Source organism: Bradyrhizobium sp. USDA 376, from assembly GCF_054063675.1.
The window spans coordinates 5,717,905-5,829,956 of record NZ_JBSSGN010000001.1 but is presented as its reverse complement, the minus strand read 5'-3'; the positions used below and the strand labels follow the sequence as shown (position 1 = coordinate 5,829,956).

The 112,052-nt window shown below is 64.7% G+C and carries 103 protein-coding genes and 3 pseudogenes (2 of these 106 only partly in view); 41 read left to right on the top strand and 65 right to left on the bottom strand.

The window, feature by feature from the left end; genetic code table 11:
• From ACVJ19_RS26850 to guaA, 9 genes are all read right to left on the bottom strand, one after another.
• A protein-coding gene (locus tag ACVJ19_RS26850) for a hypothetical protein (protein WP_453952153.1) crosses the window boundary here: on the bottom strand, positions 1 to 29 show its beginning. 406 nt of this gene lie to the left of the window's left edge; the window shows 29 of its 435 coding nt (coding positions 1-29); its start codon is at positions 27 to 29; its stop codon lies beyond the left edge, outside the window.
• The gene (locus tag ACVJ19_RS26845; RefSeq protein WP_453952151.1) at positions 26 to 379 is read right to left on the bottom strand and encodes a hypothetical protein; all 354 of its coding nucleotides are present in this window, start codon (positions 377 to 379) and stop codon (positions 26 to 28) included. The genes ACVJ19_RS26850 and ACVJ19_RS26845 overlap by 4 nt, the downstream gene beginning before the upstream one ends.
• 154 nt (positions 380 to 533) lie before the next feature.
• A complete protein-coding gene (locus ACVJ19_RS26840) occupies positions 534 to 854 on the bottom strand; it encodes a helix-turn-helix domain-containing protein (protein ID WP_453952149.1) in 321 nt (106 codons plus the stop codon).
• Between the two features lie 157 nt (positions 855 to 1,011).
• A complete protein-coding gene (locus ACVJ19_RS26835) occupies positions 1,012 to 2,589 on the bottom strand; it encodes a DNA primase family protein (protein ID WP_453952146.1) in 1,578 nt (525 codons plus the stop codon).
• The gene (locus ACVJ19_RS26830; RefSeq protein ID WP_453952145.1) at positions 2,586 to 2,870 is read right to left on the bottom strand and encodes a hypothetical protein; all 285 of its coding nucleotides are present in this window, start codon (positions 2,868 to 2,870) and stop codon (positions 2,586 to 2,588) included. Before ACVJ19_RS26830 ends, ACVJ19_RS26835 begins: the two co-directional genes overlap by 4 nt.
• Entirely contained in the window at positions 2,867 to 3,070 is a 204-nt protein-coding gene (locus ACVJ19_RS26825) for a hypothetical protein (protein WP_453952143.1), read from the bottom strand. Before ACVJ19_RS26825 ends, ACVJ19_RS26830 begins: the two co-directional genes overlap by 4 nt.
• Complete coding sequence (locus tag ACVJ19_RS26820; RefSeq protein WP_453952141.1) at positions 3,067 to 3,288, bottom strand: helix-turn-helix transcriptional regulator; 222 nt, start codon at positions 3,286 to 3,288, stop codon at positions 3,067 to 3,069. Before ACVJ19_RS26820 ends, ACVJ19_RS26825 begins: the two co-directional genes overlap by 4 nt.
• Before the next feature lie 258 nt (positions 3,289 to 3,546).
• Entirely contained in the window at positions 3,547 to 4,899 is a 1,353-nt protein-coding gene (locus tag ACVJ19_RS26815) for a tyrosine-type recombinase/integrase (protein WP_453952139.1), read from the bottom strand.
• Between the two features lie 221 nt (positions 4,900 to 5,120).
• Entirely contained in the window at positions 5,121 to 6,719 is a 1,599-nt protein-coding gene (gene guaA / locus ACVJ19_RS26810; protein ID WP_453952137.1) for a glutamine-hydrolyzing GMP synthase, read from the bottom strand.
• Between the two features lie 150 nt (positions 6,720 to 6,869).
• On the opposite strand from guaA, the gene ACVJ19_RS26805 reads away from it, so the two are divergent.
• From ACVJ19_RS26805 to ACVJ19_RS26790, 4 genes are all read left to right on the top strand, one after another.
• Positions 6,870 to 7,241, top strand: a complete 372-nt coding sequence (locus ACVJ19_RS26805; protein ID WP_453952136.1) for a nuclear transport factor 2 family protein — start codon at positions 6,870 to 6,872, stop codon at positions 7,239 to 7,241.
• Between the two features lie 328 nt (positions 7,242 to 7,569).
• Positions 7,570 to 8,604, top strand: a complete 1,035-nt coding sequence (locus ACVJ19_RS26800; protein ID WP_456739457.1) for an integrase core domain-containing protein — start codon at positions 7,570 to 7,572, stop codon at positions 8,602 to 8,604.
• A gap of 35 nt (positions 8,605 to 8,639) precedes the next feature.
• Positions 8,640 to 8,972 (top strand): DHCW motif cupin fold protein, encoded by a 333-nt coding sequence (locus ACVJ19_RS26795; protein ID WP_453952134.1) that lies wholly within the window; start codon positions 8,640 to 8,642, stop codon positions 8,970 to 8,972.
• A gap of 267 nt (positions 8,973 to 9,239) precedes the next feature.
• On the top strand, positions 9,240 to 9,449 hold the full coding sequence (locus tag ACVJ19_RS26790; protein WP_008141931.1) for a cold-shock protein: 210 nt from the start codon (positions 9,240 to 9,242) through the stop codon (positions 9,447 to 9,449).
• A 256-nt stretch (positions 9,450 to 9,705) separates the two neighbouring features.
• Here the strand turns inward: ACVJ19_RS26790 and ACVJ19_RS26785 are convergent, their stop codons facing one another.
• Together ACVJ19_RS26785 and ACVJ19_RS26780 are read right to left on the bottom strand one after the other, a co-directional pair.
• Positions 9,706 to 11,007, bottom strand: a complete 1,302-nt coding sequence (locus ACVJ19_RS26785) for an RsmB/NOP family class I SAM-dependent RNA methyltransferase (RefSeq protein WP_453952132.1) — start codon at positions 11,005 to 11,007, stop codon at positions 9,706 to 9,708.
• A 35-nt stretch (positions 11,008 to 11,042) separates the two neighbouring features.
• Positions 11,043 to 11,465: an MAPEG family protein gene (locus ACVJ19_RS26780; RefSeq protein ID WP_453952131.1), complete on the bottom strand. Its 423-nt coding sequence runs from the start codon at positions 11,463 to 11,465 to the stop codon at positions 11,043 to 11,045.
• 159 nt (positions 11,466 to 11,624) lie between these two features.
• On the opposite strand from ACVJ19_RS26780, the gene ACVJ19_RS26775 reads away from it, so the two are divergent.
• The 10 genes from ACVJ19_RS26775 to ACVJ19_RS26730 all read left to right on the top strand — a co-directional run bounded on the left by ACVJ19_RS26775 (position 11,625) and on the right by ACVJ19_RS26730 (position 20,257).
• Complete coding sequence (locus ACVJ19_RS26775; RefSeq protein ID WP_453952129.1) at positions 11,625 to 12,239, top strand: acriflavin resistance protein; 615 nt, start codon at positions 11,625 to 11,627, stop codon at positions 12,237 to 12,239.
• A 69-nt stretch (positions 12,240 to 12,308) separates the two neighbouring features.
• Complete coding sequence (locus ACVJ19_RS26770) at positions 12,309 to 13,151, top strand: metallophosphoesterase family protein (RefSeq protein ID WP_453952127.1); 843 nt, start codon at positions 12,309 to 12,311, stop codon at positions 13,149 to 13,151.
• Between the two features lie 142 nt (positions 13,152 to 13,293).
• Complete coding sequence (locus tag ACVJ19_RS26765; protein WP_453952125.1) at positions 13,294 to 14,589, top strand: alanine racemase; 1,296 nt, start codon at positions 13,294 to 13,296, stop codon at positions 14,587 to 14,589.
• 10 nt (positions 14,590 to 14,599) lie between these two features.
• Entirely contained in the window at positions 14,600 to 15,259 is a 660-nt protein-coding gene (locus ACVJ19_RS26760; RefSeq protein ID WP_453952124.1) for an amino acid ABC transporter permease, read from the top strand.
• Between the two features lie 10 nt (positions 15,260 to 15,269).
• Entirely contained in the window at positions 15,270 to 15,920 is a 651-nt protein-coding gene (locus ACVJ19_RS26755; RefSeq protein ID WP_453952122.1) for an amino acid ABC transporter permease, read from the top strand.
• Complete coding sequence (locus ACVJ19_RS26750) at positions 15,907 to 16,635, top strand: amino acid ABC transporter ATP-binding protein (protein ID WP_453952121.1); 729 nt, start codon at positions 15,907 to 15,909, stop codon at positions 16,633 to 16,635. Before ACVJ19_RS26755 ends, ACVJ19_RS26750 begins: the two co-directional genes overlap by 14 nt.
• Positions 16,636 to 16,666: 31 nt before the next feature.
• Positions 16,667 to 17,464: a transporter substrate-binding domain-containing protein gene (locus ACVJ19_RS26745; RefSeq protein ID WP_453952120.1), complete on the top strand. Its 798-nt coding sequence runs from the start codon at positions 16,667 to 16,669 to the stop codon at positions 17,462 to 17,464.
• A gap of 56 nt (positions 17,465 to 17,520) precedes the next feature.
• Positions 17,521 to 17,859 carry a RidA family protein gene (locus tag ACVJ19_RS26740; protein ID WP_453952118.1) on the top strand — a complete coding sequence of 113 codons (339 nt, stop codon included), beginning with the start codon at positions 17,521 to 17,523 and terminating at the stop codon, positions 17,857 to 17,859.
• 61 nt (positions 17,860 to 17,920) lie between these two features.
• Positions 17,921 to 18,949, top strand: coding sequence for a succinylglutamate desuccinylase/aspartoacylase family protein (locus tag ACVJ19_RS26735; RefSeq protein WP_453952116.1), 1,029 nt, complete (start codon positions 17,921 to 17,923; stop codon positions 18,947 to 18,949).
• Positions 18,950 to 19,192: 243 nt separating this feature from the next.
• Positions 19,193 to 20,257, top strand: coding sequence for a LacI family DNA-binding transcriptional regulator (locus ACVJ19_RS26730; protein WP_453952114.1), 1,065 nt, complete (start codon positions 19,193 to 19,195; stop codon positions 20,255 to 20,257).
• Positions 20,258 to 20,267: 10 nt separating this feature from the next.
• On the opposite strand, the gene ACVJ19_RS26725 is transcribed toward ACVJ19_RS26730, so the two are convergent.
• Positions 20,268 to 20,576: a hypothetical protein gene (locus ACVJ19_RS26725; protein ID WP_453952112.1), complete on the bottom strand. Its 309-nt coding sequence runs from the start codon at positions 20,574 to 20,576 to the stop codon at positions 20,268 to 20,270.
• A 164-nt stretch (positions 20,577 to 20,740) separates the two neighbouring features.
• Positions 20,741 to 21,763 carry an NADP-dependent oxidoreductase gene (locus ACVJ19_RS26720; RefSeq protein WP_453952110.1) on the bottom strand — a complete coding sequence of 341 codons (1,023 nt, stop codon included), beginning with the start codon at positions 21,761 to 21,763 and terminating at the stop codon, positions 20,741 to 20,743.
• Positions 21,764 to 22,158: 395 nt separating this feature from the next.
• Between ACVJ19_RS26720 and ACVJ19_RS26715 the strand changes: the two genes are divergently transcribed.
• Complete coding sequence (locus ACVJ19_RS26715; RefSeq protein WP_453952109.1) at positions 22,159 to 22,650, top strand: hypothetical protein; 492 nt, start codon at positions 22,159 to 22,161, stop codon at positions 22,648 to 22,650.
• Positions 22,651 to 22,667: 17 nt separating this feature from the next.
• Here the strand turns inward: ACVJ19_RS26715 and guaB are convergent, their stop codons facing one another.
• Positions 22,668 to 24,161 carry an IMP dehydrogenase gene (gene guaB / locus ACVJ19_RS26710; RefSeq protein WP_453952107.1) on the bottom strand — a complete coding sequence of 498 codons (1,494 nt, stop codon included), beginning with the start codon at positions 24,159 to 24,161 and terminating at the stop codon, positions 22,668 to 22,670.
• Positions 24,162 to 24,615: 454 nt separating this feature from the next.
• Here guaB and ACVJ19_RS26705 point away from each other — a divergent pair, with 454 nt between their 5' ends.
• Positions 24,616 to 26,106 carry an MFS transporter gene (locus ACVJ19_RS26705; protein WP_453952105.1) on the top strand — a complete coding sequence of 497 codons (1,491 nt, stop codon included), beginning with the start codon at positions 24,616 to 24,618 and terminating at the stop codon, positions 26,104 to 26,106.
• Positions 26,107 to 26,224: 118 nt separating this feature from the next.
• Here the strand turns inward: ACVJ19_RS26705 and ACVJ19_RS26700 are convergent, their stop codons facing one another.
• From ACVJ19_RS26700 to ACVJ19_RS26685, 4 genes are all read right to left on the bottom strand, one after another.
• Positions 26,225 to 26,509, bottom strand: coding sequence for a hypothetical protein (locus ACVJ19_RS26700; protein ID WP_453952104.1), 285 nt, complete (start codon positions 26,507 to 26,509; stop codon positions 26,225 to 26,227).
• Positions 26,510 to 26,601: 92 nt separating this feature from the next.
• Complete coding sequence (locus tag ACVJ19_RS26695; RefSeq protein ID WP_453952101.1) at positions 26,602 to 27,690, bottom strand: hypothetical protein; 1,089 nt, start codon at positions 27,688 to 27,690, stop codon at positions 26,602 to 26,604.
• Between the two features lie 84 nt (positions 27,691 to 27,774).
• The gene (locus ACVJ19_RS26690) at positions 27,775 to 28,455 is read right to left on the bottom strand and encodes an RlmE family RNA methyltransferase (protein WP_453952100.1); all 681 of its coding nucleotides are present in this window, start codon (positions 28,453 to 28,455) and stop codon (positions 27,775 to 27,777) included.
• A 2-nt stretch (positions 28,456 to 28,457) separates the two neighbouring features.
• Positions 28,458 to 29,531, bottom strand: a complete 1,074-nt coding sequence (locus ACVJ19_RS26685; protein ID WP_453952098.1) for a Ppx/GppA phosphatase family protein — start codon at positions 29,529 to 29,531, stop codon at positions 28,458 to 28,460.
• 215 nt (positions 29,532 to 29,746) lie between these two features.
• Here ACVJ19_RS26685 and ACVJ19_RS26680 point away from each other — a divergent pair, with 215 nt between their 5' ends.
• Positions 29,747 to 32,119, top strand: a complete 2,373-nt coding sequence (locus ACVJ19_RS26680) for a xanthine dehydrogenase family protein molybdopterin-binding subunit (protein WP_453952096.1) — start codon at positions 29,747 to 29,749, stop codon at positions 32,117 to 32,119.
• Positions 32,120 to 32,381: 262 nt separating this feature from the next.
• Here ACVJ19_RS26680 and ACVJ19_RS26675 read toward each other — a convergent pair whose 3' ends face one another.
• A complete protein-coding gene (locus ACVJ19_RS26675) occupies positions 32,382 to 33,182 on the bottom strand; it encodes a hypothetical protein (protein WP_453952095.1) in 801 nt (266 codons plus the stop codon).
• A 107-nt stretch (positions 33,183 to 33,289) separates the two neighbouring features.
• Between ACVJ19_RS26675 and ACVJ19_RS26670 the strand changes: the two genes are divergently transcribed.
• Genes ACVJ19_RS26670 through ACVJ19_RS26660 form a run of 3 tightly spaced genes read left to right on the top strand, consistent with a single transcriptional unit; the run spans position 33,290 to position 36,678 of the window.
• The gene (locus tag ACVJ19_RS26670) at positions 33,290 to 33,781 is read left to right on the top strand and encodes a YaiI/YqxD family protein (RefSeq protein WP_453952093.1); all 492 of its coding nucleotides are present in this window, start codon (positions 33,290 to 33,292) and stop codon (positions 33,779 to 33,781) included.
• Between the two features lie 2 nt (positions 33,782 to 33,783).
• Positions 33,784 to 35,595, top strand: coding sequence for an ABC-F family ATP-binding cassette domain-containing protein (locus ACVJ19_RS26665; protein WP_453952091.1), 1,812 nt, complete (start codon positions 33,784 to 33,786; stop codon positions 35,593 to 35,595).
• Positions 35,596 to 35,598: 3 nt separating this feature from the next.
• Complete coding sequence (locus tag ACVJ19_RS26660; RefSeq protein WP_456739456.1) at positions 35,599 to 36,678, top strand: D-TA family PLP-dependent enzyme; 1,080 nt, start codon at positions 35,599 to 35,601, stop codon at positions 36,676 to 36,678.
• Between the two features lie 298 nt (positions 36,679 to 36,976).
• Here the strand turns inward: ACVJ19_RS26660 and ACVJ19_RS26655 are convergent, their stop codons facing one another.
• The 8 genes from ACVJ19_RS26655 to ACVJ19_RS26620 form a co-directional block, all read right to left on the bottom strand.
• The gene (locus tag ACVJ19_RS26655) at positions 36,977 to 38,197 is read right to left on the bottom strand and encodes an NAD(P)/FAD-dependent oxidoreductase (RefSeq protein WP_456739530.1); all 1,221 of its coding nucleotides are present in this window, start codon (positions 38,195 to 38,197) and stop codon (positions 36,977 to 36,979) included.
• The gene (locus tag ACVJ19_RS26650) at positions 38,194 to 39,111 is read right to left on the bottom strand and encodes an SDR family NAD(P)-dependent oxidoreductase (protein WP_453952088.1); all 918 of its coding nucleotides are present in this window, start codon (positions 39,109 to 39,111) and stop codon (positions 38,194 to 38,196) included. The genes ACVJ19_RS26655 and ACVJ19_RS26650 overlap by 4 nt, the downstream gene beginning before the upstream one ends.
• 119 nt (positions 39,112 to 39,230) lie before the next feature.
• Complete coding sequence (locus ACVJ19_RS26645; RefSeq protein ID WP_453952086.1) at positions 39,231 to 39,710, bottom strand: MaoC family dehydratase; 480 nt, start codon at positions 39,708 to 39,710, stop codon at positions 39,231 to 39,233.
• Entirely contained in the window at positions 39,711 to 41,429 is a 1,719-nt protein-coding gene (locus ACVJ19_RS26640; protein ID WP_453952085.1) for an AMP-binding protein, read from the bottom strand.
• 128 nt (positions 41,430 to 41,557) lie between these two features.
• The gene (mmsB, locus tag ACVJ19_RS26635; RefSeq protein ID WP_453955216.1) at positions 41,558 to 42,562 is read right to left on the bottom strand and encodes a 3-hydroxyisobutyrate dehydrogenase; all 1,005 of its coding nucleotides are present in this window, start codon (positions 42,560 to 42,562) and stop codon (positions 41,558 to 41,560) included.
• Positions 42,472 to 43,539 (bottom strand): enoyl-CoA hydratase/isomerase family protein, encoded by a 1,068-nt coding sequence (locus tag ACVJ19_RS26630; protein WP_453952083.1) that lies wholly within the window; start codon positions 43,537 to 43,539, stop codon positions 42,472 to 42,474. The genes mmsB and ACVJ19_RS26630 overlap by 91 nt, the downstream gene beginning before the upstream one ends.
• Entirely contained in the window at positions 43,536 to 44,681 is a 1,146-nt protein-coding gene (locus ACVJ19_RS26625) for an acyl-CoA dehydrogenase family protein (protein WP_453952082.1), read from the bottom strand. Before ACVJ19_RS26625 ends, ACVJ19_RS26630 begins: the two co-directional genes overlap by 4 nt.
• Positions 44,682 to 44,703: 22 nt before the next feature.
• Positions 44,704 to 46,200 (bottom strand): CoA-acylating methylmalonate-semialdehyde dehydrogenase, encoded by a 1,497-nt coding sequence (locus tag ACVJ19_RS26620; RefSeq protein WP_453952081.1) that lies wholly within the window; start codon positions 46,198 to 46,200, stop codon positions 44,704 to 44,706.
• A gap of 103 nt (positions 46,201 to 46,303) precedes the next feature.
• Between ACVJ19_RS26620 and ACVJ19_RS26615 the strand changes: the two genes are divergently transcribed.
• Complete coding sequence (locus ACVJ19_RS26615) at positions 46,304 to 47,212, top strand: LysR family transcriptional regulator (RefSeq protein ID WP_453952079.1); 909 nt, start codon at positions 46,304 to 46,306, stop codon at positions 47,210 to 47,212.
• A gap of 111 nt (positions 47,213 to 47,323) precedes the next feature.
• On the opposite strand, the gene ACVJ19_RS26610 is transcribed toward ACVJ19_RS26615, so the two are convergent.
• Together ACVJ19_RS26610 and ACVJ19_RS26605 are read right to left on the bottom strand one after the other, a co-directional pair.
• Positions 47,324 to 47,944 (bottom strand): TetR/AcrR family transcriptional regulator, encoded by a 621-nt coding sequence (locus tag ACVJ19_RS26610; protein WP_453952077.1) that lies wholly within the window; start codon positions 47,942 to 47,944, stop codon positions 47,324 to 47,326.
• A gap of 70 nt (positions 47,945 to 48,014) precedes the next feature.
• Positions 48,015 to 48,542 (bottom strand): PaaI family thioesterase, encoded by a 528-nt coding sequence (locus ACVJ19_RS26605; RefSeq protein WP_453952076.1) that lies wholly within the window; start codon positions 48,540 to 48,542, stop codon positions 48,015 to 48,017.
• A gap of 154 nt (positions 48,543 to 48,696) precedes the next feature.
• Between ACVJ19_RS26605 and ACVJ19_RS26600 the strand changes: the two genes are divergently transcribed.
• On the top strand, positions 48,697 to 49,467 hold the full coding sequence (locus ACVJ19_RS26600) for an enoyl-CoA hydratase (protein WP_453955215.1): 771 nt from the start codon (positions 48,697 to 48,699) through the stop codon (positions 49,465 to 49,467).
• A gap of 441 nt (positions 49,468 to 49,908) precedes the next feature.
• On the opposite strand, the pseudogene ACVJ19_RS26595 reads toward ACVJ19_RS26600, so the two are convergent.
• Positions 49,909 to 50,823, bottom strand: a pseudogene (locus ACVJ19_RS26595) (transposase); the annotation flags it as partial.
• Positions 50,824 to 51,148: 325 nt separating this feature from the next.
• On the opposite strand from ACVJ19_RS26595, the gene ACVJ19_RS26590 reads away from it, so the two are divergent.
• Together ACVJ19_RS26590 and ACVJ19_RS26585 are read left to right on the top strand one after the other, a co-directional pair.
• Positions 51,149 to 52,345: an acetyl-CoA C-acyltransferase gene (locus tag ACVJ19_RS26590; protein WP_453952074.1), complete on the top strand. Its 1,197-nt coding sequence runs from the start codon at positions 51,149 to 51,151 to the stop codon at positions 52,343 to 52,345.
• Between the two features lie 110 nt (positions 52,346 to 52,455).
• A complete protein-coding gene (locus ACVJ19_RS26585; RefSeq protein ID WP_453952072.1) occupies positions 52,456 to 53,745 on the top strand; it encodes an MFS transporter in 1,290 nt (429 codons plus the stop codon).
• A gap of 2 nt (positions 53,746 to 53,747) precedes the next feature.
• On the opposite strand, the pseudogene ACVJ19_RS26580 reads toward ACVJ19_RS26585, so the two are convergent.
• From ACVJ19_RS26580 to ACVJ19_RS26570, 3 genes and pseudogenes are all read right to left on the bottom strand, one after another.
• Positions 53,748 to 55,056 (bottom strand): annotated as a pseudogene (locus ACVJ19_RS26580) (carbohydrate porin).
• Positions 55,057 to 55,065: 9 nt separating this feature from the next.
• Positions 55,066 to 56,082, bottom strand: coding sequence for a transporter (locus ACVJ19_RS26575; protein ID WP_453952070.1), 1,017 nt, complete (start codon positions 56,080 to 56,082; stop codon positions 55,066 to 55,068).
• Between the two features lie 111 nt (positions 56,083 to 56,193).
• On the bottom strand, positions 56,194 to 56,976 hold the full coding sequence (locus tag ACVJ19_RS26570) for an acetoacetate decarboxylase (protein WP_453952068.1): 783 nt from the start codon (positions 56,974 to 56,976) through the stop codon (positions 56,194 to 56,196).
• 288 nt (positions 56,977 to 57,264) lie between these two features.
• Here ACVJ19_RS26570 and ACVJ19_RS26565 point away from each other — a divergent pair, with 288 nt between their 5' ends.
• Positions 57,265 to 58,440 carry a patatin-like phospholipase family protein gene (locus tag ACVJ19_RS26565; protein ID WP_453952066.1) on the top strand — a complete coding sequence of 392 codons (1,176 nt, stop codon included), beginning with the start codon at positions 57,265 to 57,267 and terminating at the stop codon, positions 58,438 to 58,440.
• Positions 58,441 to 58,855: 415 nt separating this feature from the next.
• Positions 58,856 to 61,327 carry a hypothetical protein gene (locus tag ACVJ19_RS26560; RefSeq protein WP_453952065.1) on the top strand — a complete coding sequence of 824 codons (2,472 nt, stop codon included), beginning with the start codon at positions 58,856 to 58,858 and terminating at the stop codon, positions 61,325 to 61,327.
• A gap of 171 nt (positions 61,328 to 61,498) precedes the next feature.
• On the opposite strand, the gene leuD is transcribed toward ACVJ19_RS26560, so the two are convergent.
• From leuD to ACVJ19_RS26535, 5 genes are read right to left on the bottom strand one after another with little or no spacing between them, the layout of a single operon-like run.
• Complete coding sequence (gene leuD / locus ACVJ19_RS26555; protein ID WP_453952062.1) at positions 61,499 to 62,122, bottom strand: 3-isopropylmalate dehydratase small subunit; 624 nt, start codon at positions 62,120 to 62,122, stop codon at positions 61,499 to 61,501.
• The gene (gene leuC, locus ACVJ19_RS26550) at positions 62,119 to 63,528 is read right to left on the bottom strand and encodes a 3-isopropylmalate dehydratase large subunit (protein WP_453952061.1); all 1,410 of its coding nucleotides are present in this window, start codon (positions 63,526 to 63,528) and stop codon (positions 62,119 to 62,121) included. The genes leuD and leuC overlap by 4 nt, the downstream gene beginning before the upstream one ends.
• 4 nt (positions 63,529 to 63,532) lie before the next feature.
• Positions 63,533 to 64,531, bottom strand: coding sequence for a Bug family tripartite tricarboxylate transporter substrate binding protein (locus ACVJ19_RS26545; protein WP_453952059.1), 999 nt, complete (start codon positions 64,529 to 64,531; stop codon positions 63,533 to 63,535).
• Between the two features lie 46 nt (positions 64,532 to 64,577).
• The gene (locus ACVJ19_RS26540; RefSeq protein WP_453952058.1) at positions 64,578 to 65,792 is read right to left on the bottom strand and encodes a CaiB/BaiF CoA transferase family protein; all 1,215 of its coding nucleotides are present in this window, start codon (positions 65,790 to 65,792) and stop codon (positions 64,578 to 64,580) included.
• Entirely contained in the window at positions 65,789 to 66,748 is a 960-nt protein-coding gene (locus ACVJ19_RS26535) for a hydroxymethylglutaryl-CoA lyase (protein WP_453952056.1), read from the bottom strand. Before ACVJ19_RS26535 ends, ACVJ19_RS26540 begins: the two co-directional genes overlap by 4 nt.
• 124 nt (positions 66,749 to 66,872) lie before the next feature.
• Here ACVJ19_RS26535 and ACVJ19_RS26530 point away from each other — a divergent pair, with 124 nt between their 5' ends.
• The gene (locus ACVJ19_RS26530; protein ID WP_453952055.1) at positions 66,873 to 67,847 is read left to right on the top strand and encodes a LysR family transcriptional regulator; all 975 of its coding nucleotides are present in this window, start codon (positions 66,873 to 66,875) and stop codon (positions 67,845 to 67,847) included.
• 32 nt (positions 67,848 to 67,879) lie between these two features.
• On the opposite strand, the gene ACVJ19_RS26525 is transcribed toward ACVJ19_RS26530, so the two are convergent.
• The 6 genes from ACVJ19_RS26525 to ACVJ19_RS26500 all read right to left on the bottom strand — a co-directional run bounded on the left by ACVJ19_RS26525 (position 67,880) and on the right by ACVJ19_RS26500 (position 74,102).
• Positions 67,880 to 68,548: a TadE/TadG family type IV pilus assembly protein gene (locus ACVJ19_RS26525; RefSeq protein ID WP_453952053.1), complete on the bottom strand. Its 669-nt coding sequence runs from the start codon at positions 68,546 to 68,548 to the stop codon at positions 67,880 to 67,882.
• Positions 68,548 to 69,108: a TadE/TadG family type IV pilus assembly protein gene (locus ACVJ19_RS26520; protein WP_453952052.1), complete on the bottom strand. Its 561-nt coding sequence runs from the start codon at positions 69,106 to 69,108 to the stop codon at positions 68,548 to 68,550. Before ACVJ19_RS26520 ends, ACVJ19_RS26525 begins: the two co-directional genes overlap by 1 nt.
• A gap of 11 nt (positions 69,109 to 69,119) precedes the next feature.
• Positions 69,120 to 70,547: a TadE/TadG family type IV pilus assembly protein gene (locus ACVJ19_RS26515; RefSeq protein WP_453952050.1), complete on the bottom strand. Its 1,428-nt coding sequence runs from the start codon at positions 70,545 to 70,547 to the stop codon at positions 69,120 to 69,122.
• Positions 70,548 to 70,869: 322 nt separating this feature from the next.
• Positions 70,870 to 71,364, bottom strand: a complete 495-nt coding sequence (locus ACVJ19_RS26510) for a hypothetical protein (protein WP_453952048.1) — start codon at positions 71,362 to 71,364, stop codon at positions 70,870 to 70,872.
• Between the two features lie 274 nt (positions 71,365 to 71,638).
• Positions 71,639 to 73,198 carry an acyl-CoA carboxylase subunit beta gene (locus ACVJ19_RS26505; protein WP_453952046.1) on the bottom strand — a complete coding sequence of 520 codons (1,560 nt, stop codon included), beginning with the start codon at positions 73,196 to 73,198 and terminating at the stop codon, positions 71,639 to 71,641.
• A complete protein-coding gene (locus ACVJ19_RS26500; RefSeq protein WP_453952045.1) occupies positions 73,128 to 74,102 on the bottom strand; it encodes an IclR family transcriptional regulator in 975 nt (324 codons plus the stop codon). The genes ACVJ19_RS26505 and ACVJ19_RS26500 overlap by 71 nt, the downstream gene beginning before the upstream one ends.
• Positions 74,103 to 74,143: 41 nt before the next feature.
• On the opposite strand from ACVJ19_RS26500, the gene ACVJ19_RS26495 reads away from it, so the two are divergent.
• From ACVJ19_RS26495 to glsA, 4 genes are all read left to right on the top strand, one after another.
• Positions 74,144 to 74,419 carry an acetyl-CoA carboxylase biotin carboxyl carrier protein subunit gene (locus ACVJ19_RS26495; RefSeq protein WP_453952043.1) on the top strand — a complete coding sequence of 92 codons (276 nt, stop codon included), beginning with the start codon at positions 74,144 to 74,146 and terminating at the stop codon, positions 74,417 to 74,419.
• A gap of 167 nt (positions 74,420 to 74,586) precedes the next feature.
• Entirely contained in the window at positions 74,587 to 75,753 is a 1,167-nt protein-coding gene (locus ACVJ19_RS26490; RefSeq protein ID WP_453952042.1) for a TAXI family TRAP transporter solute-binding subunit, read from the top strand.
• A gap of 244 nt (positions 75,754 to 75,997) precedes the next feature.
• On the top strand, positions 75,998 to 78,208 hold the full coding sequence (locus ACVJ19_RS26485) for a TRAP transporter permease (protein ID WP_453952040.1): 2,211 nt from the start codon (positions 75,998 to 76,000) through the stop codon (positions 78,206 to 78,208).
• A 21-nt stretch (positions 78,209 to 78,229) separates the two neighbouring features.
• Complete coding sequence (gene glsA, locus ACVJ19_RS26480) at positions 78,230 to 80,071, top strand: glutaminase A (protein WP_453952038.1); 1,842 nt, start codon at positions 78,230 to 78,232, stop codon at positions 80,069 to 80,071.
• A 174-nt stretch (positions 80,072 to 80,245) separates the two neighbouring features.
• Here glsA and ACVJ19_RS26475 read toward each other — a convergent pair whose 3' ends face one another.
• The 14 genes from ACVJ19_RS26475 to ACVJ19_RS26410 all read right to left on the bottom strand — a co-directional run bounded on the left by ACVJ19_RS26475 (position 80,246) and on the right by ACVJ19_RS26410 (position 93,221).
• Positions 80,246 to 80,548, bottom strand: a complete 303-nt coding sequence (locus ACVJ19_RS26475; protein WP_453952037.1) for a nucleoside triphosphate pyrophosphohydrolase family protein — start codon at positions 80,546 to 80,548, stop codon at positions 80,246 to 80,248.
• A 26-nt stretch (positions 80,549 to 80,574) separates the two neighbouring features.
• Entirely contained in the window at positions 80,575 to 81,102 is a 528-nt protein-coding gene (locus ACVJ19_RS26470; RefSeq protein WP_453952036.1) for a carboxymuconolactone decarboxylase family protein, read from the bottom strand.
• 483 nt (positions 81,103 to 81,585) lie between these two features.
• A complete protein-coding gene (locus ACVJ19_RS26465) occupies positions 81,586 to 81,957 on the bottom strand; it encodes a Zn-ribbon domain-containing OB-fold protein (RefSeq protein WP_453952035.1) in 372 nt (123 codons plus the stop codon).
• Positions 81,954 to 83,090 carry a thiolase family protein gene (locus tag ACVJ19_RS26460; protein WP_453952034.1) on the bottom strand — a complete coding sequence of 379 codons (1,137 nt, stop codon included), beginning with the start codon at positions 83,088 to 83,090 and terminating at the stop codon, positions 81,954 to 81,956. The genes ACVJ19_RS26465 and ACVJ19_RS26460 overlap by 4 nt, the downstream gene beginning before the upstream one ends.
• 126 nt (positions 83,091 to 83,216) lie before the next feature.
• Positions 83,217 to 84,416, bottom strand: coding sequence for a CaiB/BaiF CoA transferase family protein (locus ACVJ19_RS26455; RefSeq protein WP_453952033.1), 1,200 nt, complete (start codon positions 84,414 to 84,416; stop codon positions 83,217 to 83,219).
• 126 nt (positions 84,417 to 84,542) lie between these two features.
• Complete coding sequence (locus ACVJ19_RS26450) at positions 84,543 to 84,749, bottom strand: hypothetical protein (protein ID WP_453952032.1); 207 nt, start codon at positions 84,747 to 84,749, stop codon at positions 84,543 to 84,545.
• 123 nt (positions 84,750 to 84,872) lie between these two features.
• A complete protein-coding gene (locus tag ACVJ19_RS26445; protein ID WP_453952031.1) occupies positions 84,873 to 86,042 on the bottom strand; it encodes an acetyl-CoA acetyltransferase in 1,170 nt (389 codons plus the stop codon).
• A 59-nt stretch (positions 86,043 to 86,101) separates the two neighbouring features.
• Positions 86,102 to 86,752, bottom strand: a complete 651-nt coding sequence (eda, locus tag ACVJ19_RS26440) for a bifunctional 4-hydroxy-2-oxoglutarate aldolase/2-dehydro-3-deoxy-phosphogluconate aldolase (protein WP_453952030.1) — start codon at positions 86,750 to 86,752, stop codon at positions 86,102 to 86,104.
• Between the two features lie 25 nt (positions 86,753 to 86,777).
• Positions 86,778 to 87,752 carry a sugar kinase gene (locus tag ACVJ19_RS26435; RefSeq protein ID WP_453952029.1) on the bottom strand — a complete coding sequence of 325 codons (975 nt, stop codon included), beginning with the start codon at positions 87,750 to 87,752 and terminating at the stop codon, positions 86,778 to 86,780.
• Positions 87,753 to 87,781: 29 nt separating this feature from the next.
• A complete protein-coding gene (denD, locus tag ACVJ19_RS26430) occupies positions 87,782 to 88,768 on the bottom strand; it encodes a D-erythronate dehydrogenase (protein ID WP_453952028.1) in 987 nt (328 codons plus the stop codon).
• A 76-nt stretch (positions 88,769 to 88,844) separates the two neighbouring features.
• Complete coding sequence (locus ACVJ19_RS26425; RefSeq protein WP_442869903.1) at positions 88,845 to 89,690, bottom strand: ABC transporter permease subunit; 846 nt, start codon at positions 89,688 to 89,690, stop codon at positions 88,845 to 88,847.
• A gap of 73 nt (positions 89,691 to 89,763) precedes the next feature.
• Entirely contained in the window at positions 89,764 to 90,681 is a 918-nt protein-coding gene (locus tag ACVJ19_RS26420) for a carbohydrate ABC transporter permease (protein ID WP_453955214.1), read from the bottom strand.
• Between the two features lie 100 nt (positions 90,682 to 90,781).
• Entirely contained in the window at positions 90,782 to 92,101 is a 1,320-nt protein-coding gene (locus ACVJ19_RS26415; protein WP_453952027.1) for an ABC transporter substrate-binding protein, read from the bottom strand.
• 52 nt (positions 92,102 to 92,153) lie between these two features.
• A complete protein-coding gene (locus ACVJ19_RS26410) occupies positions 92,154 to 93,221 on the bottom strand; it encodes an ABC transporter ATP-binding protein (protein ID WP_018645714.1) in 1,068 nt (355 codons plus the stop codon).
• Positions 93,222 to 93,424: 203 nt separating this feature from the next.
• On the opposite strand from ACVJ19_RS26410, the gene gntR reads away from it, so the two are divergent.
• The 7 genes and pseudogenes from gntR to ACVJ19_RS26375 all read left to right on the top strand — a co-directional run bounded on the left by gntR (position 93,425) and on the right by ACVJ19_RS26375 (position 100,053).
• Positions 93,425 to 94,519, top strand: coding sequence for an HTH-type transcriptional regulator GntR (gntR, locus tag ACVJ19_RS26405; protein ID WP_453952026.1), 1,095 nt, complete (start codon positions 93,425 to 93,427; stop codon positions 94,517 to 94,519).
• Positions 94,520 to 94,657: 138 nt separating this feature from the next.
• Positions 94,658 to 96,485, top strand: a pseudogene (locus ACVJ19_RS26400) (IlvD/Edd family dehydratase).
• A 160-nt stretch (positions 96,486 to 96,645) separates the two neighbouring features.
• The gene (locus ACVJ19_RS26395) at positions 96,646 to 97,377 is read left to right on the top strand and encodes an SDR family oxidoreductase (protein ID WP_453952024.1); all 732 of its coding nucleotides are present in this window, start codon (positions 96,646 to 96,648) and stop codon (positions 97,375 to 97,377) included.
• A 211-nt stretch (positions 97,378 to 97,588) separates the two neighbouring features.
• Entirely contained in the window at positions 97,589 to 98,335 is a 747-nt protein-coding gene (locus ACVJ19_RS26390; RefSeq protein ID WP_453952023.1) for an SDR family NAD(P)-dependent oxidoreductase, read from the top strand.
• Positions 98,336 to 98,342: 7 nt separating this feature from the next.
• Positions 98,343 to 98,735 (top strand): GFA family protein, encoded by a 393-nt coding sequence (locus ACVJ19_RS26385; RefSeq protein WP_453952022.1) that lies wholly within the window; start codon positions 98,343 to 98,345, stop codon positions 98,733 to 98,735.
• A 151-nt stretch (positions 98,736 to 98,886) separates the two neighbouring features.
• On the top strand, positions 98,887 to 99,567 hold the full coding sequence (locus ACVJ19_RS26380; RefSeq protein ID WP_453952021.1) for a site-2 protease family protein: 681 nt from the start codon (positions 98,887 to 98,889) through the stop codon (positions 99,565 to 99,567).
• 63 nt (positions 99,568 to 99,630) lie between these two features.
• Entirely contained in the window at positions 99,631 to 100,053 is a 423-nt protein-coding gene (locus tag ACVJ19_RS26375; protein WP_453955212.1) for a hypothetical protein, read from the top strand.
• Here ACVJ19_RS26375 and ACVJ19_RS26370 read toward each other — a convergent pair.
• From ACVJ19_RS26370 to ACVJ19_RS26345, 6 genes are all read right to left on the bottom strand, one after another.
• Positions 100,041 to 100,868: an energy transducer TonB gene (locus ACVJ19_RS26370; RefSeq protein ID WP_453952020.1), complete on the bottom strand. Its 828-nt coding sequence runs from the start codon at positions 100,866 to 100,868 to the stop codon at positions 100,041 to 100,043. The two genes, ACVJ19_RS26375 and ACVJ19_RS26370, sit on opposite strands and share 13 nt — an antisense overlap.
• Positions 100,869 to 100,876: 8 nt before the next feature.
• The gene (gene exbD, locus ACVJ19_RS26365) at positions 100,877 to 101,332 is read right to left on the bottom strand and encodes a TonB system transport protein ExbD (protein WP_453952019.1); all 456 of its coding nucleotides are present in this window, start codon (positions 101,330 to 101,332) and stop codon (positions 100,877 to 100,879) included.
• Positions 101,333 to 101,335: 3 nt separating this feature from the next.
• Positions 101,336 to 102,256: a tonB-system energizer ExbB gene (exbB, locus tag ACVJ19_RS26360; protein ID WP_453952018.1), complete on the bottom strand. Its 921-nt coding sequence runs from the start codon at positions 102,254 to 102,256 to the stop codon at positions 101,336 to 101,338.
• A complete protein-coding gene (locus ACVJ19_RS26355) occupies positions 102,253 to 102,942 on the bottom strand; it encodes a Fe2+-dependent dioxygenase (protein WP_453952017.1) in 690 nt (229 codons plus the stop codon). Before ACVJ19_RS26355 ends, exbB begins: the two co-directional genes overlap by 4 nt.
• 2 nt (positions 102,943 to 102,944) lie before the next feature.
• Positions 102,945 to 105,347 carry a TonB-dependent receptor gene (locus tag ACVJ19_RS26350; RefSeq protein WP_453952016.1) on the bottom strand — a complete coding sequence of 801 codons (2,403 nt, stop codon included), beginning with the start codon at positions 105,345 to 105,347 and terminating at the stop codon, positions 102,945 to 102,947.
• Between the two features lie 434 nt (positions 105,348 to 105,781).
• Complete coding sequence (locus tag ACVJ19_RS26345) at positions 105,782 to 106,021, bottom strand: hypothetical protein (RefSeq protein WP_027571757.1); 240 nt, start codon at positions 106,019 to 106,021, stop codon at positions 105,782 to 105,784.
• A gap of 390 nt (positions 106,022 to 106,411) precedes the next feature.
• Here ACVJ19_RS26345 and ACVJ19_RS26340 point away from each other — a divergent pair, with 390 nt between their 5' ends.
• The 3 genes from ACVJ19_RS26340 to ACVJ19_RS26330 all read left to right on the top strand — a co-directional run bounded on the left by ACVJ19_RS26340 (position 106,412) and on the right by ACVJ19_RS26330 (position 111,358).
• Positions 106,412 to 107,584, top strand: coding sequence for an efflux RND transporter periplasmic adaptor subunit (locus ACVJ19_RS26340; protein WP_453952015.1), 1,173 nt, complete (start codon positions 106,412 to 106,414; stop codon positions 107,582 to 107,584).
• Positions 107,581 to 110,727 carry a multidrug efflux RND transporter permease subunit gene (locus tag ACVJ19_RS26335; RefSeq protein WP_453952014.1) on the top strand — a complete coding sequence of 1,049 codons (3,147 nt, stop codon included), beginning with the start codon at positions 107,581 to 107,583 and terminating at the stop codon, positions 110,725 to 110,727. Before ACVJ19_RS26340 ends, ACVJ19_RS26335 begins: the two co-directional genes overlap by 4 nt.
• A 64-nt stretch (positions 110,728 to 110,791) precedes the next feature.
• Positions 110,792 to 111,358 carry an invasion associated locus B family protein gene (locus ACVJ19_RS26330; RefSeq protein ID WP_453952013.1) on the top strand — a complete coding sequence of 189 codons (567 nt, stop codon included), beginning with the start codon at positions 110,792 to 110,794 and terminating at the stop codon, positions 111,356 to 111,358.
• A 192-nt stretch (positions 111,359 to 111,550) separates the two neighbouring features.
• Here the strand turns inward: ACVJ19_RS26330 and ACVJ19_RS26325 are convergent, their stop codons facing one another.
• Positions 111,551 to 112,052, bottom strand: the 3' portion of a protein-coding gene (locus ACVJ19_RS26325; protein WP_453952012.1) for an ABC transporter ATP-binding protein. It continues 218 nt past the right edge of the window; 502 of the gene's 720 nt are visible here — the last part of the coding sequence; its start codon lies off the right edge, out of view — the gene reads right to left on this strand; it ends in the stop codon at positions 111,551 to 111,553.

The window sequence follows — 112,052 nt, the reverse complement described above, 5'->3', positions numbered from 1 at the left end:
ACCTGGCCGTCGAATGCAAGCACCGTCATGCTGCGCGCCTCGCCGAAGCGGCACCCAGCGCCATCATCGCGACGGCTCGCGAGAGGCCATTGCGTTCGAACAGATTTCCGAATGCCTCCAGGTCTGCATCGTTCGGTTCGCGCCCTACAGCGGACAGCCAGCCCATCGCCACCAGGTCGCGTGCAGCGGGCCGATTGCGGAGGTTAGCGGCCACCTTTTCGCCGATGCGCAGGTGGGCAAACCACCCAGCATCGAAGGTGCCCCGTGCCAAGCGTGGCAGTGCGCCGTCCTCGACGTACTGACGCACGCGGCGCGTGGTGAGGCTGTGCATTTCCGCCAGCTCGGTGGCGGTGGATTCGAAAGTGTTTTCAGCGGTCATGATGGTTTGATTTCACTTGATGAAACGGAAATGGGTTTTTTAAGGCCACCGAGAGGTACAGCGTCGCGGGGCTGATACCCCCGCCCTAGTACCCGGTGCCCGGAAGGACCCGCTATCTTTTTTATAGCGTTGTGTTGTTGCAACAGCGTTGCATCTAGCGCCCGGTCGCCTCGACACGTCGCACCGCCTTGGCAGTCAGCGCGTACCTGCCGCGCTCCCCTCGACGCACCAGGCCCATGGCCTCCAGGCGCTGCAGCCTGCGTGCTGCCGTAGCCCTCGGGATACCCACGTACTGCCCCAGCTTCAAGGCCGTCATGGGCTTGTGCTCGGCATGCCCGATGGCTACCGCACACATCAACAGCACGTCGCCACTGTGCGCACCGAAGCGCTCTTGCCGCAGCAGCTGCAGAGACAGCGAGCGCATCAGGTGCAGTAGATGGCGCATTGCTTCGCTGCGCGTCTGTTGACCACTCATTCTCAAATCTCATTTTTGAACTCTTTATGTGTTTAAACGCTTTCACGTTTTGGACAGCTTGGACAGCATTTAGGGGTGTTTCCGGGAAGTTCTCTCATGAAGTGAATTGAGAAAGTTACCCTGAACAGCCCTATATCCTGTCCATCCTGTCCAAACTTCAAAACGGCCGGTTGTCGGCACAGAGGTTGAAGCCCCGGTAATTGCGCAGGTGGCCGGATTTGCTTTCACTGAAGCCTCGCTTCAGCAACTCGGTGGTGAACGATTTCTTCGACCAGGACCGGTGCCCGTTTTCGTCGCACCAGTCGCGATAGCTGCCATAGGCGCGCTTCTGTTCGCATGCTTCAGTCGGTCCCTGCATCGTTTCGTCCGTGAGCCATTGCAGGAACACGTCCGATTCGCGCCGATATGCAGCAGACGCTGCGGCCACTCGCGCACAAGGCTGGAGGCCACGCGCAGCGTATTCGGCATAACCCGCCACCAGCCACGCCAGCACGCCCGCCGCTTCAGCCTTGAGCTTGTCGCCCAGGCGGGTGTCCTTCTCGTGCCCTTCAAACTTTCGGTCAAAGGGGATCAGGTCGAAGCGCCGCCAAATTCCATCGTCGGTGTCCTTCACGATGGGCCGGTTGTTGGCGCGCACCCATAGCTTGTGCGTGGGCCGAAAACTGAACGTGTCGCCGTACAGCCTGCGTGCCGCAATCGCATCGTTGCTGCAGATTTCCTTCACTACCTGTTCGCTGAGTGTCGAACCCGCGCGAACTTCGTTGGCGAGGGCCATGCGCTTGCCCTGCAGGCTCGCTTTCACCGGGCTGGCGGCCTCGCCATCCTTGTTGCGCAGTTCTTCAAGAAAGCTCGGCGGCACGCTGGTTTCATACGGACCCAGGATGTGCTGCATCAGATTGACCAGCACGCTTTTGCCATTCGCGCCGCCACCGAGCATGAAGAAAAACTTCTCTTGATCGACGCGCCCGCTCAGCGTGTAAGCCAGCGCTCGGCGCAGGTAGTCCACCCAGTCGGGATCGTTGCAACTGATTTCGTCCAGGAACTTCAGCCACTGCGGCGCGGCCGCGCGAGGTAGATACTCGACCGGCGATTGTTTGGTGATGCGTAGGGCCGGATCGTGCGGGCGCAGCTCGCCGGTGGGCAGGTAGATCACGCCGTTTGCCACGTTCAGCAAATCGGGGTCTTGATCGAACTCGCTGGTGTGTGCCGCCAGGCGCGGATCGGACTGCGCGAGCTTCAGCGCGGCACCGACGCCAGCCGACGACATGGCGCGCATGGCAAGCCGCGTCAACCGAGCAGCTGCATCAGGCTCAGTCGCCGCGATGGTGGCCGCTTCACGCAGCATTGCCGGCCCTAGCAGCTTGGCTTCTTCGATGTCCTCGCCAACCGTGCATTCGTCCCAGCGTCCGCCGCGATAGGTCCGCCACCTGTTCGAACCATGCTCAAACAGAAATCGACCCGCCATCGCTTCGGCCAGGATCATCGACACGCGCACATCGGATGCTGCCAGCGCGTCGTCGCCTTCTTGGTAGCGCTCGCCGTCTACAGGCTTCACTGGCGGCATGGGCATTGGAGCCGGCTTGCGCTGCGGCCGTTGCTTCGCGCGCGGGTCCGGCGTCGGCAGATCGGGCAGCGTCTCGCCGCGTTCTGCACGTTCGTTTTTCTCTCGTGCGATGCGCTTCGACAATCCATCGAAAAACGCTTTGGCTTCATCGTGCGACAGAGGCGCATTCATTCAGCACGCCCCCGCTGCTTTGGCCTCCAGCCGATCTGCGACAGCGCGACGACTGCAGCGGCGGCTTGGTCCGCTGGTGTCCGAAGGCTTTTCATTGCCCTCACAAATCGGTCGCCTGCCTCCTGGATGTCGCAGCCGCTCTTTACCTCGCGCTGCACCCAACGCATTGCATTCTTTTCCATCTGTTGGCGCATCAACGCTGCTCGGCGTTCAAGCCCCGCCTGCGCTTCACGGTGCCAAGCGAGGAAGTCGGCCGGGTTGGAGATTTCGCGCTCGCTCATGCCGCACCCCCAGCCAGCGTGCGCTGCATTTGCGCGCCAATTAGTGCGTTGTCGTTGGCCAACGTTTGGGCCGATCGGATTTGCGCTGAAATACGATGATTGATAGAATTCACCTTGGTAAAGTCGTGATTGGTTTTGCCTGCTTCCTGAAGGCGCTGCTCGGTCCCCACCCGCAGCGCTTTCTTATTTCCGGTCCTCATGCTGGTGTCGCTTCCGACTGAGTACGCTGCCACTCCAGCACATCCTTTTCCCGCCAGGCAGTCACCCCGGCCGACAGCTTCACCGGAGCCGGAAACGTCTTGTCCGCGACTTTTCGCCAAAGCGTCGCGTGAGAAAACGGAACGTAACCGCCTTCGAGTAATTGGCGCTGGCGAATGAATCGATCCAGCGAATGAGGCTTAAAAGTATTGAGGCGCATTTGTTGCGATTCCGTGTGTTGCTATGGGACGCGATTTTGCGCACCCCACCAAAAAACACAATAAAGCGCCGTGAGCGCAAATGATGTCCAATGAATACGCGTGAGATTTAGGCGCGATTTCTCAGAGGGGAATCTTTACCTCGACTGCAATTGCAACAATTTGAAACAGTGCAGTACAGCGACGATCAAGCTGCTTGAACGCAATAAAAAAACCCGGCGCATGGCCGGGCTTGTAGTGTTTAAACGATGCGCGCGCGTCTATAGATCATCGTCCAGGTCATCTTCGTGTACCTCTGCCGCCCGCCGCTTGGCATCCGCGATCAGCTCGCGCGCTGACTCGCCGCGTACCCAGGCGTCCACCATGTCGGCCCAGCACTGCAGCATAATTTTTCTTTCGGCCAGATAACGGTTTGTGTTGTAGACGGCCGCAATTCGATTGCGGGGTGCGTGGGCCAGCGACATTTCAATCCACCGCTCATCGAATTTCGCGCGATTGAGGCCGGTGGAAAAGGTGCGGCGCAAATCGTGCACACCGAACGTTTGAAATTCGGGGGCGTCTTTTTTAATTCGCTCCACCGCCGCATCAATTACGCGGTTTAGTGTTGCATTGGAAATCGGCGTCTCGCTGTCGTATCGGCCTGGATGCAAGTATTGGCTAGACCCAAAACACGAACGCAATGCGGTCAGAATGTCCAATGCTTGTTCGCTCAACGGCACCACATGCGCGTTCCCGGCTTTCATCCTGGCGGCAGGAATTGTCCAGCGCTCGGCGTCGAAGTCCACCTCGCCCCAGATCGCATCAATGAATTCACTTTTGCGAACGCCAGTCAGTAAAACGAATTTCAACGCCAGGCGTAGCGTGGGCGTGGTGGCTACCTGCTCCAGCGCAGCAAGGAATTTGCGAATCTCGGCTGGCGTCAATGCACGGTCGCGCGCTTTAAACGTAGCAATGGCGCTTGCTCGCAATGCTTCGGCCGGATTGCTGACGGCCTGGCCCCTGCCCTGCGCGTGCCTGAACACCGCCTGCACCACTTCGCGGACGTGGACAGCGACGGCGGGGCCGCGCTTCGCCTTGGCGTCATCGCACAGCCTCATCAGCCGCTGCGGCGTCACTTCCTCCAGCTTGAGCCGGCCTAGCTCTGGCTCGATGACGCGGCGGTACGTGGAGCGGCGAAACGCCAGCGTGCTGTCCGCCAGCTGCTCGGCTCCGCTCTTGGGATCGGCCTTGTGTTGGAAGTAGCTCTCTGCCCAGCCCGCGAAGGTCAGCGCCTCGGCCGCTTGGGTGCGCTTCTCCACCTTCGCCCGTGACGGTGACTCGCCCCGCTCCACGTCGCGCCTGGCGCGATCCAGCAGCGTGCGTGCCTCGCGCAGTGACACGTCCATGCCGAATTCCAGCGCCTCGGGCTCGCGTGTTTGCCTGCTGCGGCTCGGCGAACTGTCGTAACGACCAATCGCCAGCGTCTCGCGCCGGCCGTTCATGCGGTAGTCGTAGCGGAAAGAAATCGTGCCGGTGGGCAGGACGGCGGCATACATGCCGTCGCGGTCGCTCACCTTGTAGGGCTTGTCCTTGGGTTTCAGTGCGCCCAGGGTTTTGTCGGTCAGATCAGGCAAAGCAGCCTCCAGGTTGGATTCGCCGCTTGATACCGTCAACCTGCTTGACGGTACAGCGAGCGGTGATTTTCGCCGCTCTAAACTGTACCGTCACCCATACCGACAAAATGGCCGGGATAGAGCGAAATCGATTGATACGACATGGGATAAGTAAACCCTTGTCGCAATTCATTTTTTTCGCAATCGTGGTACAGCGCGAGACGCCGTGACACGATCCTAAATCACTCCCACTCAATCGTCCCGGGCGGCTTGCTGGTCACGTCGTACACCACCCGGTTCACGCCCTTCACCTCGTTGATGATGCGCGTGGCGGTCTCGCCCAGGAACTTCATGTCGAACTGGTAGAAGTCGGCGGTCATGCCGTCGGTGGAGGTGACGGCGCGCAGGCCAACCACATAATCGTAGGTGCGGCCGTCGCCCATGACGCCGACGGTCTTCACCGGGAGCAGCACGGCAAAGGCCTGCCAGATCTCGTCGTAGAGGCCGTGCTTGCGGATCTGGTCGATGTAGACGGCGTCCGCTTTCCTGAGGATGTCGAGCTTGTCCCTGGTGATGTCGCCGGGGCAGCGGATGGCGAGGCCCGGGCCCGGGAACGGGTGGCGGCCGACGAAGATTTCGGGGAGGCCGAGCTCGCGGCCGAGCTTGCGGACCTCGTCCTTGAACAGCTCGCGCAGGGGCTCGACGAGCTTCATGTTCATGCGCTCGGGCAGGCCGCCGACATTGTGGTGCGACTTGATGGTGACTGAAGGTCCGCCGGTGAAGGAGACGCTCTCGATCACATCAGGATAGAGCGTGCCCTGCGCGAGGAAGTCGGCGCCGCCGATCTTCTTGGCTTCGGCTTCGAACACCTCGATGAAGAGGCGGCCGATGGTCTTGCGCTTCACTTCGGGATCGGTGACGCCTTCGAGCTCGCCGAGGAATTGCTTCGAGGCATCCACGTGCACGAGCGGGATGTTGTAGTGGTGGCGGAAAAGGTCGACGACCTGCTCGGCCTCGTTGAGGCGCATCAGGCCGTGATCGACGAACACGCAGGTGAGCTGGTCGCCGATGGCCTCGTGGATCAGCACGGCCGCGACGGCTGAATCGACGCCGCCGGAAAGGCCGCAGATCACCCTGCCCTTGCCGACCTGCTGGCGGATCTTTGCGATCTCCTCCTCGCGGAAGGCGCGCATGGTCCAGTCGCCGGTGAGGCCGGCGATCTTGCGCACGAAGTTGCGGATCAGCCTTGCGCCGTCGGGCGTGTGCACCACTTCGGGGTGGAACATCAGGCCGTAATATTTGCGCTTCTCGTCCTGGATGATCGCGAAGGGCGCGTTCGGCGAGGTGCCGGCGACGGAGAAGCCCGGCGGCATCCTGGTGATGCGGTCGCCGTGGCTCATCCAGACCTGGTTCTTGCTGCCTGATGTCCAGACGTCCTCGAACAGCTTGCTTCCGGCCTTCACCTCGACATCGGCGCGGCCGAATTCGCGATGATGGCCGCCCTCGACCTCACCGCCGAGCTGGGCCGCCATGGTCATCTGGCCGTAGCAGATGCCCATCACGGGCACGCCGGAATCGAAGATCAATTGCGGGGCGCGGGGGGAGCCGGCCTCGTGCACCGACTCCGGGCCACCGGAGAGGATCACCGCTTTCGGCTTCATCTCGTTGAAGGCGGCTTCCGCCTTGTTGAACGGGACGATCTCGCAATAGACGCCGTCCTCGCGCACGCGACGCGCGATCAGCTGCGTCACCTGGCTGCCGAAGTCGACGATGAGAATCTTGTCATGCGCCGAGGCCACGGAGGGCGTCGACGCGGAGCGGTCGTTCTGTGCTGCTGTCATGGCAAGCAGATACGCGACGGAGCCCCCGCCCGCAACCGCGCTCGCTCGCGCGCCCACATTCTTCTTTGGGCATGGACAAATGGATATAGGTAAGTCATATTGACCTAATTTGCCTCGCTACTCAACAGGGGCCGATCAGGGAGAACGCTCATGTCACAACATCATCAGCCATCAACGCTGGCCGCGCTCGGCCGGACCTGGGTCGAGGCCTGGAACGCGCGCGACCTCGACCGCGTGCTCGCGCTCTATGACGAGGCGGCCGTGATGACCTCGGACCGCATCCCCATGCTGGGGTTCGATGCCAGCGGGACCGTGCGCGGCACGGAAAGCTTGCGGGCCTATTGGGGCAAGGCGCTGGGGCTGCTGCCGGGGCTGCATTTTTCGCTGATCGATGTGTTCGTCAGCCCTGACAGTGTCGTGGTGTTTTACGCGAACGAGCGCGGGAAGAAGATCTGCGAGTATCTGCGGGTGAACGATGCGGGGCTGATCGTGCAGGGATCGGCGAACCATTTGGTGGGGTGACGACTGCTTTTGGCGCAGCGATTCCGCTCTTTTTCCGTCATCCTGAGGTGCGAGGCATGCGGCGCGAAGCGGCGCATGGGGAGCCTCGAAGGATGCACGGCCCGGATGCAGCAGCCGGGCCGTCGCCCTTCGAGGGCCGCTGAAGAAGCGGCCACCTCAGGGTGACGGTGATGGAAATGGAGCGCGCTGCTTCAACATCGTCATTGCGGGCGGAGCGAAGCAATCCAGACTGCCGCCGCGGATGCATTTCTGGATTGCTTCGCTGCGCTCGCAATTGTGCATGTTCACTAATTCGCTGATTGGATCGCTCCAGCGGAGGAACGATCCGATGCGAGACAACAGCTATGACCGAACGGTTGAACGCAACTATCTGCACAAGTGGCGCTTTCTGATTTCGGAGTATGAGGCGGTGAAGGCTGGCCGATCGCCGCTGTTCGAGCGGGTCGGCGACTTCTACCGGCACCACGGGACCTGCTCGCAGACGTTCCGCAAGTATTACAATCGCTATCTGCAGAGCGGCGAGGACGCGGATCTGCTGCCGCGGCGGCGCGGCCCGAAGTGGCGGGAACGGCGCGAGCCGGAAGGGATCGAGGCGGAGATCGTCGCCCATCGCAAGCGGGGGATGAACCGTTATGAGATTCATGCCGTCTTGCGCGAAACGCGCGACACGGTACCTTCGCCGATCACGATCTACCGGGTGCTGAAACGCTACCGCCTGAACCGCCGCACGCCGGCGATGCGTGAGGAGAAACGCCGTATTATCAAGGACAAGCTCGGGGAGCTGGGCCACGTCGATCTGCATCAATTGCCGCGCGATATGTTCCTCGCGCCACCCCCGGTCACGGCCTACATCATCAGCCTGATCGACAGCTGCTCGCGTCTGGCCTGGGCCGAGGTCCTGACATCCAAGAAGGCGCTGCCGGTCATGTTCAAGACCCTGAAGATGATCAACACCCTCAACGTCACCTATGGGCTCGTCTTCCAGGAAATCCTGTCCGACAACGGCGCCGAGTTCGCCGCCCGCACCAAGCCGGGCGAGCATCCGTTCGAGGCCATGCTGCTCGAGCTCGGCATCAAACACCGCTACACCAGGCCCTATCGGCCGCAGACCAACGGCAAGGTCGAACGCTTCTGGCGTACCCTCGATGACGACGTCATCGACGGCGCGACCTTCGACAACCTCGACCACTTCGCCAATGAACTGTTCGAGTACCTCGTCTACTACAACAAACCACAGACCCCATCAGGCCTTGGCGGGACAAACTCCCAAGACCTTTGCCGCGACCAAGACCACCGCGATCCAATCAGCGAATTATTGAACATCGACAGCAATGACGGAGACTGCGGGCGCGCCGTGCGATAACAAAAACACTGCCGGCTCTGACACAGGACTCCCCGATGAAACTCCCCACCTCCCCCTTCACCGTCACCGACTGGAGCAAGGTTGCGCCGACGACGCATGCCGGCGAGAGCGGCCAGGCGCTCTGGCGCACGCTCAATATCGGCGATCTCCGGGTGCGGATGGTCGAGTATTCGCCGGGCTACCTCGCCGACCATTGGTGCGACCGCGGCCACGTCATCTTCGTGGTCAAGGGCGAGCTCGATTCGGAACTGCGCGACGGCCGCAAGTTCAAGCTGACGGCGGGCATGAGCTACCAGGTCTCGGACTTCGGCGACGCCGCGCACCGGTCCTCGACGGCCACCGGAGCGACGCTTTTCATCGTCGATTGAGGGCTGAATTGCGGTGCATTTGCACCGCAAAATAGCAAAGTCCCGGGACGTGCCGGACCACGGGTGGTGCCTTGAAGAAGTCCAATTATCTCGCTATATTGTGATCATCGATACTTGGCCGAACGACTGGGCCGCTTCGCCTCGTCTAAGACAGGCGCGCACGCTTCAGATGATTTCTCCAAAACATCGACTCATCAGGACTATGGGCGCAGCGACGCGTTCCGGTCCACGTGCGTACCGTCTCTAACTAACTAAAGGAAATTTCCCATGGCTATGGGCACCGTGAAGTGGTTCAACACCCAAAAGGGTTATGGTTTCATCCAGCCGGACGACGGCCAGAAGGACGTGTTCGTCCACATCAGCGCCGTCGAGCGCGCCGGCCTCTCTTCCCTCAACGAGGGTCAGAAGGTCTCGTTCGACATCGTCGCCGACCGCCGCAGCGGCAAGTCGTCGGCTGACAATCTCCGCGTCGGCTAACGCCGGCGCAACGTTCTGACCGCGGACGTACCGGCAGAACGCTAGAAAAAGAAAGCCCCGCGACCGGGATCGGTCCGCGGGGCTTTTGTTTTGGGGCGGAATGACAACGTCGATCATCGGCGTTGTCGTGCCGTAGGGTGAGCAAAGCGACTTGTCCGCCGTAGCTCGAAGAGCGAAGGCGGAAGCGTGCCCACGTCTTTCTCAGGTGATCGAGAGATGGTGGGCACGGCGCGCGAAGGGCGCGCCTTTGCCCACCCTACGAGACCTTTTTCAACACCGAGACGAAGAAGCCGTCGGTTCCCGTGCGGCGCGGCGTCATCAGCCAGCCTTCGTCCGACCGCAGCGCGGCGTCGGCAAAAGCCTCGGCCTTGTCCCAGAGCACGCTGGCGGTCTGCTCGGGCGGCACCACCGCGAAGTCGGGATGGCGGCCGACGAACGCCCTCACCTGCTCGCCGTTCTCTTCCGACAGCACCGAGCAGGTGATGTAGGCGATGCGGCCGCCCGGCTTGACCAGGGGAACCGCCCGCTCGAGCACCTCGGCCTGGTCGCGCAGGCGGATCTCCAGCGCGCCCGGCCGCATGCGCCATTTGGCGTCCGGGTTGCGGCGCCAGGTTCCGGTTCCCGTGCAGGGCGCATCGATCACGACGAGGTCGGCGGAGCTGCGGATGTCGGCGAGCGGATCGGCCTCGCCCTTGGGCGTGCGGATATCGGCATTGTGGACGCCGGCGCGCGACAGGCGCTCGTGGATCGGGACAAGCTGGCGCTTGTCGCGGTCGGTCGCAATCAGCCGGCCCTTGCCCTGCATCAGCGCGGCGAGCGCCAGGGTCTTGCCGCCGGCGCCGGCGCAGAGATCGATCACCTGCTCGCCGGGTTTTGCCGCGGTGAACTGGGCCGCAAGCTGCGATCCCTCATCCTGCACTTCAATGGCGCCCTTGATGAAATCCTCTTCCGCCTGGATGCCGGGGTTGCGCGCATCGGCCGAAAGCTCGATGCGCAAACCCGTTGTCGACCACGGCGTCGGTTTCGCATGAAGATGAGCAAGATTGCGCAGCACCTTGTCGCGATTGGATTTTAGCGTGTTGACCCGCAGATCCAGCGGCGCCCGGCTCGCCATCGCAGCCGTCTCCGCCGAACGGTCCTCGCCGAACATTTTTGCGAAGTGCGGATCGAGCCATTCCGGGTAGTCGCCGGCGACGGAAGCAGGCGCGTCCTTCAGGGAGCGCTGGCTGAGCGCCGCCTGCTCTCCTTCCGTCAGCGGCGCCGGCGCGAAGCGGCTGCCGTCGAACAGCGCGGCCATGGTGGCCGTGTCCATGTCGCGCTCGAGGCGGAGCATGCCGATCAGCCGTGCACGCGCGGTGTCTGCGTCCATGAGGTAAGCGCTCGAGGCGTAGCGGCGCAGCACGTCCCAAACGAGGCCGGCGATCGCGGCGCGGTCGCCGGAGCCGGCGAAGCGGTGCGCGGTGCCCCACTCCTTCAGCGCCTTGGCCGCTGGCACGCGGTCCTTCTCGATGGTGTCGATCAGTTCAATGGCTGCGGACAGCCGGGCAGCGGGGGTCATTTCAAATCTTTCAGATTAGATCCGACGGCTAAGCATCAGATCAGCAAGAGCATTCTCAGCGCGAAGTAGATCCACATCGCGAGCAGCACGAGCGCGCCGGCGAGCCAGATCGTGGAGCGGCGGCCGAGATCGTTGGAGGAGACGAACACGCCGGCATGGGCAAAGCGCGCCACCACGAATACCCAGGACATCAGTACGATGAAGAGATCGGCATGGCGCAGCGGCAGCGCCAGCGCGATCAAGGCGTAGAACAGCACCGGCAGCTCGAACTGGTTGCGGTAGCAATTGCCGACCTGGGTGGCGTCCTTGGGCCAGTTCGGCTCGCCCAGCGCAATGTCGCGGATCTTGGTCTCGCCCGAGACCAGCGAGCGGCGGCGCGCGAACACCATGCCGATCAGGAGCGCGAAGGTGAGACCGACCTGCACGAAGACAGGCAGCAGGACCATTTGGACGGACATCGGAACTTTCCCGTAAGGCGGATCGCCGCGGACCGTCATTAGCCGCGACTTCTCACGCTGACAATCAGCGAGTTGAACCGGTGTTCCCGCTCTTGCGACCAACCCCTGATTGTTCAAGCAATTTCGGCCCCTTTTCGGGGCGCAAGGCGAGCCAGCGCCATGAACACCCTGTCCAGCCTTTTGACCGAATCCGCCGATGGCGGACTCGGCATCCTGATGTCGGCGCTATCAGGTATCGCCGCGGCGCTCGCGGTGGCGCTGGCGATGACCGTGTATTTCCGCCTGAGCTACCGGAGCTGGCGCGATGTCATCAGGCATGGCCTTGCCACACTCGCCGCCATCGCCCTGCTCGCCTTTGCCGCCTACGACATGCGCCACGCCGCGCTCGCCTATCTCGGCCTCAACCCGTCGAAGCCTGCGGTCGAGTTCGAGATCCGCATGCCCCGGGAAATGCTGGCGGCGGTGACCGACACCCAGATCGAGCTGCACACCGACCGCAACCAGACCCTGGCCCTGGTCGACGGCGTGCGCGACCTCGCCGACGGACGCGCGGTGCTGCGCGGCGCGGTCGGGCTCAACCATCGCACCGCGGACCGCGTGCTGGTCGTGAACCTGCCCGGCAAGGGCACGTTCGAATTCCGCCTGCGCCTGCCCGCCGAGCCGCATCGCACCGAGCAGTTCGGCCCCTGGCACCTCGCCGACCGCATCGCCTCACCACTGGCGGGCGCGGTCGCCCCGCAGGACGCCTACACGATCCGCTATCGCGTGCTTTAAACTTTGTTCGGTCGCGAAACGTGGCGTGCCGTCATCGTTCCGACGCGTGGCTCGGCCTATGATCGGCCCATGTCCGAATTTCGCCTCACGCAGATTTCCGACACCCATCTCGGCGGGCGCTTTCCCGGCCTGATCGCGAACTTCCAGGCGGTCTGCGAGCACATCGATGCCGACAGACCCGACCTCGTCATCAACACCGGCGACGTTTCCTTCGATGGGCCGACCAGCCGCGACGATGTTGAATTCGCGAAGGGTCTGCATAACGCACTGCCCGTTCCCTGCCGCTACATCCCCGGCAATCACGACATCGGCGACAATCCGACTGCGATCGGGCCGGCGCCAAAGCCGCCGGTCACGGAAGCGCACCGCCGGCAATTCTGCGAGATCATCGGCGAGGACCATTGGTCGTTCGAAGCCGCGGGCTGGCGCTTCATCGGCCTCAACACGCTGGTGATGAACTCAGGACTCGCCTTCGAGGCCGAGCAGTTCGACTGGCTCGCCTCCGAGATCGCGCGCGTGAACGGCAGGCCGGTCGCGCTGTTTCTGCACAAGCCGCTGTTTCTCAATCTGCCTGACGATCCCGAGACACATGAGACCTCGATCCGCTACGTGCCGCAGCCGGCGCGCGCGCGGCTGATCGAGATGTTCGCGCGTGTCGACCTGCGCCTCATCGCCAGCGGCCACGTGCATCAGCGGCGCGACTTCACCTTCCACCACACCCGTCACGTCTGGGCGCCGTCGGTCGGCTTCAGGATCAACGACGCGCGCCAGGACCGCATCGCGATCAAGGAGACCGGCCTCGTCGAGTACCGCTTCCGACGCGATAGCCTCGAGGTCCGCCACCTCAGGGCGGCGGGTCAGGCCGATATCGATATCGAGGAAGTCCTCGTCCAGATGGGCGGGGAGCACTAGCTCAATCCGACGGCACTTATCCTTACCAAGATACCGCACTGCATCGAATTTGTCCCCATCTTGGCTAAATTTAACTAATGACAACGTTGTCATTCGAACATATCGTTCGCTTTAGCGGTCGAGGGCCGCCGAGGGAGCGACAATGCAGTTCTTGTCCCGGTGGGATAGCCAACGCCTTTCGACGACCATTCGGGGCATTCCCCTGGTCGATGGCGTCGCCACTGAGGACATCGGCAGCCAGCGCTGGTCACCTGCGCGCGGCGATCTCGCCCTGCCCGCCCTCACCCTTGATGAAGCCGCCTTCGCCGCCAACCGCGACCTCTTCCTGAATTGGTGCAAGAGCGCCGGCGTTGCCGTCGCGCCGCACGCCAAGACGCCGATGTCGCCGAAGCTGGCGCGCTCGCTGCGCGCAGCCGGTGCCTGGGGCACGACGGTCGCCAACATCCAGCAGGCTGCCGTGCTGCTCGCGAGCGGCGAGCGTCGTCTGCTGCTGGCCAACGAGATCGGCGGGCTCGCCGCCGGCCGGCGGCTCGGCGCGCACTTGAGCGCCTATCCCGACGTCGAATTTCACGCCTTCGCGGATTCACCGGCCGCGGTCGCAGCGCTTGCCGAGGCGGCGCGGATCGCGGGACGCAGCGAATTGTCGGTGCTGGTCGAGCTCGGTGCGGGCCGCGCCGGCGCGCGCGATCGCGCCGCGGTCGAGGCAACGACCGCGGCCGTGCTCGGTGCCGACCGGCTCGTGCTCGGCGGCGTCGCGACCTATGAGGGCGCAGCCGCAACGTCCGATACCGACACCACGATGCGCGCGATCGCGGCGCTGCTGGAGCGTACCATCGACGCCTTCGCGCTGGTGCGCGCCGCCGCTCCGCAGCGATCATTGATCATGAGCGCCGGCGGCTCCGCCTATTTCGATATCGTCGCACACGCGCTGGCGCCGGTGGCGCAGGCCGACGGCAATGCCAGCGTGATCCTGCGCTCCGGCGCGCTGTTCTTCGCCGACCACGGCATCTATGCGCGCGCCTTCGCGGAAGTCGATCGCCGCGGCGGCCTGCTCGTTGACGGTCTGCGCCACTCCGCCATGGAGGGCTTCCGGCCCGCGCTGACGCTCTGGGCCGAGGTGCTGTCGCGGCCCGAAGCCGGGCTTGCGATCGCAGGCTTCGGTATGCGCGATGCCTCCTTCGACCAGGGACTGCCCGTGCCCTTGCGCGTCTTCCGCGACGGCGTCGAGCTGCAAGGGCTCGCTACTGCGCTCACCGTGACGCGCCTCAACGACCAGCATGCGTTCCTCTCCGTCGCGCCAGAAGCTGCGCTTGCGGTCGGCGACATCATCGCCTTCGGCATCTCGCATCCCTGCACCTGCCTCGACCGCTGGCGCGTCATCTTCGGCCTCGACGCCGACGGCGTCGTGACGCGCGCCCTCCCCACCCAGTTCGGCTGAGAGCGGTGCGATGAACTTCCTGCCGCTCTGGCGCTACCAGAACCAGCTCATCGACGGCGCCATCGTCACGCTGGAGCTGACGGTGATCTCGGCGCTGGCCGGGCTCGTGATCGGCATCGCTGGCGCGGTCGCGCTGAAGGGGCGCATCACGCCGCTGCGCTGGCTGGTGCGCTTCTACATCGAGCTGTTCCGCAACACGCCGTCGCTGATCCAGATCTTCATCGTGTTCTTCGTGCTGCCGAACTTCGGCCTGAAGCTGCCGGCCTTCGAAGCCGCCGCCGTGGCGCTGTCGCTCTATTTCGGCGCCTACTCCGTCGAGATCATCCGCGCTGGCCTCGATTCCATTCCGCGCAGCCAGGTCGAGGCCGGTCAGTGCCTCGGGCTATCGGGCTGGCAGGTGTTTCGCCACATCATCCTGCCGCCGGCGCTGCGCAACGCCTATCCGGCGGTCACCAGCCAGTTCGTGCTGCTGCTGCTCGGCACCTCGCTCGCCTCGCAAGTTGCCGCCGACGAGCTGTTCCACGTCGCCGGCTTCATCGAGAGCCGCACCTATCGCAGCTTCGAGGTCTATGCGGTGATCTGCGCGGTCTATTTCGCGATGGCAATGTCGTTCAAGGCGCTGTTCGCCGTCATCAGTCTGGCCGCCTTCCGCTGGCCGCGGCGGCGCTGAGGGACGAGCGATGCGATCCTTTTCCCTCATCGATTTCGTCTCGCTGTTTGCGGCGCTGCGCTGGACCGTCGCGCTGGTCGCGCTCGCGCTCGCCTTCGGCGCACCGCTGGCGCTCGGGCTCGCCTTGGGCCGCATCAGCCGGTTCGCGGGCCTGCGCTGGGCGATGGCGGCGTGCATCCAGGTGATCCAGAGCGTGCCGCTGCTCGGCCTCTTGTTCTTCTTCTATTTCGGCATGCCGGTATTTTTGGGCATACAGGTGCCGGCGCTCATCGCCGTGACCGTCGCCTACACGCTCTACACCGCCGCCTTCCTCGGCGAGATCTGGCGCGGCGGCCTCGAGGCCGTGAAGCAGGCGCAATGGGAGGCCGGCGCCTGCCTCGGTCTCTCCCCCTGGCAGCAGTTCCGCCACATCATCGCGCCACAGGCGCTGCGGCTGTCGCTGCCGCCGACGGTCGGCTTCCTGGTGCAGTTCATCAAGGGCACCTCGCTCGCCTCGATCCTCGGCTTCGTCGAGCTCGCCCGCGCCGGGCAAGTGGTGAGCGCGGCGACGTTCCAGCCGCTGCTCACCTACGCGCTGGTCGCTGCGATCTATTTCGCGCTGTGCCTGCCGCTCACGCTCTGGTCCCGCTCACTGGAGGCCCGCCTCGATGGCTCTCGTTGAAATCCGCGACGTGCACAAGACATTCGGCAAGGTCGAGGTGCTCAAAGGCGTCTCGCTCGATGTCGAGGAAGGCGAGATCGTCACCATCATCGGCCGCTCCGGCTCGGGCAAGTCGACGCTGCTCCGCTGCATCAACGCGCTGGAGAGCGTCGATTCCGGCGAGATCCGGGTCGAGGGCCAGAAGGTCCACGCTGGGATGCCTGACCTCAAAAAATTCCGTCAGCGCGTCGGCATCGTGTTCCAGGCCTTCAACCTGTTTCCGCATCTGAAGGTCGAGCGCAACATCACGCTGGCCCCGCTGCTCACCGGCCGCATCAACAAGGCGAAAGCGCGCACGCTGGCCGCGGATGTGCTGACCCGCGTCGGCCTTGCCGACAAGATCGACGCCTGGCCCGAGCAGCTCTCGGGCGGCCAGCAGCAGCGCGTTGCGATCGCGCGCTGCCTCGCCATGGCCCCTCACCTCATGCTGTTCGACGAGGTGACCTCGGCGCTCGACCCCGAGCTCGTCGGCGAAGTCCTGAAGGTGATGGAGGCAATGGCGAAGCAGGGCATGACCATGATCCTGGTCACCCACGAGATGGGCTTTGCCCGCAACGTCGCCAACCGCATCGTCTTCATGCACCAGGGCCGCGTCTGGGAACAGGGACCACCGGCAAAACTGTTCGCCAATCCTGAAACCCCCGAGCTCGCAAGCTTCATCGCTTCCGCGAAATGATCAACCAGCCATCCGCCACCAGGAGAGAGTCATGAGACAACTGAAGTCCCTCTTTGCGATCGCAGCCACTGCACTCGCCGTGCTCGCTGCCCCAACCCTCGCGCAGGCCGACAAGCTCCAGGACGTGCTCGGCGCCGGAAAGATTCGCGTCGGCATTCTCACCGACGCAGCACCCTGGGGCTTCAAGGACGACAAGGGCGAGATCGCCGGGCTTGACGCTGATCTTGCCAAGCTGATCGCCGCCGACATGGGCGTGAAGCTCGAGCTCGTGCCGGTGACGGGCGCTGCGCGCATCCCGAGCCTGCTCTCGGACAAGATCGACATGCTGATCGCCGGTCTCGGCGCGACGCCCGAGCGCGCCCAGCAGGTGATGTTCTCGCAGCCCTATGCGGTGGTGAATCTCGGCGTCTATGGCGCGAAGTCGCTTCCCGCAGCCACCGGCAAGAAGCCCGACAATCTCGACGGCCGCAGCGTTGCGGTGGCCAAGGGCTCGACGCTCGACGTCTGGCTCACCGACAACGCGCCGAAGGTGAAGCTGGTGCGCTTCGAGGACACCCCGGCCGCGATCGCAGCCTATCTCGCCGGACAGGCCGACACGTTTGCGGAGAACAGCGCCATCGCGCTGAAGGTGCAGGATCAGAACCCGACCAAGGAGGTCGAGCTGAAGTTCCTGATCCGCCAGTCGCCGGCCCATATCGGCGTGCGCCAGGGCGAGCAGAACCTGCTCAACTGGATCAACACCGACATCTTCTTCAACAAGCTCAACGGCAAGCTCGGCGCACTTCAGCTGAAATGGTTCAAGGAAGAGCAGACGCTGCCGACGCTGTAAAAACTCGCACACGGCTCCCGCATCAGCGGGAGCCGACCTTCACGAGGAGAATTGAGATGATCAAACGTTACGTCGTGGGATCGCGCATGAGCCAGGCCGTCGCCGCCGGCGGCATGGTGCACATCGCAGGCCAGGTCGCCGATGACCGCAAGGCGGGAATCGTGTCGCAGACCCAGCAGGTGCTCGCCAAGATCGACGCGCTGCTGAAGGAGGCCGGCTCGGACCGCTCCAAGCTGATCGCGGTCAACGTCTTCCTGCCGCACATCACCGACTTCGACACCATGAACTCGGTCTACGACGCCTGGATCGATCCGGCCAATCCGCCGGCGCGCGCCTGCGTCGAAGCCCGCCTCGCCGATTTGCGCGTCGAGATGACCGCGGTCGCGCTGCTCTAAGCCGCCGCCCTTCTTTCAACCTTCGGCCGACGCCGGCGACGACGCGGCCTCGAGGCTTCCCATGCATACCGGACTTTTCCACGAGATCGACTTCGAGAAGGACCAGAAATGGTCCGGCCATCTCGGCATTCCCTTCTCGATCGACCGCTCCCCCTACTTCCAGCTCAAGATCCCGATCTTCCGGATCAAGAACGGCGCAGGCCCAAAGCTGCTGTTGATGGCCGGCAATCACGGCGACGAATATGAGGGCGAGATCACGCTGACGCGGCTGTATCGCCGGTTAGATGCGAGCGCCATCAAGGGCGAGATCACCATCCTGCCCTTCGCCAACCTGCCCGCGGTGATGGCGGCGCGCCGCCGCTCGCCGCTCGACGAAGGCAATCTCAACCGCGCTTTCCCGGGCGATGCCGCGGGCACGCCGACCTTCCGCCTGGCGCACTTCCTCGAGCACGAGCTGTTTCCGCGTCACGACGTCGTGTTCGACATCCACTCCGGCGGCACCTCGATGGCGCACGTGCCTTGCGCGCTGATCGAGCGGCAGGGACCGCCCGAGATGTTCGGCCACGCGCTGCGCCTGATGGAAGGGCTCGGCATGCCCTTCGCCTTCGTCGCCGAGAACGGCGCCACGGCGCCGACCTCGATGGCCGCGGCCGCGCGCGCCGGCGCGATTGGCTTGTCAGGCGAGTTCGGCGGCGGCGGCACCGTCACGCCGCAGACCATGGCGTTCACCGCGCGCGCGGTCGACCGGTTGCTGCTCGCGCTTGGCCTCGTCCAGGCGCCGGTGCTGGGGCCGCATGCACCGGTCGAGCGCGCGACGGAGTTGCTGGCATTGCAGAGCCATGCCCAGGCGGTGTTCGCGACGCGCCGTGGCTGGTTCGAGCCCGCTGTCACCGTCGGTGCGCGGGTGAAGGCCGGCGACATCGCCGGATGGTATCACGACTTCGAGCGTCCCCAGCTTGCCGAAGAGGTGCTGCGCTTCCCCGCCGAGGGCATCGTGATCTCGCAGCGCCTGCACACCGACAGCCAGAGCGGCGACTGCCTGGTCCAGGTCGGCCGCGCGCTGTCACGTGAGGAGGTGATGGTGCGGTGAGACCTCGCCACGAGTTCGCTGCACCTCTCCCGCTTGCGGGAGAGGTCGGATCGCGAAAGCGATCCGGGTGAGGGCTTTCTCCTCTTGGGGATTTCGTCCGTAAGCCTTGGACGATCCCGACGTGGAGACACCCTCTCCCCAGCCCTCCCCCGCAAGCGGGGGAGGGAGCGCACTGCCGTTGCGGTTGCAATCCGATGTGATCTCTTCATGCTCTGACCTAACGTCACACTCTTCAAGGATTCGATGACCGATCCGGCCAAGCCAAGCTATGACGACGTGGTGCGCATTCCGGCGCCGCCCGGCCGCAGCAATGCGACCGGACGGCCTCCGCGCATCGAGGAAGTCGCCGAGCGCGCCGGCGTCGCGCCGATCACGGTGTCGCGGGTGCTGCGCCATCCCGAGAAGGTCAATCGCAAGACCCGCGAGCGCATCCTCGAGGTGATCGAGGCGACCGGCTATGCCTCCAACCCGCATGCGCGCGCGCTGCGCTCGGGCCGGTCGAACGTGGTCGTCGCCTTCGTCTCCAACATCCTCAGCCAGCAGTTTGGCCTCGCCGTGCGCAGCTTCGCCGCAACGCTGGAGCCGGAAGGTTTCGAGGTGCTGGTCGGCCAGACCTCCTACTCCTATGCCAAGGAGGTCGCGATGATCCAGTCGCTGCGCGGCATCCGCCCCGCCGCGGTGATGTTCACCGGCGTCATCGAGCTCGAGGAGAACCGCACGGCGCTGGCCGAGCTCGGCATTCCCGTGATCGAGACCTGGGCGTTTCCGCGCGATCCCATCGACATGCTGGTCGGCCTGCCCAATGCGGATGCCGGCGCCATGGCGGCGCGCAGGCTGGCAGAGGCCGGACATCGCCGCGTCGCCTTCGTCGGCCGCAGCAGCGGCCGTGGCGCGCTCCGCCGCGACGGTTTTCGGACGGCAGCCGCCAAACTTGGACTCGAGATCGTTCATGAGATCGGTGTCGGCGAGATCACGGGCCTCGTCGACGGCCGTGCCGCCTTCACCGCCCTGCTCGACCGCGGCGGCGACGTCGATGCCGTGTTCTGCGCCAACGACCTGCTCGCGACCGGCGCGCTGATCGAAGCCCGCGCCCGCGGCCTCTCGGTGCCGCGCGATCTCGCCGTGCTCGGTTTCGGCGACAACGACGTCGCTGATCAGATCACGCCTGGTCTCACCACCATCTCCTTCGATGCGGCGGCCCTGGGCCGGATTGCCGGGGAATTGCTCCTGGCGCGGCTGTCCGGTGCGCCGGCAGCCGAGCAGCGGCTCGCGGTCGAATTGTCCCTGATCGAACGCGGCAGCGTCTGAGCGTTGCGATTTAAGCGACGCTCTTGAGATCCTGCTGGATCGCGGCCAGCAAGGATTGTAGCGCCGCGCTGTTCACGGGCTTGGCCTCGGTGGTCGCGGGCCGGACACTGGCGGTCCGGACACTCGCGGGCTGCGCAGCCTTGACCGGACGCTTCGGGAACGGCGGCGGCGCAGGCATCGCGGCTGGCGTGAAATCGCCCTCCTCCTCGGCGTGAACGAACTTGCCATGGATGACGTCGTCGCGCCGGCCCATGACGAACATCGTCGCCCAATAGCCGGCGGCCAGGAGGATTACGCAGAAAAGAACAATCTCTAACATCGCAGCACCTAAAATATGCACGATGATTCAATGCCTTCGCTAGTCCGTCAATGAACAGGCGGTCACACCTGCGGCTTTTGCGGGCAGGTGTGACCGATTAGTGACTCTTTCTTAACCATCCACCGCCCCGACGGGGCTGGATGCGGCCAAATCAGGCCTTGCAGCTAAGCCTTATCTTGCCCGACCCGGACCAGTTGCTTGCCGAAATTGGCCCCCTTCAGCAGGCCCATGAAGGCGCCAGGGGCGCTTTCCAGGCCCTCGGTGACGAACTCCTTGTACTTGACCTTGCCGTCGCGGACCCAGCCAGACATGTCGCGCAGGAAGTCGCCGTGGCGGGACGCGAAGTCGGAGACGATGAAGCCGCGGAAGGTCAGCCGCTTGGTCAGGGTCGCGCGCATCATGGATGCGGCCCATCTCGGCGGCTTGGCCTCAGTGTCGTTGTAATGCGCGATCAGGCCGCAAACCGGCACGCGGGCGAACGGATTGAGCAGCGGAAACACCGCCTCGAACACGGCGCCGCCGACATTCTCGAAATAGACGTCGATCCCTTTCGGGCAGGCGAATTTCAGCTTTGCCGGAAAATCGGTTTCGCGATGATCGAGACACTCGTCGAAGCCGAGCTCCTTCACGACGTAGTCGCACTTGTCCTTGCCGCCGGCGATGCCGACCGCGCGGGCGCCCTTGATCTTGGCGATCTGGCCGACGGCCGAGCCGACCGCACCGGAGGCGCCGGCGACGACGACGGTCTCGCCTTCTTGCGGCTTGCCGATGTCGAGCAGGCCCGTATAGGCGGTCATGCCGGGCATGCCGAGCACACCAATGGAGGTCGAGATCGGCCCGAGCTTCGGATCGACCTTGATCAGGCCCTTGCCGTTCGAGATCGCATGCGTCTGCCAGCCGGAGCGGATGCGCACGATGTCGCCTTTGGCAAAGTCAGGATTGTTCGAGGCCGCGACCTCGCTGACCGCCTCACCCTCCATCACGCCGCCGATCGGCACCGGCGCGGCGTAGGACGGCCCCTCGCTCATGCGGCCGCGCATATAGGGATCGAGCGACAGCCAGATCGTGCGCAGCAGGACTTCGCCCTGCCCCGGTGTCGGCACTGCGAATTCCTCGATGCGGAAATCAGACGGCTTGGGCTCGCCGACGGGACGTGCGGCGAGAACGATGCGCTTGGCTTGGGACATGGCTTCCTCCGGATTTCTTTCGACGGCGACGGAAGCGGAGGCAGCGAGGCGCGTCAATACAAAAGCGGTGGAGTGGAAACAGGTGCCTCTCTCGTGTCCCGGACGCGCTGCAGCGTGCAACGCTGCTGCGCAGAGCCGGGACCCAGATGGCCGCGCGCGATCAGGCGGAGAAATGGGCCCCGGCTCTGCAGCGCATCACCGAAGAGGTGCTGCGCTGCGTCCGGGGCACGAGTGCGGAAACGAACGGCGCTCCTCGACCGCGCAGGCTAGGAAGTTGTCATCCTTCCCTAGAATTTTAAGCGCCGGATTAAGGCCGCGATCAGCGCACCAGTCTAGGATGTACCGGGAAGATCGCCTCGCCTTTGCCGTGCGCGGCGGCCTCACCAACAAGATCCATGGGCAAAATGACAGTTGGACAGGAAATGGCGCCGTTGAGGCTGCAAGTCGGGCAGATGGGGCTCGCTGCCCCGAAGAGCACCGCATGGAAAATAGTGGTCATCATCGCTGCCTTGCCGATACTCCTGCTTGTGATCGGCCCGACGCTTATGGCGTGGCTCGCAGGCACGTCCCCTGACTTACATACAACGGCAGGCGGTCTTGCAGCTTTGGTGCTTATCCTCCTGCCAACATGGATCGCAGTCTTTCTCAATCATCGCCATGTCGTGCTCGTATTCTTGACAAATTTCCTCAGCGTCTCGGTGGCCGTCCTCTGCTCCGTCGACATCTGCATCCTCAGTTGGGTCGGCCTCGGCGGCGAAGCCTGGTTCGGACTCCTGGGGTGGCAGGTCGCGCTGATCTGGTCGTTCATCAACAGCAAGAGACCGGACGCCGCGGAGTTGGATCACTCCGCTCCGCCGATCCCATCACTGACAGCGATCAACACCTAACCTTGCGTCAGGCGTAACTAACCCCCGCCCGGATAGTTCGGGGCTTCGCGCGTGATCGTCACGTCGTGGACGTGGCTTTCGCGCAGGCCTGCGCCGGTGATGCGGACGAACTGGGCCTTGTCGTGCAGCTCCTTCATGTCCTTTGCGCCGACATAGCCCATGGCGGCGCGCAAGCCTCCGGCGAGCTGGTGCATGACGTTGCCGACCGGGCCCTTGTAGGGCACCTGGCCCTCGATGCCTTCGGGCACGAGCTTGAGCGAGTCCTTGATGTCCTGCTGGAAGTAGCGATCGGCCGAGCCACGCGCCATCGCGCCGACCGAGCCCATGCCGCGATAGGCCTTGTAGGAACGGCCCTGCCACAGGAACACTTCGCCCGGCGTCTCGTCGGTGCCGGCGAGCAGCGAGCCGACCATGGCGATGTCGGCGCCGGCGGCGAGCGCCTTGGCAAGGTCGCCGGAGAACTTGATGCCGCCGTCGGCGATGACGGGGATGTCGGCCTTCTTGGCCGCCTCGACCGCATCCATGATCGCGGTGAGTTGCGGCACGCCGACGCCGGCGACGATGCGCGTGGTGCAGATCGAGCCCGGGCCGATGCCGACCTTGATGCAATCCGCGCCGGAATCGATCAGCGCCTGCGTGCCCTCGGTGGTGGCGACGTTGCCGGCGACGACCTGCACCGAGTTGGACAGGCGCTTGATGCGGTTCACGGCGTGCAGCACGTGGCGGGAATGGCCGTGCGCGGTGTCGACCACGACAAGGTCGACGCCGGCATCGATCAGGCGCTCGGTGCGCTCGAAGCCGGTATCGCCGACCGTGGTGGCGGCGGCAACGCGGAGGCGCCCTTGCGCGTCCTTGCACGCGAGCGGATGGGCGACCGCCTTCTCCATATCCTTCACGGTGATGAGGCCGACGCAGCGATACTGCTCGTCGACCACCAGCAGCTTCTCGATGCGATGCTGGTGCAGCATCCGCCGCGCCTCGTCCTGGCTGACATTCTCGCGCACCGTGACGAGGCCCTCATGCGTCATCAGCTCGGAGACTTTTTGCCGGCGGTCGGTGGCAAAGCGGACGTCGCGGTTGGTGAGGATGCCGACCAGCTTGCCCGGCGTGGTCTTGCTCGCGCCGGTGACGACGGGAATGCCGGAGATGCCGTGATCGCTCATCAGCTTGAGCGCGTCGTCGAGCGTCGCCTCGGGGCTGATGGTGAGCGGGTTCACCACCATGCCCGACTCGTAGCGCTTGACCTGCCGCACCTGGGCAGCCTGCCCTTCGGGATCGAAATTGCGGTGGATGACGCCGAGGCCGCCGGCCTGCGCCATGGCGATCGCCATGCGCGCCTCGGTGACGGTGTCCATCGCGGAGGCCATGATCGGAATGTTGAGGGGAATGGCGCGGGTGACGCGCGAGCGGATGTCGACCTCGCCCGGCATGACGTCCGAAAGGCCCGGCTTCAACAGCACGTCGTCGAACGTAAAGGCTTCGCGGATGCCTTGAAGTTGCACCGTGGCCATCTGCCAACTCCTTCCTGCGGCCCTGCCGCAAATAGCTATGGATGAGCGCCGCCCTCGGCGTACCTTGCGGCATCGCCGGAGAATCGGAGCCCATCGGTGGGGTTGACGCGGGTCGATAGCACGCCCGCGTGACGAATCAAAGCAATTCGAGCCGCCGGCCAGCCATGCACAGGCTTTTTAGGGTAAATTCGGCGTGGATAGCCAGGCGGCGGGCCACCCGCCGTCGTTCCGGGGCGCGACGAAGTCGCGAGCCCGGGTCCATCCCGCAGCGATCCCTGCGGGCCCATGGATTCCGGGTTCGCGCCAAGTGGCGCGCCCCGGAATGACGAGAGAGGGTCACACCGTTGTTACGCGGGATTTAGGTGCTATGCGTCGATCCGCAATGGTCGCGGCCCGGCGGCGGTGATAAGCCGCAATTCTCGCCATTCCTTCCGATTTTCATTACCGATCCGTCATGGTCGACAAGCAACGCATCATTCCGCTGATCGTGGCCACTGCTCTCTTCATGGAGAACATGGATTCGACTGTCATCGCCACCTCCCTGCCGGCGATCGCGGCCGACATCGGCACCAGCCCGCTGACGCTGAAGCTTGCAATCACCTCCTACCTGCTGTCGCTCGCGGTGTTCATCCCGGCGAGCGGCTGGACCGCCGACCGCTTCGGCGCGCGGATGGTGTTCGCCATCGCGGTCGGCGTGTTCATGGTCGGCTCGGTCGGCTGCGCGCTGTCGACCTCGGTCACCGACTTCGTGTTCGCGCGCATCCTGCAAGGCATGGGCGGGGCGATGATGACGCCGGTCGGGCGCCTCGTGCTGCTGCGCTCGGTCGACAAGAGCGCGCTGGTCAATGCCATGGCCTGGGTGACCGTCCCTGCCCTCATAGGTCCCGTGATCGGCCCGCCGCTCGGCGGTTTCATCACCACCTACGCGTCCTGGCACTGGATCTTCCTGATCAACATCCCGATCGGGCTGCTCGGCATCTTCATGGCGCTGCGCTTCATCGACCCGATCAAGAGCGAGGAACGCGAGCCGTTCGACCTCTACGGCATGGTGCTGGCGGGCATTGGCCTTGCCGGCATCGCCTTCGGCCTGTCGGTCGCCGGGCTCAACCTGCTGCCCTGGAGCACCGTCGCCGCGCTGATCGCGGGCGGCGCGATCTCGATGACGCTCTACGTCATTCACGCAAGGCGCACGGGCTCGCCGGTGCTCGATTTCTCGCTCCTGAAGCTGCCCACGCTGCGCGCGGCCGTGTTCGGCGGTTTCATGTTCCGGCTCGGCATCGGCGCACTGCCGTTCCTGCTGCCGCTCTTGATGCAGATCGGCTTCGGCCTGTCGCCGTTCCATTCCGGCCTTGTCACCTTCGCCTCCTCGCTCGGTGCGATGGGCATGAAGACGCTGGCCGCGCGCATCATCCGCACCTTCGGCTTTCGCAACCTGATGACGGTGAACGCGATCGTCAGCGCGTTCTTCCTCGCCGTCTGCGCGCTGTTCACGGTGACGACGCCGCTGCTCATCATCATGGTCATCCTGGTGGTCGGCGGCTTCTTCCGTTCGCTGGAGTTCACCGCGATCAACACGGTCGCCTACGCCGACGTCGAAACCGCGCAGATGAGCCGGGCCACCACGCTCGTCAGCGTCAACCAGCAGCTCGCGGTCTCCGCCGGCGTCGCCGTCGGCGCGGCCTGCGTGGAAACGACGATGTGGTTCCACCATATCAGCGAGATCGACGCCACGGTGTTCGCGCCGGCCTTCGTCGTGGTCGCGCTGACCTCGGCGGCATCGAGCTGGTTCTTCTGGCAGATGCCCGTCGACGCCGGTCACGAGATCTCCGGTCGCAAGGCCGTGGAGATCGCCAGCCGCAAGGGCGCGGGCAAGGGTGCGGAAAAGGCGGCGGTCAAGACCGCGACGGAGGACACCCAGGACGTGCGGGATCAGAGGCTTGGATAATCAGAGGCTCGCGATGTCGTGCACAGCATCATGACTTCAAACTGCGCCTGCGCGTCAGCATTCGCCGCGGCGGCGAGAACAGCGCGGACGCTGCGTTCAGAAGCCGGAGGACAAACCTCTACGGGACATTCCCGATATACTTCATTCCCACATAAGGACCGGACAAGGCAAAGTTCGGTTGCGACGCAGGATTGTTGAAACGGTTTGCGGCAGGATTGGCGTAGCTTCCGGACTGCAATCCCTGAGGCTGAACCCTTGGCGTATTGGGGTTGGGCAATGTGCGGGACGTCACGCCGGTCCCGACGTTGGGCCTCTGTACATTCTGGGCATTTGCCAAGGCGGGCATCAGGATGGTGCCGAGTACAAGCGTCGCAGCTGCGCGGGAAAGCGTTCCGATATGCATTGTGGCTATCCTCAAAATATTCGACCTAAAGTGGAGCACACCCCTCGAGGCCGATCAAGGGCTTGGGGCCGTGCTCCAGACGCGATGGCTGCTCAATTCCACGTGTAGCGGAGACCGGCTTGAACTCCCGTGGTCTGGGTCGGGCTGTATCCTGCGAGCGGCTTGCTGGGACCGCCAGCCGGTCCGATCGCGTGCACCTCGAGATAGGAGGTCAAACTCGGGCTCCAGACAACGGCAATCTTGCCGGACCCGCGATAGCCGATTGCACTCGTGGGGATGATTGGCCCGACAACTCCGAGCGCGCTCGAGTCGGTGATCTGATAGGCGAACAAGGAGACGGATGGCTGAACCGTATAATCCATCCATCTCATTTGGGTCCCGAACCGGGCCCCGCCGTGCACCTCCGTCGTGTCGGAAATTTTGGTCCCGAAGTTCTCCGAGTAGCCTTCGGAGTAGGTCATTCCGATCCCGGGCTCGATGAACACCGAAAAGGGAAAATCAAACCGGTATTGCACGTTTCCGGTGAAGCCGAGCGAGTTGCCCTCAATGACCGCTGGGGCGAATCCGGAGCCTGACAGCGTGCTTCTAGTCCAGCCGACGAAGCTGGTCAGATCGGCGGAAAGGCCTCCCCTCAGATATGCGACTGTGACCGAGGTCGAAGGTGCGGTGGTGTCGACTGTCAACAGACCGCCCTGGTGGGACCAGGAGCCACCCCCCGTCCCGATGAACGTAAGCGCGTCGTCACCGGCGAAAATCCCGATCTTCGTCACATCGAATGCTCCGGTGACTGACGAGGTGTCGGTCACGATGCCAGCGGTCATGGAGCGGTCTACGCCGCCGATCAAATTGCCGCTGTAGAGCCAGCCTGAAGCGACAGCAGGGGCCGCGCCCGGCGCTTTCGCGTAAGCAAGAGCCCGGAAGGGATCATCGACACCACGGGCAGCGAACGGATCACGGTTGTCGAAATCCGATCCGCCTACACCGAGCGCGAGTCTGCCGGAGGACGGCAGAACAATGTCTCGCCGGCGCAACTGGTCACGAACGTTCTGCAGAATGTTCTGCACTACGTTGTTGTTGATTTCCTGATAGATGCTGATGCCGCCGGACTGCGCTGCGGCCGGCTGCGCCACCATCAGTGTGAAAGCTGCTGCCGCAACGCCCGAAAATGCTCGAAACTTCATTTTGGCCTCACCCCGGGAATCCCGCGATGAAACTAGCCGAACAATGCATTGCAGCACTAGTGCAAAACGGGACGTTGCAACCCGCTACAACCCGCCCCGAAACCCCGTCGCCAACACGTAGCGCTCCGAGGAATCCTGCCGGCTCGCCGCGGGCTTCACATGACGCACCGTCGCGAAATCGCGCTTGAGCTGGGCGAGCAGCTCGGCATCGGCGCCGCTCTGGAACGTCTTGGCCAGAAACGCGCCGCCGGGTTTGAGCACGTCGCAGGCAAACGCCGCGGCGGTCTCGACCAGGCCGACGATACGGAGCTGGTCGGTCTTGCGGTGGCCGGTGGTGTTGGCGGCCATATCGGACATCACGACATCGGCGCCGCCGCCCAGCATCGCGGTCAGCTTCTCCGGCGCATCGTTGGCCATGAAGTCGAGCTGCGCGAAATCGACGCCGGGAATCTCGGGCATTTCCAACAGGTCGATGGCGACGACCTTGCCCTTGCCTTCCGTGGAGCCGACGCGCTTGGCCGCGATCTGGCTCCAGCCGCCGGGCGCCGCGCCAAGGTCGACCACGGCCATGCCGGGCTTCAAGAGCCGGAACTTGTCGTCGATCTCGAGCAGCTTGAACGCGGCGCGCGAGCGATAGCCCGCGGCCTTGGCCTTCACGACATAGGGATCGTTGAGCTGACGCTCCAGCCACAGCTTCGACGACAATTTGCGCTTGCCGCCGGTCTTGACCTGGACGTGCAAGCGGCCGGTGGTGTCCTTGGCCATTCTCACCAGCTCCTGAGCGCGCCGTCCTCGCGCATCATCTCGACCAGCATTCCCTCGCGCAGGCCCCGGTCGGCGACGCGCAGGCGCGGCAGCGGAAAGGCGCGGCGGATGGCGTCGAGGATGGCGCAGCCGGCCAGCACGAGGTCGGCGCGCTCGACGCTGATGCAGCTGTTGTTCGCGCGCTCCTCGTAGCTCATGCCGAGCAGCTTGTTGATGGTCGCGGTGATGTCGGTATCGTTCATCCAGATGCTGTCGATGCGGCGGCGGTCGTAGCGCGGCAGATTGAGATGGATGCCGGCGAGCGTCGTCACCGTGCCCGACGTGCCGAGCAGATGCATCTCAGTGAGATCGCCGCCGTGCTCCTCGGCGAATGGCGCGACGTGGTTTTCGACCTCGCGCTCCATCGCGGCATAGATCTCCGGCGTCACGTCGCGGCCGCCGAACTGTTCGGCGAGCGTGACCACGCCGAAGGGGATCGACATCCAGGCTTTGATGCGCGGCTCCGGATTGGTGGGGTCGCGCTCGATCCGCACCAGCTCGGTGGAACCGCCGCCGATGTCGAACAGGATGGCGCCGCGCCCCCTCGGGTCGACCAGCGGCGAGCAGCCGAGCACGGCGAGCGAGGCCTCGGTCTCGCGGTCGATCACCTCGAGCTCGATCCCGGTCTCGGCCGCGACGCGGCTGCGAAACCCTTCCGCGTTCGAGGCTGCGCGGCAGGCTTCGGTGGCGATCAGCCGCAACCGCCGCGCCTTGCGCAGATTGATCTTGTCGCGGCAGATGCTGAGCGCCGCAATGGCGCGCTCGATCGCGGCCTCGCTGATCGAGCCGGTCGCCGAGACCCCCTCGCCGAGCCGGATGATACGCGAGAAGGAATCGACCACGCGAAAGCCGTCCTGGGTCGGACAGGCGATCAGCAGCCTGCAATTGTTGGTGCCGAGGTCCAGCGCCGCGTAGACGCCGGTTCCGGCGACTTGCGCGGGGACGGCCGGGTCGGTGGCCAACGCCACCGCTGCCATCGACCCCTCCAGCTCACCGTGCAGCCCATGGCCGTCGCGGAGCCGCGTATGGTCATTCATACAAACTGTCTTTCCACGGCCCGATGGGCCGATCCGGAATTGCTTTTTCGCCTGAAACATTAGCAGCGCGGCGGGCCTGCGCAACATCGCATCACATAGGACCATGCCCATTCGTGCGTTGTCGTGAACGGGTCCGTGGGCTATCTGAAGGGGGTCCGGCCCCCCTCCAGGCGCCCCGCGAAATCGCGCAATTGCCGGCTTTTCAGGTCGATTCCATGCAAGAACACACCAAATCGTCCACGCTCGAAAACGCTATTGCACTGCAAAAATATGGCGTCGGGCAGCCCGTCCGCCGCAAGGAGGACGACACCCTGGTGCGCGGCAAGGGCCGCTATACCGACGATTTCAACCTGCCCGGCCAGGCCTATGCCGTGGTGGTCCGCTCGACCCATGCCCATGGCGTCATCCGCGGCATCGGCCTCGATGCCGCCAGGGCGATGCCGGGCGTGCTGGGGGTGTGGACCGGCAAGGACCTCGATGCCGCCGGCTACGGCCCCTTCACCTGCGGCCTGCCGTTGAAGAGCCGTGACGGCTCGGCCCTGCTCCAGACCAACCGCCAGCCGCTCGCCACCGACAAGGTCCGCTTCGTCGGCGATCCCGTCGCCTTCGTGGTCGCGGAGACGCTGGCCCAGGCGCGCGACGCGGCCGAGGCGGTCGAGCTCGACATCGAGCCGCTGCCGGCGGTGACGGATCCCGAGGAAGCCGCCCAGCCCGGCGCGCCGCAGCTCTACGACCACATCCCTGATAACGTCGCGCTCGACTACCACTATGGCGACATGGACAAGGTCAATGCGGCCTTTGCCGGCGCCGCCCACGTCACCAGGATCGACATTGAGAACACCCGCGTTGCGGTGGTCTCGATGGAGCCGCGCGTGGGGCTCGCCTCCTACGACAAGAAGACCGAGCGCTACACGCTCCAGGTGCCGACGCAGGGCGTCGCCGGCAACCGCGCCAACCTCGCCAAGAACCTGAAGGTGCCGAACGAGAAGGTGCGCATCCTCACCGCCAATGTCGGCGGCTCCTTCGGCATGAAGAACATCAACTACCCCGAATACATGTGCATCCTGTACGCGGCGAAGGCACTGGGACGTCCGGTGAAGTGGCTCGATGAGCGCTCCACCAGCTTCCTCTCCGACAGCCACGGCCGCGCGCAGAAGATCCATGCCGAGCTCGCGCTCGATGCCGAGGGGCACTTCCTCGCGGCAAAGCTGTCCGGCTACGGCAATCTCGGCGCCTATATCACCGGCGTTGCGCCGGGTCCGCTCTCGCTCAACACCGGCAAGAATTTTTCCAGCGTCTACCGTACGCCGCTGATGGGCGTCGACATCAAGACGGTGCTCACCAACACCACGCTGATGGGCGCCTATCGCGGCGCCGGCCGGCCCGAGGCGAACTACTACATGGAGCGGCTGATCGACCGCGCCGCCGACGAGATGGGCATCAACCGGCTGACCTTGCGCAAGCGCAACTTCATCAAGCCGAACCAGATCCCGTTCGCGGCGTCCTCCGGCGTCACCTATGACAGCGGCGACTTCCAGGCCGTCTTCAACAAGGCGCTCGAGATCTCCGACCACGAGAATTTTGCCAAGCGCAAGAATGAGAGCAAGAAAGCCGGCAGGCTGCGCGGCATCGCCGTCGGCTCCTATCTCGAGGTCACTGCACCGCCGAGCCCCGAGCTCGGCAAGATCGTGTTCGACCCCGACGGCACCGTGCAGCTCATCACCGGCACGCTCGATTACGGCCAGGGCCATGCCACGCCGTTCGCGCAGGTGCTGTGCGAGCAGCTCGGCGTCCCCTTCGAGAACGTCAAGCTGGTGCAGGGCGACAGCGACATCGTCCACACCGGCAACGGCACCGGCGGCTCGCGCTCGATCACCGCGAGCGGCCAGGCCATTGTGGGGGCCGCCAAGCTCGTCATCGAAAAAGGCAAGCGTGCCGCCGCGCATATGCTGGAGGCGTCCGAGGCCGACATCGAGTTCGCCGACGGCAGTTTTACGATCGCCGGCACCGACCGCAGCATCGACATCATGGAGCTCGCCAAAAAGCTGCATGACGGCAAGGTGCCGGACGGCGTGCCCGACTCGCTCGATGTCGACCACACCAGCGATCCGGTCGCCTCGGCGTTCCCGAACGGCTGCCATGTCGCCGAGGTCGAGATCGACCCGGAGACCGGCGTGGTGCAGATCGTGCGCTACAGCGCCGTCAACGATTTCGGCACGGTGATCAATCCGCTGCTGGTCGCGGGCCAGCTCCATGGCGGCGTCGTCCAGGGCATCGGTCAGGCGCTGATGGAGCATGTCCGTTACGACGAGAGCGGCCAGCCGATCACGGGCTCGCTGATGGACTACGCCCTGCCGCGCGCCGAGGACGTGCCGTTCATGACGGTCGGCGACCACCCGGTGCCGGCCACGACCAATCCGCTCGGCAGCAAGGGCTGCGGCGAAGCCGGCTGCGCCGGCAGCCTGTCAACCGTGGTGAACGCCGTGCTCGATGCCCTCTCCGACTACGGCATCAAGCACATCGACATGCCGCTGACCCCGGAGCGGGTGTGGCGTGCGATCGAGGACGCAAAGGGGAAAGCGGCGTAGGGGCGCTATCGTCGCCACAAACTCCACTGTCACCGCCCGGCTTGACCGGGCGATCCAGTACGCCGAGGCGGCAGCGATTGACCGAGAAGCCGCGGCGTACTGGATGCCCCGCCTTCGCGGGGCATGACTCCGACTTTGAATCTCACCAGTCGTTCCGGGGCGATGCGAAGCATCGAACTATGGTGCGCACTTTGCGCACCTGAGAACCTCGAGATTCCGGGTTCGGTCCTCTCGGACCGCCCCGGAATGACAGTGCTTGATGCTACGCCGCCGCCTGCTCGCGCGGCTGGTAGATTGCGGTGTGCTGGCAGTGCGCCAGCGGCGTCGTGCCGTTGGCGATGACCAGCGCGTCGAGCTCGACGAAGCGGTGACCCTTCTTCTCGTAGTTCGCGGTGACTTTTGCCCGCGCGGTGATCTCATCGCCGGCGCGCGCGGCGGACAGCAGCTGCATGCGGCTGCCGACATGGATCCACGGGCCCAAAATGGTGTTGTCGACGAGGACGCTGTTCATGACCCGCTGGATCAGACCGGGATGACCGAGGCCCTCGCGCGCGAAGATCGGGTCGGTCTCCCTGATGTCCGCGAGATACTCTGTCGCCGCCTGCCCCGTCCAGCGGCGCGGCGCCGTTCCGAGCCACTTGCCGGTCTCGAAGGTGGCAAGGCTGACCGGCTTGCGCTCGGCGATCGCGGGGACCTCGACATAGTCGCTGAGCGATACCGCTGGCGCGGCCGCCGGCAGCGAGGCCGTTCCGGTCGCACAGAGCGTGGTGCGGCTGAAGACCTCGATCGTCAGCAGGCCATTATGCTCGGTGGCGTCGACATCGGCGGCCTCGCCGTCATAGACCGGCTTGATGAAGCGCGCCTCGACCAGGCCGCGCGTGAGGAAATCGCGGCCCCAGCGTGCGATCGGCACGTGCATCATGTAGGCGAAGACGTCGACGCCCGGGACGAGCCCGCCTTCGAAGCCGAAGCGGCGCGCCACCGTGTCGTCATGCATCTTGTTTTCGGACTGTTTTGCGGTGTTGTAGGCCTCGACGCGCCAGGTTTCGAGCCGGTTCGGCATGTGGGCCTTTCCCCAAATTCTTGTTGTTTCAGGGGCGATCGTAGGCCCCGGGGAACAGCGGTCAATCCCCTCGCCTTTGCGGCCCGAATGCGGTACCACGCGCCGGAATGACCGACACTCCCACCCGCATCTTTGTCGACGCCGACGCCTGTCCGGTGAAGGACGAGATCTATCGCGTCGCGATCCGGCACGGCGTGCCCGTGAGCGTGGTCGCCGGCAATTTCATCCGCGTGCCGCAGGACCCGCTGATCGAGCGCGTCGCGGCCGGCGCCGGCATGGACGCGGCCGACGACTGGATCGCGGAGCGGGCGAAGCCCGGCGACGTCGTCGTGACATCGGACATTCCGCTGGCGAGCCGTTGCGTCAAGCGAGGGGCCGACGTGATCGCACCGAATGGCAAGCCGTTCACGGAAGAGTCGATCGGCATGACACTGGCGGTGCGCAACCTGATGACGGATCTGCGCTCCGCGGGCGAAGTCACCGGCGGCCCTCGCTCGTTCGCGCCGCGCGACCGTTCCGCCTTCCTCTCGGCGCTCGACCAGACGCTGCGCCGGATCCAGCGCCGACGCACTGACGCGGCCGCAACGAGTCAGGGCTGATCATGGCGCCGCCGCTGATCCAACTGAAGGACATCAGGCTGACTTTTGGCGGCACGCCGCTGCTGTCGGGCGTCGAGCTCAATGTCGCGCCAGGCGAGCGCGTCTGCCTGATCGGCCGCAACGGCTCGGGCAAGTCGACGCTGCTCAGAATCGCGGCGGGCCTTGTCGAGCCCGACGGCGGCACGCGCTTCGTGCAGCCCGGCGCGACAGTCCGCTATTTGCCGCAGGAACCCGACTTCGGCGACCACAAGACCACGCTCGCCTATGTCGAGGCGGGGCTTGCGCCGGGTGACGACCATCACCAGGCGCGCTACCTGCTCGAACAGCTTGGCCTCACCGGCGACGAGACCCCGCACAATCTCTCCGGCGGCGAGGCGCGTCGCGCCGCGCTCGCCTGCGTGCTGGCGCCCTCGCCCGACATCCTGCTGCTGGACGAGCCCACCAACCATCTCGACCTCTCCACCATCGAGTGGCTGGAACAGGAGCTCGACAGCCGCCGCGGCGCGCTGGTGATCATCAGCCACGACCGCCGCTTCCTCACCAATCTCTCGCGCTCCACCGCCTGGCTCGACCGCGGCAGGATCAAGCAGATCGACCGCGGCTTTGCCTCGTTCGAGAGCTGGCGCGACGAGGTGCTCGCGGAAGAGGAGCGCGACCAGCACAAGCTCGACCGCAAGATCGTCGACGAGGAGCACTGGCTGCGCCACGGCGTCTCCGGACGGCGCAAACGCAACGTCAAGCGCCTCGCCAATCTTCACGCGCTGCGCGACCAGCGCCGCAACTATCGCGGCACGGCGGGCACCGCCAGTCTCGCTGCGGCGGAAGCGGAGCAATCCGGCAAGCTGGTGATCGAGGCCAAGGGCGTCACCAAGGCCTATGGCGAGAGGAAAATCGTCGAAAACTTCTCGACGCGCATCCAGCGCGGCGACCGGCTCGGCATCATCGGCCCGAACGGCGCCGGCAAGACCACGCTGGTCAATCTGCTCACCGGGGGCTCGCAGCCGGACTCCGGCACCGTGCGTCTAGGGGCCAATCTGGAGACGGCCACGCTCGACCAGCACCGCGAAAGCCTCGATCCCAAATCGACGCTGGCGGAAGCACTGACCGGCGGCCGTGGCGATCAGATCATGGTCGGCGGCAGGCCGAAGCACGTGGTCGGCTACATGAAGGACTTCCTGTTCGGCCAGGAGCAGCGCGGCACGCCGGTGGAAGTGCTCTCGGGCGGCGAGCGCGGCCGCCTGATGCTGGCGCGCGCACTGGCAAAACCCTCGAACCTGCTGGTGCTGGACGAGCCGACCAACGACCTCGATCTCGAAACCCTCGACGTGCTCGAGGAGATGCTCGGCGACTACGAGGGCACGGTGATCCTCATCAGCCACGACCGCGACTTCCTCGATCGCGTCGTCACCTCGGTGATCGCACCGGAAGGCAACGGCAAGTGGATCGAATATGCCGGCGGCTACAGCGACATGCTGGCGCAACGTGGCGCGGACCTGAAGCGCGAGACGGCGAAGGCGCAACCGGCTGCGGAGAAGAAAGAGGAGCGCGCCGCGGCTCCCTCGTCCGCGTCCAAGCGGAAGCTGAGCTTCAATGAGAAGCACGCGCTGGAAACGTTGCCGAAGAAGATGGAGACGTTGCACGCCGATATTGCAAAATTGCAGCGCGTGCTCGACGATCCCAATCTCTATGCGAAAGATCGGAAGAAATTCGACGATACGTCGGCCGCGATCGCCAAGGCGCACGACGAACTGTCTGCTGCCGAAGAGCGCTGGCTCGAACTTGAAATGCTCCGCGAAGAGATAGAACAGGCTTAACCCATGACAACAGCCCTCGCCGCAAAAATCGCCCGCGAATACGGCACGCCCTGCGCCGTCATCGACATGGACAGGGTCGAGCGCAACATCGCGCGCATCCAGAAGGCCTGCGACGACGCCGGCATCGCCAACCGCCCCCATATCAAGACGCACAAGAACCCGACCATCGCCAAGATGCAGGTCGCGGCGGGCGCCAAGGGCATCACCTGCCAGAAGCTCGGCGAGGCCGAGATCATGGCCAATGCCGGCATCGACGACATCCTGATCAGCTACAACCTCCTCGGCGACGAGAAGATGGCGCGGCTCGGCGCGCTGCAGGCGAAGGCGAACATGACGGTGGCCGCCGACAATTCGACCGTCGTCGCCGGCCTGCCCAAAGCGGCTGCGACGTCCGGCCGTCCGCTCTCGGTCGTGGTCGAATGCGACACAGGCCGCAAGCGTGCCGGCGTCGAGACGCCGGCCGAGGCGATCGCGCTGGCACGCGAGATTGCCGCGTCCAAGGGACTGCAATTCGCCGGCTTCATGCTCTACCCGACCGAAACCGGCTGGGCCGACGCACAAAAATTCTACGACGAGGCGCTGGCCGGCGTGCGCGCGCACGGGCTCGACGCAAAGATCGTCTCGACCGGCGGCACCCCGAACCTCGTCAACATCGGCAAGCTCAAGGGCGGCACCGAGCATCGCTTCGGCACCTACATCTACAACGATCGCATGCAGGTCGCAGCCGGCTCCGCCACCTGGGACGACTGCGCGCTGCACATCTATTCGACGGTGGTGAGCCGCGCCGCGCCCGAGCGCGGCATTCTGGACGCCGGCTCGAAGACGCTGACCACCGACACCGGCGGCCTCGACGGCCACGGCCTGATCCTCGAGCACCCCGAAGCTAGAATCGCGAAGTTCGCCGAGGAGCACGGCTTCCTCGACCTGTCCCGCAGCAACACGCGCCCGAATGTCGGCGACGTCGTCCGCATCGTGCCGAACCACGTCTGCGTCGTCGTCAACATGATGGACGAGGTGGTGATGGTGCGCGGCGAGGAGATCATCGGCACGCTGCCGGTGGCGGCACGCGGGAAGCTGCGGTAGGCGCTGCGGAGCGCCCACGCATCCTTCGAGGCTCGGCCTCCGGTGCTAGCCGCACCGGAAGCCGAGCACCTCAGGATGACGCTCTCGTTAGACTGCCGTCGCGATGCCGTCACCCTGAGGTGCCGGAGCGAAGCGGAGGCCTCGAAGGGCGGCGGCGTTCTAAGAACGCTTCAGTACCGTAGGGTGAGCAAAGCGACTTGTCCGCCGAAGCTCGAAGAGCGAAGGCGGAAGCGTACCCACCATCAAGCCGGCATGAGCGGAGACATGGTGGGCACGGCGCTTCGCGCCTTTGCCCACCCTACGATTCCTCGAGCCACGCGAGCACGCCCCTGCCCGCCGCAGCCCCTGTCGCAAACGAGGCCTGCAGCAGATAGCCGCCGGTCGGCGCCTCCCAGTCCAGCATCTCGCCGGCCGCAAACACGCCGGGCAATTTGCGCAGCATGAAATGTTCGTCGAGTTCGTCGAACAAAATCCCGCCCGCCGTCGAAATCGCCCGATCGATCGGGGCTGTGCCGGTGAGCTGAACCGGAATGGCGTTGATCAGCTGAGCAAGCTCGGCCGGCGAGAACGCGGCCAGCGGACGGCCGGAGGCGATGGCGGCCTCCTGCATCAGGCCGATGCCGACCGGCGACAATTGCGCGGCCTTGCGCAGGAAGTTCGCCAGCGATTGCTTGCCGCGCGTCCCTGACAGCCGCGTGGTCAGTGCGGCGGCGTCGAGATCGGGACGCAAGGCGATCGTCAGCCGCGCCTCTCCGAGCTCCAGCACCGCCTCGCGCAACTCCGCCGAGAGTGCATAGATCGCGCCGCCTTCGATGCCGCTGCGGGTAATCATGGCTTCGCCGCGCGCCGTGTGCGCGCCGATCGTCAGCGCCACACCCTTGAGCGGCTGGCCTTCGAAACGGCCGCGGAACACATCGGACCATGCGACCGTGAAACCGGAATTGGCCGGCCGCAGTTTTGCGATGGCAATGCCTTTGGCAGCGAGAAGAGCGACCCAACTCCCATCCGAGCCCAGCCGCGGCCAGCTTGTGCCGCCGAGCGCGAGTACGGCCGCATCGGCAGCGATGGCAAGCCGGCCATCGGGTGTTTGAAATTGCAGCCGCCCCTGCTCGTCCCATCCAGTCCAGCAATGCCGAAATGCGAATTGCACGCCGGCCGCATCGAGCCGCCGCAACCAGGCGCGGAGCAATGGCGACGCCTTGAACGTTTTTGGAAACACCCGTCCGCTGCTGCCGACGAACGTCAACTGTCCAAGTGCCGCACTCCAGCCGCGCAGCGCATCGGGCGGAAACGCTTCGACCGCGGCGCGCAAATGCGGCATCGCCTCTCGGTAGCGGGCGAGGAAATCCGGCAGCGGCTCGCTGTGGGTGAGGTTGAGCCCGCCGCGGCCCGCCATCAGGAATTTACGGCCCGCGGACGGCATGGCGTCGTAAACGGTGACGCGGGCGCCGCCCGACGCGAGCACCTCCGCCGCCATCAGCCCGGCGGGACCGGCACCGATGACGGCGACGTCAGTCAGAGCTTGATCCCCGCCCGCGCCGCGGCCTGCGCCACGTACTTCTGCGTCTGCTCGAACGCGCCCTGCAGGGCCTTCGCCTTCGACATGTCGCTGATCTCCGCGAAGTGCGCGGCGATCGCGTCGGGCGTCCATTCGGACTCCGGCAGGTTGATGCCTTCGCTCTCCACGATCTTGATCACCGCGAAGGAGCCAGCACCGGCGCCCATGATGGTGCGGGTCGGCGCGTCCTCGCTCAGCATGTACTCGACCGCGGGCGTGATCGCGTTCGGCTTCATCAGTTGCAGCGCCTGCGGCGGCAGCAGCTCTTCGGTCATGCGGGTCGCCGCCGTCGGCGAGATGATGTTGATGCGGATGTTGTTCTTGCGGCCTTCCTCGGCCAGCACGTTCATCAGGCCGACCATGCCCGATTTCGCCGCGCCGTAATTGGCCTGGCCGAAATTGCCGTAGAGGCCGGAGGACGACGTCGTCAGCACGATGCGGCCGTAATTGCGGTCGCGCATGCCGGCCCAGGCCGCCTTGCAGCAATAGAAGGTGCCGACGAGATGCACGTTGAGTACCTTCTGGAAATCGGCGGCTTCCATCTTGCCGAACGACTTGTCGCGCAGGATGCCGGCATTGGCACACATCAGATCGACGCTGCCCCACTCCTTTGTGGCGCGCTCGACCATGGCGGTGACCTGCTCGAAGTTCGAGACATCAGCGCCGTCGGCCATCGCGGTGCCGCCCGCTTTGCGGATCTCCTCGACCACGGCTTCAGCCGGCGACAGCGAACCACCGGTGCCGTCACGCGCGCCGCCGAAATCGTTGACCACGACCTTGGCGCCGCGGCTCGCCAGCCCCAGCGCATGCGCGCGTCCGAGACCATTGCCTGCGCCGGTGACGATGGCGACGCGTCCGTCGAACCTGATTGCCATGAGTGCGTTTCCTAGATGTTAGACCGTCATGGCCGGGCTTGACCCGGCCATCCATCAAAATCGACAGGCTTTTGAGCAGCGATGGGTTGCCGGGTCAAGCCCGGCAACGACGCCTCAGGTCAGGCGAAATAGATCAGGCCGAGCCAGTCGGCGACCAGCGCCGGCTTGTCCTCGCCCTCGATCTCCACCGTGACGTTGGTGCGGGACTGCAATTCATTGGGCTTGCGGAGCTGCGCTTCCGCCAGCACGAAGCGGCCGCGGACACGCTTGCCGGAGCGCACCGGCGAGATGAAGCGCAGCTTGTCGAAGCCGTAGTTGACGCCCATCGTGGTGCCCGCAATCACAGGCATCACCTCATAGGACATGATCGACAGCAGCGACATCGTGAGAAAGCCGTGCGCGATGGTGGTGCCGAAGGCGGTTTCCTTCTTCGCGCGTTCCGGATCGACGTGGATGAACTGGTGATCCTCGATCACGTCGGCATAGGTGTCGATGCGGGGCTGGTCGATCAGGTGCCACGACGACACGCCGATCTCCTTGCCGACCATGGCCTGATAGGCCTCGAGCGTAATCGGCGGCTTCTTCCAGACTTCGTTCACTTAGGTCTCACTCCGTGTTTTCGGCAGCTCCGGAAAATCCTCCTCACGGAATTCCCGGCCGCGCAGCGGATCATTGCGATCATCGTCGCGTTCGAGCCGTCGTAGCTGCACGCGGCGGATTTTGCCAGAGATCGTCTTCGGCAGTTCGGTGACGATTTCGAGGCGGCGGATGCGCTTGAACGGCGCCAGGCGGGTATGCAGGTGCTTGAAGATCGACAGCGCGGTCTCCGGCGTGCGTTCCGCGCCTGACGTCAGCAGCACGAAGGCCTTGGGGATCGCGAGCCGGATCGGATCCGGGCTCGGCACCACGGCTGCTTCGGCGACCAGCTCATGCTCGAGCAGCACGCTCTCCAGCTCGAACGGGCTGATGCGGTAGTCGGAGGACTTGAACACGTCGTCGGAGCGGCCGACGAAGGTGAGATAGCCGTCCGCGTCTTCGAACACGACGTCGCCGCTACGATAGAGTGCACCTTCGGCGCCGGACAATTTGCCGTCGTCGCCCTGATAGCCCTGCATCAGTCCGGCGGGACGATCATCGCCCAGCACCAGCGTCACCTCGCCCTCCCTCGCGGGGTTGCCGTCGGCATCGCTGATCTGCACGCGATAGCCCGGCAGCGGCCGGCCCATCGAGCCGATCTTGATGGGCTGGCCCGGCGAGTTGCCGGCGAGCGCGGTCGTCTCGGTCTGGCCATAGCCGTCGCGGATGGTGAGGCCCCAGGCGGCCTGCACCTGGTCAATGACTTCAGGGTTGAGCGGCTCGCCGGCGCCGCAGACTTCGCGAAGAGCCACCTTGAACGAGGCCAGGTTCTCCTGGATGAACAGGCGCCACACCGTCGGCGGCGCGCACAGCGTGGTGACGCCGCAGCGGCCGATGGTCGCGAGCAGCGCCTTGGCGTCGAAGCGCGGCTGGTTGACCACGAACACGGTCGCGCCCGCGTTCCACGGCGCGAAGAAGCAGCTCCAGGCATGCTTGGCCCAGCCGGGCGAGGAGATGTTGAGATGGACGTCGCCGGGCTTCAGGCCGATCCAGTACATCGTCGAGAGATGACCGACGGGGTAGCTGCGCTGGCTGTGCCGGACGAGCTTCGGCTTTGCCGTGGTGCCCGAGGTGAAGTAGAGCAGCATCGGGTCGTCGGCGTTGGTCGCCCCGTCGGGCGTGAAGCTTTCGGAAGCCGTCGAAGCTTCGTCATAGGCAAGCCAGCCATCGGAGGGCGCGCCGACAACGATACGGACGACATTCCCGGCGCCGAGGCTCGCGAATTTTGCGACCTGATCCTGCGCCGCGATGACCGCCCTCGCCTTGCCGCGATCGAGCCGGTCACGCAGCTCGTCGGCGGTGAGCAGCGTTGTCGCAGGGATCACGACCACGCCGAGCTTCATCGCGGCGAGCATCGTCTCCCACAGCGGGACCACATTGCCGAGCAGCAGCAGAAGATGATCGCCGCGCCTCAAGCCCTGCGAGCGGAGGAAGTTCGCGACCTGGTTCGAGCGCTTCGAGAGCGCTGCGAAGGAGAGTTTTGTCTGCTTGTCCTGAGCGGCATCGACGATCCAGAGCGCAGGACGGTCCTTGCTCTCCGCGTTCGCCGCTAGCTCGGCATCGAACCAGTCGAGCGCCCAGTTGAAGGGAACCGGATCGGGCCAGCGGAAGTCTCTGACCGCGGTCTCGTAGTCCGTGCGGTTATGAAGCAGAAACGCGCGCGCGTCCTGAAATGTCGTCATGGTCAGAGCCTGTCCAATTGACCTTCGAGCGTAGCCCGGATGGAGCGAAGCGCAATCCGGGGCCGACATCACAATTGGAAGCAGCTGTCCCGGATTTCGCTTCGCTCCATCCGGGCTACGAAGCCTCGCTATTTTCCAGCGAGGCTGCGAACGTGCTTGATAATTCCGGAAAAATCCACCCCGCCCTGCCCGGCTGCGTCGAAAGATTGATAGATCTCCTGCGCATGCTTGCCGAGGGGCGTCGCTGCGCCTGCGGCCTTGGCGGCGTCCTGCGCCAGGGTCAGGTCCTTCACCATCAGCGCCGAGGCAAAACCGGGTTTGTAATCGTTGTTGGCCGGCGAGGTCGGCACTGGACCCGGAACCGGGCAATAGGTGGTCAGCGACCAGCACTGCCCCGACGAGGTCGAGGCGACGTCGAACAGCGCCTGATGCGAGAGCCCGAGCTTTTCGCCGAGCGCAAAAGCCTCGCTCACCGCGATCATGGAAATACCGAGGATCATGTTGTTGCAGATCTTTGCGGCCTGCCCCGCGCCGGCGCCGCCGCAATGCACGATCCTCTTGCCCATGTTTTCGAGCACGGGCTTTGCCGCCGCAAATGCCTTGTCGTCACCGCCGCACATGAAGGTGAGCGTCGCCCCCTTGGCGCCGCCGGTGCCGCCGGAGACCGGCGCATCGACCGAAAGCACGCCGCTCTTGGCGGCCAGAGCATGCGCCTGACGCGCGCTTTCGACGTCGATGGTGGAGCTGTCGATGATCAGCGCGCCCTTGGTCATGGCAGGAACCACCTCGTTCCAGACGCCGAGCACATGCTTGCCGGCCGGCAGCATGGTGACGACGACGTCGGCGCCTTTCACCGCACCCGCGGCGCTGTCGGCGATGCCGGCGCCGTCGGCCCTGGCCTGATTGCGCGAAGCCTCGACGAGATCGAAGGCGACCACCTTGTGGCCGGCCTTGACGAGGTTAGCGGCCATCGGGCCGCCCATGTTGCCGAGACCGATGAATGCGATCGTGGCCATTGTCGTTTCCTCCGCTGTAACGTTGATTAGTTGAACTTCAGCTCGTCGGCGCCGATCTCGGCGAGATACGGCGCAAGCATGTCCGGCGTGACATCCTCGATCCGCGGCGGCGACCAGGTCGGATTGCGGTCCTTGTCGATCACGGCCGCGCGCACGCCTTCGCGGAAATCGTCGCTGCGGAACACTTCCAGCGCGGCGCGATATTCGCGCACCAGGCATTCCTCCAGGCTCGAGGATGCGCGTGCGAGGCGCAGCAGCTTCAGCGTCACCACCATGCCGCGCGGCGATTTTTCGTTAAGTGTCTTCAGCGTGGCCTGAGCGAAGTCGGAGCCGTCGCGCTTCAGCGCCGCGACGATGTCCTCCATACGGTCGAAGCCGAACAGCGCGTCGATCGCCGGCTCCTTCGCCGCGACCGGCCCTGCGGTCTCGCCGGTTGCAAAACCGTCGATAAGCTTTCCGACCTCGGCGGCGGTCGCACCGGGACGGACCTTCGTCAGCGCTGCGCGCAGCTCGGCCAATTTCGCCGCGGGTACAACCCAATCGGCAAACTTCGCGTGGATCGCGTCCGGCCCGTTCATGGTCTGGCCGGTCAGGCCGAAATAGGTGCCGATCTCGCCCGGCGAATGCGACAACAGATAGGTGCCGCCGACGTCGGGGAAGAAACCGAGCCCGACCTCGGGCATCGCGAGCTTCGTGCGGTCCGTGACGACGCGGTGGCTGGCATGCGCGGAAAGCCCGACGCCGCCGCCCATCACGATACCGTCCATGAAGGCGACATACGGCTTTGGAAATTTCTTGATCCGGGCATTGAGGATGTATTCCTCGCGCCACAGGATCTTGCCGAGGTCGCCATTGACCTTCGAGCTCTCCCAGAGCGTGCGGATGTCGCCGCCGGCGCAAAGGCCGCGCTCGCCGGCGCCTTCCAGCACGATCAATGCGACGGCAGGATCGGCCTCGAAGCGGTCGAGCGCCTTCTCGATGTCGCGAAACATCTCCAGCGTCACGGCGTTGATCGCCTTGGGACGGTTCAGCCGGATGATGCCGGCCGCGCCCTCGACGCGGGCGACGAGATCGCCCTCTTCCACTGCGCTCATCGTGCGCCCTCGATCAGTTTGCGCGCCACGATGAGCCGCATGATTTCATTGGTGCCTTCGAGGATCTGGTGCACGCGCAGATCGCGCACGATCTTCTCGATGCCGTATTCGCTGAGGTAGCCGTAGCCGCCGTGGAGCTGCAGCGCATGGTTGGCAACCTCGAAGCCGACATCGGTGCCGAAGCGCTTGGCCATCGCACAAAGCATGGTGGCGTCGGGGTCCTTGCGATCCAGCGCAGCGGCGGCGCGCCACAGGAAGGTGCGTGCGGCCTCGAGCTCGATCGCCATGTCGGCAAGGCGGAATTGCAGCGCCTGGAATTCGTCGAGGCGCCTTCCAAAGGCCTTGCGTTCCTTCATGTAGGTGCGCGCCTTGTCGAGCGCCGTTTGGGCACCACCAAGAGAACACGCCGTGATGTTGAGGCGGCCGCCGTCGAGGCCGGCCATCGCGATCTTGAAGCCAACGCCCTCTTCGCTCAGCCGGTTGGCGACCGGCACGCGCGCGTTCTCGAACATCACGGCGCGGGTCGGCTGCGCGTTCCAACCCATCTTGCGCTCGTTGGCGCCGAAGGAGACGCCCGGCGTCTTGCCGTCGATGACGAGCGTCGAGATGCCGCCGGGGCCACCGCCGCCGGTCCTGACCATTGCGACCAGAATGTCGGTGCCGCCGGCGCCGGAGATGAACTGCTTCTGGCCGTTGAGGACGTAGTGGTCGCCGTCACGCACCGCGCGGGTACGCAGCGCTGCCGCGTCCGAGCCGGCGCCCGGCTCGGTCAGGCAGTAGCTCGCGATCAGCTCCATGGTGCAGAGCTTCGGCAGCCAGGTGTAACGCTGGGTGTCGCTGCCGAAGGCATCGATCATCCAGCTCGCCATGTTGTGAATGGAGATGAAGGCCGAAGTGGTCGGGCAGCCCGTCGCCAGCGCCTCGAAGATCAGCGCCGCGTCGAACCGCGTCATCGCGGAGCCGCCGACATCGTCGCGGATGTAGATGCCGCCCATGCCGAGGGCGGCGGCCTCGCGCATCACGTCGACAGGGAAATGCTTCTCCTCGTCCCAGCGCAGCGCGTGCGGCGCGATCTTCTCCGCCGCAAACGCCAGCGCCATGTCGCGAACCGCGACCTGATCCTCGTTCAGAGCGAATTGCATCCCGGCCTCGCTCCTGAGAGGTTTACTTCATCAGCGGGATCGAGAACTCCGCACCTTCCTTGACACCGGACGGCCAGCGCGAGGTCACCGTCTTGGTCTTGGTGTAGAAGCGGACCGAATCCGGACCGTGCTGGTTGAGATCGCCGAAGCCCGACTTCTTCCAGCCGCCGAAGGTGTAGTAGGCGATCGGCACCGGGATCGGCACGTTGATGCCGACCATGCCGACATTCACCTTGGCCGCGAAGTCGCGCGCGGCGTCGCCGTCGCGGGTGAAGATGGCAACGCCGTTGCCGTAGTCATGCTCGGACGGCAGCGCCAGCGCTTCCTTGTAATCGTGCGCGCGCACGACCGAGAGCACCGGGCCAAAGATCTCTTCCTTGTAGATCCGCATGTCCTTGGTGACGTTGTCGAACAGCGAACCGCCGAGATAGAAGCCGTTCTCGTAGCCCTGCATCTTGAAGCCACGGCCGTCGACCGCGAGCGTCGCGCCTTCCTTGATGCCGATGTCGATGTAGCTCTTGACCTTCTCGACCGCCTCGCGCGTCACCAGCGGACCGTAATCGGCCGAGGGATCGATCGAGGTGCCGATCTTGAGCGACTCGACGCGCGGGGTCAGCTTTTCCATCAGACGGTCGGCGGTGGACTTGCCGACGGGCACAGCGACGGACACGGCCATGCAGCGCTCGCCGGCCGAGCCGTAGCCGGCGCCGATCAGCGCGTCGACGGCCTGGTCCATGTCGGCGTCGGGCATGATGATGGCGTGGTTCTTGGCGCCACCAAAACACTGGCAGCGCTTGCCGGTCTGGGCGGCGCGCTCATAGATGTACTGCGCAATCGGCGTGGAGCCGACGAAGCCGATGGCCTTGATGTCGGGATCGTCGAGGATGGCGTCGACCGCTTCCTTGTCGCCGTTGACGACGTTGAGGATGCCGGCCGGCAGGCCCGCCTCCATCATGAGCTCGGCGAGCAGCATCGGCACGCCGGGATCGCGCTCCGACGGCTTCAGGATGAAGGCGTTGCCGCAGGCAATCGCAGGAGCAAACTTCCACATCGGGATCATCGCCGGGAAGTTGAACGGCGTGATGCCGGCAACGACGCCGAGCGCCTGGCGCATCGAATAGATGTCGATGCCGGGGCCGGCGCCTTCGGTGTATTCGCCCTTCATCAAATGCGGGATGCCGCAGGCGAATTCGGCGACCTCGAGGCCGCGCTGAATGTCGCCCTTGGCGTCGGGCACGGTCTTGCCGTGCTCGCGCGCCAGCAGTTCGGCGAGCTTGTCGTAATCGCGCTGCACCAGTTCGACGAACTTCATCATCACACGGGCGCGGCGCTGCGGATTGGTCGCAGCCCATTCCGGCTGCGCGGCGCGAGCGTTTTCGACCGCGGCGCGGACCTCGGCCTTGGACGCCAGCGCGACCTTGGCCTGAACCTCACCGGTCATCGGCTCGAAAACGTCGGCGGTGCGGCCCGAGGTGCCCTTGACCTCCTTGCCACCGATGAAATGTCCGATTGAACGCATGGAATGATCTCCTTGGAAGTCGAGCCTGAACGCTTTGACAAATCCTATTGACCTGCATTTTATAGGATTCAAGTCTGAGATAATGCACCATAGATGTGCGAAAATGCTGGATCAAGGCGCTATCGATTGGGACGACTTTCGCTTCGTGCTGGCCATCGTGCGGGGCGGCTCGGTGTCGGCTGCGGCAAAACAGCTCGGCGTCGACCACGCCACGGTGATCCGCCGCGTCGATCGGCTCGAAAAGCACCTCTCGGCCAAGCTGTTTGACCGGCGCAAGACCGGCTATCTCCTCACCGAGGCCGGCCAGCGCGTCGCCGACAGCGCCGAAGCCATGGAATCGACCATCGTCGCCAACCAGGAACAGGTCGGCGGCTCGGTGGCGCGGCTGACCGGGACGGTGCGGATCGGCGCCCCTGATGGCTTCGGCACCGCGTTCCTCGCGCCGCGGCTGGCACCGTTCGCGGACCGGTATCCCGACCTCGACCTGCAACTTGTGGCTACCGCGCGGCTGTTCAGTCTCTCCAAGCGCGAGGCCGACATCGCGATCAGCCTGACCATGCCGAAGGAAGGCCGCATCGTCGGCCGCAAGCTGCTCGACTACCGCCTCGGACTCTATGCCGCCCCCGGCTATCTCGACCGCTTCCCGAAAATCGAATCCCGGCAGGATTTGGTGCAGCACCGCTTCGTCGGTTACATCGAGGAGCTCTTGTTCACGCCGGAGCTCGACTATCTGCCGCAGGTGTCGCCGCGGATCTCCGCGCGCTTTCGCAGCGCCAATCTGATCGCGCAGCTCAACGCCACCCTCTCCGGCTTCGGCATCGCGGTGCTGCCGCATTTCATGGCGAGCGACTATCCGCAGCTGATGGCCGTGCTGCCGGACGACCTCTCGATCACGCGGACGTTCTGGATGCTGATGCACGCCGACAGCAAGGACCTGGCGCGGATCAGGGCGGTGGCGGATTACATCTCGGAGATTGTCGAGCGCGAGCGGGCGTTGTTTGCGGGAAGGTAGCACCGGTCCCGTAGGGTGGGCAAAGCGAAGCGTGCCCACCAAATCTTTGCAATCATGGAAAGAACGTGGGCACGGCGCTGCCGCGCCTCTGCCCACCCTACGACATCTCGCCTAGTTCTGCTTCTTCTTGGCCGGTGCAGCCTTCACCGGCTCCCGCTTCGCGCCGCCCAGCGCGCCGTCCCGGCCCGCCTTCAGCACCTCGTCGGACAACTCGCTGGAGCCGGCTATGCGCGCCAGCAGCATGGTGCCGGCCATCGTCGCCAAGGTCGCGATTGCCTGCTTGCGGGCGGTCTTGCGCGGCAGGTTCGGGATGTAGTCGGTCATCATCTCGATCATCTCGTCGAGCTTGCCGGCAAACGCTTTGCGCGTCTTCGGGCTCTCGCGGGCGATCTCGGCGCCGAGCGAAGGGATCGAACAGCCGTGGCCGGGATTGTCGCGGTGAAGCGCCGACAGATAGGCCTCGGCGATCAGCGCCAGCCGCTTCTCGGGCGAGGCCTCACCGGTGATCTTGCGCCAATGCTCCATTGAGCGGTCCATGGCATAGGCAAAGGCCTCGATCACCAGCGCCTCGCGGGAATCGAAATGCGCGTAGAAGCCGCCATGGGTCAGGCCCGCCTCCTTCATGAGGTCGGCGACGCCGATGCCGTGGGCGCCCTTTTCGCGCAGCCGCACCGAGGCCTTCTTCACGATCCGGTCGTGGGTTTCCTGCTTATGTTCCCGGGAATAGCGCATGGACGTCTCATTGCATGTCGGAGATCATCTCATAACACAGAAATGGACCGAACGGTGGATTAATTCGTGTTTAGACATTGCCGATCATGGAGAAGGTTGCAGTTGCATGGACCGCGAGCGCGCCCTTGCCGTCGCGGACGAAACCCTCGGTGTAGCTGGTCTGGCGCCCCAGCTTGATGATTTTGCCTTCGGCCGAGATCAGCCCGGAACGCACCGACAGCGGGCGCAGGAAGGTCATTTTCAGGTCGAGGGTCACGGAGGATTGCCCGACTTCCAGCCGCGTCGAGATCGCGCAGCCCATGGCGGTATCGATCAGCGCCGCGGCGGTCGCGCCGTGCAGGAGGCCGATGGTATTTTCGAGATCCTCGCGCGGCTCAAGTTCCATCACGATCCGGCCCGGCTCGACCACCGCCATGGTGAAGCCGATCAGTTTTGCAAACGGCGGCGGCGGCAGGCGGCCATCGCGGATGCCCAGCATGGCGTCCATGCCTGACAGGCCCATGGCCACTTTCGCGACCCGTGCAGGAACCTGCCAGTCCACCACGCGCTCGCGCCTTTGCGCGGGCGAAAACAGGTCGAGTTGATCGGTGTCGGTCATGGGGCGCCTCGTTGTATGATATACATCATACTATGTCACGGACTTCACCCTGGCAACTCTCCACCCCACCCGCTTGACAAGCAGGACGTTTCGCCCCGGAAGTGCACCGACATGCGCGCCTCGCGCCTGTCCACGAAACCTTCGAGACTCAATGATGGAAATGCTCAACAACCACTGCGGCATCACGCGCGATGCGCGCGGTGTCGTTCATGTCGTGATCTGCAACGCCGGCCCGCTGAATATTCTGGGCTCGCCCGTGACCGACGCGGTGCGCGAAGGTTTGCAGCAGCTCAGCTCCGACCGCAGCATCCGCGTCGTGGTGCTGCGCGGCCAGAGTGAGAAAAGCATGATCGGCGGCGCCGACATCAAGGAGATGGCAAAGCTCGACCAAAAATCGGCCGAAGCCTTCATCAGCCGCCTGCGCGATCTCTGCGAGGCCGTGCGCCAGTTCCCGGCCCCGGTGATCGCGCGCATGCCCGGCTGGTGCCTGGGCGGCGGGCTCGAGGTCGCCGCCGCCTGCGATTTCCGCATCGCCGCGCACGACGCCCATTTCGGCATGCCGGAGGTCCGCGTCGGCATCCCCTCGGTGATCCATGCCGCGCTGCTTCCGCGCCTGATCGGCTGGGCCCGCGCGCGCTGGCTGGTGATGACGGCCGAGAACATCGACGCACCTACCGCGCTGGCCTGGGGACTGATCGACAAGGTCGCGCCCGCGGGCGGCCTCGATGCGGAGATCGAGCATCTGGTGAAGGCATTGCTCGAATGCGGCCCGGAGGCGCTGCGATCGCAAAAGGCGCTGCTGCGGCAATGGGAGGAACTGCCGCTGACGGAGTCGGTGAACCTCAGCGTCAAGGTGTTCGGCGAGTCGTTCCTGACAGACGAGCCGACGCGACTGATGGGCGCGTTTGTGAACCGGAAGCGGTAGGCCCGAGGCTGCTGAACGCGGCCTATTGTTTGCACCCTCCTTAGAACCACCCTCGGTGTCGTCCCGGCGCAGGCCCATGGGCGCTAAAATAGTTGCATTGCTTGATAGCGACGTTTTCGTCTTGGTGGTTCGTGTAGGTGCCGTCCGAGCGTGGAGCGAAGTCTGCGCAGGCAAGCAATCGCGGGTTGGGGCATGATTGCTTGTCGAAGTGAGGCGACGAGTTGGCGGAGCAGACGCCAGGTCCCTGGACGGGTCAGGCGGCCTCGGCCAAGCGGGAGAGTCCTCGAGTTCGTCGACGAGTGGCTCGAGCAGGAGAATGATCAGCAGATGAGCGAGGATGTGGGGCCTGGCGGACCGCTCGTCAGTTCCGGGAGGGCCCTTCAGGCCAATCAAACTCTTGAGCCGCTTGAAGCCGAGTTCAATACGCCATCGCAGCCGGTAGAGGGCAAGGACATCGCTCGTTGAGAAGTCCGCCGGTGCGAGCGAGGTCACCAGGATCACCCAATCTGCGGCGTCAAGTGTTTGCCTGGAGAGCTGGTGGCCTCCCTTTTGTGCCGTTCGGCGCGCCTTGCGTCGTGCGACCGCGGCCGCTTGCGCCGGCTTCCTGACGGCAACCAGGCGCAGAGCGAGCAGCGGTGCGCCAGACTTGCGTTTTATCCAGATCGGTCGATCGATCAGGCCACATGCCGAAGCCTTGCGCAGTTCGGCCGTCAGATCGACCAGGCCACCTTTGGCATCAACCCAACGCGCGCTCTTCCAGCCGGACCGGATCACGAAGTCCGCGCCGGCATCGACGAGACGTGCCATGCGCTCCGGTTGCAGATAAGCGCGGTCGCCAAGACGGATTTCGCCGGCAATCACCGGTATCCGGTCCAGCGTCTCGCCCGCTCGCTGATCGGTCAGCTCGAAGTGACCAAAGCGCTCCTGCGGAAGATCGAACGCGCTGTGTATGCGCCACACCGCGTTCTTGTTCCTGCCGCTCGTCCCAGCCTTCGGGACCGTCGTGGCGTCAACAATGCGGATCAGGCGGCCGTAGCTCGCCTTCGGCGCACCGTTCGCCAGTGCTTGACCTATCAACTTCGCCAGCCAATCTCCGCACTGACGCAACCGATACAACAGAGCCACGTTGGAGATATCGACAAGGCCCACCGACGTGGCCCATGCCGCCGTCAACCGCAGACCTCGCTCGCCAAGGCAATACGCCAGGATCAAGCGCAGCAAATCCACCGCATTGCTGATCTCCCGCGGGCGGACAAACGCCTTCGTCTCGCGCGCGCTAACGTTGAGCGCTTCGGCGCCGCCAAGCCGGGCGACAACACGCGCCCAGTCCTCGTTCACAAGCGATTCGTGTGCCATCCCAATTTGGAATCACAAGCGAATCCAACGCGCAAACCCTATTTTTGCGCCCATGGGCGCAGGCCGGGACCCATACGCCGTGAAGAAGTTGGGACGAGAAGCTCGCAGCTACCAGTCTTCGTCCAATTGGGTTCGGCGGGTATGGGTCCCGGCCCCCGTGCGCAACTGCGCACTAGGCCGGGACGACGCTGAGGCAGGCTTTCCGCGCTCCTCGACCAAATCTCATCCGAACCACGACATTTTCTCATCCCCCGCGCGGTTGCATTTTTTGCGTCGCATCATATGATGATCATAATCTTACACGTCATCGCCAGGGAGTCTCATCATGGCCGAAGCCGCCGATCCCGTCGTCATTGTCTCCGCCGCCCGCACGCCGCTCGGTCGATTCATGGGCGAATTGTCACCACTCCCCGCACATAAGCTCGGCTCGCACGTGATCGGCGCGGCGCTGGAGCGCGCCAAACTCGCGCCCGAGAAGATCGACGAGGTCTTCATGGGCTGCGTGCTGCCGGCCGGACAAGGTCAGGCACCGGCGCGCCAAGCGGCACGCAGCGCCGGTTTGCCAGACGCCACCGGCGCCACCACGGTCAACAAGGTCTGCGGCTCCGGCATGAAGGCGACCATGCTGGCGCACGACATCATCCGGGCCGGTTCGGCCGAGATTGTCGTCTCCGGCGGCATGGAGAGCATGAGCAACGCGCCGTATCTCCTCGCCAAGGCGCGCGGCGGCTATCGCGTCGGCCATGACCGCATTATCGACCACATGATGATGGACGGCCTGGAAGACGCCTACGAGACCGGCCGCTCGATGGGCGATTTCGGCGAGGCCACTGCAGAGGCCTACCAGTTCACCCGCAAGGACCAGGACGCCTATGCGATGGAGACGCTGAGCCGCGCCCGCAAGGCGGTCGAGGGCGGCGCCTTCAAGGCCGAGATCGCGCCGATCACGCTGACCGAGAAGGCCGGCCCGCGCATCATCGCCATCGACGAGCATCCGCTGAAGGTCGATCCGGCAAAGATCCCCGGGCTGAAGCCGGCGTTCCGCGCCAACGGCACCATCACGCCGGCGGCCTCCTCGGCCAATGCTGACGGCGCTGCCGCACTGGTGCTGACGAAGCGCTCGCTTGCCGATCGGAGCGGCCTGCCTGTTCTCGCCGAGATCAAGGGCCACGCCACCCACAGCCAGGAGCCGCAATGGTTCACCACGGCGCCGATCCCGGCGATCCGCAAGCTGCTGGACAAGGTCGGCTGGGGCGCCGATGACGTCGACCTGTTCGAGATCAACGAGGCCTTCGCCGTGGTGGCGATGGCGGCGCAGCGCGATCTCGGCATTCCCCGCGACAAGCTGAACGTCAATGGCGGCGCCTGCGCGCTCGGCCACCCCATCGGCGCCACTGGTGCACGGCTGATCGTGACGCTGCTGCATGCACTCGAGGCGCAGAACCTCAAGCGCGGCATCGCATCGCTCTGCATCGGCGGCGGCGAGGCGACCGCGATCGCAGTGGAGCGACTGGCGCACTAGCGTCAATGTCCGGAATTGAGGGAAGTCTGGCATTTCAGACTTCCCTCAATTGTGCCAGATTGCAACGATGACGCGGGTCCGTTGAGGCTCGCCAACAACACTGAGGCCCAATGATCTCGAACTGGCTCGCGGCAGCGCTTTCCCGCCGCAACATCCACTACGGCTGGGTGATGGTCGGCGTGACCTTCCTTGCCGCACTGATCAGCGCCGGCACGGTCGGCGCGCCCGGCGTGTTCATCGTTCCCCTGCAGAAGGAGTTCGGCTGGAGCACGGCGCAGATCTCCTCCGCGCTGTCGATCCGCTTCATCCTGTTCGGGCTGATGGCGCCATTCGCCGCCGCCCTGCTCAACCGCTACGGCCTGCGCAACGTCACGCTGACCGCGCAGCTCATCGTCGTCTCGGCGCTGGTGCTCTCGCTCGGCATGACCGAGATCTGGCAGCTCATCGCGCTGTGGGGCGTCGTGATCGGCATCGGCACCGGCATGACCGCGCTGGTGCTCGGCGCGACCATCGCCACGCGCTGGTTCGCGGCGCGCCGCGGCCTCGTCGTCGGCATCATGACCGCGAGCGTCGCCACCGGCCAGCTCGTGTTCCTGCCGCTGCTCGCAAGCCTCACCGAACGCTTCGGCTGGCGGCTGGCGCTCGGCTTCGTCTGCATCATGCTCGGCGTCTCGGCGCTGGCCGTCCTGCTCGCGATGCGCGACCGGCCGAGCGATGTCGGCCTGCGCCCATTCGGTGACGAGGGCACCGAGCCCCTGCCCGCCCCACCGGTCAGCCACGGCTCGATCACGGCGGTGGCGCTCGGCACGCTGCGCGACGCCTCGAAGTCGACCGCGTTCTGGATCCTGTTTGCGACCTTCTTCGTCTGCGGCGCCTCCACCAACGGCCTCGTGCAGGTGCACCTGATCCCGATGTGCCTCGATTTCGGCATCCCGCAGGTGCAGGCCGCAAGCCTGCTCGCCGCGATGGGCATCTTCGACTTTTTCGGCACCATCATGTCGGGCTGGCTGTCGGACCGCTACGACAATCGCTGGCTCCTGTTCTGGTACTACGGCCTGCGCGGGCTCTCGCTGATCTTCCTGCCCTTCAGCGATTTCTCGTTCTACGGGCTCTCGATCTTCGCGATGTTCTACGGCCTCGACTGGATCGCGACCGTGCCGCCGACGGTGCGCCTCACCGCGCAAAAATTCGGCCCCGAGCGCGCCAATCTGGTGTTCGGCTGGATCTTTGCCGGCCATCAGCTCGGCGCAGGCACCGCGGCATTCGGCGCCGGCTTCTCGCGAACGGTCTACCAGAGCTATCTGCCGGCCTTCTTCATTGCCGGCGCACTCTGCGTGTTCGCCGCGCTGATCGTGCTGGCGCTGTCGCGGCAGCCGAAGCTCCAGCCCGCGGCGGCCTGAAGCTAGTACCTGATCGTGGTGGTGACGCCGAACACTGCGGCGTCACCGATCCGCGAGACTCCGGTCGGATCGTTCGGGTTCGGGATGCCGCCCGAGGGGCGGAACACATACTGGAAGTAAGGCGCGATCAGCCAGCCCGGCTTGATGTGCGCTTCGTAGATCATCTCGATAAGCGTCTCGTTGCTGCGCACCGGCCCCTGGACGCCGGTATAGAAATTCGTATCGATATCCAGATTGCGCGCGGTCTTCGATATCCGCATGTAGGCCATCGCCACGCCGAAGCGGTCGAGCGGACGGCCCGGCGTGAAGCCGACGAAGCCGATGCCGCCGTCGAGGTAAAGATCGATCAAATTGCGATCCGGAGGGCTGTAGGCGATGCGGCCGAACGTAATTGCCACGCAGCCTGGCCGGAAGGCCGGTGCCGGCGGGATCGGCGATCGACTGGCCCTCGGCCGTAAAGCGCTGGCTGTCGAACGAGCCGTAATGCTTCCAGGCGCCGGGCGTGAAATTGCCGGCGAGCGGACGTCCTCCGACATCGATGTCGTAGTTGAAGCGGACCTGCCCAATCAGCCAGGGCGGATCGTTGACACGGAAGGCGAGACCGTGATGGTCGCGCAGCTGCGGGTCCTGATCGCCCGGCCCTGGGGGATCGCCGTTGAACACCGCGCCGAACAAGGTGACCTTGTCCGACAGCGCGGCTTTGATGCGAATGCCGGGCACCGCGATTGGCGGCGCCGGGCCGCCGGCCGGAAGGTTGCTCGCCTTGATCGCGGGCCAGCCGAAGGTGCCGTTGACGAAGAGGTCGTCGGTCTGGCTGTCGAAGAACTCGACGTCCGCGGCCTGCTGGCCGGCCCGGATGTTCAGGCGGTCATTGAAGAAGCTCTGCTCGAAATAGGCGTTGTAGAGCCGCTGGTCGGGCAGCGCCTCGATCTCGCTGATGGTCGCGAGATTCATCAGGTAGTTGCGGGAGAGCCCCTGACCGTAGATCACGAAGGCACTGGCGTAGAAGCGGCCGCCGGTCCAGCCGACCAGCTTGTCGAGATCGGCATCGACCGACAGATCGAGCCGGCCGAAATGGATCGCGCCGCGCTTCACGCCGCCGGAAACGTTGGCGATGTTGTCCGCGATATAGGTCGCGTCGAAGTTCAGGCCCTTGTTGGCGAGCCCGTCGTGCCACTCGTTGAACCATTTTGGCGCCAGCCACGCCGCCGCGCTCTCGTCCTTGGCACCGGCGAATGCGCTCGTGCTTGTCGTCGTGCAGGCCAGCGCGATTGCAGCCGCCAGGGATTTTTGGGTACTCCAACTCACGATCGGCGCGCGCTATTTGAAAATGCCCGTGCGCCGCATGAAGAGATAGGCCGCGCCGACCGAGGAGCCCATCAGTACCGCCGCCCAGAGAAATCCGGTCTCGACGTCGGTGAGCGGCAGGCCCTTGGTGTTCATGCCGAAGATGCCGGTGACCAGCGTCGGCGGCAGCAGCAGCGAGGTCACGATCGAGAGCGTGTGGAGGTGACGATTGCTCTCCTCCTCGTTCTTGAAGCGCAGCTCCTCCTCGAGCAGGCGGCTGCGCTCGCGCAGCTCGACGATGTCGTGATCGAGACCGTCGAGCCGCTGCGCCAGCTTGCCGGCATGGATGCGAAGCGCGGGTGCGAGATGGTCGGTGTTCTTCTGGTCGAGGCGGTGAAACAGCACGCGCAGGCCTGTGAGCTGGCGATGCAGCCGGACGCAGGTCCGGCGCAGGCGGCCGAGGTTGCGGCGCATCTCGGGCCTGGCCTCATCGGCGAGAATGCGTTCCTCGGTGTCGTCGATCTCCTGCCCGAGCTTGTCGACCATCCGGTCGAGCGTGTCGGCGACCTCGTCGACAATCTTTTCCAGGAGATGGGCGACATTGTCGACGCGGTAGCCGCCTTCGAGCACCCGCCGCGTCGCGTCCGCCGAGCACAGCGCCTGATGGCGGCCGCTGACCAGCAGCCGCTCGGTCATGGCGAAGCGCAGGAACGAGGTCTCCTCCGTCGCGCTGTCGATGTCGCGGACGAGATCGGAGAACACGCCATAGACGCAATGATCGATGACGTGGAGCTGCTGGAAGGTGTCGTGCGAGAGCAGCAGATCACACGCGAGCGCCGGCAGGCTGGACGCCGCAATCCAGGGACGCATGCGCGCGTCCGTCAGGTTGAAATGCAGCCAGAGCCGGCCATCATGGCTGAACTCGATCGGCTGGTCGATCGGCAGCGCCTCGGCGCTGCCGTCGCTGTGCAGGCGGAACGCCCAGACCAGGCCGGGAATGGCGGGGTCGGCGTTCGACATCGCGCTGACAAGCTTCGCCGGCTCAGCCATGGCCAACCCCAACCGTCAACAAATGCCCCGTCTCCGGACGATGGCTGACGGCATCGCCCGGCTCCACGCGGGTACTCAATTACGCCAGTGTTACAGTTTGATGATGACGCCCTACTCTGCGGCCAGCCCCGTCGCAGCCGCGGCTTCCGCCTCCTTGACATAGTCGTGCACGACGCGGCCGAACGGCAGCGTCAGGTCGGCGATGTAGTGGTGCGCACCGAGGCAGCGGCGGACCGGGAAGTCCGCAACCGGCGCATTGACGTGCGGCACCAGATGTAGCCGGCCGGGTCCGATCCAGGAGCCCTTCGGCACGATGTCGGTGAGGTTGATCGCGACCAGCTGGCAGACTTCGAGCCGGCCGTCGACGCCCGGGATCATCTTCAGATTGATTTGCGTCTTCGACAGCGTGGCGCGGGTCAGATCGCCGTTACCGGCCATGCTCTCGTGCTTGTAGCCCATGGTGCCCATGGCGACGAGCTGGCCGGCATATTCCAGCGTGCCGGTCAGCGTGTCCTTGACGATCTCGAGCTTCGGATGGGCATACTTCTTGGGGAAGCCCCAGATCTCGCGGCCGGCGGCGATCGGCGGATCGTCGTCCAGGTACATCTGCGAGACGAAGTTCACCTCCTCGCCGTTGAGGCGCGCGGGAATGACGAGGCCGGACTCGGTATAGCTGCCGAAGCCGGAGGAGTCCGGCATCTTGATCCATTCGTAATGCACGATCGGCTGCTCGATCGGCTCCAGCGGCTCAGGCAGGCCGGCGCGGATCAGGTCCGGGTCGGTCTCGTAGGTGATGACGAGGAATTCGCGGTTCACGAAGCGATAGGGCCCGGCCGGATAGCTCGGCCCGGCCGCCGGCATGGACGGAAGTCTCAGCACGTTTTCCCTGCGCATCCTGATCTCCTGTGTGATGATTTATGTGACGTCCGCCCGGCAGCGTCAGACGTAGATACAAATTGCTAGCCCCGCTCGTTGACTGCGCCGTGAAGGATTTCCGTCAGGCCCGCGACCGCCGCCATTCCCGTTCCGGTTGACGCGCATGCGGTCGATGCATCATCGCCGAAATTGTCATCACGCCGTCACCGCGCGACGCAATCGTTTGGCTCTCTATTCTTGGAGCATGATCCTCTCGGAAAACCGCTGCGCACTTTTCCGGATCATGCTCGGCAGGGAGGCATCACCATGGACGCCCGCACGTCGCATCCGGCACATCAGACCCATCAGCCGCCATCGCGGGGCTGGCGCCCCGAGCGCTGCGATCGCGTCGCGCTGGTGCTGCAGGGCGGCGGCGCCCTCGGCGCCTACCAGGCCGGCGTCTACCAGGCGCTGCACGAGGCCGGCATCGAGCCCGACTGGGTCTGCGGCGTCTCGATCGGCGCCATCAACTCCGCGATCATCGCCGGCAACCGGCCGGAGCAACGGCTGGAGGCGCTGCGCGTCTTCTGGGAGCGCATCACCAACCGCAAGATCTGGCACTACACGCCCGACGGCGACGTCTTCCGCCAGTGGCGCAACCTCACCAGCGCGTGGATGACCTCAACGCTCGGCCAGCCCGGCTTCTTCACGCCCAATCAGGTCAATCCCTGGTTCAGCCCGGTCGGTGCCCGCACCGCGACCAGCTACTACGACACGACACCGCTGCGCGAGAGCCTGCGCGAGCTCGTCGACTTCGACCTCATCAACGAGAAGAAGGTCCGCTTCGCCGTTGGCGCGGTCAACGTGCTCTCGGGCAACTTCATCTATTTCGACAACGCCCATGACGAGATTGGGCCGGAGCACATCATGGCATCGGGCGCCCTGCCCCCGGCACTGCCGATGGTGCGGATCGGCACCGATCATTTCTGGGACGGCGGCATCGTCTCCAATACGCCGCTGCAGCATCTGCTCGACCAGGAGGACGCGCTCAATTCGCTGGTGTTCCAGGTCGACCTGTTCAGCGCGCGGGGCGTGCTGCCGCGCTCGATCCAGGACGTGATGGCCCGCCACAAGGACATCATGTATTCCTCGCGCACGCGCCACAACACCGACGTCTATCGCCGCACGCACAACCTCAAGGTCCTACTCTACAAGGCGCTGGCGAAGCTGCCGGAGGAGCAGCTGTCCGACGAGGAGCGTCAGCTCAAGGCGAGCCTGCGCAACATGCCGGAGATCGCGATCCTGCACCTGATCTACCAGCAGAAGGCCTATGAGGGCGATGCCAAGGACCACGAGTTCTCGGGCACCTCGATGCGCGAGCACTGGACGAGCGGCTACGAGGACACCAAGCGCACGCTGAAGCGCCGCGACTGGATCAAGATGCCGGACGAAGGCATGGGCCTCGTGGTGCACGACGTCCACCGGGAGACGGAGAGCGCGTAGCGCCTGCCTCGCGGAGCGCTTCTAAAATAAAAAGCGCGAAAACAACCCCATGCACAGTAGCCGGGCGTGGCGGATCAATGACTTAGCGCATCCGCCAAGTCATTTGACCCGTCGGGCAAAACACCGGCATAATGCGATTATTCCGAACTCTCCGACGCGTACTGGCAGTCGGTGAGCCGTAACGAAAATTTCTCCCCTGCGCCTGGCGCAAGGGCTGCCGCAACACAGTCGGTATCGCCCCGGCGGAGCAGCATCATCCGGACGGGTGACGAGGGCAGAGCAACCGGCAGATAACATCGGCGACGCAAGAGAACGCTCCAAGACCGGAGCGCGGCGCCAGCAGGCCGGCCGCACGACTTGATTGCGCGAGGATCATGCCGCAAGCTGCGCGGGAGGCTGGAAGGATAGCGAATCCATGACCGAGCCGGCTGTCCCAGAAAACTGCGCCGCCCCTGGCGATCCGACCCCAGACGGGGATCGCAGCGATGCGTCGACCGCGAGGAAATTGCCGGAGTACCGTTCACTCCTCGGGCGAGCCGTGTGTGTCGCACAGTGGGCAGTGGCAGGTCTTGTGGCCGTGTGGGATACGCTTGTCTTGAGGGCCTGGATCGCGGCGATCGTCACAGCGCTTCTGGCATTGTTGTTTCTTGGGTTCGATCAGACCTCAGACCTTCTGCTTGGCATCATGTACGATATTGATTCCGGGCAGGTCGGCGTCCTGTCCGGCGAACAGCCATGGGCTGGCGTATGGCGATACCTGGCGTTCTGGGTCGCCTCAATGTTACTGATCGCAGTCCTTGGCCTGGCTACGCGTATCACCGGAGCCCCCCGGGATCGGCCATCCGACTCCGGCAACGACGAAAAGATACTCGAGCGGGTCAGGCCCTGTGCCTGGCTCATCGTCGTGCTGTCGACAGTCATTATGCACGCCTCCGCGTTACAGACATTGCCGCGCGCTCAAGGTGAGCCATACCTGGTATCGATCGTCATCCTGGTGTGTTGCGGCATTCCTTGGGCCGCCGGCAAGCAGTTCAAGGGCAAAACCATTCTGCTATGGAGCTTGGCCATCGCCACTGCGGCCTTCTATGCCTGGGTGATGTTCAAGGAAGGCACGAACGAGCGCTGGAGCCTGATATTCTTCGTGCGCTGGATGGAATGGATCACAATCGCCGTCATCGCGATTGTTGCTTGGTTCGCCTGGCCAAAGCAGGCGATCGGGTGGCCCGGGCTTGTGCTTGGCGTGTTATGGGTTGTACTGGCTCTCGTCGTATATGCTCGCTCGGTACAGCTACCACAACAGATCGGCAGCCTCGCTACAGCCCTGTCCCACATTGCGTTCATAACCGCATCGGCAGCAGCTTTGATTTACATCGCGCGGCGATGGACATTCGCCGGAAGGCGTCCGGACATCGCTATCGTGCTGGTGCTGATCGCTGTGGTCTGGTGGTCACTCTCGAACGAAAGGATTGGCCAGGAGAAGCTTGCAAGCCAGCCGGCGGCCACGTCGGCCGTCAAGCAGGCCTCCGACACGAAGAGGTCGGCCTACGCGATCCATGCGGACGGGGGCGGCTTGCGCGCAGCGCTTTTTACAGCGACGATCCTCAGTCTCGCCGATGACATCACATGCGGCCGATTTGGAACGCACGTCTTTGCCGCCAGCGGCGTTTCCGGCGGGGCGCTCGGCATCGCAACCTGGGCCATGCTTCGGCAGGAGCTGGTGAGCGCGCAGGAAAGCGAGGCATCGGCTTGGAGCGAATGCAAAACGGCTGATATCCCGGCTCTCGTAAAGCAGGCGCCGCTCCAGCCGCCGGGCAAGTGGTTCAATGTCCCCTTGCCGCTTACGAATCTGGTGTACGGAACCCTCGTTCGGGACCATCTGGCCGGTCCGCTCGCGGCCATGCTCACGCCCGAGCAGCCCTTCTCCCGGAATGCACATCGCGGCCAAGCCCTCGTCGATAGCTGGCAGGCTTCGGCATTGCGGACCATCCGGGAAAAGCTCCCGAACCGGAGCTCGCCGGAAGGATACACCATCAATCTCGGGCAACTTGATGCCGGCCTGAAAGCTCGCCCGAAACTGATTTTCACCGCAACCGATGCGGATAGCGGCAACCGCGTCGTGATGTCGAATATTGGTTGGAAACCGTACGCCGCATTCAAGAACATGCAGATCGGCGTAGCAGCGCTAAACAGCGCGCGATTTCCGATCATCAGTCCTCCCGGAGTGATCCACACGCCAAAGGGCGGGATGCGTGTGGTCGATGGAGGATTTTACGACAACTCTGGCGCGGCATCGCTTCGCGAGATTCTGCTCGCCGCATCAGCCCACAAGAGCGCGCCCATGCCGAAGCAGCTCAGGACGCTGCGCATCGACGGAAACCCGCTCGAGGATCCCGATGCAAGATGTGAGAAATTCGCTGATCTCCTGCTCGAAAAAAAATACACGCCCGTACGATCAATCTGGAAATATGGTCCTGCGCCCCACCGCTCCCCCAAACACGACGTCCCGACGGCTGATTCCGTACCGTCATTCAGCGGTCTCTCATCTCTATCAGCGTACTGGAATGCGCGCTCGGCCCGGTCCCGTGAGGCCGTTCGATCTGTCAACTCGACTGAGCTGCGGGGAATCGTGAAGACGGTGCTGGATCCGTTTTCAGAGAACCCATTGACGAAATTCGATCCGGCGTGCATCGACCGCCTACCCGAAGCCGCCGAGGCTGATGATGCTGCGCGGAAATGTGTAGCCCTCAACCAATTCATCTGTCTCGCCTCTGCAAACGCGCGCTTTGGGCCGTTGGGTTGGTACCTTTCCAACGCTGCTGCTCTGGACATCATGAACTGGGCTTATTACGTCCTGATGGATAGCGCGTTTCTTCGCAACCAGTTGTAGGTCCGGCCTGCATCGCCGCCCTTCGCCGCACAGTCGGAAGCGCATGCGAGAAGCTGCTCGCGCAGCGAGCCATGGGCGGCATCAGACTCGAACCGCGCGTGCCAGGTCACGAACAGCGTGAAGCGGCCGGCGTCGAACGGCACGTCGAGGTCGGAAATTCGGAAGCCATACTCACCCCGCAAGCCACGGACACGCTTCGGTCAGGCGACGCTGCGTCGCCGTGATGTCCGGGACGCAACTCGCGGTCAGCGCGAATTCGTCCACGCCCTGGACGATCATCTCCAGGCCCATCTCGTCTGCGCTGAACGAGCCAATGGCCTGACCGTCGATTGCGATGCAACGGCCGACGAGGTCGATCGACATTTGCGGCGGCCGGGGGCGGCTCAACTCGCTCGCGATGCGGGCATGGGTCGCGGGATCGACCCTCGCAGGCAACAGATGGTTCTTGCAGGCGTTCTGCTCGAAGATCTCGGCGAAGCTCTTCGCAATGACCGCGCGGAAGCCGTAGTCCATGAGAGCCCATACGGCGACTTCGCGCGAGGAGCCGCAGCCGAAATTCTCGCCGGCCAGCAGGATCGGCCCTCCCGCGAATTGCACGTCGTTCAGCACGAAATCCGGCTTGAGGTGCCCCGCAGCGTCGAAGCGGAATTCGTGGAACAGGACCTCGCGCAATCGGTCCCGGCCGCCGCCATTGATCCGCTTGTGCGGCGCCGCAGGGACAAGGGCGTCGGTGTCGACATTGTCCCACAGCAGCGGAACGGCAATGCCTTCAATGCTGGTGAGCTTGCCCGTCATGCCAAGGTCCTTGCCAAGGTCCTGACATCGGTGATCGCACCGTTCACCGCCGCGGCGGCCACCATCGGCGGGCTCATCAAATGGGTGATCGATCCCGGACCTTGCCGGTTCTCGAAGTTCCGGTTCGAGGTGGAGGCGCACCGCTTGCCGCGGCCGACGACATCGGGCCCGAGCGCCGCGCAGAGAGAGCACGCCGACTCGTGCCATTCGAAGCCTGCCTTGCGGAAGATCCGGTCGAGCCCCTCGGCCTCGGCCTGTCGTTTCACGCCCGATGACCCCGGGACCACCAGCGCGCGCACGGCCGGCGCGACCTTGCGTCCATCGACGATGCGCGCTGCGGCGCGAAGATCGGAAAGCCGGGCATTGGTGCAGGAGCCGATGAAGGCGACGTCGATCGGTGTCCCCAGGATGGGTTTGCCCGCCTCGAGGTTGGCGTAGATGAGCGCCCGCTCCCATCGGGATCGCTGCGACCGGTCCCTCGCTGTCCCGGGATCAGGGACGGCGCCATCGACGGGGATCGCATCTTCCGGGCTGGTGCCCCAGCTCACCATGGGTGCGATCGAACGCGCGTCGATGGCGTACTCCTTGTCGAAGTGCACCTCGTCATCGCTCGCAAGATCGCGCCAGGCGGAAACTGCCGCGTCGAACGCGGCCCCCTTTGGCGTTCGCGGACGTCCTTCGAGATAGGAGAAGACAGCATCGTCAGGTGCGACCAGCCCGATCCGGGCGCCGAATTCGATGGAGAGATTGCACAGCGTCATCCGCTCCTCGACCGAAAGGGCCCGGATGGCGCTGCCAGCATATTCGACGGCGCAGCCGGTGCCGCCATCCGTCGAAAAACGCGAGATGATCGCCAGCGCAATGTCCTTCCCGCTGACCCAGGGATCGAGAACACCGTTGACGGTCACGCGCAGCGATTTCGGCCGCGGCAGCCAGAGCGCCTGATAGGCGAGCGCGTGCGCGATCTCCGTGCTGCCGATGCCGAAGGCGATCGCCCCCAGCGCGCCGTTGGTGCAGGTGTGGCTGTCGCCACAGACCGCCGTCATTCCCGGAAGCACGGCGCCCTGCTCCGCGGCGACGACGTGGACGATGCCCTGCGCGGGATCGCCAAGCCCGATCAGGGGAATGCCGCGTTCGGTAACCTCCCGCCGGAACGCGCGCACCGTCGGCGCCATCACGGGATAGGTCTCTTCCGTCCGGCCCGGCGCGGTCGCGACGGTGTGATCGATCACCGCCAGGGTGCGCGCGACATCGGCCACCGCGAGGTTGCGCTCGCGCAGCGTCTCGAAGGCGGGCAGCGAGGTCATGTCGTGGAGAAAGACGCGATCCAGCGACAGCAGGTCCCGCGTTCCGTACGTCCTGGCCGTATGGGATTGCCAGATCTTCTCGAACAGCGTCCGCGGCATGCCCCTACTCGCCTGTGATGCCAAGCGCGCGGACAAGCTCGCCCCGTGCCTTGTAGTCGATGTCGATCTGGCGCCTGAAGTCGTCCTGGCTGCCGCCCGTTGCGACCATGCCCTGCTTGTCGAGCCATGTGCGCATCGTCTCCGTTGCGAGGATCGCGTTGATCTCCTTGTTGAGGGCCGCGATCACCGGCGGTGGCGTCTGCTTCGGCAGCATCAGTCCGATATAGCTGATGATCTTGAAGCCGGGATACGTCTCGCTGATGGCCGGCACGCCCGGCAGCAACGGGTAGCGCTGCTCGGACGTGACGCCGAGCAGCTTGATCTGACCTGCCGTTGCCAGCGGCTCCACGGCCGTGGGTGCGCCGAAGATCAGCGGTATCTGCCCCGCAAGAAGGTCGCTCACCGACGCCGCCGTTCCCTTGTAGGGAATGTGGGTCATGGTGAATCCGCCGGACTTCTGCAGCATCTCGCCGGCGAGGCGATGCGGCGTCGAAGCGCCGGCGCTGCCAAAGCTCAGCGCCTGCGGCTTCTGCTTGCCGAAAGCCACAAGCTCGGCAACAGAATTGGCCGGCAAGTCCTTGGCCGCGGCCAGCAACAGGGGCGACCAGGCGACACTGACGACGGGCTCCATCGCCTTGGAAAGATCGAAATGGTTGCTGGAGGCAAGGTGCGGATCGATGGTGAGCATCGCGTCCGTCACCATCAGCACCGTGTATCCGTCCGGCTCCGCCCGCGCCGCCGCCTGCGCAGCGATCATGCCGTTGGCGCCGGTCTTGTTCTCGATCACGACGGAGATCTTGAAGGTGTCGCCGAGTTGCTTGCCGATGATGCGCGCAAGCGCGTCGGCCTGGCCTCCCGCGGAATAGCCGACCAGGATCGTGATCGTTCGCGCGGGATAGGCTTGCGCCCTTGCAGGCTCCACCATCGCAACCAGCCCAAGCAGCGCGATCGCGGCTGCCGGAATACGCGCTTTCCAACGAAGCAGCATGCGGGACATCATCATCCCTTTCCTCCCTGTTGCAGCATGGTGGCTCGGCCACTCTCTTATTTTATGCAGGCACGTTCGCGGACGCGCTCAATATGCCGGTAGCGCGGAGATCGGCGATCTCGCGCGCCGAATATCCGGCCGTGCCGAGGATGTCGTCGGTGTGTTCGCCAATGCGAGGCGGCTGGCGTTCAAGGCCCGGCCGGTCGCGCGCGTCGCCGAACTCGACGGGCAGCGCCGGAATTCCGACCAGCGGTCCGCCGCCAAAGCCGGCGATGGCCGTTGCAAGCAGTCCGCCATTGGCCAGCAGATGCGGATCGAGCGACAGTTCATCCGGCCGCCCCACCCGCGAATACGCCACGCGTGCAGTTTCGCATTTGGCGAGAATCTCCTCGAGCGGCAGTTGCGTGATCCGTCGCTCCAGCTCAGGAAGCATCCAGTCGCGCGCCTCGCATCGATTGGCGTTGCCGATGAGCCTCGGATCGTCGCGCCAGTCGTCGAAGCCGAACGCGTCGCAGAAGCGCTGCCAGTGCCCGTCGGAGGTGCATCCGATGAAGACCTGGCCGCCATCCGATGCCGTGAAGACGTCGTACACGCCCCAGGCATTCTTTCGGGCCGGCATTGGCGGCATTGGTCCGCCGATCACGGCACTGCCGACGACGAGCGCGCCGAGCATGAAGGTCGCGCTCTCGAACAGCGAGCTCGAGACCTTCTGTCCCACGCCGGTGATGTCGCGTTCGCGCAGCGCCGACAGTGCCGCCACGACGCCGAACACGCCGCCGAGGATGTCGATCACGGGCGCGCCTGCGCGCAGCGGCCGGCCGGGCGGCCCCGTCATGTAGGCAAGGCCGGACTGCATCTGCACGACCTCGTCGAGTGCGCCCCGGTTCTCGTAGGGGCCTTTCAGAAAACCCTTCATCGACAGGTACACGAGCCGCGGGTTGATCTTGCGCAGATCGTCCCAGCTGCATTTCAGCCGCTCGATCGTCCCGGGTCCGAAATTCTCCAGCACGACATCGGCATCCTTCACCAGCCGGTGCACGATCGCCTGCCCCTCCGGCCGCTTCAGGTCGATCGCGATGGAGCGCTTGTTGCGGTTGTAGGTCGCGAAGAATCCGGCTGCGAAGCCCGGCAGCCGGCGGGTCGGGTCGCCGTCGGCGGGCTCGATCTTCACGACGTCCGCGCCGAGATCGGCGAACAGAACGCCCGCGCACGGACCCATGATGGTATGGCCGAAATCGAGCACCTTCAGTCCGGCGAGCGGCTTCGCGGAGGTCATGCCCCGGCCCTCCGCCGCATGGCGGCGAGCGTGCCCGATCGCAGCGCGGCGCTTGGCAGGCGGTGTCCGACGATCCGCTCGGCAAGCCGTCCGGCCTCGATCAGCGCCTCGATGTCGAGGCCGGTTGCGATGCCCATTTCCTCGCACAGCAGCGCCAGCTCCTCGGTGGCGATGTTGCCGGGCGCACCCGGCTGTCCCGCGAACGGACAACCGCCGAGCCCTGCCACCGCGGCATCGAACGCGGTGACGCCAAGTCGCAACCCCTCATAGGCGCAGGCGATGCCCTGGCCGCGGGTATCGTGCAGATGCAGCGCGATCCGCAGATCGGCCCAGCGGTCGCGAACGGCGCCAACGGCCGCGGCGACCCGCCGCGGTGTGGCCCAGCCCATGGAATCGGCGAGCGACACCTCGCGCACCTCGATGCCGGCTTCGCGCGCGATCGTGAGCCCGTCCGACACGGTTTCGACCACCTTTGCCGCCGACACGTCGCCACCAAAGTTGCAGCCGAACGCGGCCATGACGATGATCTTGGCAATCGGCACGTCCGCCTGGCGGTGCGCGCGCACATAGTTTCGCATCGCCTCGACCTGCCCGGCACGATCGCGGTTGAGATTGCGAAGCGCGAACGGCTCGGAGGCGCTCAGCGAGATGAATCCGGCGAGGGTGAGCTTGCCCTTGAAAGCCGAGGCGCGTTGCAATCCGCTGTCGTTGAGCCACAGCGCCGTGTACGCGACATCTGCGCGGGGACTGAATCCCGCAACGACCTGCTCAGCGTCGGCCCAGCCCGGCACATGCTTGGGATTGACGAAGGACGCAACCTGAATGCGCGAGAGACCGGTCGCCGAGAGGGCGTCGATCAAGGCGATCTTGTCCGCGGTCGCGATCGGCCCCGGCTCGATCTGAAAGCCTTCGCGCGGCCCCTCCTCGGTGATGACGATCCTGTTCGGCAGGTCCATGCCGCGACACTCCCCGGAGCTGTTCTTATTGGTTCGGCCGGAGCTTGCCGGGCGCCAAGACATCTGACAAATATAATATGAAGATCGTCATGATCTGATTATTAGATCGATCGGGAGCAATGCGATGGCGCTCGGGTTACGGCAGATCAGATACTTCATCGCGATCGCCGACGCCGGCGTGCTGTCACGGGCCGCCGAGACCCTCAACATCGCGCAGTCCGCACTCAGCCATCACGTTGCGGCCCTCGAAGCCGATCTCGGCGTGAAGCTGCTGGAACGGCGGCCACGCGGCATCGCCCTGACCGCGGCCGGCCGCCGGCTCTACGAACATGGCAGCGCGGTGCTTGCGAGCCTGGGCAAGGCCGAGGAGGACGTGCGGACCTATAACGAGGCGGCAACGGGACCGGTGAGCCTCGGCCTCAGCCACACCGCGATCGCGATGGTCGCGCTCGATCTCATGAAGGCGGTCCGTACGCACTCTCCCGGCGTGCACCTGACAATCATCGAATCGCTGTCACCGGCACTGATCGAGCGCGTCCTCTCGGGCACGGTCGATCTCGCGCTGGCGTACAATCCGCCGCGGGATGCCCGGCTGGATGTGGAGTGGCTGCACGAGGAAGATCTCTTCCTGGTCGGACATCCGGGCCTGATCGGCCGGTCCTCCGGCCCGATTCCCTTCTCCGCCATTCCGCAGAAGAGCGTGCTCGGGCTGACGCCGCTACCGGCCTCCCGCGCCATCATCCAGACTCAGGTCCTGCGCAACCAGATCGTCCCGAGCCCAACGCTCGAGGTCGATTCCCTGTCGGCGCTGCGCATGGCGCTCGAAGCCGGGCTCGGATGTGCAATCCTCTCCCGCGCCACGGTCCTTGCAGACATCGCGGCTGAGAAATATCACGCCCGCCGCATCGTCGATCCGCCGCTGTCGCGTTCCCTCGCCCTGGTCGCACTCGCGGACCGGCCACAAACCAAGGCCTTCCTCGAGGTCCGCAGGACCGTGACGGAGGTCGTCCGTGCGGCCGTGAACGAACGACGATGGCCTGCGAAAAGGAGCGAACGGCAGCGCAGACGCCCCGGCTCCGGCGCGGCCAAGGCGCGATGAGAAAACCGCTGCGCGCTTTTCCGAATGACGCCTTAGCAGCTCTTCTGCTGCAGATGCTGGATGCATGTGCAGGTCGTCGACGACGACGAATACTTCACGTCGTAGTACGGAAAGCTCGACACGGCCGGGCTGTTCGTCGAGCAGCGCGGGAACAGGTAATAGCTGTCGCTCAGCTTCACGGTGCCGGTGATGGTGTAGCCGAGGTTCGTCTTGTAATCATAGGTAACCTCGCTGAGAATGAGCGAGATGTTCGCATTGCTGGGATTCTTCGGATCAGGCGCGGTGAACGAGGACAACGTCATCGGGTCACCCTTCTTTCTCGCCGCCGTCGAACCGGCAGTCGACTCGCTCCATTGGACAGTCGCGTTTCCACTGCCGTCGGTAGAGACTTCGGACACCGTGATCGTAATGAGCGAAGCGCCGCTGGAATCCTTGACGGGATAAGGCGCCATGATTGCCTGCGCCGAGCCGAGAATGGCTTGCATGCGCGCCGTGCTGATTGACGTGTTCTGCGTGACCATGTCGACGACACTGTGCGCGGTGGCGGTGACCTTGACGTTCATCGCCAGCCCGTTCCCGAGCTCGACGCCGCCGATGTAGAGCACCAGCATGAACGGCGCCACGATGGCGAACTCCGTCGCTGCAACAGCGCGGACATCGGCTAGCAGGCGCCGAGCGCGAGACGACAAGGCGGCGATCATCAGGAGGCTCCTGGCTCGTTCTGGAACGCGGCCGACGACGTGAGCAGCCGGTTGCCGGTCGAAAGGTTCGAGAGGTTGAAACCGAGCGGCCCGAGCATGACGGGCCAGACATACATCACCCTGAGAATGACGATGTCACCGGCATCTCCCGGATTGTATTGCCAGGTGTTCGTGACGGCCCCGGAACCGTCGAAGGTCAAGGTCGGCATGCCCGTGTTGGCGGCGGACCACGAATTGGCCACCTGCAGGTCAACCATCAGACCACTGCAGGTGAACAGGATCGAGATCTGATCGCAGACCTTCTGCTTGAAGGCGGCCTGGGTCATCTGCGCAGACTGCACCTGCCCGGTCATGACCAGGCGCGCGGATTGACGCGTGATGTTCTCGAGCAGCTGTTGGGCAAAGAAGACGAGGAACGTCTGAATCAGCGCGATGATGAGGGCGAGGAACGGCGCGGCCACGAGCGCGAATTCGACGGCCGTGGCGCCCCTGCTGTCCCGCGCGAAAGCAGCGCAGCGATTGCGGCGTCTCGTCGTTGTTGCAACACCCGGCCCCGTCATGGTGCTTTTCTCTACTGTACGAGGCTGGCCGTGCTGGACGCAACCTTGATGAAGAGGTTGGTCAGCGCCGCGGAAATGTCGCCACCTGTCTGCACACTCGCATACAGGCCGGGCGATGCGCACGATTGCAGCCGTGTCGCGATCGTGCCGGTCGACGAGGACGGACTGTTGAACTGCGCGATGCGGGTGTTGTACCAGTTTTCGGTCGGCAGTGGCAGATACTCGGTGTAGAGCACCGCGATGCGAATGCCGCGATTCTTGATCGTCGTGCAGATCGCGGTATCGAGCGGCTGCTGGCATCGCAAAGTCGTCGAGTTGGCTGCCGGAAGCGCATAGGTGGCATTGGGGTCGCAGGTGCCTCCCGACTTCGGGATCAGCTTGTCCTCGACGCCGTCGGTGACGAGGAAGACCACCTCCTGCGGCGTATCGCCCGCCTGGTTGGTGCCGGTGCCCGGCGCAGGCATCACGTTGTTGACGCCCGTGAGGCCGCCCGAGATATCCGTACCGTAGTCGGTGGTGTAGATGCAGTTGCCGCTACTGTTGAGAACGGGGCAGTTCTGATGGTCGACCGTCAGGAGCTGAATATTGGGGATCTTCGTGCCGGCGGTAGTCGGCGTGGTCAGCGTCTGGATCGTGTTCAGGCCGTAGTCGAAGGTGTAGATGGCGGCATTGTAGGTGGTGTTGTTGATCGCCGACATGCACTGCATGACGCCACCCGAAACGCCCGACTGCGGGCACGTCCAGGGTCCGACCATCAGTTGCGTAACGGCGTTCGTCACGAGATCGATGCGCAGCTTGACGTTGTTCGCGCGCGCGACGGTGAGATTGTCCTTGTTCGTCGAGCTGGGATTTGCGTTGTTGGGATGCGCCTCATGGCAGGCGAACGCGCAATTTCTCGCGTAGGTGGGCTGGTTCTTCGTGGCCGCGATCATGTTGTTGATGTCGGCCTGGGTCGCCGCAATCGCCATCGATGGCGAGTCGTCCAGCAACAGGTAGAAGTTCATGTTCGGGGCGCTGGACGCCTTCGCCGTCGAGGTGCCGCCGATCTGCCAGGTCTGCTGGCCGAGAACGCCGGGGAAATTGTTGACGGACTGCGCGGTGTAGGAGACCGTGATGCTGCGCGCGAGGCCGGTGTCGGTGATGGTGACCGTCGGCGTCGGGACCGACGCCAGGCCGGCGAGGTTCGCCTTGGCTGCGAACACGGCTTCCGCGGTCGCCCTGACCACGGAGGTGTCGGTCTGCGTCAGCATCGCCGGCCTGACGGCGGCGATTGCGGCGGCGTCGGCGGCCGCGTTCAATTGCTCCCGCTTGCGCAATGCCAACGTATAGTCGAGCGCCATGCCCAGCAGAAAGATGGTGGGAACCATCATCAAGGCGAAGATGATGGCCACGTTAGCCTTTCGGTCTCTCGCGAAACGAAGCATTGCGCGGCGGAGCATTGCCCTTAACCCTGATTGCCGTGGTTGCGGCAGCGACACGTCCCAAAACGGGTGTGATCAGAGCGGATTGAAGGGGTATTCCACCTCATCACGTGTGGAACTATGGGGATGGGCTTCTTAATCAACGCTTACGGGCAATCCATAAACATGGACCGCAACAAATTGAGACGTGTCTTATTGAGTGGGCATCATTAACGCCAATTAAACAGGTTCCCGGAGATTGCAGCGATGGGGTGCAGGGACGCGTAATACGGGCGGCACCCCCGGTCGCCGGCGGCTTCGAGGCGCCGATCGCGCGCCTCCGCGCAGGCGGAGATCGAGGTCACTTCGCTTCCTTGTTCAATTCGATTGCGACCTCCGACATCCAGGAGCCCGGAGCTTCCATCAGGAAGGACTGATGAGTGGCCTTGGTCTGGATCGTCACCAGCGCGGCCACCGTGTTTCCTTCGATCCGGGCCTCGATCAGGCCATCCTTGTTCGTGCCGTAGACCTTGCCGCCCTGGCGGTATTCGCTCTCGAACCAGTTTCCCGAAAGCTCGGTCCCGCTCTGCTCGATGTTGGCGGACAGGACCATCTTGTACGCATCGCTCGCGCAGCGCAGGTCCAGGGTCAGCGACCGTCCGGGCCGCGTGACGTTGTACGCCACCTTGCAGCGAACCTTTTCACGCGGGCCGTCCGACGGCTTCATCGTGCCGGTGCCCGACCATGCGCCGGCCAGGCTGTCGAACACAGCCTCCGCGCGCAACGGGCTGATGCCGGCGAGCGCAAGCCAAATCCCGCCGACACCGATACGTCCGGCCATGGACTTCAATAGCATCTGCCAATCCTGATCCGTAAAATCCGCGCGCGTCCTACGCGTGAACAGCCGCGAGATGTTGGCGAAGATGTTTACAAATGTTGCGGAGATTGCCCGAACGTTGCCGCGCTGGGGGATTGCGGCTTGGCACGCTCGCCATGACGATGTTGAGGCGGGCATGCCCCACACCACGCTCTCGTGCCCCGGACGCAGCGCAACGCCCCCGGCGATGCGAAACATCGTCCGGTGCGGTGCGCTGCAGAGCCGGGACACGGGAGTGAGTGACGGCCGGGCCTCACGGCCTGATCGTCATGTTCTCCGGCGGCCCGGCCTTGCGCAGCGGCTCGGCCAGCCGCGCGAACTCGCACAGCAGCGACCGCGTCTTCCGGGGATCGATGATCTCCTCGACCCAGAATTTTTCGGCCGAGCGGAACGGCGAGCGCAGCTTGTTCAGCCGCTCCTCGATCTCCTTCAGTTTTGCGACCTTGTCCTCGGCCGCGTCGATGTCGGCGCGGTAGGCGGCTTCGATGCCGCCTTCGAGCGGCAGCGAACCCCAATAGGCCGACGGCCAGGCGTAGCGGATCGAGAAGCGGTCTGCCGGCTGATGCACGACGCCGGCGACGCCGAAGGCGTTGCGCAGGATCACGGTGCACCAGGGCACGGTGGTCTGGTTGACCGCCGCCATGGCGCGGACGCCGTGGCGGATGGTCGCGGCCTTCTCGGCATCGAGGCCGATCATGAAGCCCGGGCAGTCCATGAGATAGACCACCGGCAGATGGAAGGTCTCGGCGAAGTCGACCCAGCGCACCACCTTCTGGCACGCATCCGCCGTCCAGGAGCCGCCGTAATGGAAGCTGTCGCTGGCGAGCAGCAGCACCGCCCGGCCCTCGAGCCGCGCGAGACCGACAATGATCGGCTTGCCAAAGTTCTTGGCGACCTCGAAGAACGAGCCCTTGTCGACGACGGACTCGATGATGGGCCGCATCTTGTAGACCTGCTTGCGGTTGCGCGGCACCGCATTCATCAGCGCTTCGTCGCCGCGCTCCGGATTGTCGGTGCAGGGCAAGGTCGGCGGCAACTCGTAGACCGATGACGGCAGATAGGACAGGAAACGGCGCGCGCAGGCGAACGCCTCCTCTTCGGTGTCGACGGCATGGTCGACCGCGCCGGCGCGGGTCTGGATCTCGGCGCCGCCGAGCTCCTCCTTCGAGAGGTCCTGCCCCAGCGCCTTCACCACCGGCGGGCCCGCGACGAACATCGCGGACTTCCGCGTCATGATGGAGTAATGGCTGGCCGCAAGCCGAGCGGCGCCGAGGCCTGCGACCGAACCGAGGCCGAGCGCGACCACGGGCACGCGCGCCAGGTTCTCCGTCGTGAAGCGGTACCAGCGCGTGCCGCCGATGCCGCCGGGCAAATTGGCTGCGCCCTTGGTCTCGATGGTCTTGACCGAGCCGCCGCCGCCGGAGCCTTCGATGATGCGGACGATGGGCAGACGGAAGTCGTGCGCCATCTCTTCCGCCATCAGCGGCTTGGCGGAGATCGACGCATCCGCCGAGCCGCCGCGCACGGTGAAATCGTCACCGACCACGACCACGGTACGGCCGTCAACGCGCGCGCGGCCGAACACGCAGTTCGCCGGCGTCAGTTTCTTCAGATCGCCGCTGGTATCGTACTCACCGATGCCGGAGACGGCACCGATCTCGTGGAAGCTGCCTTTGTCGATCAGCTTGTCGATACGCTCCCGAACAGTCAGCCGGCCCTGGTCATGCTGTCGCTTGACCTTGTCAACGCCGCCCATCTCCCGCGCGAAGGCTTCGCGCCGGGCGAGCTCGTCGAGTTCCGGCTTCCAGTTCATTTACTCCCTCCGAATTGATCGGCTTGTTATTGTTATGCACCGCCATTGCGACCGGTTTGCGCGAGATGCGGTTGTTGAAGACGTCGCCTTCCGCGCCCTCCATCAGGCTGCCGAGCGAGCGGCCGAGCGCGAGCATGAGCGGAGCAACCTCGTCATGCAGACGCTGCTCGTCATACATCGCCGAGAGAAGACCGATCGTGATGACGACGAAGGTCTGATACTGCGGCGACCAGATCGGCACCGCGAGGCCGTTGATGTGCGGGCTCCACAGGCCGCACGCCACGACATAGCCGCGTTCGCGCAGCGACTGCCGGTTGGCGTCGATGCGAGGCTTGAGGATCTTCGCCGCCTCGGGCGCTTCGCGCTCCATCTCCGCAATGAAGGCATCGCCGACTTCCGGCGCCAGCGCCGCGGTGTAGGCCGCGCCTGCCGCGGTCGAGGCCATCGAGATGCGGCTGCCGGTGCCCTCGTGCAGGCCGAGCGCAGAGGCCGAGCGCGCGAACTGGAGATAGACGAGATGGAAGCGATCGGGCACGACGAAGCCGACCGTGCCAGGCAATTGCTCGGCGATTTCCTGCAGCCGCTGGCGGATCATGCTGCGCAGCTGCGCGCCCTTCATCATCGAGGCGCTCATCGCCACCGCGCTCGGGCCGATGCGATACTTTTGGTCACGCGGCAGGTAAACCAGTTGCCCCATGCGCGTCAGCGTGTGCGTGAGCCGCGACACCGTCGAGCGCGGCAGGCCGCAGCGATTTGAAATCTCGAGATTGCCGAGCCTTGCCTCGTGGCCCTCGAAGCATCGCAACACGTCGAACGCGCGCGACACCACCTGGATGACATCACCCTCACCGGCTTCGCCAGCGAGCGCACCTTGCCTACTCAACCGCTCCGAACGTCGTCCCATGATCCCTACCGTTTGTTCCGCTCTGCGGAATTAAATTCCACTTGCAGACGAAGCTACCTCAGGCATTTTGCAACGACAACAAAAAGGCGATTGGCATGCCAGAAATAAAGATCGTCACTGAAATCGCGGGGCGCATCTGCGCAACTCCCGTGCAGGTTGGAGGAACCGTCGCGGATGGTGATGACGTTGTGGTCGTCGAAGCGATGAAGATGGAGATCCCGGTGCCCTCGCCCGCCAGCGGCACGATCACATCGCTTCTGGTGAAGCTCGACGATGTCGTTGCCGAGGGACAGGCGATCGCGATCGTCGCGAACTGACTGCGTTATCCGTGGGTTTCCGCGACAATCTGTCAGTCGCGTTCCTGCATGCGCGGGACAGCGTTGCCATCGCGTGATGCGGATGACATGATCCGATTCAAACAAAAATCTGTTTCAAACAAAGAATGAAAGTCTTCGCGGCAAAGCGAGGATCATTGGAGGGAAACATGCTTCGTGGGCTGCTCATGCTCGCGCCTGCCTTGGTGGCGGGCATTTCTTTTGCGTCTACACGCTATGCATTCGCCGAAGACATCAAGCTGCCGGCGACATTGACGTTCACCGCCTATGACACCGGCACCGCCGGCTTCAACATCGCGGTCGGCGTCGGCAAGATGATGAAGGACAAATACAGCACCGACGTGCGCGTGCTGCCCGCAGGCAATGACGTCGCCCGCCTCGCGCCGCTGCGCGCCAAGCGCGCGGCCTCCGCCGCGATGGGATCGGGCACCTATTTCGCGCAGGAGGGCGTGTTCGAGTTCGGCTCGAAGGAATGGGGCCCGCAACCGCTCCAGACCCTGCTCTCGACCGTCGACTGCAATTGCGCCTCGCTCGCCGTCGCAGCGGATACCGGCGTGAAGGAGCTGAAGGACCTCAAGGGCAAGCGCGTCGGCTTCGTGGTCGGCTCGCCCGCGCTGAACCAGAACTCGCTCGCGGTGCTCGCCTTTGCCGGGCTGACGCAGAAGGACGTCAAGGCGGTCGAGTTCGCAAGCTACGGCGCGATGTGGAAGGGCCTGATCAACAACGATGTCGACGCCGCCTTCGGCACCACCATCACCGGCCCCGCCAAGGAAGCCGAGACCTCGCCGCGCGGTCTGATCTGGCCACCGCTACCGGCCAAGGACAAGGAGGGCTGGGCGCGGATGCAGAAGGTCGGCTCGTTCTTCTTCCCGCAGACTGCGACCTGCGGCGCCGGCATCTCGCCGGAGAAGCCGGTCGAGCTCGGCAATTACCCCTACCCGATCTTCGTCGCCTATGCCTCGCAGCCGGCCGATCAAGTCTACGCCATCACCAAGGCGATGATCGTGAACTACGATGCCTACAAGGACTCCGCACCCGGCGCAGGCGGCCTTGCCGCCGACCGCCAGACCAAGAACTGGGTGGTGCCGGTGCATCCCGGCGCCGTGAAGGCGCTGAAGGAATCCGGGCAATGGAGCGATGCCCAGGACGCGCACAACAACAAGCTGATCAAGCGTCAGGAGGTGCTCGCCGCGGCGTGGACGGATTACGGCAAGTCCAATCCGCCATCGGATGACAAGGCGTTTCTCGACGGCTGGATGAAGGCGCGCGCGGCGGCGCTGGCCAAAGCCGACATGCCGAACGGATTCGAGGAATAGAAGGTGCTGAGATTGAGCTTGGTCGTTGCTGCGCGACAGGTGCGCCCCCTCCCCCGCTTGCGGGGGAGGGTTGGGGAGAGGGCGTCTCCACGGCGGGATTCCCCCAGAGGAGAAAGCCCTCACCCGGCGCTGCGCGCCGACCTCTCCAGCAAGCGGGAGAGGTTGCAGAGCCTGCGGCCCGACCGATTCAACCAGCAGCCATTTGCTTCTATGAGCATTTAGCAGCCCACGTCCGGGATCGATCATGTCTGCTTCAATCTCCACCGGCCCCCAGGACGAAGCCAGGCGCGTCGTGTTCGAGGATCCGCATCTCGGCGCCGCCGCTGACTTGCAGGAATCCGAGGTCACGCGCGTCCGCACCTTGAAGGGCGCTTGGCGCTGGGTGCTGATGGCGGCCACGGCGGCGACCATCCTGTTGTGTGTGAACCAACAATTCTCGCTGCGGTTCTTCATCGACTACACCCAGCTCAACACCGAATACTTCTATCTGCTGATCGCCCTGATGCTGCCCTTCACCTTCCTGATCTTCCCGGGATCGGAGAAGGCGCCGCTCGACCGCATCCCCTGGTACGACCTTCTGCTGTTCGCGGCGACCTTCGGCTCGGCGATCTGGCTGATGCTCAACATCCGCAAGGCGGCCCAGCTCGGCTGGGAGTTCGACGGCGCGCCCACCAACGTGATCGCCGCGGGGCTCGTCATGTGGTTCGTGCTGATGGAGGCGCTGCGCCGTACCGGCGGCTGGAGCCTGCTGCTCAGCGTGCTGCCCTTCACGCTCTATCCGCTGTTTGCGGATTCGAGCTGGCTTGGGCCGTTCCGCGGCACGCAATCGACGCTGCAGCAGACGACCTCCTATCACATGCTCTCCGGCGAGAGCCTGCTCGGGATTCCCATCCAGGCCTTTGCCGACACGGTGATCGGATTCCTGGTGTTCGGCACCGCGCTGATGATGACGGGTGCGGGAAAGTTCTTCATCAACATCGCCTTTGCGATGTGCGGCACCTTCCGCGGCGGCGCTGCAAAGGTCTGCGTGTTCGCATCCGGCTTGCTCGGCACCGTCGGCGGCAGCATCGTCTCCAACGTGCTGACCGCCGGCACGATGACGATCCCCGCGATGAAGAAGACCGGCTTCACGCCCTCCTATTCCGGCGCGATCGAGGCCTGCGCCTCGACCGGCGCGGTGCTGGCGCCGCCGGTGCTGGGTGCCACCGCCTTCGTCATGGCGCAGTTCATGAACACGGGCTATGCCGACGTCGCGCTCGCCGCGACCATTCCTTCGGTGCTCTATTATGCCGGCCTGTTCGCGCAAGTCGACGCCTATGCCGCCCGTCACAAGCTGAAGGGCCTGCCGCGCGCCGAGCTGCCGCGGTTCTGGGATGCGTTCAAGGAGGGCTGGTACTATCTCTTCGTGATCGTCGTGCTCGTGGTGATGCTGCTCTACTTCAAGCGCGAGAGCCATGCGCCGTTCTATGCCTCGGTGCTGCTGGTGATCCTGCACCAATGGTCGGGTCCGGCGCGGTGGAAGCTCGGCAACACGCTGGTGCTGGCAGCCTCGGTCGCAGCAACGGCTGCGATGTTCTGGTACGGCGTGCTCAATGCCGCGCTGTGGGGCATGTGCCTTCTGGCGGCGCTGAACGAATTCTTCCCCGGCAAGAACTGGGGCGGCGCGCGCTGGCTGCAATTCCTCGAGCTCAACGGCAAGACGTTCGTCGAGCTGATCGCGATCCTCGCCGGCTGTGGCCTTTTGATCGGCGCCTTCTCGCTCACCGGCGTGATCTCGAGCCTCGCCAACGACCTGCTCAGCATCGCTGGCGGCGATGCCTTCCTGCTGCTGATCATGTGCGCGATCACCAGCCTGATCCTGGGGCTCGGGCTGACCACGACCTCCTGCTACATCTTCCTCGCCATCCTGGTGGCGCCCGCGCTGGAGAAGCTCGGGCTCAACAAGATGGCCGTGCACATGTTCATCTTCTACTGGGGCATGCTGTCCTCGATCACCCCGCCGGTGGCGATCGCCTCCTTCGCGGCGGCCGGCATCGCCGGTGCGCCCGCGATGAAGACCGGCTGGGAGAGCATGTGGGTCGGCAGCATCATCTACTTCATCCCGTTCTTCTTCGTGCTCAATCCGGCGCTGCTGCTCCAGGGCCCCAATCCGTATCTGGAGGCGCTTGGACTCACGGGACTTGCCTGTTTCGGTATCCTCTTCATCTGCGGCGGCATCCAGGGCTACCAGTCCTTCGTCGGCGACTTGCGCCGCGCCGGGATGCTGGAATGGCCGATCCGCGTGCTGCTGGTGATCGGCGGCTTCGTGGTCGCCACGCCCGGCGGCGGCATCATGCCGCTGTCGCAGATGCAGGTGACGCTGCTCGGCCTTGCCATCCTCGCGCCCACGGTTCTGGTCGCCCTGCTGCTGGTCCGGCGGCAGGCCATGGTGCCGAACGGGTTGCACACACCCTGATTGCGTTGCACAAGAGAGGCGATGACATCGCCTCTCGCCTCCGCCTGGACCCGCTCGAACCCGCCTTTGCTGCGGTTTCTGAATACGTGCCTCAACGAATTCTCGGCCGAAACGTCCGGCCATGTGGCCGACTACATCCCCGAACTCGGCAAGGCCGACCCTGCCTATTTTGGCATCAGCCTCGCCACGCTGGACGGCCATGTCTATGAAGTCGGCGACAGCCGGGTGCCCTTCACCATCCAGTCGATGTCAAAGCCGTTCGTATTCGCGCTGGCGCTGGACCTGCTGGGCGCGAGCAAGGTCGAGAGCGCGATCGGCGTCGAGCCGTCGGGCGATCCCTTCAACTCGATCCGGCTCAATTCCGACAACCATCCGTTCAACCCGATGGTCAATGCCGGCGCGATCGCCTGCACCGGACTGATCTACGACAGCAAGGGCCCCGAAGCGTTCGAGCAGATCCGCCTCGCGCTCAGTCGCTTTGCCGGCCGCGACCTCGCCGTGGAAGAGGCCGTGTACACGTCGGAAAGCCAAACCGGCGACCGCAACCGCGCCATCGGCTATCTGCTCAAGACCAATGCGGTGATCTCCGACAATGTCGCCGCCGTGCTCGACGTCTATTTCCGGCAATGCGCGGTGCTCGTTACCGCGCGCGACATCGCGGTGATGGCGGCGACCCTCGCCAATCGCGGCGTCAATCCGGTGACCGGCGAGCAGGTGATGACGCCGTATGCGATCTCGCGCACGCTGTCGGTGATGACCTCGTCGGGCATGTACGACTATGCCGGCGAATGGATCTACCGGATCGGCATCCCCGCCAAGAGCGGCGTCGGCGGCGGCATCCTCGCCGCGCTCCCTGCCCGCCTCGGCCTCGGCAGCTATTCGCCAAAACTCGACAAGCACGGCAACAGCGTGCGCGGCATCAAGGTCTGCGAGGCGCTGTCCTCGCATTACGACCTGCATATGCTCAACCGCAGCGACGACGCGCGCAACGCCGTCATCGCCGACTACGACATCGGCAAGAGCCCGTCCCGCCGCGTGCGCCGGCCGCAGGAGCGCGAGATCCTGGCCGCGCATGAGCAGGAGGTGCGCATCATCGAGCTGGTCGGCACGCTGTCGCTGTCGGCGGTTGACTACGTCTCGCGCCGGCTCGCGGGGCGGCCGCGGCCGCAATTCGTGATCTTCGACCTCCACCGCGTGACCTCGACCACGCGCGCCGGTGCGCGTCTCGTCGCCGAAGCCTTCGAGGAGCTCGCCGCACTCAATGTCACCGTTGTCCTGTCCGGCGTCCGGCGCGCCTCCAAGGAGTGGAACAGCTTGCGCGAATGGACCGCGGAGCTGAAGAACGTGCGCGACTTCTACTTGCTCGACACCGCGATCGAATGGGCCGAAGACCAGATCGTCTACCGCTATGGCGGCTCGATCGATTTTCATGAGACCACCGAGCTCGCCGAACAGCCGCTGCTGGCAGGGCTGAGCGAGCAGGAGCTGACCGATCTCGCCTCGCTCTGCACCATCAGGACCTATCAGTCCGGCGCAAAAATCCTCACCACCGGCGATGCTGCCGACGCCCTGTTCTTCCTGCGCAGCGGCGCCGTACATGTCACGCTGCCCGACGGCGTGAGGCTCGCGACCCTGACCGCCGGCATGGCGTTCGGCGAGATGGCGCTGCTGGAGCAGACCCGCTCGGCCGACGTCTTCGCCGACATGGCAGCGACGGCGTTCGAAGTGCCGCTGAAGGATTTCGAGCGCTTCCGCGAGCAACACCCGCGCGCCAGCGAGTGCATCATGCGCAACCTCGCCCGGCTGCTGGCCGACCGCCTGATCGTCGCCAACGCGAAGGTGGATATTCTGACGTCGACGTAGCGAGCTGAGGTCCCTCACCTCTCCCCGACGGGGAGAGGTCGGATTGCGAAGCAATCCGGGTGAGGGGCCGCAGCGTACAATTGCGACTGGAACCCCTCACCCGGATCGCATCTCCCGATGCGATCCGACCTCTCCCTACGGGAGAGGTGATCCCGTCCCCAGCTCATACCTGGCCTAGCGGCTCGCAGCTTCGCTCAGCCGCCGCTTGATCTTCGCCGCGCTCTTTTCGAGCAGTTCGGACGGCTTCTGGCCGGTCGCTGCGCAGAGGCAGGCCCAGTAGTAGATGACATCGCCGAGCTCATCGACGAGACCCGCCTGGTCGAGCCAGTTGTCGCGCAGCAGCTTCTTGATGTGGTCGGCGACCTCGCCGGCCTCGCCCGCGAGGCCGAGGCCGAGATAGGACAGCCGCTCGTTGGACGGATGCTCGTCGACTTTCGCAACGCTCGCGGCCCAGACCGCATATTCATCGATCGTCATGAGCATCCCTCGCCGCTTGTGTCGGATCAGCCCACCACTTCGGTGACCGGCTGGAGGTCGATCTCGAAGGTCTCCAGGAACTTTGACGTCATGATGTAGAAGCCGACCGAGAGCTGCAATTCGACCAGCGCGGCCGGCGTGAGCTTCGACGCGATCGCTCTGAAGGTCGCATCCGTCGGCTTGTTCAATTTTACGATCTCGTCGGTGAAGACGAGCGCGGCGCGCTGCACCTCGTTGAAACAGCTCGCGGCCTGCCAGTTCTCGAGCGCCTCGTTCTGCTCGTCGGTGACGCCGACATTCCTGCCGATGCGCTTGTGCGCGACAATCTCGTACGGAGCCTGGCACAGGATACCGGTGCGCGTGATCGCAAGCTCGCGCACGACCGGATCGAGCTCGCCCTTGTGCCTGATCGCGCCACCCAGGCGGCAGTACTGCTCAAAATAGCTCGGCGAGTGCGCCATCATCCGGAAGATGTTGGCGTGGCGGTTCTTGTCGAGGATTTCGCGGGTGCGGTCGGATGCCTTGGACGGGTCGCTGTACTGAATGCGGGCCATGATTTTCCTGAAGTTTTCCCTGATCTTTTGATGCTTCTTGTCGCCATCGGCGAGAGTTCCCCGAAACTGTAATTGCCAGCGGACGCAGGAGCAACATCATCGAGTCAAAATGCCGCCGCATTGCTGATCGACCCTGACACAGTCGATATTCGCCGCGTGGGGACAAATCGCGGCGGATACTCGCAAGGGGTGTTCCGAGTAAAAACAATTGGCCGTCGTGCGCGCTTGCCGCGCCACGATGAGTCACGCCCAAGTCTAGGGAGAAAACGGCATGAAGGAAGCCACCAAGGGGGCGGCCTCGGGAGCGCTCGCGCATATGCTGGCGGTGACGGCGATGCTCGTCATCGCCAGCATCTTGTTCTACGGGCGTTGAGTAAAGCGTTTTAAGAGTTTTCGTCATTCCGGGGTGGCCCTCGCACAGGCCAGGCCCAGAATTCCCGTTCCAGGTTCGGTCTTCGGACCGCCCCCGAATGACGGATCCTACTATTTGCTCTTGGCCTTGTTCTTGGCAAAGTACGGCACGAGCTTTCCGGCGAACGGCTTGAAGCTCGCGACAACCGAATCGCCGATGGCGAGTCCGTTGTCACCATGCGCCATCATGCGAAAACCCTCGGCGCAATCGACCAGCAAAATGTTGTAGGGCACGTGCGCACGCGTCTCGGGCGTGGCGGCGCGGCATACCAGCGAGGTCGCGTACACCCTGCCCTTGCCGCTCGCGCGCGCCTCGCGCGGCTCCGATGCCCCGCAAGCCGCGCAGAAGGCGCGGTGGAAATACTGGACATGGCCGCACGAGGTGCAGGTCTGGTAGGTGATGGCTTCTTCGCCCTTGGTCCAGTCCGCTACACGCTTGCTCATCGCACCCGCTCCAGAAACATGCTGACATGGGACGACAGCACGCCGCCGTCACCGTGCAGCAGCGCAACGGAGGCGTCGCGCACCTGGCGATTCGCCGCCCGCCCCGTCATCTGCAAATGCGCCTCGACCAGATGCGCCATGGCGCCGCCGACACCGCAATGGCCATAGCTGAGCAGGCCGCCATGGGTGTTGAGCGGCATCGCCCCGTCGCGACCGAAATGGCCGGCGCGGACGCGTGCGGCCGCTTCGCCGCGGCCGGCAAGGCCGAGGTCTTCCAGCAGCATGGCCAGCGTGATCGTAAAACTGTCGTAGATTGCGGCGTAGCGCACGTCTGATATCGCAAGGCCTGTGGCTTCCTTCGCACGGGCGATGGAGATCTCGGCGCCGAGCTCGCTGAGTGCGGGGGCAGCCGTGACATGCTGATGGGTATGCGCCTGCGCGCAGCCGCGGATGCGCACGCCTGTCTCCCCGGTTCGCTCGCGGCTGATGACAAACGCCGCGCCGCCGTCGGACACCGGGCAGCAGTCGAGCAGTTTTAAGGGCATCGCCACCGGCTTCGAGGCCATGACGTCGGCGACCGTGATGGGATCGTGGAATTGCGCGCCGGGATGGGTGCAGGCGTGGCTGCGCATCAGCACCGCGAATTCGGCAAGGTCCTCTGCGCTCACGCCGTATTCATGCATATAGCGCGTGGCGACGAGGCCGTAATAGGCGGGAATGGTTGGGCCCAGCGGCACCTCGTAATCGGGATGGCCGACCTGCGCCAGCGCCTGGATCGAGGCGTCGCGGCTCTGTCCGGTGAGGCGGTTCTCGCCGGCAACGACCAGAACGTTGCGCGCGACGCCGGCTTCGACGAGATGATGCGCGAGCATGGTCATCGCGAGGCCCGTGGCGCCGCCGACCTGGACGGCGTGGGCGTAGGACGGGCGAATGCCGAAATGCTCGGCGAACACGGTGGCGAGCATGATGTGCGGGGAGACGGTGGAGTAGCCACAGAGGACGCCGTCGATCTCGGCGCGCTTCAGTCCGGCATCGTCGAGCGCGGCTTGCGCGGCCTTGCTCATCAGGTCGAGCGAGGACGAGCCCTCGTGCTTGCCGAAAGGCGTGAGGCCGACGCCGGTGATGAAGCTCATCGTCTCTCCTCCTCGTCATTCCGGGGCGGTCCGAAGGACCGAACCCGGAATCTCGAGATTCCGGGTTCGATGCTTACGCATCGCCCCGGAATGACGGATGAGAAAGCCGTGCTCATCGCTTCCTCCCTACTCCGGCGCCGAACGCGTGACGCCATCGCGGATCATGGCGGCGATCTCGTCGGCGGAGTATCCGATCTCGCGCAAAATCTCCGCGCCGTGCTCGTTGAGCCGCGGCGCGAGCCTGACAGGTTCGGCCTCCGTCTCGGACCAGGTCGCCGTCACCTTCATGCTGCGGATCGGGCCTTCGGTCGGATGGGTCACCACCGGAAAAAATCCGGTCGCCTCCAGATGCTCGTCGTGCAGGATCGAGGCGAGATCGTGCATTGGCATGACCGGCACGTCCGCCCTGGTGAGCAGCTCGATCCATTCCGCCGTGGTGCGAGTCTCGAAGATGCGCGCGAGCTCGGCATAGACGACGTCGATATTGGCGGCCCGGCCGGCGAAGGTGGCGAATTTGGGATCGGCGCGAAGATCGTCGCGGCCCGTCGCCTTGAAGAAATTCTCCCACTGCTTGTCGTTGTAGACGATGACGCTGAGATAGCCGTCCGAGGTCTTGTAAGGCCGCCGGTCGCGCGAGAGGTGGCGGGCATAGCCGCCCTTGTCGAGCGGCGGCTCATAGGTGAGCCCGCCCATGTGATCGCCCATGACGAAGCCGGCCATGGTCTCGAACATCGGGATGTCCAGACGCTGGCCGCGGCCGGTGCGGTCACGATGCACGAGGCTGGCGCAGATCGCGCCGACCGCGGTGAGGCCGACGATGCGGTCGACCAGCGCGTTCGGCACATAGCGCGGCACGCCGTCGCCGGTCTGCGCCATCAGTGCCGGCAACGCGGTTGCGCCCTGGATCAGATCGTCATAGGCGGGTTTTGCGGCATAGGGCCCGTCCTGGCCGAAGCCGAACACGCCGGCATAGACGAGGCGCGGGTTGATCTCGGAGACGACGTCATAGCCGAGCTGCAGCCGCGCCATCGCCTGCGGGCGGACGTTGTAGACCAGCACGTCGGCATCCTTCAGCATGCGCAGCACGGCTTCGCGCCCCGCGGGCTTCTTCAGGTCGAGGCAGATCGAGCGCTTGCTGCGGTTGGTGTTGAGGAACACCGGGCCCATGCCGGCATGGCGCATCGGGCCGATCAGGCGGGTGACATCGCCGTCGAGCGATTCCACCTTGACGACTTCAGCACCGTAGTCGCCGAGCATCTGGGTCGCATAGGGCCCCATCAGCACGGTGGTCATGTCAATGACCTTGATGCCCTTCAGCGGCCCCATCGTTCGCTCCCGATTGCGCGGGCTCTGGATGCGGCCCGGCGATTTCGGTCCAGCTAAAGACAGTGGCGCCGCGCACGCAAGGGCGGCCGGGGTATGGCCGCATGCGCCGCGTGGCGATATCGGCTGCTATTTCTTCTGGCGGGATTCCCGGATCTTCAAGAGCCGCTCGAGCTCGTCATTCTGCTGGTTGATCCGATCGGCGATCCGCGACTCGTTCTGCTCGCCGGAGGCGGCGGCGGCCTGCTCGATGAGCTGGCGGATATTGTCCTCGAGGATCGCGATGCGGTCGTTCAGTGCTTCGAGGGAAAGTGAATCTTCGTAGTTAGTGCTCATGATGCGCGTCTCGCCAATCAATCAGGAGCCGTAGGGTGGGCAAAGCGAAGCGTGCCCACCATGATCTAACGCAAGGAAAAGGTGGGCACGGCGCTTTCGCGCCTTTGCCCACCCTACGAGAGCTTACTTGAGCGGCTCGAGCACCGAAACGTAGTTGGCGACGGCCGCGCCGCCCATGTTGAAGATACCGCCGAGTTTCGCATTTTTGAGCTGCATGCCCTCGGGCGCCTGCCCTGCGAGCTGCATCGCGGTCATCACATGCATGGAGACGCCGGTGGCGCCGATCGGATGGCCCTTGGCCTTCAGGCCGCCGGACGGATTGACCGGCAGCTTGCCGTCCTTGAGCGTCCAGCCCTCCTTGATGGCGCGGGCGCCCTGCCCCCTCGGCGTCAGGCCCATCGCTTCGTACTCGATCAGCTCGGCGACGGTGAAGCAGTCATGGGTCTCGACGAAGGAGAGATCGGACAGCGTGATCCCGGCCTTTTCCAGCGCGCGCTGCCAGGCGACCGTGCAGCCCTCGAACTGGAGAATGTCGCGCTTGGACATCGGCAAAAAGTCCTGGGCATGCGCGGTGGCGCGGAAACCGATCGACTTGCTCATGCCCCTGGCGGTCTCGGCATCGGCCAAAACCAGCGCCGCCGCGCCGTCGGAGACCAGCGAGCAGTCGGTGCGCTTCAGGGGGCCGGCGACGTACGGGTTCTTCTCGCTCTCGGCGCGGCAGAAGTCGAAGCCAAAATCCTTGCGCATCTGGGCGAAGGGATTGGCGACGCCGTTCTTGTGGTTCTTGGCTGCGATCAGCGCCAGCGCATCGGACTGGTCGCCGTATTTCTGGAAATAGGAGCTGGCGATCTTGCCGAACACGCCGGCAAAGCCGCCGACCGTGTCGGCGTCCTCAGGCAGGTAGGAGGCCTTGAGCAGGTTCTTGCCGATCTCCGGGCCCGGCGTCCGCGTCATCTGCTCGACGCCGACGACCAGGACGATCTTGGCCGCGCCTGCGGCAATCGCACGCAGGCCCTGGTGCACCGCGGCGGAGCCGGTGGCACAGGCATTCTCGACGCGGGTCGCGGGCTTGAAGCGCAGCTTCGGGTCGGCCTGGAGCACCAGCGAGGCGGTAAAATCCTGCGGCGAGAAGCCGGCGTTGAAATGGCCAAGCACGATCTCGTCGACGTCGGAGGCGGAAATGCCGGCATCCGCCAGCGCCTCATTGGCGACGCGGGTGACGAGGCTTTCGACGGTTTCGGTGTCGAACTTGCCGAACGGCGTATGCGCCCATCCGACGATGCTGGCGGTCATGGTCTCTTCTCCCTGGGTCTTTCACCTGAGCTAAGTCTTAGCGCAGGGATGGCAAGACTTCACCCAGCTTTCAGGGCCTGGAGGGTGCGCTGGCAGATGGCAGTTATGCCGGCCCAGTTCCCGGCCCTGATCTCCGCCGTCGGGCACAGCCAGGAACCGCCGACCGCCACCACGTTGGGCTCGGCGAGCCAGGTCGCCGCATTGGCCTCGCCGACCCCGCCCGTGGGGCAGAACCGCACGCCCGGGAACGGGCCGCCGAGCGCCCGCAGGCCCTTGATGCCGCCCGCCTGCTCGGCCGGGAAGAATTTTGCGACATCGAAGCCGTAGGACAGCGCCATCATCAGCTCGGAGGCCGTGGCGATGCCCGGCGCAAACGGCAGGGAGCTGTCGGTTGCGACCTTGAGGAGATCAGGAGTCAGGCCCGGGCTGATGCCGAACGCGACGCCGAGCTTCTCGACACGGGTGAAGTCGGCCGGATTGAGGATGGTGCCGATGCCGACGACCGCCTCGGGGACCTCGGCCATCATCGCCCTCGCCGCCTCGATCGCGACGGGGGTGCGCAGGGTCACCTCCAGCGTGCGGACGCCGCCGGCAACCAGCGCACGCGCCAGCGGCACGGCGTCCTGGATGCGCTCGATGGTGAGGACGGGAATGACGGTCGCGGCCTTGAACAGCGCGACGAGGTGGTTCTGTTGGGCAGACGTGGTCATGGATCTCGATTCATTTGGTCGCTTTTTACTTGGTGGCCTGGCGAGAGGCCGCCGGTCGGTGCCGCTTCTTCGGCGGCATGGCATAGCCCGGAATGATGGCGCCGGGATAGCAGATCACGAGGCTGGCGAGGCGATGTCCGGCCTGGGCGGCCTCGACCGGCTCGGCGCCGGCCAGCCGGGCCGCAATGTAGGCCGCGGCGAAGCTGTCGCCGGCAGCAGTGGTGTCGACCACGGGCTTGGTCATGGGCTCGGCGCGGACCTCGCGGGTCCCCCCCGGAAAGCGCAGCAGGCTGACCGGCTCGGCCAGCCGGAACACCAGCTCCGGGGTCGGGATGCGCGCCATCAGCTGCTCGTGGCTCTCGCCGGGATAGAGCGCGAGCAGGTCCTCCGTCGAGGTCAGCACGATGTCGGCGGCTGCAAAGGCCGCGGCAAAGACCTCGCGGGCGACGTCGCGATCGGGCCAGCCGCGTGCGCGGAAATTGGTGTCGAACACGAAGCGGGTGCCGAGCAGGCGCGCACGCTTGATCGCCGCGAACAGGCGATCGCGTCCGGCCGCATCGTAGATCGAGAGCGTGATCGCGGAGAGATAGACGATGTCATAGCTCATCAGCGAGTTGAGCAGTTCGTCCGTCTCCGGCAGGCTCATCAGCTGGCGCGCCGCCGCGCTGTCGCGCCAGTGGAAGAACTGGCGCTCGCCCTTGGCATCTAGCTGGATCATGTAGAGGCCGGGCAGCTTGCCCGGCAGCCGCACGACACGCCGCGTGCCGACGCTCTCCGCATTCCAGGCCGCGATCATCTCATCGCTCAGGGCATCGTCGCCGAGCGCGGTGAGATAGTCGACCTTGACCTCGAGCCGCGCGAGATACACGGCCGTGTTGAGGGTGTCGCCGCCGAAGCCGCGCGAGTACAGCCCGCCGCCCTGCCCCTGCCCGGCAGACGCGCCTCCCTGGGCCTGCCGGAGCTCGACCATGCATTCGCCGATGCAAGCAACGCTCGCCATCGTCATATCCACGCTGTTCATCGGTTAGGTCAGGCGACGAAGTTGCCGCCGAGCTCGTCTTCGATGTGAATGCGGATGATATCGTCGAAATTCTTCTCGGCGGTGGTGAATCCGAGCTCGCGCGAGCGCTTTGCATCGAAATTGCGCGGCCAGCCGCCGACGATGCCGACGATGAAGGGATCGGGCTCGCGCTTGATACGGGCGGCGACTTTGTCGCCGGCAACCCGCTTCAGTGCCGCGATCTGCTCGCCGACGGTGGCCGACAGGCCGGGCATGGTCAGGTTGCGGCGCGGGCCGACGGTCGCGAGGTCCATGGTGCCGGCGTGGAGCAGGAAGCCGACCGCGGAGCGCGGCGTGGCGTGCCAGTGGCGGACGTCCTCGGAGACCGGGAGCACCGCTTCCTTGCCGGCCAGCGGCTCACGCAGGATGTTGGAGAAGAAGCCCGATGCCGCCTTGTTGGGCAGGCCGGGCCGGATGCAGATGGTCGGCAGGCGGATGCCGATGCCGTCGAGGAAGCCGCGGCGCGAATAGTCGGCAAGCAGGAGTTCGCCGATCGCCTTCTGGGTGCCGTAGCTGAGCAGCGGGGTGTGGAAGAACTCGTCGCCGATCGCATCCGGGAACGGCGCGCCGAACACCGCGATTGAGGACGTGAACACTACGCGCGGCTTGTAGCCGCCGCCGACGAGCCTGATCGCGTCGAGCAGCATCCGCGTGCCGTCGAGGTTGATGCGGTAGCCCTTGTCGAAATCGAGTTCGGCCTCGCCCGAGACGATCGCGGCGAGATGGAAGATCGCGTCGGGACGGCCGGCGATCAGTTTCTCGGCCGCGCCCGGCACGGCGAAATCGCCCGAGACGGTCTCGACGGGGAAACCGGCCTTCTCCGGTTTCTTCGGCTCGACCACGTCATGCATGGTCAGCTTGGTGATGTCGCTCTTGCCGAGCCGGCCGTCACGCAGCAGCCGTTCACAGAATTTGCGGCCAACCATGCCGGCGGCGCCGAGAACCAGAATGTGCAAGAGCTTAACTCCTTCTTATTGGCCGGAACGCGCCGCTCTTGAATTGTATTGGCGCGCCCTCAGGCAAGCCCCGCGATCATTCCTTCACGGCGCCGGTCATCGCCGACACATAATGCTCCACGAAGAAGGCGTAAAGGATGACGAGCGGCAGCGAGCCGGCCAGCGCCCCCGCCATCAGCGAGCCCCAGCGGTAGATGTCGCCGTCCACGAACTCGTTGACGATCGCCACCGGCACCGTCTTGTTGCTGGTCGATTGCAGGAATGTCAGGGCGTAGATGAACTCGTTCCAGCACAGGGTGAAGCAGAAGATGAAGGCCGAGATCAGGCCGGGAATCGCGAGCGGCAGCACGATCTTGATCAGGATCTGCCACCGGCTCGCCCCGTCGATCAGCGCGCATTCCTCGAGCTCGAACGGGATGGTCTTGAAATAGCCCATCAACAGCCAGGTCGAGAACGGGATCAGGATGGTCGGATAGGTCAGGATCAGCGCCAGCGGCGAATCGAACAGGCCGTACTGGAACACGACGGTGGCGAGCGGAATGAACAGGATCGACGGCGGCACCAGATAGGCGAGGAAGATCAGCCCGCCGACCAGGTGGGCCCCCTTGTAGCGCAACCGCACGATGGCATAGGCGGCCAGCACCGACGCGATGATCGAGAGCACCGTGGCGCAGACCGCCACGTACATCGTGTTCCAGAGCCAATGCGGATAGTAGCTCTCGAACAGCAGCTTGTGGAAATGCTTGAAGGTCGGATTCCAGGTCCAGAACGGGTTGTACCTGTCGAGATCGAGCAGCTGCTCGTCGGGTTTCACCGACGTCAGCGCCATCCAGTAGAACGGGAACAGCAGGATGACGACGATGATCGCGAGCGGCAGATACAGCGTCACGATCCGGCGCGGCACCGACTGCAGATAGCTCATGCCCTCGGTGTGATCGGCCGTAGGCCCCGAGCCCGACAGCACGTTCTTGAGATCGATGGATCTGGTGGGCAGGTCAGTCATTGCTCTCTCCCTGCTGCCATTTCCGGCGCTGCAATCCGAACCATGAGACCATGATCGCAGCGAGCAGGAACGGAATCATGGCGCTGGAGATCGCGGCCCCCTCGCCCAGCTGCCCGGCGATGATCGCGCGCTGATACGACAGGGTCGCCATCAGATGGGTGGCATTGACCGGGCCGCCGCGGGTCATGGCCCAGATCAGCTGGAAGTCGGTGAAGGTGAAGAGCACCGAGAACGTCATGACGACGGCGATGATCGGCGTCAGCAGCGGATAGGTGATGTGCCGGAAATTCTGCCAGCGGGTGGCGCCGTCGAGCGTTGCCGCCTCATAGAGCGACGGCGACACCGTCTGCAGGCCTGCGAGCAGCGTGATCGCCACGAACGGCACGCCACGCCAGATATTGGCGAAGATCACGCAAATGCGTGCCCAGGTCGTATCGCCAAGGAAGTTGATGTTCTGGTCGATCAGACCGAGATGCTTCAGCGACCAGGAGATGATGGAGAATTGCGAATCGAAGATCCACCAGAACGCGAGCGCCGAGAGAACCGTCGGCACGATGAAGGGGATGAGGACCATCGCGCGCAGCATCGCCTTGAACGGCATATTCTCGTTCAGCAGCAGTGCGAGATAGAGCCCGATCGCAAATTTGAGAGCGCTGGCGACGAAGGTGTACAGGAGCGTGTTGAACACCGACAGCCAGAAGATGGAATCGTCCCACAGCCACTCATAGTTCTCGGTGGCGACGAAGTGCCCGACCCTGCCGATACGGGTGTCCGTGAAGGACAGCCAGATGCCGAGCCCCAGCGGATAGGCCAGGAAGAAGATCAGGAACGCCATGGCCGGCACCATGAACCAGAAGCCGAGCCAGTTGCGATTGTGTTTGAGCTGGTTCCAGGCGCTCGCCTCTCTCATCTGAGGCTTGGCCCGGGGAATTGCGACATCAGCCATGCCCGATATCCCTGATCGAAATGTTGGCGAGCGGGCGGCCGGATGGCCGCCCGCCCCGTGATCCTCAACGATAGATGCGCTTCAGCTGGCGCTCGGCTTCCGTCATCGCGCCCTTCGCATCCTTGGCGCCCGTGCAGTAGTTGGCGAACATGTCGACGACGATGAAGTCGGCGATCGCGGTCGCCGCCTTCTCGCCGACCGTGCCGATGCCGGCCGCCGGCAGGGTCCGCTTGGAGGCCTGCGAGAACACGGCGTTCTTGGGATCCGCCGTCCAGATTGGCGCCGTCTCGTAGGCGTTCAGGGTCTGCGTCAGATAGCCCTGCGCGCCGTCCAGCCACTTCTCGTAGTTTTCCTTCTCCAGCATGAAGGCGACGAAGGCCTTCGCCGCGTTCGGATATTTGGTGAAGTTGAAGGCGAGGATCGGCAGCGCGAGCTGCAGCTCGGTCGGCTTGCCGACCGGGCCGACCGGCCAGAGCGCGTGATAGGTATCCGCGGTGAGTTCTTTCTTGGTCGCGTCGGTCTTGGCGGCCACGTAGATCGAGATGCCGTTCGCCGTGCAATAGAGCTCGCCGGCGAGGTACGCCTTGTTGTTGGAAGAGTCGTTCCAGGACGCCGTGCCCGGGATGAAGCTCTCATACAGCGCCTTGCAATACTCCAGCGCCTTCGCCGTCTCCGGCGAATTGATGATGATCTTGTCGTTCTGATCGACCGTGTAGGCGCCGTGGCCCCACAGCACCCAGTGCAGCCACGAATTGCCGTCACCCGAGGCGTGCCCGAGCGCGAAGCCGGCCGGCGTGTTGTTCGCCTTCAGGGCCTTGCACATCTCGAGGAAGCCGGGGAAGTCCTTCGGGAATTCCTTGAAGCCGGCCTTGTCGAGCGCCGACTTGCGGTAGGTCATGTAGCCGCCGTTGGTCGCGACGGGAATGCCGAGCCAGTCGTCGCCGAGCTTGCAGGTCTTGGCGGCCGCATCGGTCCAGCCGCCATACTTCTTGCCGAGATAATCGGCGACGTCGTTCATCTTCAGCACTTTGGTGGGGAAGAGCTGCGGCAGCGTGTGCAGACCCCAGGCAAGATCGAGCCCCGAGCCGGTGTTGGCCGCAACCGAGGCCTTCGGCTGCACGTCCTCGAAGGATTCGCTGAACACGTTCATCTCGGTGCCGGTCGCAGTCTTGAACGCCGCCACCATCGCGTTGAACGCATCGTCTTCCGCCGGCACAAAGCGCTTCCACCGCATCACGGTCAGCTTGGCGCCGGGCTCGGCCTTCCAGGGCGCGCTCTGCGCCCAGGCCCTGGCGAAGTCGAACAGCGCCGGCCCGGTCAGCATGCCGGTCGCAGCCAGAGCCGTTCCGCCTTGAAGCAGAGTCCGGCGGGTAAAGTCTTGCATGTTGTCCTCCCTGTGATGCTTTTTGTTGTCTTATGACTTGTCGTCGTTTGCGCTAGGCGTTCATGCGCTTGCCTGTCGCATCGTCGAACAGATGGACCAGCGACGGGTCGGGCTTCAGCCGCACCTTGTCGCCCGGATTGAACTGGTGACGCTCGCGGAACACGGCGACGACCTGCTCGCCGCCGAGCTTGGCGAACACCTGCGTCTCCGAGCCGGTCGGCTCGACCACGATGATCTCGGCCTCGGCGCCGTCATCGGCGATGGTGAAATGCTCGGGCCGCACGCCATAGACGGCGGGACGGCCGTCGGAGGCCGCCGGCGCAGTCTTGAGCGGCAGCTTGACGCCGTTCGGTCCCTCGAAGGTCGCAACGCCGTTGACGCGCACATGGCCCTTGAGGAAGTTCATGGCGGGCGAGCCGATGAAGCCGGCGACGAACTGGTTCTCCGGCTTGTCGTAGAGCTCGAGCGGCGTGCCCATCTGCTCGACGATGCCGTCATGCATGACGACGATCTTGTCGGCCATGGTCATGGCCTCGATCTGGTCGTGGGTGACGTAGACGGTGGTCGTCTTCAGCCGCTGGTGCAGCTCCTTGATCTCGGTGCGCATGGCGACGCGCAGCTTGGCGTCGAGGTTCGACAAGGGCTCGTCGAACAGGAAGACCTGGGGATCGCGCACGATGGCACGGCCCATGGCGACGCGCTGGCGCTGACCGCCGGAGAGCTGGCGCGGATAGCGGTCGAGCAGCGGCGACAGCGCCAGGATCTCGGCGGCGCGCTTGACGCGCTTGTTGATCTCATCTGAGCCGGCATTCCGCAGCTTCAGCGAGAAGCCCATGTTGTCGGCCACCGTCATGTGCGGATAGAGCGCGTAATTCTGGAACACCATCGCAATGTCCCGCTCCTTGGGCTGGACATTGTTGACGACGCGGTCGCCGATCGAGATCGTGCCGGAGGTGATGTTCTCGAGGCCTGCGAGCATGCGCAGAAGCGTCGACTTGCCGCAGCCGGAGGGGCCAACCAAAACGACGAACTGGCCGTCCTCGATCGGAATCGTGACGCCGTGCAGGACTTCAAAATTGCCGAACGATTTCCGCACGTCGCGGATTTGCACAGACGACATCTAGCTCCCTCCTCCGACTCAGGCGACGCAACTGTCACGCCGCCACCGTCTTGTTTTTCTGAACTTCGCCGAACGAAGCCCACTCTAGCAGGCTACATTGTCGGCAGTTTGCGCGGCTTTGGCAATTTGTCTTTGGTTAGTCGTTGCTGGTAGCGCTGTCAACGTTCCTTTGTTTGCGGCAGTGACTGTGTTAAGAGCAGCAAATGGGTCGAAAACGCACCAAGTCAGGCAAAATCCGGCTGGCGGAAGTCGCCGAGCTTGCCGGCGTGAGCCCGATTACAGCGTCCCGCTTCTTCCGCAATCCCGAAGCGCTGTCAGTCGCCAAGCGGACGCGGGTCGAAAGCGCGGCCAAGGAGCTCGGCTATGTGCCCAACCTCGCGGCACGCGCACTGGCCTCGCAGCGCACCGAGGTGATCGGTGTCTTGATTCCGTCACTCACCAACAACGTGTTTTCGGACGTGCTGCGCGGCATCTACGACGCGTCCGAAGGCAGCCGTTACTCGATCCAGTTGTCCAATACACGCTACAGTATTCTCCAGGAGGAGAAGCTGCTGCGCCTGTTTCTGGCGCAGAAGCCGGCCGGGCTGATCGTCACCGGCATCGACCAGACCGCTGAATCGCGCGCGATGCTGGAGGCGGCCGACTGCCCGATCGTGCAGATCATGGAGATCGGACCCAATCCGGTCGACATGATGATCGGCTTTTCCCACTATGATGCAGCACGCGCGGCGGTTGCCCACCTGTTCGCGCAAGGCCGCCGCAAGATCGGCTTCGTCGGCGCGCGCATGGATCCCAGGGTGCAGCGGCGGCTGGACGGATATGTCTCCGCCATGAAGGACGCCGGCCTGTTCGAGCAGCGCCTCGTCGTGACGACGGCGACGCCGACCTCGGTCACGCTCGGCGGCGCCCTCTTCACCGATCTCCTGGCGCGCCAGCCCGACCTCGACGCGGTGTTCTGCGCCAATGACGACCTCGCCCTCGGCGTGCTGTTCGAATGCCGCCGCCGCGAGATCGGCGTCCCCGAGCAGATCGCGATCGTCGGCTTCAACGATCTCGAGTTCATGGCCTCCGCCGTCCCCACCCTCACCAGCGTGCGCACCAACCGCTACGAGATGGGTAAGACGGCCGCCGCCATGCTGATCGAGGCGATCGAGGGACGGCGCCCGGAGCAGCCGGTGCTCGACCTCGGCTTCAAGGTGATCGAGCGGCAAAGCTCGTCGGCGCGGCACTCGGACAACAGGCCAGCCGTAGGCGCCGCACCGAACAAAATGGTAGCGTTACCAAGCAGCCATGACTAGTATCGCACTTGTGAGGAAACGACCCGCCAACGGGCAGGCAGACCATCGCTCACGCCGTTGGGCATCGCACAAGCCGACAGCCCAAGATCCACGCCGGTGACTGACGCCAGTGCGTTTGCATTGCAGGAGAAAACAACAATGACAAAAAAGCCAACCAATGGGCATGCGGCCGGCAACGGCACCCGCCGCCACCTTCGCTCGCAGGAATGGTTCAACAACCCGCATAATCCGGGCATGACCGCGCTCTATATGGAGCGCTACCTGAACTACGGCCTCACCCGCGCCGAGCTCCAGTCCGGCAAGCCGATCATCGGCATCGCCCAGACCGGCAACGACCTTTCCCCCTGCAACCGCCACCATATCGAGCTCGCCCACCGCGTCCGCGAGGGCATCCGCGAGGCCGGCGGCATTGCGATGGAATTCCCGACCCACCCCATTCAGGAGACCGGCAAGCGCCCGACCGCGGCGCTCGATCGCAACCTCGCCTATCTCGGCCTGGTCGAGATCCTCTACGGCTATCCGCTCGACGGCGTGGTGCTGACCACCGGCTGCGACAAGACGACGCCGGCCTGCATGATGGCGGCGGCGACCGTCAACCTGCCCGCGATCGTGCTGTCGGGCGGCCCGATGTTGAACGGCTGGCACGACGGCGAGCGCACCGGCTCCGGCACCATCGTCTGGAAGTCGCGCGAGCGGCTCGCCGCCGGCGAGATCGACTATGAGGAGTTCATGGAGATCGTGGCCTCCTCGGCGCCCTCGGTCGGCCATTGCAACACCATGGGCACGGCCTCGACCATGAACGGGCTGGCCGAAGCGCTCGGCTTCTCGCTGCCGGGCTGCGCGGCGATCCCCGCGCCCTATCGCGAGCGCGGCCAGATCGCCTACGAGACCGGCAAGCGCATCGTCGAGATGGTCTGGGAAGATCTCAAGCCCTCGGACATCCTCACCCGCAAGGCGTTCGAGAACTGCATCGTGATCAACTCGGCGATCGGCGGCTCGACCAACGCGCCGATCCACATCAACGCGCTGGCCCGCCACATCGGCGTCGAGCTGTCGATCGACGACTGGCAGAAGGTCGGCCACGACGTGCCGCTGCTGGTCAACATGCAGCCGGCCGGCTTCTATCTCGGCGAAGAATTCCACCGCGCGGGCGGCGTGCCGGCGGTGGTGCGCGAGCTGATGAAGCACAAGCGCATTCATGAGGATGCGGTCACGGTCAACGGCCGCGGCATCGGCGAGAACTGTAAGGATGCGCCCAAGCCCGACAACGACGTGATCTTTGCCTACGACAAGCCGCTGGTGAAGGATGCCGGCTTCCTGGTGCTGAAGGGCAATCTGTTCGATTCCGCGATCATGAAGACCAGCGTGATCTCCAAGGAGTTTCGCGATCGCTATCTCAGCAACCCCAAGGATCTGAACGCCTTCGAGGGCCGCGCCATCGTGTTTCGAGGGTCCGGAGGATTATCACGAGCGGATCGACGATCCCGCGCTCGACATCGACGAGCGCTGCGTGCTGTTCATCCGCGGCACCGGGCCGATCGGCTACCCCGGCGGCGCCGAGGTCGTGAACATGCAGCCGCCGGCGGCGCTGATCAAACGCGGCATCCTGTCCCTGCCCTGCATCGGCGACGGCCGCCAGTCCGGCACCTCGGGCTCGCCGTCGATTCTCAATGCTTCGCCGGAAGCTGCCGCCAATGGCGGCCTTGCGATCCTGAAGACCGGCGACAAGGTGCGCATCGACCTCAACAAGGGCAGCGCCAACATCCTGATCCCGGACGAGGAGCTGAAGCAGCGCCACGCCGAGCTCAAGGCCAATGGCGGCTTCAAGCATCCGCCGAACCAGACGCCGTGGCAGGAGATCTACCGCAACACCGTCGGCCAGCAATCGACCGGCGCCTGCATGGAGCTCGCGACGCGCTACCAGAACGTCGCCGGCACCTTTGGTGTGGCGCGGGATAATCACTGACAACTGTCATTCCGGGGCGCGACGAAGTCGCGAGCCCGGAATCCATTGATCAGCCGACGCTGTGGCCCGATGGATTCTCAGGTGCGCAATTGCGCACCGTAGTTCGCGCCAAGAGGCGCGCCCCGGAATGACGACAAAAAATTCAGAGGAGAACAAGAACATGGCAGACCGCCTCAAGGGTAAGCGCGCCGTCGTCACGGCAGCGGCAGCAGGCATCGGGCGCGCTTGCGCCATCGCATTCGCGCGTGAAGGCGCAGCCGTGATCGCCACCGACATCAACGAGGCCGGCATCGCGAACCTGACCAAGGAAGGCATCGCCGAGGTCGCCAAGCTCGACGTCCGCAACACCGCCGACGTCAACGCCTTTGCCAAGCGCGTCGGCAAGATCGACATCCTGCTCAACGCGGCCGGCTTCGTGCACCACGGCACCATCCTGGAGTGCTCGGAAGAGGATTTCGATTTCTCCTTCGACCTCAACGTAAAGTCGATGCATCGGACCATCAGGGCCTTCCTGCCCGACATGATCGCGGGCGGCGGCGGCAGCATCGTCAACATCTCGTCCTGCGCGGCCTTGAGGCCGCCGGCGAACCGCTACGTTTACAGCTCGTCGAAGGCGGCGGTGTCGCTGCTGTCGCGCGCGGTCGCGCTCGACTTCATCACCAAGGGCATCCGCTGCAACTCGATCTGCCCGGGCACCGTCGAAACGCCCTCGATGCTCGACCGCGCCGCCGCGCAGGGCCCGCAGGGCAAGGAGATGTTCGTCTCCCGCCAGAAGATGGGCCGGCTCGGCACCGCCGAGGAGATCGCATCCATGGCGGTCTATCTCGGCAGCGACGAGAGCGCCTTCACCACCGGCGTCGACCTCGTCGTCGACGGCGGCTACATGCTCTGATCTCTTAACCTCTCCCCGCCCTTCTGCGGGGAGAGGTCGGATTGCGCCTGGCGATGCGAAGCATCGTCCAGTGCAATCCGGGTGAGGGGCGAGGCACAATATCTCCTCATGCGTATGTGGAGACACCCCTCACCCCACCCTCTCCCCGCGAAGAGCGGGGCGAGGGAGCAAACCGCCGCTGCCGCCGAATTTGTGAGAAAGGAACAGATTAGTGAACAAGATTGACCTCAACGGCCGCGTCGCTGTCGTCACCGGCGGTGCGCAGGGCTTTGGCCGCGCCATCACCGAGCGCTTCGTTGCATCAGGCGCGAAGGTCGCGATCTGGGATTTCGACGCGGCGCTGGCAGAGAAAGCCGCAAAAGAGATCGGCGGCGAAACGAAAGTCTTCAAGGTCGACGTCACCGACACTGTAGCCGTCGAGCAGGCGCGCGATGCAACGCTCGCGGCCTTCGGCAAGATCGACATCCTCGTCAACAATGCCGGCATCGCCGGTGTCAACAAGCCGGTCTGGGAGACCGACCTCGAGGAATGGCGCAAGGTTCTGCGCATCAACCTCGACGGCCCCTTCATCGTGAGCAAGGCGATCGTGCCCGAAATGCTCAAGCAGAAATACGGGCGGATCGTGAACATCGCCTCGATCGCCGGCAAGGAAGGCAACCCGAACGCGGCGCATTATTCGGCGTCCAAGGCCGGCCTGATCGCGCTGACGAAGTCGCTCGGCAAGGAGCTCGCCGCGCACGACATCCTCGTGAACGCGGTGACACCGGCGGCTGCGAAGACCGCGATCTTCGACCAGATGACGCAGCAGCATATCGACTTTATGCTGTCGAAGATCCCGAAAGCGCGCTTCGTGCTGGTGGAGGAACTCGCCGCAATGGTGGCGTGGCTGTCGTCGCAGGACTGCGCGTTCTCGACCGGCGCCGTGTTCGACATCTCGGGCGGACGCGCAACCTATTGAGGATGCCATGATCCGGGAAGGTGGATGCCTGTGCGGCGCGGTGCGGTTCAAGGCGGAGGGCGAGCCGCTCAACGTCCGCATCTGCCATTGCCGCATCTGCCAGAAGGCGATGGGATCGCCCTACTTCGCCCGGGCGCAGTTCGACCAGCGCGCCCTCACCGTCGAGGGCGAGACCGCCCGCTACGCGTCGTCCGAGAACATCGACCGCGTGTTCTGCAAGCAGTGCGGCACGCGGCTGTTCGCCTGGCGGCGCAACGGCACGCTGGCCGGTGTGGCGCTTGCCACCTTCGACGACCGCAACGCCTTTGCGCCGACCGAGCACATCTGGGTCAGCGAGAAGCTCGCCTGGGTGAAGCTCGATGACGGTCTGACGCAATATCCGGGGACGATCCCAGTCTGAATTTTGCACGACTGCACGGCGGGTTCGGCCCGCCGCCCCCCTGCAGCGTGGCATTCCGGAACCGGCCACCCTATGTTGAGCTGAAGCGTTGCTGCACCGCCGGTTGGCTGGGACGGCTGCAAGGCCACGAGCAAACCGGGATAGACGAGCCGTGAACATTTCCTTTTATGACGTGTCGGTGTGGGTGCTGCCGCTGGTGCTGGCCATCACCTTCCACGAAGCAGCGCACGCCTTCGTCGCGCACCGTCTCGGCGACAACACGGCCTGGCAGCTCGGACGCGTCAGCTTCAATCCTATCAAGCACATTGATCCCTTCGGCACGCTGATCCTGCCGGCGATGCTGCTGTTTGCGCATTCGCCGTTCCTGTTCGGCTATGCCAAGCCGGTGCCGGTGAATTTCCGCAAGCTCAACAACCCCAGGCTCGACATGGTCTGGGTAGCGCTGGCCGGGCCCGCGACCAATATCCTGCTGGCGCTCGCGGCGGCCCTCGCCCTCCACGCCCTGCCCTTGGCGCCGGCCGGGTCGGCGCAGTGGATCTTCGACAATCTCAAGAATTCGCTGGTCATCAACGCGATCCTGGCCGTGTTCAATATGATGCCGATTCCGCCGCTCGACGGCGGGCGCGTCGCGGTGGGGCTGCTGCCCCGCCCCCTCGCTTTGCCGCTGGCCCGGCTCGAGCCGTTCGGTATGCTGATCCTGATCGGCCTGTTGATCCTGCTGCCGCTCGCGGGCTCGCAGTTCGGTCTAAATCTTGATGTTATTTCAGCAATACTGCGAACGTTGACCGGTTATGTGATTCAGGCTGTTCTCTTCCTGACCGGCAATGCGTAGTTGACGGTGACACCCGAACACAAAGCCGAAGGGCTCGAGGCCGACTTGGTCAAAGCTGCCGATATGCTGATCGCGCGACGCGCGGACACCCGTGCCCGCGCCGATTTTGCCACCTGGAAGATGATGGCCAAGCTCAACGGGTCATCCGCGCTGCCTCCGGAGGCCCAGGAGTTCCTCGCAAGCTACAAGAACCTGCTGGCGCAGATGAGCGAGGGCGAGGCCACCGAGGCCACCATCACCGCGATCTACAAGGCCTATTATGCCGAGATGGGTGGCGGGGGAACTCCGCCCGATGTGCGTCCCCGCCAGGCCGAGCCGGCAGCGGACAATGTTACCGCCTTCCGGCGTCCCGCACCGAAGCCGAAGACGACCAACTTTTTCGGGGCTGGCACGGCCGCTGGAACCCAGAAACGGCCCCTCCCGGTGGCGCTGATCTTCGCCTGCCTGGTGGTGGTCTATGTCGGGATCCGGTTTTACTGGCGCTGAGCCTGCTTCTTCTTTTTCTTCTCGTCCGCCGGCTTGAACACGATGTCGACGGTGCGTTCGAACCGATCCTCGGTCAGCGCGGCAGGCGGCGTCGGGAACGGATCGGATTTGTGGACCATGGAGATGGCAGCCGCATCGTAGGCTGCGTCGCCGGACGACTGCACCACGTCGACCGACAGCACGTTGCCGCGCCGGTTGAGCGCGAAGCTCACCTTTGCCGTCTGGTTACTGGGCTCCTTGCCCTCCGGATTGACCTTGTGCGCCGAAAGATGCGCGCTGATCTTCCGGTTCCAGTCGGCCGTCAGCTTCAGCAGGTCCTTGCCGATGCCGAGCACCGGCGCCATCGCCTTCTCGGCCTCGCGTGTGGCGTCCTCGAAGGTTTGCCGCTCCATGGCGACCGACTTCTGCGACGCTTCCATGGCCGGCGTTTCAACGGCGGCGATCTTCGGATCGTCGTCCTGCTCCTTCTTCGGCTTGTTCTCGGTGACGATCCGATCGGCCTCCTCGACCTGTTGCGGCCGGTCCTGCGGCAGATCCGTCTCCTTGACCTCGGCCTTTTGCTCGGGCAACGCCGGGCGCTCTTCCTGCTCGTCGGAGTCCGTCGGCCCGGGCGGCATATCGGTCTCGCGCGCCGGCGGCGACGTCATCTCGACCGCGAACTCCGCTCCCGCAGCGCCGAGCCCTTCGTCCCCGTCATCGGCCTGCAGGTTTGCGAGCGCGAGCGCGGCCCCACCCACATGGAGCGCGACCGCCGCGATCGCGGCCAGGATCCACAGCCTCCGGGATGATCTGGGTTCGTGCTCGGCGTCGGACATGGCAATCCCTATGGCTGCGCCGCTGCCGGTCCCGCCTGCCCGGCCGGACCTTCCAGCGCAACCAGTTTCACCCGCGTGTAGCCGCCGGAGCGCAACAGCTCCATAACGCCCATCAGCTCGCCATAAGGCACCGAGCGGTCGGCACGCAGGAAGACGTACTTGTCCTTGCTCATGTCGGACATTGAATCGAGCGTGGCGATCAGATCGGCCCGGTGCACGGAGTCCTCTCCGATTGCAAGCGCCAGATCGCGCTTGATGCTGAGATAGGTCGGCTTGTCCGGCTTCTTCTGCGGCGTCGCGCTCGAGGTCGGCAGGTCGATCGGCAGATCGACCGTGGAGAGCGGGGCTGCGACCATGAAGATGATCAGCAGCACCAGGATGACGTCGATGAACGGCGTGACGTTGATGTCATGCGTTTCCGAGAAATCGTCGTCGTCATCATTGTCTGCGAGCGAGACGGCCATGGTTCACTCCGCTGCGCGCGAATGCACGCTGCCGTGGGTGCGGTCGAGATCGCGCGAGAGCAGCCGGGCCGCCGCGCCCGAGGCACGGCTGACCAGTTCGAGATAGCCCTTCGTCACGCGCGAGAAGTGATTGTAGATGATGACGGCGGGAATGGCGGCGACGAGGCCGATCGCGGTGGCGAGCAGCGCCTCGGCGATGCCGGGGGCGACCACGGCGAGGTTCGTGGTCTGCGACTTCGAGATGCCGATGAAGCTGTTCATGATGCCCCAGACCGTGCCGAACAGGCCGACGAAGGGGGACGTGGAGCCAATCGTCGCGAGCACGCCCATGCCGATGCGGATGCGCCGCGCCTCCGCGCGCACGATCTCCTGGAAGCTCGAGGCTGCGCGCTCCTTGATGCCGGCATCGCTGGACAGGCCGGCCGACATCCGCGCCTCGCGCAGCGCCGCCGCCAGGAACGACGGCAGGATGCCCTCCTTGGCGCCGAGCGCCATCTGGGCTTCGGCGAGCGACCGCACCTCCGCGATCTTCTTCAGCGACGAACGAAGCCTGGCCGAGGCCACCGACAGCTCGATCGACTTCGCGATCAGGACCGTCCAGGTCATCAGCGATGCAAAGGCGAGCCCGATCATCACCGCCTTCACGATGACGTCCGCCGACATGAACATCACCCAGGGCGACAATTCCTTCATGGCCGGGGCGCCGACCGATACCGCCTCGGACTTCGCGGCCGCCGGTGCGGTGGCCGGGGGAGCCGCGGGCGCGGCGGCGACCGGAGCCGCAGGAGCCGGGGCCGCAGCAGCGACGGGTGCCTGGGCAGCCGGCTGCTGGGTTTGTGTCTGGGCAGAAACAGGCGATGCGAGCCAGGCGGCCGCCAGAAGGACAGCTGCGGCAAGGCTGGCTTGGAAGGTCATGGTCTTCATACTTCGGCCCAGTAGCGAATGAGGTTGTGATAGATACCCGTCAATTTGACCGTTTCGGGATCGTCACGCCCGAGCCGTTCCACCAGCGCCTGTATCGCGGTGTCGAGGTCAAAGATCATGCTCCGGGCTTGATCGTCCCGTATCATGCTCTGAAGCCAGAAGAAAGACGCAACCCGCGTTCCCCTCGTCACCGGCGTGACGAGGTGGAGGCTGGTCGAGGGATAGAGCACGCAGTCGCCGGCTGGCAACTTGACTTCGTGCGAACCGTAGGTGTCCTCGATCACAAGTTCGCCACCGTCATATTCCTCCGGCTCGGCGAGGAACAGCGTGACCGACAGGTCTGTGCGGATGCGAAGGCCGGTCAGGCGGTCGCCGCGGATCGCATTGTCGACATGCAGGCCGAAATGGTGCCCGCTGTCCGCCGCATAGCGGTTGAACAGCGGCGGGAAAATCTGGAGCGGAATTGCCGCCGCGATGAAACGCGGGTTCGACGTCAGCGCCGAGATGATGCGGTTGCCGAGCTTGCGCGCGACCTCGCTGTCCGGCGGCAATTGCTCGTTGCGCTTGACCATGGCGGACTGCGCACCCGCGGTGGAGCGGCCGTCCTCCCACGCGCTGGCGTCCATGATGTGGCGGAAATCCGCCACATCATCTTTGCTCAGGATGCCAGGCAGGCACGTCAACATGATCAGAACTTCGCCGTCGTCACGAGGTAGAAGGCCCGACCCGGTGCGACCGCCACGAACGGTACGTTGCTGCGATAGAACGAGTCGTAATAGAGCTTGTTGGTCAGGTTCTGCGCGTAGAACTTCATGGTCCAGTTCTGGTCGATCTTCTTTTCGACGAACGCATCGAAACGCCAATAGCTCGGCAGCTCGTTGGTATTGGCCGCGAAGGTGCCGCCATAGACCTTGGAGCGATACACCGCCTGGCCGCCGAGCTCCCAGCCGTCGTCGAACTTGTACTTGGTCAGCATGCTGAACGACTGGTGGGCAATGTTGGCGAGCTTGAGACCGATGTTGGAAGGGATGTTGCTCTGCGTGACCCTCGACTGCATCAGCACCAGGCCGCCGAAGATGCTCCAGCGGTCGGTGATCTTGCCTTCGGCCTCGATGTCGATGCCCTGGATGCGGTAGGCCGCGTTCGCGGTGAGCAAGCCCGCAGCGTTATTCTCGCGCGCGTTGTCCTTGGTGGTCTGGAACAGCGCACCGGTCACCAGCAGGTGGCGATCGGCAAGCTCCCATTTGGTGCCGAGTTCAGCGGCCTTGTTGCGTTCGGGCCCAAGCAGAATAGCCGTGTTGGGAGGAACGCCGCCGTATTCGGTGCCGGTCGCGTCGAGCTCCGATCCGAACGGATTGGCCGAGGTCGCATAGGCCGCATAGATGCTGCCGATCGACATCGGCTTGTAGACCAGGCCGACGTTGTAGTTCACCAGATCGGCGTTCTGCTTGAGAAAGTTCGCGTTGGTCGACGAGCTCTGGCTGTAGCCGTCATAGCGGACGCCGCCGTTGACGATGATGGTGTCCTGCCAGTTCGCGGTGTCCATGACATAGACGCTGCTGGTGTTGACGCCATAGCGCGTCGGGTTTCCAAGCAGCGACGGCGTGCCGAAGGGGATGTTGGTGTATTGCGGGGAGTAGAGATTGACCCCTGTCACGGCGCCAGTGCTCGTGAAAGCGGAGCCGGACAGTTCCGACGCGAGGCCGGCATAGCGATCGATCGAGATGTTCTCGTTCGAATATTCGACGCCGAACACCGCAGTGTGCTTGACCCCGCCGGTGTCGAGCTTGAACGTGGCCTCGTTCTGGTTGGCCCACACGTCCACGTTCTGGTAGCGGCTCTGCGCGCTCGCCGTCGTGGTCCAGAGCAGCGGATTGCCACTGATGGTATTCGGGTTCTGCGGCAGCGTGCCGATATAGTTGAGCAGCGAGTGCTCGCCACGCACCTTGCTGGTCAGCGTGATGGCCTCGTTGACCTTGTACTCGATCGTGCCGGTGCCGAAATCCTGCCGCGCGGTCTGGAAGTCGCGATTGAGGAAGCCGTACCAGTTGCCGCGCGGAATGCCCGCCGACGTCACCGGCACGTTGCCCTGCTTGTAGTAAGGCACGCCGAAATCGGGATAACCGCTGAGATCGGTGTGGACGTAGTTCGTCGTGATCTTGATGTCGTTGGTCGGGGTGTACTTGGTCGAGATGAAGCTGCCCCAGCGATTGTCGGTTACGTAGTTGCGCCCGGCGACGTTGGCGTCCTGGAACAGGCCGCCCGTGCGCACCGAGAAGGTCGGGTCGATGACCTGGTTGACGTCGAGCGTGACGCGCTTGGTCCGGTCGGTACCGAACTCGGTATCCATGCGCTGGAAGTTGCGATCGCCGGCCTGCTTGGTGACGATGTTGATGGCGCCGCCGGCGGTGCCGCGGCCGGCATAGGAGGACGCCGGGCCGCGCAGGATCTCGATCTGCTCGGTGAAGAAGTTCTCGCGGATGGAGACCGCGGGATCGCGGATGCCGTCGATGAAGACGTCGTTGCGCGCGTCGAAGCCGCGGATGAAGAAGCGGTCGCCGAACGCGTTGCCGCCCTCGCCCGAGCCCAGCGTCACGCCGGCGGTCGAGCGCCCGATCTCCTTCAGCGTCGTGGCGTTCTTGTCCTCGAGCACTTCCTTGCTGAGCACCGTGATGGACTTCGGCGTGTTCAGCATCTTCTCGGGAAACTTGCCCGAAGCCTGGACGTGGTCGACCTTGTAGGGCGCGGCCGGATCGGAATAGGGATTCCGGTCCACTTCGCCGGCCGGCGCCGCAGGAGCAGCCGTCTGCGCTGCCTGCTGCCGCTGCGCGGCGCGGCGAAGCGCGTTGCGCGCGCGGACCTGATCCGGCGTAGGCTTTGAAGCTGTGGGCCGCGGACGCTGGACCGGCGCATCGACCGTCACCGGCGGCAGGTTCGATTGCTGCGCCTCCGCGCCGCTCGACACCGACGCGACAGCGATCAGGCTTGCAACGGCGGAAACCGTCTTGCCTGCAGCAGCTTCAAAATTGTTGTCGACAGACTTCCTCAACGCAGCCGAACGCAGCGACCGCGGTGACCTCACATTCCCCATTTCACGCCCCACTTCTTCTCAACGACAATTGGCCGCATTGCGACAACGCGACGCAACGGTGCTAGCGGGCACATGAATGAGGGTCAACGAGAGCAGAGCAACACTCCGGCTGAATCCGTCCATTTCAAAACAATTCTAATCTCGTCGACGCTTACAGATTTAAACGGTTCTAAATTTGAAGCGTTCTAATCTGCTTTGTGATTGCCGTGATCACGTCGCTGCTGCGTCGACACATCATTGATGTGCTTGACTGAGACGGCGATGCGAACAACAGGGCCGTGCTATCGCTCGGGCAAAATCCGGTCAATGCGACTGATCCGTCCGCACATTTGAATTTGTCCAGATCGGACTGCGTACAGACTTCGATGTTCGAGCATTCGATCTCGCGCAGCCAGCGCATCGCAGAAAACGTGTACGGCCCCGCCGGCACTCACTCAATCGCTGCTCGGCGGCTTCATCAGCGAGAACAATTCGTCGACAGTCTTCTGCGCGACGGCACGCACACGATCGGTGCTGTCCATGCCGGCGATGTTGACGCCATTGACCACGGCCTTGATCTCGTCGCGGAAGTCAGTGAGGAAGCGCAACGGATCGCGCTGCTCGTTGGCAACGCGCGCAATCAATCCCGTGATCAGAATCTGGCACGCGATCAGCTTGCCGTTCAGTTCGTCCATCCTGCGCTCCATCTGTGGCGGCGCCGATATGGACGATGCCGATTTTCCTGACAACCGAAACGCGGCTCACTCGATTTAGAACCGTTCTTGCAAAGTGGGCATCGCCGGCGCCTGACCGGGTGCTTCGCCAGTCCCGCTGTGCCCGCGCCACGCCCTCCACGAGCATTGCCTTATTCTTACTCGCTGATCGCTCGCTCTAAGAAAATGCAGCACTGCACACCGGCGCGCCAGAGAGTTGCCTAGGCGGTGCAAAGCTTTCCAATTGTTTAGATTTCTCACCCGATAGTGCTGTTTACACTGGAACTTGGCGTGTATTATACAAACGCCCTTGGAACCCAACGATTGCCCCAAAATTCGTAACCTAGGGCACAAGAGCCGACACGAGCCGACATGAAAAAAACCCGGCCGATCCTCTGGATTCTGATCCTCGCGGCCGTGGCCTCCGCGGGTTACTATGGTTGGCAGAAATACGGCTCGCCGGACCCCGGAAAATCCCAGACAGCCCAGAAAGGCCCGCCTCGCGCGCCCGCCATTCCCGTGAGCGTGGCACCGGTCCAGAAGGTCGACTTCCCGGTCTATCTGACCGGTCTCGGCACGGTACAGGGCTTCAACACCGTCCAGGTCCGTAGCCGGGTGGACGGCCAGATCGACAAGATCGCCTTCACCGAAGGCCAGATCGCCAAGGAGGGCGATCTTCTGGCCTCGATCGACCCCCGCCCCTATCAAGCCACGCTCGACCAGGCCAAGGCCAAGAAGGCGCAGGACGAGGCTAGCCTGGCCAATGCCAATCTCGAGCTCCAGCGTGCCATGAAGCTCGGCGAATTCGCCACCGCACAGCGGGTCGACACCCAGCGCTCCACCGTCGCCCAGCTCACCGCCCAGATCGCCGCCGACGAAGCCGCTATCGCCAACGCCCAGACCCAGCTGGACTACACCCAGGTCAAGGCGCCGATCACCGGCGTCGCCGGCCTGCGCCAGGTCGACGTCGGCAACATCGTCAACGCCTCCACACAGACCGGCATCGTCACGATCACGCAGGTGGAGCCGATCGCGGTGATCTTCACCGCGCCGGAAGACCAGCTTCCCTACATCAGCGAAGGACAGAAGGCCGGCGCGCTCAAGGTGATCGCGTTCACCACCGACGGCAAGAAGACGCTGGCCGAAGGCAAGCTCGCGGTCATCAACAACCAGGTCGACACCACCAGCGGGACTATTCGGCTCAAGGCGGTGTTCGACAACAAGGACCACACGTTGTGGCCGGGACAGTCGGTGTCGACGCGCCTACTGGTGCGGACGCTGAAGGATGCGACCGTGGTTCCGGATGACGCGGTCCAGCATTCGACCAACGGCCTCTACGCGTACACCGTCAATCAGGACAACAAGGCCGAAGTGCACAAGATCAAGGTCAGCTACGCCATCGACGGCCGTTCGGTCGTCGACGAAGGGCTCACGCCCGGGCAGCAGGTGATCACTGGCGGTCAATTCAAGGTGCAGCCCGGAAGCCTCGTCTCGACGGCGGTGGCAAGTTCGGATCCGGCGCAGAACAAGGTACGACGGGAATGACCGAGGGCGGGATTTCGGCACCTTTCATCCGTTATCCCATCGGCACCTCGTTGCTGATGGCCGGCATCCTCTTCGTCGGTCTCGTCGCCTATCCCCTGCTGCCGGTCGCGCCGCTGCCGCAGGTGGACTTCCCGACCATCCAGATCACCGCCAATCTGCCGGGCGGCAGCCCCGAGACAATGGCCTCGTCGGTGGCCCAGCCGCTGGAGCGCCAGTTCGCCCAGATCCCCGGCATCGCCCAGATGACCTCGACGAGTTATCTCGGCACGGCGTCGATCACCATCCAGTTCGACCTCAACCGCAGCATCGACGGCGCCGCCAACGACGTGCAGGGCGCCATCAACGCCGCCAGCGGCCAGCTGCCGAAGAACCTGCCGTCGCCGCCGACCTACCGCAAGGTCAACCCGGCCGACGCGCCGATCCTGCTGCTGTCGGCGACATCGGAGACACTGCCTCTGACCAGCGTCAGCGACGCGGTCGACGCCCAGCTCGCCCAGCAGATCAGCCAGCTCTCCGGCGTGGCGCAGGTGTTCATCGGCGGCCAGCAGAAGCCTTCCATCCGCATCCAGGTCGACCCGGCGAAGCTCGTCGCCAAGGGCCTGTCGATGGAGGACGTGCGCAGCCAGATCGCGATCACCACGGTCGACAGCCCCAAGGGCAATATCGACGGCGAGAAACGCGCCTACACCATCTACGCCAACGACCAGCTGACCCAGTCCAAGGACTGGAACGACGTCATCATCGCCTATCGTAACGGCGGCCCCTTGCGCATCCGCGACATCGGCCAGGCGGTCAGCGGCGCCGAGGACGCCAAGCAGGCGGCCTGGGCCAACGGCAAGCGCGGCGTGTTCCTGGTGATCTTCAAGCAGCCGGGCGCCAACGTGATCGAGACGGTCGACCGGATCAAGGCGACCCTGCCCCGCCTCGTGGCGGCGATCCCGCCCGCGATCAAGATCGAGCTCATCAGCGACCGCACCACGACCATCCGCGCCGCGGTCGAGGACGTCCAGTTCACGCTGCTGCTGACCATCGCCCTCGTGGTCATGGTCATCTTCATCTTCCTGCGCAGCTTCTGGGCCACCGTCATCCCCACCGTCACGGTTCCGCTGGCGCTCTTGGGCGCGTGCGCGCTGATGTGGGTCGTCGGCTATTCGCTCGACAATCTGTCACTGATGGCACTCACCATCGCGGTCGGCTTCGTCGTCGACGACGCCATCGTGATGCTCGAGAACATCACGCGCTATATCGAGGAAGGCGAATCGCCGATGGCGGCGGCCTTCCGCGGTTCCAAGGAGATCGGCTTCACCATCGTGTCGATCAGCATCTCGCTGGTCGCCGTGCTGATCCCGCTGCTGCTGATGGGCGGCATCATCGGCCGCCTGTTCCGCGAATTCGCCGTCGTGCTGGCGATGACGATCTTCGTCTCGATGTTCGTGTCGCTGACCCTGACGCCGATGATGGCCTCGCGCTTCCTGCGCGCCCATGGCGAGGTGCAGCACGGCCGCTTCTATCAATGGAGCGAGCGCGCCTTCGATTCGATGCTGCGCGGCTACGAATATGTGCTCGACCATGCCCTAGCCTGGCGGCGCACCACGCTCGCGATCTTCTTCGCCACGCTCGGCCTGTCGATCTACCTGTTCGTCCTGATCCCGAAGGGCTTCTTCCCGCAGCAGGACGTCGGCCTGATCACCGCCACCTCGGAAGCCTCGCAGGATATCTCCTTCGCCGAGATGCAGCGCCGTCAGGTCGAGCTCGGCAAGATCGTGATGGAAGACCCCGATGTCGCCACGATCGCGATGAACATCGGCGGCAGCGGCCGCGCCGGCAACAACGGCAACATGTTCATCACGCTGAAGCCGCGCAACGAGCGCGAGGCCTCGGCGCAGCAGATCATCGCGCGGCTGCGTCCCAAGCTCGAGAAGGTGTCCGGCGCCCGCCTCTACATGCAGGCGGCCCAGGACGTCCGGCTCGGCGGCCGGCCGACGCGTACGCAGTTCGAGTTCACCTTGCAGGATGCCGATCTCGCCGAGCTCAACGACTGGGCGCCGAAGATCCTGGCCAAGATGCAGACGCTGCCGGAGCTGCGCGACGTCGCCACCGACCAGCAGACCCAGGGGACCACGGTCCAGCTCAAGATCAACCGCGACACCGCAGCGCGCTACGGCATCCAGCCGCAGCTGATCGACGACACGCTGTATGACGCCTTCGGACAGCGGCAGGTCACGCAGTATTTCACCCAGCTCAACACCTACAAGGTGATCCTCGAGATCCTGCCGGAGCTGCAGGGCAATCTCGACAGCCTGAACAAGCTCTATCTGAAATCGCCGCTGACCGGCGACCAGGTGCCGCTGTCGACCTTCGCGACCTGGACCACCGATCCGGTGCGCCCGCTTTCGATCAGCCACCAGGGCCAGTTCCCGGCGATCACAATCAGCTTCAATCTCGCGCAAGGCACCGCACTCGGTCAGGCCACCGAGGCCGTGCAGAAGGCGATGGCCGAGCTCGGCGCGCCACCGACGCTGAATTCGAGTTTCCAGGGCACCGCGCAGGCGTTCCAGCAGTCGCTCGGCACCGTGCCGCTGCTGATCCTCGCAGCGCTGGTCGTGGTCTACCTGATCCTCGGCATCCTCTACGAGAGCTACATCCATCCGATCACGATTCTGTCGACCCTGCCCTCGGCCGGCGTCGGCGCGCTCGCGATCCTGATGGCGGCCGGCTTCGACTTCAGCCTGATCGCGCTCATCGGCATCATTCTGCTGATCGGCATCGTGAAGAAGAACGGCATCATGATGGTCGACTTCGCGATTGCCGCCGAACGCGACGAGCACAAGACGCCGGCGGAATCGATCCGCCAGGCCGCGCTGTTGCGCTTCCGCCCGATCATGATGACGACGATGGCGGCGCTGCTCGGCGGCGTGCCCCTGATGCTCGGCCACGGCACCGGCGCCGAGATCCGCCAGCCGCTCGGCTACGCCATGGTTGGCGGCCTGATCGTCAGCCAGGCGCTGACGCTGTTCACCACGCCCGTCGTCTATCTCTATCTCGACGAGCTCAACAACTGGTTCTCGGGCTGGGGCCGTACGGGTGACGGCGAAGGCCACGAGACCCACGAGCACCGCACCGTCAAGGAAGCCGCCGAGTAAGCTTGCGCCGCGGCTCCCGCGACGCTACAGCGAGCCCCCCGGTTCACGCCAACGCGGTTTCGCCATGCCCATGCAATCCAGACTTGCCGCCCTCGCCGCTGCCCTCCTGCTGTCGACGGGCGCCGCGCATGCCCAGCAGGGCGCCAAGAAGAACGCAGCGCCTGCCCCGGCCGCGCAACCCGCGCCTGCACCCACGCAGCCGCAGGCCGACGGCGCTCCCGGGCAGCCCGGCTGGATCGTCCGCTGCACCAGCGCCAGCCGCGAGGCGCCGCTCGAATGCGCGATGGAGCAGAACGCGGTGCTGACCAAGACCGGCCAGACCGTCGTCCTGATCAACATCCGCATCGCACCCGACACCCGCACGCCCATCGCGCTGCTGCAATTGCCGCTCGGCCTCAACCTTCCCGTCGGCGCCAAGCTCCAGGTCGACGAGGGCAAGACGGCCGATCTCCAGATCCAGACCTGCGAGAACCGCGGCTGCTACGCCTCGACGCCGATCGCAGCGGACCTGCTCGCAGCATTGCGGTCGGGCAAGCAGTTGAAGGTCTCCTTCCAGAACATGGCCAAGGAGACGATCGCGATCCCGATGCCGCTCGGCGATTTCGCGGCGGCCTACGACAAGATCAAGTAACGAACGTCTTGATCCCCGACTGCCGCAGCAGCCTTTCCTTCGGCCATCCTTCGAGACGCCCGCTTGCGGCGGGCTCCTCAGGACGAGGCTCTGCTGTGCGGCGAAATCCTAGACCCTCATGGTGAGGAGCCCGCCAAAGCGGGCGTCTCGAACCATGAAGGCCGAGCAGCTTCGCAGCCAGGCGGAAGCCGGTCAGTCCACGCCGAGATAGGCCTTCTGCACCTGCGGGTCCTCGGCGAGCGCCGCCGCGGTGCCCGACAGCACGCTCTTGCCGACCTGGAGCACGGTCGCGAAGTCCGAGACCTCCAGCGCCAGCTCGATCGATTGCTCGGCGAGCAGGATGGTGAGGCCCTCGCGATGCAGGCGACCAAAAGTCTCGTACATGGACTCGACCACCGCCGGCGCGAGGCCGAGCGAGGGCTCGTCGAGCATCAGCAGCTTCGGGTCGCTCATCAGGGCGCGCCCGACCGCGAGCATCTGCCGCTCGCCCCCGGACATGGTGCCGGCGCGCTGGTTGCGGCGCTCCTTCAGGCGCGGGAAGATCTCGTAGACACGCTCGAGCAACGCGGCCTGGCGCGACTTGTCGTGCAGCGGTGTCGCACCTAACATCAGATTGTTCTCGACGCTCTGCTGCACGAACAGCCGCCAGCCTTCCGGCGACAGTGCCAGCCCCTTGCGCACGATCGCGAATGCC

Coding starts and splice junctions, on each gene's coding strand:
- ACVJ19_RS26845 (WP_453952151.1), bottom strand. CDS start 379: ATGACCGCTGAAAACACTTTCGAATCCACCGCCACCGAGCTGGCGGAA.
- ACVJ19_RS26840 (WP_453952149.1), bottom strand. CDS start 854: ATGAGTGGTCAACAGACGCGCAGCGAAGCAATGCGCCATCTACTGCAC.
- ACVJ19_RS26835 (WP_453952146.1), bottom strand. CDS start 2,589: ATGAATGCGCCTCTGTCGCACGATGAAGCCAAAGCGTTTTTCGATGGA.
- ACVJ19_RS26830 (WP_453952145.1), bottom strand. CDS start 2,870: ATGAGCGAGCGCGAAATCTCCAACCCGGCCGACTTCCTCGCTTGGCAC.
- ACVJ19_RS26825 (WP_453952143.1), bottom strand. CDS start 3,070: ATGAGGACCGGAAATAAGAAAGCGCTGCGGGTGGGGACCGAGCAGCGC.
- ACVJ19_RS26820 (WP_453952141.1), bottom strand. CDS start 3,288: ATGCGCCTCAATACTTTTAAGCCTCATTCGCTGGATCGATTCATTCGC.
- guaA (WP_453952137.1), bottom strand. CDS start 6,719: ATGACAGCAGCACAGAACGACCGCTCCGCGTCGACGCCCTCCGTGGCC.
- ACVJ19_RS26805 (WP_453952136.1), top strand. CDS start 6,870: ATGTCACAACATCATCAGCCATCAACGCTGGCCGCGCTCGGCCGGACC.
- ACVJ19_RS26800 (WP_456739457.1), top strand. CDS start 7,570: ATGCGAGACAACAGCTATGACCGAACGGTTGAACGCAACTATCTGCAC.
- ACVJ19_RS26795 (WP_453952134.1), top strand. CDS start 8,640: ATGAAACTCCCCACCTCCCCCTTCACCGTCACCGACTGGAGCAAGGTT.
- ACVJ19_RS26790 (WP_008141931.1), top strand. CDS start 9,240: ATGGCTATGGGCACCGTGAAGTGGTTCAACACCCAAAAGGGTTATGGT.
- ACVJ19_RS26785 (WP_453952132.1), bottom strand. CDS start 11,007: ATGACCCCCGCTGCCCGGCTGTCCGCAGCCATTGAACTGATCGACACC.
- ACVJ19_RS26780 (WP_453952131.1), bottom strand. CDS start 11,465: ATGTCCGTCCAAATGGTCCTGCTGCCTGTCTTCGTGCAGGTCGGTCTC.
- ACVJ19_RS26775 (WP_453952129.1), top strand. CDS start 11,625: ATGAACACCCTGTCCAGCCTTTTGACCGAATCCGCCGATGGCGGACTC.
- ACVJ19_RS26770 (WP_453952127.1), top strand. CDS start 12,309: ATGTCCGAATTTCGCCTCACGCAGATTTCCGACACCCATCTCGGCGGG.
- ACVJ19_RS26765 (WP_453952125.1), top strand. CDS start 13,294: ATGCAGTTCTTGTCCCGGTGGGATAGCCAACGCCTTTCGACGACCATT.
- ACVJ19_RS26760 (WP_453952124.1), top strand. CDS start 14,600: ATGAACTTCCTGCCGCTCTGGCGCTACCAGAACCAGCTCATCGACGGC.
- ACVJ19_RS26755 (WP_453952122.1), top strand. CDS start 15,270: ATGCGATCCTTTTCCCTCATCGATTTCGTCTCGCTGTTTGCGGCGCTG.
- ACVJ19_RS26750 (WP_453952121.1), top strand. CDS start 15,907: ATGGCTCTCGTTGAAATCCGCGACGTGCACAAGACATTCGGCAAGGTC.
- ACVJ19_RS26745 (WP_453952120.1), top strand. CDS start 16,667: ATGAGACAACTGAAGTCCCTCTTTGCGATCGCAGCCACTGCACTCGCC.
- ACVJ19_RS26740 (WP_453952118.1), top strand. CDS start 17,521: ATGATCAAACGTTACGTCGTGGGATCGCGCATGAGCCAGGCCGTCGCC.
- ACVJ19_RS26735 (WP_453952116.1), top strand. CDS start 17,921: ATGCATACCGGACTTTTCCACGAGATCGACTTCGAGAAGGACCAGAAA.
- ACVJ19_RS26730 (WP_453952114.1), top strand. CDS start 19,193: ATGACCGATCCGGCCAAGCCAAGCTATGACGACGTGGTGCGCATTCCG.
- ACVJ19_RS26725 (WP_453952112.1), bottom strand. CDS start 20,576: ATGTTAGAGATTGTTCTTTTCTGCGTAATCCTCCTGGCCGCCGGCTAT.
- ACVJ19_RS26720 (WP_453952110.1), bottom strand. CDS start 21,763: ATGTCCCAAGCCAAGCGCATCGTTCTCGCCGCACGTCCCGTCGGCGAG.
- ACVJ19_RS26715 (WP_453952109.1), top strand. CDS start 22,159: ATGGGCAAAATGACAGTTGGACAGGAAATGGCGCCGTTGAGGCTGCAA.
- guaB (WP_453952107.1), bottom strand. CDS start 24,161: ATGGCCACGGTGCAACTTCAAGGCATCCGCGAAGCCTTTACGTTCGAC.
- ACVJ19_RS26705 (WP_453952105.1), top strand. CDS start 24,616: ATGGTCGACAAGCAACGCATCATTCCGCTGATCGTGGCCACTGCTCTC.
- ACVJ19_RS26700 (WP_453952104.1), bottom strand. CDS start 26,509: ATGCATATCGGAACGCTTTCCCGCGCAGCTGCGACGCTTGTACTCGGC.
- ACVJ19_RS26695 (WP_453952101.1), bottom strand. CDS start 27,690: ATGAAGTTTCGAGCATTTTCGGGCGTTGCGGCAGCAGCTTTCACACTG.
- ACVJ19_RS26690 (WP_453952100.1), bottom strand. CDS start 28,455: ATGGCCAAGGACACCACCGGCCGCTTGCACGTCCAGGTCAAGACCGGC.
- ACVJ19_RS26685 (WP_453952098.1), bottom strand. CDS start 29,531: ATGAATGACCATACGCGGCTCCGCGACGGCCATGGGCTGCACGGTGAG.
- ACVJ19_RS26680 (WP_453952096.1), top strand. CDS start 29,747: ATGCAAGAACACACCAAATCGTCCACGCTCGAAAACGCTATTGCACTG.
- ACVJ19_RS26675 (WP_453952095.1), bottom strand. CDS start 33,182: ATGCCGAACCGGCTCGAAACCTGGCGCGTCGAGGCCTACAACACCGCA.
- ACVJ19_RS26670 (WP_453952093.1), top strand. CDS start 33,290: ATGACCGACACTCCCACCCGCATCTTTGTCGACGCCGACGCCTGTCCG.
- ACVJ19_RS26665 (WP_453952091.1), top strand. CDS start 33,784: ATGGCGCCGCCGCTGATCCAACTGAAGGACATCAGGCTGACTTTTGGC.
- ACVJ19_RS26660 (WP_456739456.1), top strand. CDS start 35,599: ATGACAACAGCCCTCGCCGCAAAAATCGCCCGCGAATACGGCACGCCC.
- ACVJ19_RS26650 (WP_453952088.1), bottom strand. CDS start 39,111: ATGGCAATCAGGTTCGACGGACGCGTCGCCATCGTCACCGGCGCAGGC.
- ACVJ19_RS26640 (WP_453952085.1), bottom strand. CDS start 41,429: ATGACGACATTTCAGGACGCGCGCGCGTTTCTGCTTCATAACCGCACG.
- ACVJ19_RS26630 (WP_453952083.1), bottom strand. CDS start 43,539: ATGAGCGCAGTGGAAGAGGGCGATCTCGTCGCCCGCGTCGAGGGCGCG.
- ACVJ19_RS26625 (WP_453952082.1), bottom strand. CDS start 44,681: ATGCAATTCGCTCTGAACGAGGATCAGGTCGCGGTTCGCGACATGGCG.
- ACVJ19_RS26620 (WP_453952081.1), bottom strand. CDS start 46,200: ATGCGTTCAATCGGACATTTCATCGGTGGCAAGGAGGTCAAGGGCACC.
- ACVJ19_RS26615 (WP_453952079.1), top strand. CDS start 46,304: ATGCTGGATCAAGGCGCTATCGATTGGGACGACTTTCGCTTCGTGCTG.
- ACVJ19_RS26610 (WP_453952077.1), bottom strand. CDS start 47,944: ATGCGCTATTCCCGGGAACATAAGCAGGAAACCCACGACCGGATCGTG.
- ACVJ19_RS26605 (WP_453952076.1), bottom strand. CDS start 48,542: ATGACCGACACCGATCAACTCGACCTGTTTTCGCCCGCGCAAAGGCGC.
- ACVJ19_RS26600 (WP_453955215.1), top strand. CDS start 48,697: ATGGAAATGCTCAACAACCACTGCGGCATCACGCGCGATGCGCGCGGT.
- ACVJ19_RS26590 (WP_453952074.1), top strand. CDS start 51,149: ATGGCCGAAGCCGCCGATCCCGTCGTCATTGTCTCCGCCGCCCGCACG.
- ACVJ19_RS26585 (WP_453952072.1), top strand. CDS start 52,456: ATGATCTCGAACTGGCTCGCGGCAGCGCTTTCCCGCCGCAACATCCAC.
- ACVJ19_RS26575 (WP_453952070.1), bottom strand. CDS start 56,082: ATGGCTGAGCCGGCGAAGCTTGTCAGCGCGATGTCGAACGCCGACCCC.
- ACVJ19_RS26570 (WP_453952068.1), bottom strand. CDS start 56,976: ATGCGCAGGGAAAACGTGCTGAGACTTCCGTCCATGCCGGCGGCCGGG.
- ACVJ19_RS26565 (WP_453952066.1), top strand. CDS start 57,265: ATGGACGCCCGCACGTCGCATCCGGCACATCAGACCCATCAGCCGCCA.
- ACVJ19_RS26560 (WP_453952065.1), top strand. CDS start 58,856: ATGACCGAGCCGGCTGTCCCAGAAAACTGCGCCGCCCCTGGCGATCCG.
- leuD (WP_453952062.1), bottom strand. CDS start 62,122: ATGACGGGCAAGCTCACCAGCATTGAAGGCATTGCCGTTCCGCTGCTG.
- leuC (WP_453952061.1), bottom strand. CDS start 63,528: ATGCCGCGGACGCTGTTCGAGAAGATCTGGCAATCCCATACGGCCAGG.
- ACVJ19_RS26545 (WP_453952059.1), bottom strand. CDS start 64,531: ATGATGATGTCCCGCATGCTGCTTCGTTGGAAAGCGCGTATTCCGGCA.
- ACVJ19_RS26540 (WP_453952058.1), bottom strand. CDS start 65,792: ATGACCTCCGCGAAGCCGCTCGCCGGACTGAAGGTGCTCGATTTCGGC.
- ACVJ19_RS26535 (WP_453952056.1), bottom strand. CDS start 66,748: ATGGACCTGCCGAACAGGATCGTCATCACCGAGGAGGGGCCGCGCGAA.
- ACVJ19_RS26530 (WP_453952055.1), top strand. CDS start 66,873: ATGGCGCTCGGGTTACGGCAGATCAGATACTTCATCGCGATCGCCGAC.
- ACVJ19_RS26525 (WP_453952053.1), bottom strand. CDS start 68,548: ATGATCGCCGCCTTGTCGTCTCGCGCTCGGCGCCTGCTAGCCGATGTC.
- ACVJ19_RS26520 (WP_453952052.1), bottom strand. CDS start 69,108: ATGACGGGGCCGGGTGTTGCAACAACGACGAGACGCCGCAATCGCTGC.
- ACVJ19_RS26515 (WP_453952050.1), bottom strand. CDS start 70,547: ATGCTCCGCCGCGCAATGCTTCGTTTCGCGAGAGACCGAAAGGCTAAC.
- ACVJ19_RS26510 (WP_453952048.1), bottom strand. CDS start 71,364: ATGCTATTGAAGTCCATGGCCGGACGTATCGGTGTCGGCGGGATTTGG.
- ACVJ19_RS26505 (WP_453952046.1), bottom strand. CDS start 73,198: ATGAACTGGAAGCCGGAACTCGACGAGCTCGCCCGGCGCGAAGCCTTC.
- ACVJ19_RS26500 (WP_453952045.1), bottom strand. CDS start 74,102: ATGGGACGACGTTCGGAGCGGTTGAGTAGGCAAGGTGCGCTCGCTGGC.
- ACVJ19_RS26490 (WP_453952042.1), top strand. CDS start 74,587: ATGCTTCGTGGGCTGCTCATGCTCGCGCCTGCCTTGGTGGCGGGCATT.
- ACVJ19_RS26485 (WP_453952040.1), top strand. CDS start 75,998: ATGTCTGCTTCAATCTCCACCGGCCCCCAGGACGAAGCCAGGCGCGTC.
- glsA (WP_453952038.1), top strand. CDS start 78,230: ATGACATCGCCTCTCGCCTCCGCCTGGACCCGCTCGAACCCGCCTTTG.
- ACVJ19_RS26475 (WP_453952037.1), bottom strand. CDS start 80,548: ATGACGATCGATGAATATGCGGTCTGGGCCGCGAGCGTTGCGAAAGTC.
- ACVJ19_RS26470 (WP_453952036.1), bottom strand. CDS start 81,102: ATGGCCCGCATTCAGTACAGCGACCCGTCCAAGGCATCCGACCGCACC.
- ACVJ19_RS26465 (WP_453952035.1), bottom strand. CDS start 81,957: ATGAGCAAGCGTGTAGCGGACTGGACCAAGGGCGAAGAAGCCATCACC.
- ACVJ19_RS26460 (WP_453952034.1), bottom strand. CDS start 83,090: ATGAGCTTCATCACCGGCGTCGGCCTCACGCCTTTCGGCAAGCACGAG.
- ACVJ19_RS26455 (WP_453952033.1), bottom strand. CDS start 84,416: ATGGGGCCGCTGAAGGGCATCAAGGTCATTGACATGACCACCGTGCTG.
- ACVJ19_RS26450 (WP_453952032.1), bottom strand. CDS start 84,749: ATGAGCACTAACTACGAAGATTCACTTTCCCTCGAAGCACTGAACGAC.
- ACVJ19_RS26445 (WP_453952031.1), bottom strand. CDS start 86,042: ATGACCGCCAGCATCGTCGGATGGGCGCATACGCCGTTCGGCAAGTTC.
- eda (WP_453952030.1), bottom strand. CDS start 86,752: ATGACCACGTCTGCCCAACAGAACCACCTCGTCGCGCTGTTCAAGGCC.
- ACVJ19_RS26435 (WP_453952029.1), bottom strand. CDS start 87,752: ATGGCGAGCGTTGCTTGCATCGGCGAATGCATGGTCGAGCTCCGGCAG.
- ACVJ19_RS26425 (WP_442869903.1), bottom strand. CDS start 89,690: ATGAGCTATCTGCAGTCGGTGCCGCGCCGGATCGTGACGCTGTATCTG.
- ACVJ19_RS26420 (WP_453955214.1), bottom strand. CDS start 90,681: ATGAGAGAGGCGAGCGCCTGGAACCAGCTCAAACACAATCGCAACTGG.
- ACVJ19_RS26415 (WP_453952027.1), bottom strand. CDS start 92,101: ATGCAAGACTTTACCCGCCGGACTCTGCTTCAAGGCGGAACGGCTCTG.
- ACVJ19_RS26410 (WP_018645714.1), bottom strand. CDS start 93,221: ATGTCGTCTGTGCAAATCCGCGACGTGCGGAAATCGTTCGGCAATTTT.
- gntR (WP_453952026.1), top strand. CDS start 93,425: ATGGGTCGAAAACGCACCAAGTCAGGCAAAATCCGGCTGGCGGAAGTC.
- ACVJ19_RS26395 (WP_453952024.1), top strand. CDS start 96,646: ATGGCAGACCGCCTCAAGGGTAAGCGCGCCGTCGTCACGGCAGCGGCA.
- ACVJ19_RS26385 (WP_453952022.1), top strand. CDS start 98,343: ATGATCCGGGAAGGTGGATGCCTGTGCGGCGCGGTGCGGTTCAAGGCG.
- ACVJ19_RS26375 (WP_453955212.1), top strand. CDS start 99,631: ATGCTGATCGCGCGACGCGCGGACACCCGTGCCCGCGCCGATTTTGCC.
- ACVJ19_RS26370 (WP_453952020.1), bottom strand. CDS start 100,868: ATGTCCGACGCCGAGCACGAACCCAGATCATCCCGGAGGCTGTGGATC.
- exbD (WP_453952019.1), bottom strand. CDS start 101,332: ATGGCCGTCTCGCTCGCAGACAATGATGACGACGACGATTTCTCGGAA.
- exbB (WP_453952018.1), bottom strand. CDS start 102,256: ATGAAGACCATGACCTTCCAAGCCAGCCTTGCCGCAGCTGTCCTTCTG.
- ACVJ19_RS26355 (WP_453952017.1), bottom strand. CDS start 102,942: ATGTTGACGTGCCTGCCTGGCATCCTGAGCAAAGATGATGTGGCGGAT.
- ACVJ19_RS26350 (WP_453952016.1), bottom strand. CDS start 105,347: ATGGGGAATGTGAGGTCACCGCGGTCGCTGCGTTCGGCTGCGTTGAGG.
- ACVJ19_RS26345 (WP_027571757.1), bottom strand. CDS start 106,021: ATGGACGAACTGAACGGCAAGCTGATCGCGTGCCAGATTCTGATCACG.
- ACVJ19_RS26340 (WP_453952015.1), top strand. CDS start 106,412: ATGAAAAAAACCCGGCCGATCCTCTGGATTCTGATCCTCGCGGCCGTG.
- ACVJ19_RS26335 (WP_453952014.1), top strand. CDS start 107,581: ATGACCGAGGGCGGGATTTCGGCACCTTTCATCCGTTATCCCATCGGC.
- ACVJ19_RS26330 (WP_453952013.1), top strand. CDS start 110,792: ATGCCCATGCAATCCAGACTTGCCGCCCTCGCCGCTGCCCTCCTGCTG.